At 64.1% G+C, this 115,343-nt stretch carries 99 protein-coding genes, 2 tRNA genes and 1 pseudogene (2 of these 102 running past the window's edge); 44 read left to right on the top strand and 58 right to left on the bottom strand.

Annotated features, from left to right (window positions below; translation table 11 throughout):
• Window positions 1-1,008: the end of a methylmalonyl-CoA mutase gene (gene scpA / locus BA190_RS15235; RefSeq protein WP_068288783.1), read on the top strand. It extends 1,152 nt beyond the left edge of the window; only the last 1,008 of its 2,160 coding nucleotides appear in the window; its start codon lies beyond the left edge, outside the window; its stop codon occupies window positions 1,006-1,008.
• 126 nt (window positions 1,009-1,134) lie between these two features.
• Here scpA and BA190_RS15230 read toward each other — a convergent pair whose 3' ends face one another.
• The 6 genes from BA190_RS15230 to BA190_RS15205 all read right to left on the bottom strand — a co-directional run bounded on the left by BA190_RS15230 (window position 1,135) and on the right by BA190_RS15205 (window position 9,010).
• Window positions 1,135-2,718 carry a Na+/H+ antiporter gene (locus tag BA190_RS15230; protein WP_068288781.1) on the bottom strand — a complete coding sequence of 528 codons (1,584 nt, stop codon included), beginning with the start codon at window positions 2,716-2,718 and terminating at the stop codon, window positions 1,135-1,137.
• Between the two features lie 352 nt (window positions 2,719-3,070).
• Window positions 3,071-4,582 (bottom strand): alpha-N-arabinofuranosidase, encoded by a 1,512-nt coding sequence (locus tag BA190_RS15225; protein WP_068288779.1) that lies wholly within the window; start codon window positions 4,580-4,582, stop codon window positions 3,071-3,073.
• Between the two features lie 158 nt (window positions 4,583-4,740).
• Window positions 4,741-6,063 carry an extracellular solute-binding protein gene (locus tag BA190_RS15220; protein WP_068288774.1) on the bottom strand — a complete coding sequence of 441 codons (1,323 nt, stop codon included), beginning with the start codon at window positions 6,061-6,063 and terminating at the stop codon, window positions 4,741-4,743.
• A gap of 78 nt (window positions 6,064-6,141) precedes the next feature.
• Window positions 6,142-6,987: a carbohydrate ABC transporter permease gene (locus BA190_RS15215; RefSeq protein ID WP_068288771.1), complete on the bottom strand. Its 846-nt coding sequence runs from the start codon at window positions 6,985-6,987 to the stop codon at window positions 6,142-6,144.
• Window positions 6,988-6,990: 3 nt separating this feature from the next.
• On the bottom strand, window positions 6,991-7,920 hold the full coding sequence (locus BA190_RS15210) for a carbohydrate ABC transporter permease (RefSeq protein WP_068288890.1): 930 nt from the start codon (window positions 7,918-7,920) through the stop codon (window positions 6,991-6,993).
• 10 nt (window positions 7,921-7,930) lie between these two features.
• The gene (locus BA190_RS15205) at window positions 7,931-9,010 is read right to left on the bottom strand and encodes an ABC transporter ATP-binding protein (protein WP_068288887.1); all 1,080 of its coding nucleotides are present in this window, start codon (window positions 9,008-9,010) and stop codon (window positions 7,931-7,933) included.
• A gap of 261 nt (window positions 9,011-9,271) precedes the next feature.
• On the opposite strand from BA190_RS15205, the gene BA190_RS15200 reads away from it, so the two are divergent.
• Window positions 9,272-10,015, top strand: coding sequence for a FadR/GntR family transcriptional regulator (locus tag BA190_RS15200; RefSeq protein WP_068288767.1), 744 nt, complete (start codon window positions 9,272-9,274; stop codon window positions 10,013-10,015).
• Window positions 10,016-10,106: 91 nt separating this feature from the next.
• Entirely contained in the window at window positions 10,107-10,448 is a 342-nt protein-coding gene (locus BA190_RS15195; RefSeq protein WP_068288766.1) for a cupin domain-containing protein, read from the top strand.
• Window positions 10,449-10,484: 36 nt separating this feature from the next.
• Here BA190_RS15195 and BA190_RS15190 read toward each other — a convergent pair whose 3' ends face one another.
• Window positions 10,485-11,525: an alpha/beta hydrolase gene (locus BA190_RS15190; RefSeq protein ID WP_068288761.1), complete on the bottom strand. Its 1,041-nt coding sequence runs from the start codon at window positions 11,523-11,525 to the stop codon at window positions 10,485-10,487.
• A gap of 72 nt (window positions 11,526-11,597) precedes the next feature.
• Between BA190_RS15190 and BA190_RS15185 the strand changes: the two genes are divergently transcribed.
• Window positions 11,598-12,650: a hypothetical protein gene (locus BA190_RS15185; protein ID WP_156771526.1), complete on the top strand. Its 1,053-nt coding sequence runs from the start codon at window positions 11,598-11,600 to the stop codon at window positions 12,648-12,650.
• Between the two features lie 68 nt (window positions 12,651-12,718).
• Here BA190_RS15185 and BA190_RS15180 read toward each other — a convergent pair whose 3' ends face one another.
• Window positions 12,719-14,182 carry an NAD-dependent succinate-semialdehyde dehydrogenase gene (locus tag BA190_RS15180; protein WP_068288757.1) on the bottom strand — a complete coding sequence of 488 codons (1,464 nt, stop codon included), beginning with the start codon at window positions 14,180-14,182 and terminating at the stop codon, window positions 12,719-12,721.
• A 151-nt stretch (window positions 14,183-14,333) separates the two neighbouring features.
• Here BA190_RS15180 and BA190_RS15175 point away from each other — a divergent pair, with 151 nt between their 5' ends.
• Together BA190_RS15175 and BA190_RS15170 are read left to right on the top strand one after the other, a co-directional pair.
• The gene (locus tag BA190_RS15175) at window positions 14,334-15,338 is read left to right on the top strand and encodes an asparaginase (protein WP_068288753.1); all 1,005 of its coding nucleotides are present in this window, start codon (window positions 14,334-14,336) and stop codon (window positions 15,336-15,338) included.
• A gap of 214 nt (window positions 15,339-15,552) precedes the next feature.
• Window positions 15,553-16,185: a hypothetical protein gene (locus BA190_RS15170; protein ID WP_068288750.1), complete on the top strand. Its 633-nt coding sequence runs from the start codon at window positions 15,553-15,555 to the stop codon at window positions 16,183-16,185.
• 117 nt (window positions 16,186-16,302) lie between these two features.
• On the opposite strand, the gene BA190_RS15165 is transcribed toward BA190_RS15170, so the two are convergent.
• Window positions 16,303-16,740 (bottom strand): hypothetical protein, encoded by a 438-nt coding sequence (locus tag BA190_RS15165; protein ID WP_068288747.1) that lies wholly within the window; start codon window positions 16,738-16,740, stop codon window positions 16,303-16,305.
• A gap of 234 nt (window positions 16,741-16,974) precedes the next feature.
• Here BA190_RS15165 and BA190_RS15160 point away from each other — a divergent pair, with 234 nt between their 5' ends.
• Window positions 16,975-17,340 carry a MerR family transcriptional regulator gene (locus tag BA190_RS15160; RefSeq protein WP_068288743.1) on the top strand — a complete coding sequence of 122 codons (366 nt, stop codon included), beginning with the start codon at window positions 16,975-16,977 and terminating at the stop codon, window positions 17,338-17,340.
• A pseudogene (locus tag BA190_RS15155) lies at window positions 17,337-17,627 on the top strand (DUF1330 domain-containing protein). The gene BA190_RS15160 and the pseudogene BA190_RS15155 overlap by 4 nt, the downstream one beginning before the upstream one ends.
• Window positions 17,628-17,737: 110 nt before the next feature.
• Here BA190_RS15155 and BA190_RS35265 read toward each other — a convergent pair.
• The 8 genes from BA190_RS35265 to BA190_RS15120 form a co-directional block, all read right to left on the bottom strand.
• The gene (locus BA190_RS35265; protein WP_082979757.1) at window positions 17,738-18,241 is read right to left on the bottom strand and encodes a DUF4262 domain-containing protein; all 504 of its coding nucleotides are present in this window, start codon (window positions 18,239-18,241) and stop codon (window positions 17,738-17,740) included.
• A 104-nt stretch (window positions 18,242-18,345) separates the two neighbouring features.
• Complete coding sequence (locus BA190_RS15150) at window positions 18,346-19,362, bottom strand: aldose epimerase family protein (protein WP_068288740.1); 1,017 nt, start codon at window positions 19,360-19,362, stop codon at window positions 18,346-18,348.
• 152 nt (window positions 19,363-19,514) lie between these two features.
• A complete protein-coding gene (locus BA190_RS15145) occupies window positions 19,515-20,453 on the bottom strand; it encodes a phosphatidate cytidylyltransferase (RefSeq protein ID WP_068288738.1) in 939 nt (312 codons plus the stop codon).
• Window positions 20,453-21,085 carry a 1-acyl-sn-glycerol-3-phosphate acyltransferase gene (locus tag BA190_RS15140; RefSeq protein ID WP_068288730.1) on the bottom strand — a complete coding sequence of 211 codons (633 nt, stop codon included), beginning with the start codon at window positions 21,083-21,085 and terminating at the stop codon, window positions 20,453-20,455. Before BA190_RS15140 ends, BA190_RS15145 begins: the two co-directional genes overlap by 1 nt.
• A 29-nt stretch (window positions 21,086-21,114) precedes the next feature.
• A complete protein-coding gene (locus tag BA190_RS15135) occupies window positions 21,115-21,567 on the bottom strand; it encodes a hypothetical protein (RefSeq protein ID WP_210185276.1) in 453 nt (150 codons plus the stop codon).
• Entirely contained in the window at window positions 21,551-22,948 is a 1,398-nt protein-coding gene (locus BA190_RS15130; RefSeq protein ID WP_202908471.1) for a phosphatase PAP2/dual specificity phosphatase family protein, read from the bottom strand. Before BA190_RS15130 ends, BA190_RS15135 begins: the two co-directional genes overlap by 17 nt.
• A 142-nt stretch (window positions 22,949-23,090) precedes the next feature.
• Window positions 23,091-24,851: a bifunctional alpha/beta hydrolase/class I SAM-dependent methyltransferase gene (locus tag BA190_RS15125; RefSeq protein WP_371260325.1), complete on the bottom strand. Its 1,761-nt coding sequence runs from the start codon at window positions 24,849-24,851 to the stop codon at window positions 23,091-23,093.
• Window positions 24,835-25,479, bottom strand: coding sequence for a CDP-alcohol phosphatidyltransferase family protein (locus tag BA190_RS15120; RefSeq protein ID WP_068288721.1), 645 nt, complete (start codon window positions 25,477-25,479; stop codon window positions 24,835-24,837). Before BA190_RS15120 ends, BA190_RS15125 begins: the two co-directional genes overlap by 17 nt.
• A 342-nt stretch (window positions 25,480-25,821) precedes the next feature.
• Between BA190_RS15120 and BA190_RS15115 the strand changes: the two genes are divergently transcribed.
• Complete coding sequence (locus BA190_RS15115) at window positions 25,822-26,550, top strand: SDR family oxidoreductase (protein WP_068288881.1); 729 nt, start codon at window positions 25,822-25,824, stop codon at window positions 26,548-26,550.
• On the opposite strand, the gene BA190_RS15110 is transcribed toward BA190_RS15115, so the two are convergent.
• Genes BA190_RS15110 through glgX form a run of 3 tightly spaced genes read right to left on the bottom strand, consistent with a single transcriptional unit; the run spans window position 26,501 to window position 31,776 of the window.
• Window positions 26,501-27,451 (bottom strand): LysR family transcriptional regulator, encoded by a 951-nt coding sequence (locus tag BA190_RS15110; RefSeq protein WP_068288719.1) that lies wholly within the window; start codon window positions 27,449-27,451, stop codon window positions 26,501-26,503. The two genes, BA190_RS15115 and BA190_RS15110, sit on opposite strands and share 50 nt — an antisense overlap.
• A 50-nt stretch (window positions 27,452-27,501) precedes the next feature.
• Window positions 27,502-27,939 (bottom strand): hypothetical protein, encoded by a 438-nt coding sequence (locus tag BA190_RS15105; protein WP_068288712.1) that lies wholly within the window; start codon window positions 27,937-27,939, stop codon window positions 27,502-27,504.
• Window positions 27,940-31,776 (bottom strand): glycogen debranching protein GlgX, encoded by a 3,837-nt coding sequence (gene glgX / locus BA190_RS15100; protein WP_082979756.1) that lies wholly within the window; start codon window positions 31,774-31,776, stop codon window positions 27,940-27,942.
• A 198-nt stretch (window positions 31,777-31,974) separates the two neighbouring features.
• Between glgX and BA190_RS15095 the strand changes: the two genes are divergently transcribed.
• Window positions 31,975-32,916, top strand: a complete 942-nt coding sequence (locus BA190_RS15095; RefSeq protein ID WP_068288701.1) for a lysophospholipid acyltransferase family protein — start codon at window positions 31,975-31,977, stop codon at window positions 32,914-32,916.
• Between the two features lie 136 nt (window positions 32,917-33,052).
• Here BA190_RS15095 and BA190_RS15090 read toward each other — a convergent pair whose 3' ends face one another.
• The 5 genes from BA190_RS15090 to BA190_RS15070 form a co-directional block, all read right to left on the bottom strand.
• Window positions 33,053-34,681, bottom strand: a complete 1,629-nt coding sequence (locus tag BA190_RS15090) for an alpha-D-glucose phosphate-specific phosphoglucomutase (protein ID WP_068288698.1) — start codon at window positions 34,679-34,681, stop codon at window positions 33,053-33,055.
• A gap of 243 nt (window positions 34,682-34,924) precedes the next feature.
• A complete protein-coding gene (glgA, locus tag BA190_RS15085; protein ID WP_068288878.1) occupies window positions 34,925-36,358 on the bottom strand; it encodes a glycogen synthase GlgA in 1,434 nt (477 codons plus the stop codon).
• A gap of 86 nt (window positions 36,359-36,444) precedes the next feature.
• Window positions 36,445-37,716, bottom strand: a complete 1,272-nt coding sequence (gene glgC / locus BA190_RS15080; protein WP_068288695.1) for a glucose-1-phosphate adenylyltransferase — start codon at window positions 37,714-37,716, stop codon at window positions 36,445-36,447.
• Window positions 37,717-37,826: 110 nt separating this feature from the next.
• Window positions 37,827-40,043 carry a 1,4-alpha-glucan branching protein GlgB gene (gene glgB, locus BA190_RS15075; protein WP_068288688.1) on the bottom strand — a complete coding sequence of 739 codons (2,217 nt, stop codon included), beginning with the start codon at window positions 40,041-40,043 and terminating at the stop codon, window positions 37,827-37,829.
• Between the two features lie 427 nt (window positions 40,044-40,470).
• Complete coding sequence (locus BA190_RS15070; RefSeq protein ID WP_082979755.1) at window positions 40,471-42,984, bottom strand: glycogen/starch/alpha-glucan phosphorylase; 2,514 nt, start codon at window positions 42,982-42,984, stop codon at window positions 40,471-40,473.
• Between the two features lie 388 nt (window positions 42,985-43,372).
• Here BA190_RS15070 and BA190_RS15065 point away from each other — a divergent pair, with 388 nt between their 5' ends.
• Both BA190_RS15065 and nagA read left to right on the top strand, forming a co-directional pair.
• Window positions 43,373-44,236, top strand: a complete 864-nt coding sequence (locus BA190_RS15065; protein ID WP_068288683.1) for a BadF/BadG/BcrA/BcrD ATPase family protein — start codon at window positions 43,373-43,375, stop codon at window positions 44,234-44,236.
• A 2-nt stretch (window positions 44,237-44,238) separates the two neighbouring features.
• On the top strand, window positions 44,239-45,387 hold the full coding sequence (gene nagA / locus BA190_RS15060; RefSeq protein ID WP_068288682.1) for an N-acetylglucosamine-6-phosphate deacetylase: 1,149 nt from the start codon (window positions 44,239-44,241) through the stop codon (window positions 45,385-45,387).
• Window positions 45,388-45,395: 8 nt separating this feature from the next.
• Here the strand turns inward: nagA and BA190_RS15055 are convergent, their stop codons facing one another.
• The 9 genes from BA190_RS15055 to hutC form a co-directional block, all read right to left on the bottom strand.
• Window positions 45,396-45,725 carry a YnfA family protein gene (locus BA190_RS15055; protein WP_068288681.1) on the bottom strand — a complete coding sequence of 110 codons (330 nt, stop codon included), beginning with the start codon at window positions 45,723-45,725 and terminating at the stop codon, window positions 45,396-45,398.
• Between the two features lie 95 nt (window positions 45,726-45,820).
• Window positions 45,821-46,510: an outer membrane protein gene (locus BA190_RS15050; RefSeq protein WP_162275114.1), complete on the bottom strand. Its 690-nt coding sequence runs from the start codon at window positions 46,508-46,510 to the stop codon at window positions 45,821-45,823.
• 279 nt (window positions 46,511-46,789) lie between these two features.
• Window positions 46,790-47,824: an L-glyceraldehyde 3-phosphate reductase gene (mgrA, locus tag BA190_RS15045; protein WP_068288673.1), complete on the bottom strand. Its 1,035-nt coding sequence runs from the start codon at window positions 47,822-47,824 to the stop codon at window positions 46,790-46,792.
• Window positions 47,825-47,989: 165 nt separating this feature from the next.
• Window positions 47,990-49,534 (bottom strand): monocarboxylate uptake permease MctP, encoded by a 1,545-nt coding sequence (gene mctP, locus BA190_RS15040; RefSeq protein ID WP_068288671.1) that lies wholly within the window; start codon window positions 49,532-49,534, stop codon window positions 47,990-47,992.
• A complete protein-coding gene (locus tag BA190_RS35260; protein ID WP_082979752.1) occupies window positions 49,534-49,701 on the bottom strand; it encodes a DUF3311 domain-containing protein in 168 nt (55 codons plus the stop codon). Before BA190_RS35260 ends, mctP begins: the two co-directional genes overlap by 1 nt.
• Before the next feature lie 251 nt (window positions 49,702-49,952).
• Window positions 49,953-50,984, bottom strand: a complete 1,032-nt coding sequence (locus BA190_RS15035) for an ABC transporter substrate-binding protein (RefSeq protein WP_068288668.1) — start codon at window positions 50,982-50,984, stop codon at window positions 49,953-49,955.
• A 33-nt stretch (window positions 50,985-51,017) separates the two neighbouring features.
• On the bottom strand, window positions 51,018-51,788 hold the full coding sequence (locus BA190_RS15030; protein WP_068288666.1) for an ABC transporter permease: 771 nt from the start codon (window positions 51,786-51,788) through the stop codon (window positions 51,018-51,020).
• Between the two features lie 163 nt (window positions 51,789-51,951).
• Window positions 51,952-52,740: an ABC transporter ATP-binding protein gene (locus BA190_RS15025; RefSeq protein ID WP_068288664.1), complete on the bottom strand. Its 789-nt coding sequence runs from the start codon at window positions 52,738-52,740 to the stop codon at window positions 51,952-51,954.
• Window positions 52,741-52,868: 128 nt separating this feature from the next.
• Window positions 52,869-53,606, bottom strand: coding sequence for a histidine utilization repressor (hutC, locus tag BA190_RS15020; protein WP_068288662.1), 738 nt, complete (start codon window positions 53,604-53,606; stop codon window positions 52,869-52,871).
• Between the two features lie 201 nt (window positions 53,607-53,807).
• Between hutC and hutI the strand changes: the two genes are divergently transcribed.
• The 4 genes from hutI (at window position 53,808) to BA190_RS15000 (ending at window position 58,126) form a co-directional block, all read left to right on the top strand.
• Window positions 53,808-55,025, top strand: a complete 1,218-nt coding sequence (gene hutI, locus BA190_RS15015) for an imidazolonepropionase (RefSeq protein WP_068288660.1) — start codon at window positions 53,808-53,810, stop codon at window positions 55,023-55,025.
• Window positions 55,022-56,569, top strand: coding sequence for a histidine ammonia-lyase (gene hutH / locus BA190_RS15010; RefSeq protein WP_068288657.1), 1,548 nt, complete (start codon window positions 55,022-55,024; stop codon window positions 56,567-56,569). Before hutI ends, hutH begins: the two co-directional genes overlap by 4 nt.
• The gene (gene hutG / locus BA190_RS15005; RefSeq protein WP_068288654.1) at window positions 56,566-57,393 is read left to right on the top strand and encodes an N-formylglutamate deformylase; all 828 of its coding nucleotides are present in this window, start codon (window positions 56,566-56,568) and stop codon (window positions 57,391-57,393) included. Before hutH ends, hutG begins: the two co-directional genes overlap by 4 nt.
• A gap of 157 nt (window positions 57,394-57,550) precedes the next feature.
• Complete coding sequence (locus tag BA190_RS15000) at window positions 57,551-58,126, top strand: HutD family protein (protein ID WP_068288651.1); 576 nt, start codon at window positions 57,551-57,553, stop codon at window positions 58,124-58,126.
• Between the two features lie 13 nt (window positions 58,127-58,139).
• On the opposite strand, the gene BA190_RS14995 is transcribed toward BA190_RS15000, so the two are convergent.
• Window positions 58,140-58,274 carry an entericidin A/B family lipoprotein gene (locus BA190_RS14995; RefSeq protein ID WP_068288645.1) on the bottom strand — a complete coding sequence of 45 codons (135 nt, stop codon included), beginning with the start codon at window positions 58,272-58,274 and terminating at the stop codon, window positions 58,140-58,142.
• Window positions 58,275-58,559: 285 nt separating this feature from the next.
• Here BA190_RS14995 and BA190_RS14990 point away from each other — a divergent pair, with 285 nt between their 5' ends.
• Entirely contained in the window at window positions 58,560-59,834 is a 1,275-nt protein-coding gene (locus tag BA190_RS14990; protein WP_068288870.1) for a hemolysin family protein, read from the top strand.
• Between the two features lie 60 nt (window positions 59,835-59,894).
• On the opposite strand, the gene BA190_RS14985 is transcribed toward BA190_RS14990, so the two are convergent.
• Window positions 59,895-60,383: a DMT family transporter gene (locus tag BA190_RS14985; RefSeq protein ID WP_068288643.1), complete on the bottom strand. Its 489-nt coding sequence runs from the start codon at window positions 60,381-60,383 to the stop codon at window positions 59,895-59,897.
• An 83-nt stretch (window positions 60,384-60,466) separates the two neighbouring features.
• Here BA190_RS14985 and BA190_RS14980 point away from each other — a divergent pair, with 83 nt between their 5' ends.
• Window positions 60,467-61,372 carry a LysR family transcriptional regulator gene (locus BA190_RS14980; RefSeq protein WP_068288868.1) on the top strand — a complete coding sequence of 302 codons (906 nt, stop codon included), beginning with the start codon at window positions 60,467-60,469 and terminating at the stop codon, window positions 61,370-61,372.
• 172 nt (window positions 61,373-61,544) lie between these two features.
• Here the strand turns inward: BA190_RS14980 and BA190_RS14975 are convergent, their stop codons facing one another.
• Window positions 61,545-63,209 carry an NAD(P)/FAD-dependent oxidoreductase gene (locus BA190_RS14975; RefSeq protein WP_068288641.1) on the bottom strand — a complete coding sequence of 555 codons (1,665 nt, stop codon included), beginning with the start codon at window positions 63,207-63,209 and terminating at the stop codon, window positions 61,545-61,547.
• A gap of 389 nt (window positions 63,210-63,598) precedes the next feature.
• Between BA190_RS14975 and BA190_RS35255 the strand changes: the two genes are divergently transcribed.
• A complete protein-coding gene (locus BA190_RS35255; RefSeq protein ID WP_082979751.1) occupies window positions 63,599-64,045 on the top strand; it encodes an NADAR family protein in 447 nt (148 codons plus the stop codon).
• A 38-nt stretch (window positions 64,046-64,083) separates the two neighbouring features.
• Here BA190_RS35255 and BA190_RS14970 read toward each other — a convergent pair whose 3' ends face one another.
• The 8 genes from BA190_RS14970 to tssH form a co-directional block, all read right to left on the bottom strand.
• Window positions 64,084-64,368, bottom strand: a complete 285-nt coding sequence (locus tag BA190_RS14970; RefSeq protein WP_068288638.1) for a hypothetical protein — start codon at window positions 64,366-64,368, stop codon at window positions 64,084-64,086.
• A 38-nt stretch (window positions 64,369-64,406) separates the two neighbouring features.
• On the bottom strand, window positions 64,407-68,882 hold the full coding sequence (locus BA190_RS14965) for an RHS repeat-associated core domain-containing protein (protein ID WP_162275112.1): 4,476 nt from the start codon (window positions 68,880-68,882) through the stop codon (window positions 64,407-64,409).
• 247 nt (window positions 68,883-69,129) lie between these two features.
• Entirely contained in the window at window positions 69,130-69,558 is a 429-nt protein-coding gene (locus BA190_RS35250; protein ID WP_082979749.1) for a PAAR-like domain-containing protein, read from the bottom strand.
• Window positions 69,555-70,715, bottom strand: a complete 1,161-nt coding sequence (locus tag BA190_RS14960; RefSeq protein WP_068288632.1) for a DUF2169 domain-containing protein — start codon at window positions 70,713-70,715, stop codon at window positions 69,555-69,557. Before BA190_RS14960 ends, BA190_RS35250 begins: the two co-directional genes overlap by 4 nt.
• A 152-nt stretch (window positions 70,716-70,867) precedes the next feature.
• Window positions 70,868-73,390: a type VI secretion system tip protein TssI/VgrG gene (gene tssI, locus BA190_RS14955; RefSeq protein WP_068288630.1), complete on the bottom strand. Its 2,523-nt coding sequence runs from the start codon at window positions 73,388-73,390 to the stop codon at window positions 70,868-70,870.
• A 118-nt stretch (window positions 73,391-73,508) separates the two neighbouring features.
• The gene (locus tag BA190_RS14950; RefSeq protein WP_068288627.1) at window positions 73,509-74,015 is read right to left on the bottom strand and encodes a hypothetical protein; all 507 of its coding nucleotides are present in this window, start codon (window positions 74,013-74,015) and stop codon (window positions 73,509-73,511) included.
• 123 nt (window positions 74,016-74,138) lie between these two features.
• Window positions 74,139-74,615, bottom strand: coding sequence for a type VI secretion system tube protein Hcp (locus BA190_RS14945; RefSeq protein WP_068288623.1), 477 nt, complete (start codon window positions 74,613-74,615; stop codon window positions 74,139-74,141).
• Between the two features lie 42 nt (window positions 74,616-74,657).
• Window positions 74,658-77,429: a type VI secretion system ATPase TssH gene (gene tssH, locus BA190_RS14940; protein WP_068288621.1), complete on the bottom strand. Its 2,772-nt coding sequence runs from the start codon at window positions 77,427-77,429 to the stop codon at window positions 74,658-74,660.
• Window positions 77,430-77,800: 371 nt separating this feature from the next.
• On the opposite strand from tssH, the gene tssA reads away from it, so the two are divergent.
• From tssA to BA190_RS14870, 14 genes are all read left to right on the top strand, one after another.
• Window positions 77,801-78,862 carry a type VI secretion system protein TssA gene (gene tssA, locus BA190_RS14935; RefSeq protein ID WP_082979748.1) on the top strand — a complete coding sequence of 354 codons (1,062 nt, stop codon included), beginning with the start codon at window positions 77,801-77,803 and terminating at the stop codon, window positions 78,860-78,862.
• A 146-nt stretch (window positions 78,863-79,008) separates the two neighbouring features.
• Entirely contained in the window at window positions 79,009-79,524 is a 516-nt protein-coding gene (tssB, locus tag BA190_RS14930; RefSeq protein ID WP_068288619.1) for a type VI secretion system contractile sheath small subunit, read from the top strand.
• Window positions 79,525-79,550: 26 nt separating this feature from the next.
• Window positions 79,551-81,032, top strand: coding sequence for a type VI secretion system contractile sheath large subunit (gene tssC / locus BA190_RS14925; RefSeq protein WP_068288616.1), 1,482 nt, complete (start codon window positions 79,551-79,553; stop codon window positions 81,030-81,032).
• An 81-nt stretch (window positions 81,033-81,113) separates the two neighbouring features.
• Window positions 81,114-82,502 carry a type VI secretion system contractile sheath large subunit gene (gene tssC / locus BA190_RS14920; RefSeq protein WP_068288613.1) on the top strand — a complete coding sequence of 463 codons (1,389 nt, stop codon included), beginning with the start codon at window positions 81,114-81,116 and terminating at the stop codon, window positions 82,500-82,502.
• On the top strand, window positions 82,499-83,320 hold the full coding sequence (locus BA190_RS14915; RefSeq protein ID WP_068288610.1) for a type VI secretion system accessory protein TagJ: 822 nt from the start codon (window positions 82,499-82,501) through the stop codon (window positions 83,318-83,320). Before tssC (BA190_RS14920) ends, BA190_RS14915 begins: the two co-directional genes overlap by 4 nt.
• The gene (tssE, locus tag BA190_RS14910) at window positions 83,313-83,822 is read left to right on the top strand and encodes a type VI secretion system baseplate subunit TssE (RefSeq protein WP_068288604.1); all 510 of its coding nucleotides are present in this window, start codon (window positions 83,313-83,315) and stop codon (window positions 83,820-83,822) included. The genes BA190_RS14915 and tssE overlap by 8 nt, the downstream gene beginning before the upstream one ends.
• A complete protein-coding gene (gene tssF / locus BA190_RS14905; RefSeq protein ID WP_068288603.1) occupies window positions 83,815-85,593 on the top strand; it encodes a type VI secretion system baseplate subunit TssF in 1,779 nt (592 codons plus the stop codon). The genes tssE and tssF overlap by 8 nt, the downstream gene beginning before the upstream one ends.
• 263 nt (window positions 85,594-85,856) lie before the next feature.
• Window positions 85,857-86,852, top strand: a complete 996-nt coding sequence (gene tssG / locus BA190_RS14900) for a type VI secretion system baseplate subunit TssG (protein ID WP_068288601.1) — start codon at window positions 85,857-85,859, stop codon at window positions 86,850-86,852.
• Window positions 86,853-86,862: 10 nt separating this feature from the next.
• A complete protein-coding gene (locus BA190_RS14895; RefSeq protein ID WP_068288598.1) occupies window positions 86,863-88,125 on the top strand; it encodes an FHA domain-containing protein in 1,263 nt (420 codons plus the stop codon).
• Window positions 88,122-89,462, top strand: coding sequence for a type VI secretion system baseplate subunit TssK (tssK, locus tag BA190_RS14890; RefSeq protein ID WP_068288597.1), 1,341 nt, complete (start codon window positions 88,122-88,124; stop codon window positions 89,460-89,462). Before BA190_RS14895 ends, tssK begins: the two co-directional genes overlap by 4 nt.
• Window positions 89,463-89,475: 13 nt before the next feature.
• Window positions 89,476-90,972: a type IVB secretion system protein IcmH/DotU gene (gene icmH / locus BA190_RS14885; protein ID WP_068288595.1), complete on the top strand. Its 1,497-nt coding sequence runs from the start codon at window positions 89,476-89,478 to the stop codon at window positions 90,970-90,972.
• Entirely contained in the window at window positions 90,969-94,439 is a 3,471-nt protein-coding gene (gene tssM, locus BA190_RS14880; RefSeq protein ID WP_068288592.1) for a type VI secretion system membrane subunit TssM, read from the top strand. Before icmH ends, tssM begins: the two co-directional genes overlap by 4 nt.
• Before the next feature lie 9 nt (window positions 94,440-94,448).
• Window positions 94,449-95,834: a type VI secretion system-associated protein TagF gene (gene tagF, locus BA190_RS14875; RefSeq protein WP_068288587.1), complete on the top strand. Its 1,386-nt coding sequence runs from the start codon at window positions 94,449-94,451 to the stop codon at window positions 95,832-95,834.
• Window positions 95,831-96,754, top strand: a complete 924-nt coding sequence (locus BA190_RS14870; RefSeq protein ID WP_068288586.1) for a protein kinase — start codon at window positions 95,831-95,833, stop codon at window positions 96,752-96,754. Before tagF ends, BA190_RS14870 begins: the two co-directional genes overlap by 4 nt.
• Window positions 96,755-96,766: 12 nt before the next feature.
• Here BA190_RS14870 and BA190_RS14865 read toward each other — a convergent pair whose 3' ends face one another.
• Complete coding sequence (locus BA190_RS14865; RefSeq protein WP_068288585.1) at window positions 96,767-98,008, bottom strand: polysaccharide biosynthesis/export family protein; 1,242 nt, start codon at window positions 98,006-98,008, stop codon at window positions 96,767-96,769.
• Window positions 98,009-98,398: 390 nt separating this feature from the next.
• Window positions 98,399-98,475: transfer RNA gene (locus BA190_RS14860), tRNA-Pro, on the bottom strand.
• Between the two features lie 144 nt (window positions 98,476-98,619).
• On the opposite strand from BA190_RS14860, the gene BA190_RS14855 reads away from it, so the two are divergent.
• Both BA190_RS14855 and BA190_RS14850 read left to right on the top strand, forming a co-directional pair.
• Window positions 98,620-98,694 (top strand) — tRNA-Gln (locus tag BA190_RS14855).
• Window positions 98,695-98,852: 158 nt separating this feature from the next.
• A complete protein-coding gene (locus BA190_RS14850) occupies window positions 98,853-99,332 on the top strand; it encodes a hypothetical protein (RefSeq protein ID WP_156771524.1) in 480 nt (159 codons plus the stop codon).
• Between the two features lie 6 nt (window positions 99,333-99,338).
• On the opposite strand, the gene BA190_RS14845 is transcribed toward BA190_RS14850, so the two are convergent.
• Together BA190_RS14845 and BA190_RS14840 are read right to left on the bottom strand one after the other, a co-directional pair.
• The gene (locus BA190_RS14845) at window positions 99,339-99,872 is read right to left on the bottom strand and encodes a 2,4'-dihydroxyacetophenone dioxygenase family protein (RefSeq protein ID WP_068288577.1); all 534 of its coding nucleotides are present in this window, start codon (window positions 99,870-99,872) and stop codon (window positions 99,339-99,341) included.
• A 4-nt stretch (window positions 99,873-99,876) separates the two neighbouring features.
• On the bottom strand, window positions 99,877-100,584 hold the full coding sequence (locus tag BA190_RS14840; protein WP_068288572.1) for an SDR family NAD(P)-dependent oxidoreductase: 708 nt from the start codon (window positions 100,582-100,584) through the stop codon (window positions 99,877-99,879).
• A 297-nt stretch (window positions 100,585-100,881) separates the two neighbouring features.
• Here BA190_RS14840 and BA190_RS14835 point away from each other — a divergent pair, with 297 nt between their 5' ends.
• Window positions 100,882-102,135 (top strand): ROK family protein, encoded by a 1,254-nt coding sequence (locus BA190_RS14835; protein WP_068288569.1) that lies wholly within the window; start codon window positions 100,882-100,884, stop codon window positions 102,133-102,135.
• Between the two features lie 65 nt (window positions 102,136-102,200).
• Here BA190_RS14835 and BA190_RS14830 read toward each other — a convergent pair whose 3' ends face one another.
• Together BA190_RS14830 and BA190_RS14825 are read right to left on the bottom strand one after the other, a co-directional pair.
• Window positions 102,201-103,055, bottom strand: coding sequence for a 23S rRNA (adenine(2030)-N(6))-methyltransferase RlmJ (locus BA190_RS14830; RefSeq protein ID WP_068288566.1), 855 nt, complete (start codon window positions 103,053-103,055; stop codon window positions 102,201-102,203).
• The gene (locus BA190_RS14825; RefSeq protein WP_068288563.1) at window positions 103,052-104,251 is read right to left on the bottom strand and encodes a low temperature requirement protein A; all 1,200 of its coding nucleotides are present in this window, start codon (window positions 104,249-104,251) and stop codon (window positions 103,052-103,054) included. The genes BA190_RS14830 and BA190_RS14825 overlap by 4 nt, the downstream gene beginning before the upstream one ends.
• 62 nt (window positions 104,252-104,313) lie before the next feature.
• On the opposite strand from BA190_RS14825, the gene BA190_RS35930 reads away from it, so the two are divergent.
• On the top strand, window positions 104,314-104,463 hold the full coding sequence (locus BA190_RS35930) for a hypothetical protein (protein ID WP_156771523.1): 150 nt from the start codon (window positions 104,314-104,316) through the stop codon (window positions 104,461-104,463).
• Between the two features lie 88 nt (window positions 104,464-104,551).
• Here BA190_RS35930 and BA190_RS14820 read toward each other — a convergent pair whose 3' ends face one another.
• Genes BA190_RS14820 through BA190_RS14810 form a run of 3 tightly spaced genes read right to left on the bottom strand, consistent with a single transcriptional unit; the run spans window position 104,552 to window position 106,026 of the window.
• Window positions 104,552-104,902 (bottom strand): cupin domain-containing protein, encoded by a 351-nt coding sequence (locus BA190_RS14820; protein ID WP_068288560.1) that lies wholly within the window; start codon window positions 104,900-104,902, stop codon window positions 104,552-104,554.
• 21 nt (window positions 104,903-104,923) lie between these two features.
• Window positions 104,924-105,589 (bottom strand): ribonuclease T2, encoded by a 666-nt coding sequence (locus tag BA190_RS14815; protein ID WP_245314733.1) that lies wholly within the window; start codon window positions 105,587-105,589, stop codon window positions 104,924-104,926.
• Window positions 105,586-106,026, bottom strand: a complete 441-nt coding sequence (locus BA190_RS14810) for a hypothetical protein (protein WP_068288558.1) — start codon at window positions 106,024-106,026, stop codon at window positions 105,586-105,588. Before BA190_RS14810 ends, BA190_RS14815 begins: the two co-directional genes overlap by 4 nt.
• 251 nt (window positions 106,027-106,277) lie before the next feature.
• On the opposite strand from BA190_RS14810, the gene BA190_RS14805 reads away from it, so the two are divergent.
• Both BA190_RS14805 and BA190_RS14800 read left to right on the top strand, forming a co-directional pair.
• Window positions 106,278-107,492 (top strand): alanine racemase, encoded by a 1,215-nt coding sequence (locus BA190_RS14805; RefSeq protein WP_068288860.1) that lies wholly within the window; start codon window positions 106,278-106,280, stop codon window positions 107,490-107,492.
• A gap of 339 nt (window positions 107,493-107,831) precedes the next feature.
• A complete protein-coding gene (locus BA190_RS14800) occupies window positions 107,832-108,167 on the top strand; it encodes a hypothetical protein (RefSeq protein ID WP_068288554.1) in 336 nt (111 codons plus the stop codon).
• Here BA190_RS14800 and BA190_RS14795 read toward each other — a convergent pair.
• Together BA190_RS14795 and BA190_RS14790 are read right to left on the bottom strand one after the other, a co-directional pair.
• Complete coding sequence (locus tag BA190_RS14795) at window positions 108,164-108,952, bottom strand: SDR family oxidoreductase (protein WP_068288543.1); 789 nt, start codon at window positions 108,950-108,952, stop codon at window positions 108,164-108,166. The genes BA190_RS14800 and BA190_RS14795 overlap by 4 nt on opposite strands.
• A 33-nt stretch (window positions 108,953-108,985) precedes the next feature.
• Complete coding sequence (locus BA190_RS14790; protein ID WP_068288540.1) at window positions 108,986-109,444, bottom strand: RidA family protein; 459 nt, start codon at window positions 109,442-109,444, stop codon at window positions 108,986-108,988.
• Window positions 109,445-109,542: 98 nt separating this feature from the next.
• On the opposite strand from BA190_RS14790, the gene BA190_RS14785 reads away from it, so the two are divergent.
• Complete coding sequence (locus BA190_RS14785) at window positions 109,543-110,394, top strand: LysR family transcriptional regulator (protein WP_068288536.1); 852 nt, start codon at window positions 109,543-109,545, stop codon at window positions 110,392-110,394.
• A 50-nt stretch (window positions 110,395-110,444) separates the two neighbouring features.
• Here the strand turns inward: BA190_RS14785 and BA190_RS14780 are convergent, their stop codons facing one another.
• Complete coding sequence (locus tag BA190_RS14780) at window positions 110,445-110,873, bottom strand: helix-turn-helix domain-containing protein (RefSeq protein WP_068288535.1); 429 nt, start codon at window positions 110,871-110,873, stop codon at window positions 110,445-110,447.
• 80 nt (window positions 110,874-110,953) lie between these two features.
• Here BA190_RS14780 and BA190_RS14775 point away from each other — a divergent pair, with 80 nt between their 5' ends.
• The 4 genes from BA190_RS14775 to BA190_RS14760 all read left to right on the top strand — a co-directional run bounded on the left by BA190_RS14775 (window position 110,954) and on the right by BA190_RS14760 (window position 115,002).
• Complete coding sequence (locus tag BA190_RS14775) at window positions 110,954-113,284, top strand: heavy metal translocating P-type ATPase (protein ID WP_068288533.1); 2,331 nt, start codon at window positions 110,954-110,956, stop codon at window positions 113,282-113,284.
• A 282-nt stretch (window positions 113,285-113,566) separates the two neighbouring features.
• Window positions 113,567-113,920, top strand: coding sequence for a helix-turn-helix transcriptional regulator (locus tag BA190_RS14770; protein ID WP_068288522.1), 354 nt, complete (start codon window positions 113,567-113,569; stop codon window positions 113,918-113,920).
• Entirely contained in the window at window positions 113,913-114,389 is a 477-nt protein-coding gene (locus BA190_RS14765) for an SRPBCC domain-containing protein (RefSeq protein ID WP_068288519.1), read from the top strand. The genes BA190_RS14770 and BA190_RS14765 overlap by 8 nt, the downstream gene beginning before the upstream one ends.
• Window positions 114,390-114,414: 25 nt before the next feature.
• A complete protein-coding gene (locus tag BA190_RS14760; protein WP_068288514.1) occupies window positions 114,415-115,002 on the top strand; it encodes a dihydrofolate reductase family protein in 588 nt (195 codons plus the stop codon).
• A gap of 9 nt (window positions 115,003-115,011) precedes the next feature.
• Here the strand turns inward: BA190_RS14760 and BA190_RS14755 are convergent, their stop codons facing one another.
• Window positions 115,012-115,343: the 3' portion of a LysR family transcriptional regulator gene (locus tag BA190_RS14755; protein ID WP_068288510.1), read on the bottom strand. It continues 559 nt past the right edge of the window; 332 of the gene's 891 nt are visible here — the last part of the coding sequence; its start codon lies off the right edge, out of view; it ends in the stop codon at window positions 115,012-115,014.

Genomic DNA, 115,343 nt, shown 5'->3' with positions numbered 1-115,343 from the left:
ACGAGGCTGATCGACCCGTGGGGCGGGGCCCACGCCATCGAAAGCCTCACCGCCGACCTTGCCGCCAAGGCCTGGCAGCATATCGAGGAAGTCGAGGCGATGGGCGGCATGGCCAAAGCGATCGAGGCCGGCCTGCCCAAATTGCGCATCGAGGAAGCCGCCAGCCGGACCCAGGCCCGCATCGATGCCGGCGAACAGGCGGTGATCGGCGTCAATATCTACAAGCCTCAGTCCGAGCCACCGCTCGACCTGCTCAAGGTCGACAATTCGGCCGTTCGCGCGGCCCAGATCGCCAAGCTCGCGCAGTTGAAGGCCGAGCGCGATCCGGTTGCCCTGGAGCAGGCCCTGGACGCCCTGAGCAAGGGCGCAGAAGGCGATGCCAATCTCCTTGCCCTCGCCGTCGACGCGGCGCGGGCCAAGGCGACCGTCGGCGAGATTTCGTCAGCCCTCGAAAAGGTGTTCAGCCGCCACAAGGCGCAGATCCGCGCCACCTCCGGCGTCTACAAGGCAGCCATGAGTGGCGACGGCATCGAGAAGGTACAGCGCCAGACCGCCATCTTCCGCGAGGAAGAAGGACGTCCGCCCAAGATCCTCGTCGCCAAGATGGGCCAGGACGGTCATGACCGCGGCCAAAAGGTCATCGCCTCCGCCTTCGGTGATCTCGGCTTCGAGGTCGAGATCGGGCCCCTGTTCGCCACGCCCGACGAAGTCGCCAGGCAGGCCGCCGACAGCGATGTCCACATCGTCGGCGTTTCCTCCCTCACCGCCGGACACCTGACGTTGGTTCCCGCCTTGCGCAAGGCCCTGGTGGCCGAGGGCCGGCCCGACATCATGATCGTGGTGGGCGGCGTGGTACCAGAGCACGATTTCGAAGCTCTTTATGCGGCAGGCGCCCAGGCGATCTTCCCACCCGGCACGGTGATCACAGAGGCGGCCAGCGGCCTGCTCGACGAATTGCTGAACCAGCTGCGCCACCGGCACCACAACCGGCCACGGGACGCTCAGTAACGGCCGGCGTTTTATGGGATCGCAGGCATCCCTGCCTGCTCTTCCTTGAAACGCCGCGGTTCCAAGGGCGGGCAAGGATGCCTGCGATCCCAATGTACTCCGCCAAGATCGTCACGCCCGCCCTCATCACGATTTGGCGGAGATCGCGCTCAACTCTTCCAGGTCCAAGTCGCGTTCCAATTCGTGCAACGTCTCGTTGTCGATCTTCCCAACCCGGTGAAGCCTGATCAGCTCGTCGCGCCCGGTGGCGATCGCCGCCAGGACGACGTCGAAATGGGCATGAAGCCCCGGCTGATATTCTTCGGTGCGCTCGGCATAGTCGACGATCATCGTGGCCCGGCGCTGGTAGCGCTCCAGCAATCGGGGATGGATGAGTGTCCCCTCGCTGTCATAGGCGAGCTTCTGGATGGTGAGCAATTGCTTCTGCGCCATGGCGGATTCGGCCTGAGCCATGGTGAGGCGCGCCCTTTCCGATTCCGGCTCGACCGGCTTCACCCAGCCGATCACCCGCCCCAGGGTGGTGCCTTGGACCAGCACCGTTCCCAGGATCACGGCGAACGACGTCACCAGGATGAAGTCGCGGCCGGGAAAGCCATCCGGCATGCTCAGCGCCAAAGCCAGGGTGACGACACCGCGTACGCCGGCCCAGCTCAGGATGGTGGCGTTGGCAAGGCCGAGCGGCGTGTAGCGGTCGAGCCCCGCAGCCATGCAAAGCCGGATCACCAGATCGGATCCGAACACCCAGGCAAAGCGCGCAAGGGTAAGCGCCAGCAGGACCACCAGAATAGGCACGACCATCGTATTGGCCACCACGCCGAAGCCGCCGCCGCGTTCCACCACGCCCCGCAGGGTAAAACCGATCAGGATGAAGACCGCGGCCTCCATCAGGAAGATCATCACGGTCCAGAACGCCGTGCCGCGCATGCGTACCGAGGCCGAAAACACGGTGTGCTGGTACCAGCCGGCAATCAGGCCCGTGGTGACCGTGGCAATGACGCCGGAGACATGAAGCATCTCGCCCAGCAGATAGGACGACCAGGACAACAGGCATGTGGCGGCGATGATCAGATATTCGTCACCGAGGCGGCGCGCGAGCAGCACCCACGTCGTACCGGCAGCGACTCCGACGAGCACGCCGCCCAATGCCAGCAGGAAGAACTCACCGACTGCATCCACCGCGCTGAAAGTGCCGGTGACGCCGGCCGCGATGGCAAAGCGAAACAGCACGAGGCCACTCGCATCGTTGAACAGGCTCTCGCCCTCGAGCAGGATCTGTAGGCGCCGGGGCAGTTTCACCCGCTGCAGCACCGCACGGGCGGAGACGGCATCGGGCGGCGAGACGATGGCACCGAGCGCCGCACAGGCGGCCCAAGGCAACGACGGGAAGACGAGATGGGTCGCCACGGCGACGATGACGCAGGTAAAAACCACTGCCCCGACGGCCAGCGAGGCGATGCCGATCATGTGGCGCCGCAACCGGCCGAGCGCGATGAACCAGGCCCCATCCATCAGCAGCGGCGGCAGGAAGATGACGAGCACCAGGTTGGGATCGAGCGCGATGGCGGGCAGGCCCGGCAGAAAGGCGAGCGATGCGCCGCCGACCAGCAGCGCCACGGAGGGCGGCAGCCCCAGCTTGTGGGCGGCATAATGCAGGACGATGATCGCCAGGAACATCGCGATCACCAGTTCGAACAGGTGAATTGGGTCCATCCGCCTCTGCCCCGATTTGGCTTTTGCAGACCCTATAACGTCACGTCGGAAATGAAAGCCGGCGTTTTCGGCACAAATGCCGGGTTGATGAGCCCTGTCGTGCCTCTCATTTTGAGGAGCACAGCCAGGACGAGCGAAACGCGCCAATCCTTCCCCGGTTTCGGGGAAGGTAGCGATGAGAAGCATCGACGGAAGGAGGAGAGTGGCTCAAATCGAGCAACAATAAGCCCTGTAGCGCCACTCCCCCCACCCGGCCCTTCGGGCCACCCTCCCCGCAGACGGGGAGGGATTGGCGCGCTCAATTCTGAAATCCAGCCTTGTTCAACTCGTTCGGCGAAATCGTCTCCTCCGCTCAGCGCGGCGCGGTGACGATCACGTTCCAGGAGCCCGGCAAGAGCCGCGCCTGCAGGCGATCTCCCTCCAGGCTCACCTTCTCGATCGGCGCCGGCGCGACAGTATCCTGGGCGTCCTTGGTGTTCACCGCCTTCATATTAGGATGATGGATCTGCAAAGCTTCCACCACCTGGCGGTTGCCGCCGAAGCCGCGCAGCAGGACCTCGAGGTCCATCGGCTCGCCGAGATGGCGATTCAGGGCGAAGATGGTGACCTGGCCGGTCGTCTCGTCCTCGGTGACGCAGGCATGGAGGTAGGGAATTTCCGGCGCCGTCTTGCCGGCATAGGAGGGTGAGGAGATCAGCGAGCGCAGCACGCGGCCATGGGCATGGCGTGCCGTGAGCGCGAAGGGATGGAAGATGGTCTGGCGCCAAGCCGCTCCGCCCGGCTCCGTCATGATCGGGCCGATGATGTTCACGAGCTGGGCGATGCAGGCGCATTTCACCCGGTCGGCATTGTTGAGCAGCGTGATCAGCGCACCGCCCACCAGGAGCGCATCCTCGGTGTTGTAGACCTCCTCGATCAGCGGCGGGTGCTCGGGCCAGCCGGGCTTGCGCAGATGCTCATGGGTGCGCGCCTTGTACCAGACATTCCACTCGTCGAGGGACAGCATGATCCGCTTGGGCGAGCGGCGGGTGGCGGCCACGGCGTCGGCAATGGCGACCACCTCCCGGATGAAGGCTTCCAAGAGCTCGATATTGCCGAGGAACTCCTCGGTGCTGTCATGCGGGTTCTGGAAATAGGTGTGCAGGGAGATGAAGTCGACATAGTCGAAGCAATGGTCGAGAACCTCGTACTCCCAGCGGGCATAGGTGGCCATGTCGCGATTGGACGAACCGCAGGCCGCCAGTTCGATCGAGGGGTCGACCCAGCGCATCACCTTGGCGGTCTCATGGGCGATGCGACCATATTCGCCCGCCGTCTTGGCGCCGATCTGCCAGGGGCCGTCCATCTCGTTGCCCAGGCACCAGAACTTGATGTCGTGCGGCTTTTCATAGCCGTGGCTCTTGCGCAGCTCCGAAAGCTCCGTGCCGCCGGGATGGTTGCAATATTCGATGAAGCGCCGCGCCTCGTCATGGTCGCGGGTGCCGAGATTGACGCCGAACATCGGCTCCACCCCGACCTTGCGGGACCAGTCGATGAATTCGTTGGTGCCGAAGGCATTGGTCTCGGTCGAGAACCACGCAAGGTCGAGCCGGCGCGGCCGCTGCTCAACCGGGCCGACACCGTCTTCCCAATTGTAGCCGGACAGGAAATTGCCGCCGGGATAGCGCACGATGGTGGTGCCGAGCTCGCGGGTCAGCTCGGCGACATCCTGACGGAAACCCTGGTCATCCGCGCTGGGATGGCCGGGTTCGAAGATACCGGTGTAGACGCACCGTCCCATATGCTCGACAAAGGTACCGAAGATACGGCGGTCGAGATCGGAGATGATGAAATCGTGATCGACGATCAGGCGGGCGGACGGCATGGCGAAAACTGACCTTTGGACGGGGGGAACGTTTGGCGGGAAAGGGGCCCACGGCGGGAGGAGAGCCGTGGGCCCTATAGCGTTTTGCGATTAGACGGAGTCACCACAAATCGCAAAGACGCGTTGAATCAAAGAGTTAGGTGTAGCGAGACGCGGCGTTACTTCGCGTTCGCCAGCAATTCGTTGATGCGGGACTGGGCATCGGCGAGCGCAGCGTCGATCTCCTTGTCGCCGGTCACGCCGGCGGTGACCTCGTCATTCTCGATCTCCTGGATCGCGAACTGGCGCTTCACCGCCGCCGGGCGGGCGGCGCCATTTGTGGTCAGCGGCGCAAGGTCCGCCCGGTGCGGCAGGGCCTTGAATTCGGCGCTGTCGGCCACGGATTTGCGGATGGGCAGATGGCCGGTGCGCGCCCACTGAAAATCATTGTCCCACAGGAATTTCAGAAATTCGTAGGCCGATTTGCGCTGGGCATCGGTGAGATCGGCCTTGAGGATCACCCAGCTATGCCCATCGGCCCAGACGCGCGGGCTGCCGGGATAGAGCTGCGGGAACGGCACCACGGCATAGCCGTTGGACAAGGGCGCTCCGCTCTTCTTGGATTCCTGGTCATAGGTATCAACAAGCCAGGTGCCGCAGATGAACACGCCCGCGTCACCGGCGGCGAAGCTGGCGACCGAGGCGGCATAGTCCTGCCCCTTGGTGGTATCGCCGGCCTGGTAGAGCGCCTTCAGCAGCGTCGCGGCGTTCTTGGCCTCGGGCGTGGCGAAATTGACCTTGGCCGGATCGGCGAAGAACTCCGAATTCTGCTGGTAGAGCAGCGTATCGAAGGTGCGCGTGAAGAAGGCGCGTTCGTTGGCGATGGTCCAGACGAAATAGGGCTTGCCCGTCTTCTCCTTGAACTGCTTGGCCTGGGCCAGCAACTCGTCGCCATTCTTGGGCAGGATCGGCTTGCCGGCGGCATCGACGAGGCCCGCCTGCTTGAACAGGTTCAAATTGATGTGCCAGAGCCAAGTATGGGTGTCGAATGGCAAGGCAAAGGTCTTGCCGTCCTTGATGACACCGGCCTTGGCGGCGTCGGTGAAATCGGCGGTATCGACCCCCGCCGCCTTCAGGCCCTCGTCCAGGGGCTCCAATAGCCCACGCGAGGAATAGTCGCTGATGACGGCCTCGTGCATGACCGAGATGGTCGGCGGCTCGCCGGAGCGGATGCGGGCGGTGAGCTGGTCATAGCCGGGCCATTCGACGATATCAACCTTGACGCGGGTATCCTTGCTCTCGGCATTGAACTTGTTGATCAGCGCCGTGATGATGCCGCACTCGCCATTGGCCTTGGCGACATCCGTCACGGAGCCATAGTCGGCTTCGCAGGCGCCGAAGAAGCGCGACACCGAGATCTCGGTCTTGTCCTGGGCAAGCCCAGCCTGCGACGACAGCAGCAAGAGGGCCCCGGCATAGAGCAATCGTTTCAAACCGATCATGCATTTCCTCCGTTTCGGCCGATTTTGTTCAAGGTCGAGCGCGCGGCCGGGACGCGGAACCAGGAGATCTCGTTGAATTCAGCGGATCGCGGCGCCGGCCACGGCGCGGACGATATATTTCTGGAAAAACAGATAGACGATGAAGACGGGCAGCCCGGCGAAGACGGCCTGCGCCATCAGGAAGCCGAGCCCCTCGGACTGGGCGAAGTTGGTCTGGGTGGAGGCCATGCCGACGGTGAGGGTGAACATGTCGGGCTTGGTCGCCGAGATCAGCGGCCACAGATAATCGTTCCAGGCCGACAGGAAGGTGAAGATGCCGAGCGTGGCCTGGGCCGGGATGGTCAGCGGCAGCACGACCTTCCAGAAGATCTTGAAGCGCGAGGCATTGTCGAGCATCGCCGCCTCGTCGATGTCGCGCGGGATGGCCTTGAAGTATTGCGTCATCAGGAAGACGCCGAAGGCATGGGAGAGCCCGGGCAGGATCAGCGCCGGATAGCCATTGTGCATCTTCCAATCGGTGAACATCTGGTGGCGCGCAATGATCACCGCCTGCTCGGGGATGGCGAGGCCCAGCAGGACCAGCACGAACAGGATGTCGCGGCCGAAAAATTCGGTGCGGGCGAAGCCGTAACCGGCCAGGGACGACAGCACCAGCGTGCCAATGGTCATGCCGCCCGCCACGATCATGGAGTTGAGCAGCCAGCGAAACACGCCGGATGAAGCGATGATGTCGGTGTAGTTCTTCAGCGTATAGGGCGGATGCAGGACCGTGGCGGTGGAGAGCATCAGCTCGGAATTGGGCTTGAAGGAAAGCACGATCACCCAGGCGACGGGAACCAGCCAGGCGAAGGCCAGAAGCAGGACACCAGCCAGGATCACCCGGTCGCCGGCGGTGCGGCCGACGAATTGCTGCGCGCTCGCCATGGCCTAGCCCTCCGTCCGCCGACGGGCGGCGACATATTGCAGGATCGCGGCAACCGCCATCAGCAGGAACAGCACCTCGGAGGCCGCGGCGGCGTAGCCGACGTTCCAGCGCTGGAAGCCCTCTTCATAGATGAACTGCACGATGGGGCGGGAGGCGTTGTTGGGCCCTCCCCGGGTGAGGAGCTGCGCCTGGCCGAAGAGCTGGAACTGCGCCACGATCTCATAGATCGCCACGACCACGACGCTGCGCCGGATCGAGGGCAGCGTGATCGACCAGAAGGAGCGCCAGCGCCCGGCATTGTCGAGCGCCGCCGCCTCGTAGAGCTCGCCCGGTATCTGCTGCAGGGCGGCGAGAAAGAGCATCATCGGCAGGCCGATCACCCACCACAGCGTGCACAGCGCGATGGCCGGCAGAGCGAGTTCCTGGCTGGTGAGGAACTGGATAGGCGGCAAGCCGAAAACCGAGAGGATGCCGGCGATCAGGCCTCGGTCCGGCAGATACATCATCTTCCAGATGATGGTGACGATGGTCACCGACAGGACCGAGGTGCCGAAGAAGATCGCGCGCAGGGCGGCACTGCCCCTGCTCTCCCGGTTGAGGGCGAGCGCGAGGGCAAGACCGATGGCGACGAAAACCGGCACAGTCATCAGCACGAAGACGAAGGTGTTGCTCACCGTGCCCAAGAAGACCTTGTCGGCGAACAGGCGGCGAAAATTCGCCAGGCCAGCAAAGGACGCCGTCTGGTCGAACATGTCGTATTCCTGCAGGCTGATCCAGATGCCGCGAAACAGCGGATAGACCAGCAACACCACATAGACGGCGAGGAAGGGCAGGATGAACAGGAGATTGCGCCAGCTCGGCCCGATCGAGGCGCCGGCATAGCGGGGAGCGGGTGTCACAGTTGCGGTGGAGGCAAGGCTCTGTGTCGACATCAGCCCCTCCTCACGCGGCATGGAAGGCGCGGCCGCCATCGTCGAACAGGTGTGCTGCCTGCGAATCCACCGAGAAGCGGGCCTCGCCCCCTGCAACGGCGGTCGACGCGCCCTTGTCCTCGGCAACCAGCGAGGTGCCGTCGGGCAGGCGCACATAAAGATGCGTGCGATCGCCGAGGCGCTCGACCACCTCGATCCGGCCGGCAAGGGAGCCTGCCGGATCGGCCCTGACGGCCTCCGCCCTCACCCCCAGGCGCAGATTGGCCCCCTGCGGCAGGGTCGCGACAGGCACACGCGTGGTGATGCCGGTGCCATCGGCCAGCCTGGCGGCGGCAAGGCCGCCCTGCTCGGCAACGGTGACCGGCAGGAAGTTCATCGCGGGCGAGCCGACGAAACGCGCCACGAATTCGGTGGCCGGGCGGGAGTAGACCTCCATCGGCGTGCCCACCTGCTCGATCTTGCGGGCGTTCATCACCACGATGCGCTCGGCCAGGGTCATCGCCTCGACCTGGTCATGGGTGACGAATATGGTGGTGGCCTGGACCTGCTGGTGCAGGCGGGCCAGTTCGACGCGGGTGCGCACGCGTAGCGCCGCATCGAGATTGGAGAGCGGCTCGTCGAACAGATAGGCCTTGGGGCTCTTCACCAAGGCCCGGCCGATGGCGACACGCTGGCGTTGACCGCCGGAGAGCTGGCCCGGCTTGCGGGCGAGCAGCGGCTCGATCTCCAGGATGCGCGCCGCTTCCTTCACCCGGCGATCGATCTCCTGGCTGGGTACGGCAATGTTGCGCAGGCCGAAGGCCATGTTCTCGTAGATCGTCATGTGCGGATAGAGCGCATAATGCTGGAACACCATGGCAACGCCCCGCGCGCCCGGAGGGAGCTGGTCGACCCTCTGGCCGCCGATCGAGATCGAGCCGCCATCGACGCGCTCCAGCCCCGCGATCATGCGCAGCAAGGTGGATTTTCCACAGCCCGACGGCCCGAGGAACGCAATGAACTCGCCCGAGCGGATCTTCAGCGAGAGGTCTGCGATGACGTTCACGGCGCCAAATGTCTTGGACACCCTGTCGATGTCGATGGCACTCAAGGTCTCTTCCTCCAACCATCTTTTCTTATTATCATCTGATGATAAGATATCGACAATCGCGATGCGGTGTCAATCCGCCGCCGACGTGAAGAATGGTAATTTGTAGGAGGATTTCTCGTTGGCAGGAGGGTTGCTGGGCGCTTTGTTCCCCCCCGATAGCAGTGTTAAGAGGTGGGAAGCCTCTCAGAACATGGCGGAATCAGCCGGTGCGAGGAGCATGATGCCGCCCGCGTCGAGCGACGGGTTGGTTTGGAGATGAGTATGTTCGAGCGGGATACCGCCATCAGCACGATGAGTGCGCAGGTCGCGCGCATCATCGGCACCCGCATCACCTCGGGAGAGTTCCGCCCCGGCGACACCCTGCCGATCGAGAACGAACTCTGCCAGGCCTATGGCGTCAGCCGCTCGACGGTGCGCGAGGCCGTGAAGAATTTGGCGGCCAAGGGACTGGTCGAAGTTTCCCCCAAGACCGGCACGCGCGTGCTGCCTTTCGCCGACTGGAACCTGCTCGACCAGGACGTGCTGTCCTGGCGCCTCAACGCCCAGTTCGACGAGCGCATCATCGAGGATCTCTACGAGATGCGGAATTGCTTCGAGCCGCGCGCTTGCTTCCTGGCGGCGCGGGACGGCTCGGCGGATGATCTCGAACGCATCCGCATGCGCTTCTCCGACCTTGTTTCCATGCTCGGGCAGCCGGCCCTGGCGGCGGGCGCCGAGACGGAGTTCCATCTCGCCATCATGACGGCCACCCATAACGGCCTGTTCGTCACGATCGGGCGGGCGGTCAAGACGGCGCTGAAGGTTTCCTTCGGCCTGACGCAGCGCAGCGCCAACGGCCAGGCGATGGACCTGCAGCCCTATCAGGCCGTGGTCTCGGCCATCCTCGCCCGCAAGGCTGACGAGGCGTCGCGCGCCATGAGCCAGTTGCTGGAAATTTCGCGGGCCCGCATGCTGGAGGCCCTGCGCAATGCACCGCGCGCCGTCGAGAAGACGGCCGGGCAATAGGGGCCGTCCCGTCGGGGTGACGGTCCGCGGGACAGCGCGCCGAACCAGAGCTCATCTTCCCGATCGTAGCTGGACAGAGAGGTGAAGTCCGATGATCCGCAGCAAGGAGCTATTCATCCGCTCCGGCGACGCCGAATGGCAGCCGACGCCGGATGGCAACCGTCGACGTATCCTGGCCTATACCGACGAGTTGATGATGGTCGAATTCGCCTTCGAGAAGGATGGCGTGGGCTGGCTGCATTCCCATCCCCACATCCAGTCCAGCTATGTCGCCGAGGGACGGTTCGAGATCACCATCGCGGGCAGGACCGAGACGCTCCTTGCCGGCGACAGCTTCATCGTGCCATCCGGCCTCGAACATGGCGTCAAGGCGCTCGAGAAAGGCCGGCTGGTCGACTGCTTCACCCCGCATCGCGCCGATTTCCTGGCGTAGTGCCGCATTTGCGAGATTGCGAGGCCGGCGCGAAAACTATTGATCCGCGTTCTCGATCGCGCGGGCGACCACGGCGCGCACTTCCTCGCGGCTCATGAAGATGTCGTGGTTGATGAAGCCGGAGCCGAAGTCGGAGGCGTCGACCACCTTCACGCCGGTCTTCTGCAACTCCTCGCTGTCGCCGGAACCGACGCGGGGCACGCCGCCGGCGAGCTTGGTCGAGATCTCCAGAGCGCGGTCGTTCTTGGAGACGATCACCGTCATCTTCGTCGACAGCGACGACAGCCGCTTCATCTGGCGACGGAAGAGGTCGAGGTCGACATCGGGATTGGCCAGCACGATGGCGCCGAAATGGTTGGGCAGGGAACCGCCCATGCGGTCGGACATCGAGCGCAGGGCTTCCATCGCCACCATCGAGCCCATGGAATGGGCGATCAGGTTGATGCGGCCGACCTTGGGATCGTTGGCGAGCGCCGTGAGCGTGTCCTCCAGGGCATCGCGCGACCACATCGCGCTGTCCTTGTCGGTCACGTAATCCAGGAGCGCCGCACGCGAGGGCCAGGAGAACAGTACGGGCACGCCAGAGAACTTGATGCCATCGACCAGCTTGGCATAGCTCGTCGCCGCGCTGTCGAAGGTCTCGTTATAGCCGTGGACATAGACGATGACGTCGCGTCCCTCGGCCTGCGTCGCAAGGGAGGTGGCTGGCTGATCGCCCGGCAGGGCACTGACGCCGGCGATCGACCAGCCGGGAGTGGAAACCGGGTTGACCGCGGCCAGCAGCGACTTGGACGGCGGATACATGACAAGGCGCGCCGCAGTCGGATCGGAAGCGCGCTTGGGGCCGAACCAGGGTTCCTTGTTGCCGGTCGAATTGCGCGTGGTCATCACCAGCATGGTCATGCCGCCGCGCCAGATGCCGAGCGGGGCAGTATTGGCCGCTTGGTCGTTCGAGGCCGTATTGGTCAGCACCGGCTTGAGAGACGAGGTCGAGTCACCGGAATCGTCATCGATCCCGACGCAGCCCGTCAGGACAAGCGCCGAAGCGATCAAAGCGAAGAGCGAGGCAGCCCGCATCGAAACACAATCCCATTTGCCGAGCTGCTTTCAATGCAGCGCAAGGGGTGAATAGTCAGTGAACGGGCGAAATTGAGGCGACAGCGCTCTCCAGGCAAAAAATTCCAGATTTCATGGTGCTTTCTGCGCGATGGCGGCAAAAATGTCACGCAATCGGCCTATCTGCCCGAAAGCCGAACCTTGTGCTTCGCCGTCACATCGTGGAGGTTGTCACGGCACATTCGAGGGCGAGGCGCATTTCGGCAGAAGCGCCTCTCCGCTCGAACGCTTTGCCTCGACGCCTCTCTGCAGTCCGGAGAGGCGCACCCAATCGCAAAACGCCAGGGGAAAGTCCGTCCGGCCATGTCGAGAAGCGAAAACATCAGCCATGCCGGGCCCGCCGCGCATCAATTTGGTCTTGGCCTGTTGCTACGGGCAAGCTGGGCCATCTATCGCATACGGTTCCTGCGCTTCAACTTGCTGGCGCTGGCTGCAGTGCTGCCTCCCCCGTTGATCCTGACTTTCTATCCCATACCGCAGGATCTCCTCCTCACCTCGGCCGAGTACTGGTCGACCCTGGTGCTGAGCCTGGCACTGAGTGCGATGGCCGGGGCGATGTCCTGTCTGGGTGTCCAGCAGATCCTCGGCCACCAGCCCTTCTGGCTTGGAGCCGCGCTCGCTCATGCCGGCCGCAATTTTCTTGCCCTCTTCGCGACCACGATCATCTTCTTCGGGGCCTTTTATCTGGGGCTCGTCGTCCTGATCGTCCCCGGCCTGGTGGTGCTCTGCCGTTACTTCGTGGCAGGGCCCGTCTGCGTGATCGAGCGAACCGGCCCTCTCCAGGCGCTGAAAAGAAGCGCAGAACTGACGAAAGGCTTCCGGTGGAAATTGCTGATCCTCGGCCTGCTCCTCTTGCTTCTCCAGATTGCGCCGCGACTGGCCATCAATTTCGAGGAAATCAGCGCAGCTTTCCAAGGCCCGGGCGCAGCGCCGGGCCAGGTCAGTTACCTGAAATATGCCGCAACCATTATCGCCGATGCCCTGTCGACCAGCTTTACCTTCGTGGCGTCGGCCGTGACCTATTTCCAGCTCCTCCGCATGAAGGAAGGCGCCGACGTCAGGCAGCTGGCAACGGTCTTCGACTGAGCCAAACAAAAAGGGCCGGCGCGACGCCGGCCCTTTCCGATTTCAGCTGTCAGCAGGCGAAGCGAGCCTCAGCCCAGGCCACCGAGGCAGACATATTTGGCGTCGATATAATCCTCGATGCCGTATTTGGAGCCTTCCTTGCCCATGCCGGATTCCTTGACGCCACCGAAGGGCGCGACTTCGGTGGTGATCAGCCCTTCATTGACGCCGACCATGCCGTATTTCAGGGCCTCGGCGACCCGGAAGGCCCGGCCGAGATCCTTGGTATAGAAGTAAGAAGCGAGGCCGAATTCGGTGTCGTTGGCCATCTGGACGGCCTGCTCTTCGGTCTCGAACTTGAACACAGGAGCCAGCGGCCCGAAGGTCTCGTCGCGTGCCACCAGCATGTCCGGGGTCACGCCGGTCACCACGGTCGGCTCGAAGAAGGTGTGGCCGAGGGCATGGCGCTTGCCGCCCGCCACCACCTTGCCGCCCTTGGCGACGGCATCGTTGATGTGCTCCTCGACCTTCTGCACCGCCTTCTCGTCGATCAGGGGGCCCTGCTGCACGCCGGCCTCGAGGCCGTTGCCGACCTTGAGCGCGTTGGAGGCGGCAATCAGCTTCTCGACGAACTTGTCGTGGATGCCGGCCTGGACCAGGAAGCGGTTGGTGCACACGCAGGTCTGGCCGGAGTTGCGGTACTTGGCGATCATCGCGCCTTCGATCGCCCGGTCGACGTCAGCATCGTCGAACACGATGAAGGGAGCATTGCCGCCGAGTTCCATCGAGACCTTCTTGAGCGTCTTGGCGGACTGCTCGACCAAGAGCTTGCCGATCGGCGTGGAACCGGTGAAGGTGATCTTGCGCACCAGCGGGTTCGAGGTGAGCTCGCCGCCGATGGCGCTGGCCGAACCGGTGAGGACGTTGACGACGCCAGCCGGAACGCCAGCCATTTCGGCGAGGACACCCCAGGCAAGGCCCGAATAGGGCGTCTGCAGGGCCGGCTTGATCACGATGGTGCAGCCTGCAGCCAGGGCCGGACCGAGCTTGCGGGCGATCATCGAGGAGGGGAAGTTCCAGGGCGTGATGGCGCCGACGACACCCACAGGCTCCTTGGTGACCAGGATGCGGCGGCCCGGCCAGGGCGACGGGATCACGTCGCCATAGACGCGCTGGGCTTCCTCGGCGAACCAGCGCACATAGGCGGCCGAGAAGACCACCTCGCCGCGGGCCTCGGTGAGCGACTTGCCCTGCTCGACCGTGAGCAGCACGCCGAGCGCATCGGCATTGGCTTCGATCAGGTCGGCGAGCTTGTGCAGGATCTTGGCCCGCTCCTTGGCCGTCTTGGCGCGCCAGGCCGGGAAAGCGGCATCGGCGGCGGCAATGGCGCGCGCCGTCTCGTCCTTGCCGCAATCGGGCACGCTGCCGATGAGTTCGCCGGTGGCCGGATTTGAGACCGGCAAGGTCTTGCCGTTGTCGGCGGCGATCCATTGACCGTTGACGTAGGCGGCCTCACGCTTGAATTCGAGCTGCTGAGCCAATTTTTCCAACATGCGCCTTCCTCCGTTGTGTCTCTCGCTGGCGCTTAGATAGGCGCTCAGCGCGCGCGGATCAATGTCGAAATGTGATCACATATTCGGGTGTTGCCTCGGCTCGCGAAGCCTGCGATGGAGGCCCGCCTGCACATAGGGAAAGTCCGCAAGCATGTCCAATCCCATTCTGGCCGAACTCATCCGCGGCGGTATCGTCGAAAGCCGCCATAGCGGTGCCATTGCCGTGAGCGACCCCGAAGGTCGGCTTGTGCTTTCGCTGGGCGATGTCACCAGGCCCGTCTTTCCCCGCTCGGCCGTGAAGGCATTCCAGGCCCTGCCCTTGCTGGAATCCGGGGCAGCCGACAAGCTCGATCTCACCGACGCGGAAATCGCCCTCGCCGTCTCCTCCCATGGCGGCGAGCCGCGCCATGTCGAGACGGCAGCCGCCATGCTGGCCAAGGCCGGCCGCGATGCCGGCACGCTCGAATGCGGCGTCCATGCCCCGAGCTTCCGTCCGGCGGCCTGGGCCCTGCTCCGCGCCGGCGAGGAGCCCTGCGCCCTGCACAACAACTGCTCCGGCAAGCATGCCGGCTTCGTCTGCCTGGCCTGCGCCAGCGACCGCGACCCGCACCACTACATCGAGGCCACACATCCGGTGATGCGCGAGGTGATGGGGGCTGTGAACGAGATGAGCGGGGCCGCCCTCACCGGCGATGGCGTCGGCATCGACGGCTGCTCCATCCCCACCCAGGCCGCACCGCTTGCGGGCGTGGCACGGGGCTTTGCCCGCTTCGGCACCGGTGCCCATCTCGGCCCCGAACGGGCGAAGGCGGCCGCCCGCATTCGTCGCGCCGCGGCAGCCGAGCCTTTCCTGGTCGCCGGTACCAAGCGCTTCTGCACCGACATCATGACGATCTTCGGCGAGCGCGTCTTCGTGAAGACCGGCGCCGAGGGTGTGTTCTGTGCGGCCTTCCCCGAACTCGGCTACGGCATCGCCCTCAAATGCGACGATGGCGGCACAAGGGCTGCGGAACTGATGATGGCCGGCGTGATCGCCAAGCTGCTGCCGCTGTCCGAAAGCGAGGCAGACGCCCTGCAGCGCTTTCTCCAGCCCGTTCAGAAGAACTGGAACGACATCGAAGTGGGCAGGCTACGGCTGGCGGGGGCGTTGGCCTGACATTATCCGGGACGAGCTTTGACCATCCCGGACAAAGGTCCGCTCCCGCCCGACTGTCCAAAGGCCTGGGAAGGCTCCAAGTGCGCAACCGCCCAGTTCCACCAAGGCCGTCACTGGCTGCGCACACCCGATACCCCAGTTTAGGGGAAATACAGCTTCGTATTGACGTGATACTTGCCAGGTCAGCTTGACACGCTGCCTTGGGGACACCGGGATGAGCCTGCCAGAATTCGGCCTGCATTTCAGGCGCTACGCGCCGTTTGAGAAGTTCGGCATTCCATCATTCAAGGGCGACAACAGGACGGCGGCTTCGACATCGCTGTCGGCAACCTGCCGCACTTTCGGCTGCGTGATGTTTAGCCCAGCCGGGATTCGAGAGAGCACGGCCGGGTCTTCGGGAACGGAAGACGCCAATCTGGTGCTGCACTTCCTCGATCGGAAAAGAATGGCCAAGGTTTCGATGGTGACGACCCGCCTTCATGAAGAAGGCCCCGCTTTGTTGAGCTTCACCGCAAGCACCGCCGGCGCCAATCCGCTCGTCCCCGCATCGCCGGACATCGATACAAAGGTTCAAATCCGCGTGGATTGGGGTTTCAAGAATGCGATGCACGTGAGTGGCAAGGTATCCGGAGACGACTTTCCCAATCTCGAGGTTTTCATCCGCTGTCTCCAGTCAGGATACTCGGCCTTGCTCGTCGATGGGCGCACGACCAGGAACAGATACACCGGTCCTATGAGCTTGTTCGGATCCGGCGACGATCTCTGCTCCTTCGCGGCAACAATCCCTTTGACCGATGATGGGACATTTGTCGGTGAAGCAAGATATGGCGCCCCCATAGAAATCTAGATGAGGCTGGAAAGCGCCGCCGGTGCATGGGCCACCCATGCTCCAGGCAACCGCCAGCCCGTGACCAGCTGCCGGCCGAGCCGGTATTCGGATGCTGCCAGCATCCCCTGCTTTCTTTCAGGTCGAAGCCGCCTTCTTCCAATCGCCGGTGCTGTTCCACCAGCGATTGGGGTTCTTGCTGTCATCAAGCCCCTTCGAGCGGCTGGACAGGGTGGCCTGCAGTCGGATCACCGGCTCCTGGTAGGAATGGGCCTGGAAGATGGCCTCGATCACCCTCTCCGTGACATCCTGTGCATCGGGAAGTTCGAAAACGACCTCCACGACACCGAGGCGTCGGCGAAGGTCGCTCTCGGCACCGGCGGCTGCGCCTTCCAGCGGCCGATAGCGCTCGATGCCAGGCGCGGATTGATAGGCATTGCTGTCATAGACCCCCATCGTCAGGGGAACGATGGCAACCACCGCCGCCATGATGCGGTCGACGTCCTCTGCCGGGGCCTGAAAGGTGAGAAGGCGCATGGGAACCATCGATACCGACAATGTTTCGAAACCTGTCATGGCCCTCGCCCCTCCCCGCAAATCGAAGTGGAAAGGTTAGTTCATCGCTGCTGACAACAATCTGTCAGCACTGTCGCTGTCGGATCTCCGTGCGAACCGCGATGCATCTACCCCCCGCCGCGGTCTCTCGGTCGGAAGGTCGTCTATCGGCTGACATACCGCAAATCAGCGCTTGATCTAGAGTGCACTCCAGCAAGTAGCCTCAGCAACGGTTCGGGAGTGCGATGAAGACAGATGAAGATCGGAGAACTGGCGCGCCGCTCGGGATTGTCGGTCCACACACTGCGCTATTACGAGAAAGTCGGCCTGCTTCCGCCGGCTTTTCGGAATCGTTCGGGCCAGCGGGACTATGATGCCGCCATCCTCGGCTGGATCGATTTCCTCGGCCGCATGAAGGCTTCGGGCATGCCGATCCGGGACATCGCCGCCTATGCGCTGTTGTGGCAGCAAGGCGCCGGCACGGAGGCCGCTCGCCGCGAACTGCTGGAGCAGCAGGGACGGCGGGTGGCGACCCAGATCGAGGACCGACAGTCCTGCCTCCTCGTCATCAAGCAAAAGATCCTGGACCTGGTTGAACTGGAAAAAGGACGACAATCATGAGTGCCTATGTCATCTCCGACGCGGTTCCGCAGGACGAGGAAGCCTGGAACGCCTATGTGCGGCTCGCCCCCGGAACGATCGAAAAATATGGCGGCCGCTATCTGGCACGCGGCGGCCCCGTCCGGACCATGGAGGGGAGTTAGTCGCCTCGTACGATCGTCCTCGTGGAATTTCCCGACCGGAATGCCGTCGAGGTCTGGTATGCCTCCCCTGAATATGCCGAAGCCCTCAAGCTTCGCGGCAAAGCCCTGAGCAGAAACCTGATCTGCGTGGATGGCGTGGAGTGAGCAGCCCGATGTCGCAGGATCACAAGTTCCGCGGCATCCCTCCGCACTTCAGGGTAGGCAAGGATGGCAGCGATCCCAAGACGAACCCGATAGGCAATCCAACCGTTCGATCAGCTAGAGGGACGAGCCCCCCACCCGTCTTCAGTCAGATCGGTTTGCGCGGTCAAAAAGGAGGCATCGAAGCTTGCCTCCCACGGAAATGCATTGGCAGCGTCCGGCCAAACGATCAGCAGGCAAGGAAAATCGTTTCCAGCATAGAACCATCGGCTCCAGCCGAGATAATCCTCATAGTGTTTGGAGGCAACCGGTAAGGCATAGGCAGCTGCATTGCCGAATATCCCGTCAGTGCGGGTTCCAACTTCAACTGAGTGCCCGTCCTGTATATTGCGAAAAACATCCCAGAACACCGCATGAGCCGTACTATCCGACAAGCCGAAGACGATGAGTTCAGGATGTCGTACGCTGACCCACAAGCCTGTCGTGTAGGAGAAGCCGGGTCCTTGGGCATCGGCAAACACGCTGGTTCGAAACCACCCGTGTGTCCGAATTTCGCCGACGAAACGCCGCTCCCCTTCATCGAGGATGTCGCCTGGTGCGTCCAATGCCGTGCGCATACTTCCCCAACTCTTAGAGCGAAGCGCGAGGATCCCCCTTGCTTCAAGAGATCACTCCTACGCGTTGCTCGCCAACGCCGAATTGTAAGTAGAAGTTATCCCGCTCACACCTGTCCGAAACGATACTGCGTCTCGTGATCGTAGACCTGGCCCGGCCGGATGATCGAGGACGGGAAATGCGCCTTGTTCACGGCATCCGGCAGGTTCTGGGTCTCCAGGCAGAAGCCGCCGAAGGCCCCATATTTGGCGCCGCCGAGGCCGGGAACCGGGATGTCCAGCTTGGCGGCATCGTAAAGCTGCACGCCGGGCTGGGTCGTCCAGGTCTCAAGGCTGACGCCGCTCTTGGGGGACCAGGCCCGCGCCGCCCGCGCCAATACGCCCGAGCTCCTCAGCACCAGATTCCCGTCATATTTGAACGGCCCTTCCGGCGTCTCCAGGCGTAATGTGCGCTCCTGGCGGAAGTCCCATGGCGTACCCGCCACCGACAGGATCTCGCCGGTGGGGATCAGGTCGGCATCGGTGGGCGTATAGAAATCGGCATCGATCTCAATGCGATGGTCGAGCACATCGGCCGAACCATCGAGATTGAAATAGGAATGCTGGGCAAGATTGACCGGCGTCGCCTTGTCGGTGGTCGCGGTGAAGATCACCTGCAGCGTTGCGGGCTCCAGCAGGCGGTAGGTGCAGGTGGTCACCACACGGCCAGGGAAGCCCATATCGCCATCCTCGGAAACCAGTACCAGCGTGGCCGAGCGCTGGTCCGATTGCACCAGCGACCAGACGCGCTTGCCGAAGCCGGTGGCGCCGCCATGCAGCGTGTGCGGTCCGCCATGGCTCTTGGAGAGATCGTAGGTCACGCCATCCAGGGTGAAGCGGCCGAAGCCGATGCGATTGGCGACCCGGCCGGGATTGGCACCGAAATGCGGGGAATATTTGGGGTAGTCCTCGAACTTCTCGAAACCGAGCACCACGCGCTGCGGCCCGTTCTTCGAGGGCACCAGGAGATCGCGCACCACGCCGCCATAGGTGATGATCCGGGCCTCGGCACCGGCATCGGAGCGCAGGGTGACCTCGAGCACATCGGCGCCGTTGAAGGTTCCGAACAGGACAGGCTTGGACATGGGATTTCCTTGGTGGGAAGAATGCGTGCGGAGCAGCAAAGTGTCATTGCGAGCGGAGCGAAGCAATCCAGTCTTTCACACACACGGCGCCAGCTGGATTGCTTCGCTCCGCTCGCAATGACGATGCAAAACAATATTCATGCGACATAGCATCATACAGTCCACCAATAGCGAACCACATGGAAGAAGATCGGCGCGGCGAACACGACGGAATCGAGCCGGTCGAGCATGCCGCCATGGCCTTCGATCAGATGCCCCCAGTCCTTGACGCCGCGGTCGCGCTTGATCGCCGACATCACCAGCCCGCCGAAGAACCCCATGAGAGTGATCACCAGGGCCACCAGCGCGGCCTGCCGGAAGGAGAAGGGCGTGATCCACCACAGGCCGGCGCCGAGCAGCGTGGCGCTCGCCACGCCGCCGATCAGGCCTTCCCAGGTCTTGGAGGGCGACAATTTGGGCGCGACCTTGTGCCGCCCGAAGAGCTTGCCCCAGACATATTGCAGCACGTCGCTCATCTGCACGACGATGACCAGGAAAGCGATCAGCAGGAGCTTGCGGCCCTCGAAGCCGGGAATGTCCAGCGTCAGCAGCGCCGGGACGTGGGAGAGACAGAAGATCGCGATCATCACGCCCCATTGCATCTCGGCGACGCGGGTCATGAACTTGGCGGTATCGCCCCTGAGTGCGATCAGGATCGGCAGGAGCAGGAAGACATAGACGGGGATGAAGATCGAGTAGAGGCCGTACCACTCGATCCAGATCAGATAATACTGGATCGGCAGCACCACGAAGAACATGGCGAACAAGGTGCGGTGGTCGGCCCGGCGCGTCGGCGTCAGCGTCAGGAATTCGCGCAAGGCGGCAAAGGAGGCGAAGGCAAAGAGGGCGATCACGCCAGCCTTGCCGAGGAGGAAGGCACCGCCCATCAGCGCCACCATCACCCACCAGGCGCGAATGCGGGCATTGAGATTGTCGATGGCGGCATTGCCCTGCGGCCCGGCCCGGCGGTCGAGCTGCCAGCCGACCAGGGAGGCGAGCACCAGGAAGGCGATGATGCCGCCGAACAGGGCCAGGGTATGGTTCTCGAACATCAGCCCTCGTCCCCCTCATGCGGCCTGAGGGCCAGCAAGGCATTGCGGCTGCGGTCGAGGAAGGCCTGCTTCTCCTCCCCGGGACCCAGGCGCAGCGGCGCGCCGAAGGTCACGGTGCACAGAAAGGGCACCGGCAGGAATTCGCCCTTGGGCATCACGCGGTTGAGGTTCTCGATCCAGACCGGCACCATCTCGACCTCGGGCTGGCGCTTGGCGAGCCAGAACAGGCCGGACTTGAAGGGGAGCAGCGGTTCCTCGCCCATGTTGCGCGTGCCCTCCGGAAACAGGATCAGCGAGGATCCTGCCTCGAGCGCCGAGGCCATCTGGCCGATGGGATCGACGCTGCGGGTGGCGCTTTCACGATCGATCAGCACGGCATCGAAGACATTGTGGGCGAGGAAGCGCCGCGTCGCGCCGGCATTCCAGTAGTCACGCGCCGCCACTGGCCGTGCAGCCGAGCGCAAGGCCGACGGAAAGACCGTCCAGACCAGGATGAAGTCGCCATGGCTGGCATGGTTGGCAAAATAGATCCGCGGCTTGCGCGCCGGCAGGCATCCCTGCCAGTTGCCGCGCACACCGGTGACGAGCCGGGCAAAGCCGATGGTGGCGATCCCCACCAGCCGGCCGAGCACAGAGCGGCCATCCCGCACCACGGTGCCACTCACAACACGACCCCGAGCAATGGCAAGGACAGCAAGCACAGAACCTGCAAGGCCAGGAAGATGGCCTGGCGGCGGACCAGGGTCATGGCGCCGCGTGCCCGCTCGGACATCGGGCGCGAGGGACGGTCCTGCGCAAACAGGCCGAGACGCTTCATCGCTCCATCGAAATTGGTGGTGCTGAAGGCGTTGCCGGCAAGATGGCCGAAAATATCGGCATCGAAGCTCGCGCGAAGGGCAAAATAGCTCTGCCCCAGGCCAAAAAGCAGGACAAGCAGAACGGGGGCGCTGACCCACAGAGGCGCCGAGGCATAGGTAGCGGCCAGGATACCTCCGGCGCCGAGCAGGCTAAACCCTCGTGAAACCCTGTCGAGCGCCCTGCCTTGCCGCAAATAGGCTGCGGCGATGGCGGCAATCACCGCCGGATTTTCCTGTGCCTCAACCATGGGTGCCAACCATCTTTCCAGCCGCCGAGATGGCGGCTTGCGCATCCGACCCCAACACGATTCGTGGGCGGATAGCACGTATGATCGCAATGGCTTCGTCCACCGTCCCGGCTTCGCCGCTGGCCAGCAGCCAGGTCGCAACGGCGGCGGCGCTGCGCGAATAGCCGAGCGCGCAGCACACCAGGACCGTGCCTTGTCCGCGCGCCACTTCAATTGCCCTCGCCGCAGCCGCGAGGCTGATCGCCTCCGGTGCAATCAGGTCGAGCATCGGCACCGCACGCGTCGACACGCCTCGCCAGGCGGGCAGCTCGGCAGCAAGTTCGACAACGCTGCCATAGCTAGCCGGCGCACGATCGAAGCGCGAGGGGATACGGCCCAAATAGATCCCCGGACGGACCTCGCCAGCGGATGGCTCGCGACGCGTCCACCAGCGCGAATTGAGGAAGGCACCGAGCTGATAGGGCGCGAACAGGAGCCGGGCGGCCAGGCTCATCGAACCGTCGGTGAGCTTCTGGAATCCGGCCGGCCCGCGCCAAAGGTAATTGGCGGCAACGAGGACGAACGAAACCGCCGGGTAGCACAGCCAGAGCCCCCAGCCGCCCAGGGCGATACCGGCAAGGGCAAGAACCAGGGCACCCACACCGTAATAGGCGGCGAGCTTTCGGCGTTTGGCCTTACTTCCCGGGTGCGCGGACGTCTCGTCCGCTCTTGGAAACGCCGCGTTTGCAGGCTCGGAAGAGCGGACGAGACGTCCGCGCACCCGGAACTCCTCATCCGGCCAGAGCCACAGGCAGAACAGGCCCAGCAAGGCGCCGGTCGGTATGTCGAAGAAATGATGCTGGTAGGTGGTGAGGACGGAGAGGCCGATCAGGGCAAACCAGGGATGAACAAGCCAGCGGGCCCATGACGGCAGATGGCTGATGTAATGCACCCAGAGGATCACCAAGAGCGCGATATGCAGCGAGGGCGCCTGGTTATAGGGCTTGTCGAAGCTCAGCAGGGCATCGAACATGAAGCCCGGCAGGCCGCCGCCGATCTCGGGCTTGGCGAAGCTGAAGCGCAGCGGAAAGGCGAGGAAGCAGGCGACGGCGATGACCTGTGCGGTCAGCAGCCGGCGGCCCAGCGTATCCAGCTCCGCGCGGCTGGTGCAGACGAACAGCGAGGCGGCATAGAATAGGTTGACCGACCAATAGGGAATGATCGTCCAGGGCAGGAACGGGATGCCGCGTTCCCAGCCGAACGCGATGGACGGTACGAAGGCGCGCTGGTCGGCGAGGTAATTGGCGAGGCCATAGCTCGAATAGAAGAAGATGCCGAGCCCCACGAGCCAGAGGAGCGCCCTCCCCCAGGGACGCCTATCGGCGGGCCTTGCCGGTATCGTCATGCTCATGACGAGGCCTTTTGCCAAGTGCGGCGTCTCGGAGCGCGGACATCCTGTCCGCTCTTGGAAACGCCACGCTGGCAGGAAGGAAAGAAGAGGACATCGCGACATGCAAGCATGTCGCTGAGATGTCCGCGCTCCAAAACAAGGGTCATGACGCGGCCTTGCGGCGAGCGAGCAAGACCGAGAAGATGCCCCATTCGTCGATACGCTGTTCGAGCTTTTCGAAACCGGCAGCCTCGACGAGCTGGTCCATCTCGGCCTGCGTACGCCGGCGCATCACCCAGGCCTGGCCCTGGCGGTGGCTGGTGAGGGCCCGCGCGATGAATTCGAGCTGCGGATGCCAGGGCTGGCCGGTATAGATCAGATAGCCGCCGGCCGGGATGGCGGCGGCGAGCCCTCCAAGCGACCATTTGATCAGGTTGTTGTCGGCGAAGAGCTCGTAGAGGCCCGAAACCAGCCCCAGAGTGGGCCTGGGCTCGATGCCGGCAAGGCTGGCGGCATCGAAGGCATCGCCCTTGACGAAGCGTGCGATGTCGGCGAGGCCCTTCTCGGCGATCAGCCGCCCGCCCGCCTCGACATTGATGTCGCTGTAGTCGCGCAGCAGGATCGAGTCAGGCCGCGACACGCCTTCCGCCTCCAGCGCTTCGAGCACGTAGCGGCCGTGGCCGGCGGCGATGTCGACGATGGAGACAGGCCGCCCCTCTTCCCGCAGCCGGGCAATGGCGGCACGCAGCAATTCCTCGACATGGAGCTTGCGCTGGCGGATGCCGCGCCAGCCGATTGCCTCCAGATAGTTCTTGTCGGCCAGCCGCCCGACAGCCGAACGCCCCGACGGCGTGTTGCGGTAGACGTAATCGAGGGTGGAGCCGGAATCGAAGCCGGTCTCATGGCCGAGCCTGATGCCGTCGGAGATCAGCCCCGTCGCCTTCAATCCGAGCCTGGTACCGGCCCAGTAGAGCCCCTTTGGCGAGGCTAGCGACAGGGGAGAGGCAAGCCTGTCGGCTTCGTCGCGGGTGTAGCCCTGCCGGTCGGCCTCGGTGAGGACGGTGCGCTCCAGGGGCGTAGCGAAGCGCTCGCCGAGGAAGCGCCTGACATGGCCGATCGCCACCGCCCTGTCCTTCTCGCCGAGCGTGTCGTGGTAGAATCCCGGCAGCACGTGCCGCTCCTTGGTGGCCGATCCCAGATTTTCGTAGAAGCGGTGCTGGGGTCCGTGATGCACCACCCAGTCGGCGCCCGAGACGAGCAATTGCGTCGGCACCGTGATGGCCCGGGCATCCTCGACCACCCGTCGTGCTGCCTCATAGAGCCCGAGGAGGATGCGCACCGAGATCGCCCGGGTGATCTTGGGATCGGCGTCGAAAGTCGCCTGGCGCTCGAGATCATGGGTGAGGAACTTGGCCTTCACATAGGATTGCACGAAGAAATTGCCCTTATAGGCCTGCCACAGCTTCAGGCCCGGCCGGGCAAAGGGCACGTAGAGCTTCACCTTGAAGGCGGGCGAGGCCACCACCAAAGCACGGATCCTGGGCGCGTAGTCATGCACCCAGGCCGAGGCGACGACGGCCCCGACGCTCTGGGCGAGCACGGCGATGTCGGCCGGCGCGAAACCATGCGCAGCACCGATATGGTCGATGAAGCTCTGCACATCGCGCACCAGGGCGCCGAAACTCGGGGCATCGCCACGTTCGCCGGGCGAGTCGCCGTGGCCCCGGGCATCCCAGGCGAAGAACTCGTAATCGGGCATGGCGAGTTCGTCGGGCAGATGCGCCATGCGCCCCGAATGCTCGTGGCCGCGATGGAATAGTACGACCGCGCCCTTGGCGGGCGCATTGACGGCCGGCCAATGGCGATAGAACAGCTCGACACCGTCATGGCTGCGAAAAAAACCGGTCTCAGAGGGACGCATCATGACTCCTGCCGTCATCGGCCTGCTTGGCGCAGGCCTCACGCAGGCCCTTATGCACACGATTGACGATGGTCAGTGTGAGAAAAAGCACGGCAAGCGGCATGATCCAGCCGAACCAGCCGGGCAGCGGCAGGCCGAGGCCGACCCACAGGCCGAGCGCGCCGAACACGAAAGCACGGTCGCTCTTGCCCAGCGGACCGTCATAGCGCCTGTTAGCGCCGACCATCGGCCCCATTACGCCAGCGAACTCGCTGATCACAGCCAGCACGATCGCCGCGCCGGTCCAGAACGGCCCAAAGACCGGCAGGGTGGCAAAGGGCAGGATCAGCGCGGCGTCGGAGACGACGTCGGCGATCTCGTTGAGATAGGCGCCGAGCAGGCTCTTCTGGCCGAATTCCCGCGCCAGCATGCCGTCGATGGCATTGAGAGCCATGCGGATGGCGAGCCAGACCGGCAACAGCAGGAAGAGAATGCGCAGATCCGAGAGCCAGGCGACGCCGAGACCGACGACGAGAGAGCCCGCCGCCGCCGCCAGCGTCACCTGGTTGGCGGTCGTGCCCCGCTCGGCCAGCCGCGTGACGCGCGGGCGCAAAAGGGCCTGAAAACGGGGCTTGAGAGCATAAAGACTCACGGGACTGTCCAGATTCGCGGTTTAGCCGGCTATCATGGCTCACCCGGCGAGGCTCATGCAAGCCGACGGATGAGCCGGCGCGTACCGGTGCATGGCGGTTTCAAGAGCGGACGAGACGTCCGCGATCCCAGCCGCACAGCTTCCGGCGCGATACCGGCCAGGTTCGTACCAGAGACGCCAAGGCTGGCACCGCGGACGTCTCGTCCGCCTTTCCTGTCCGGCAGGCGCGGCTCTGCCATCGGAAACGCCGATGGCGCTATCGGTTTCTTCCGTTTTCCGGGCCGCCGTCGATCTGCGATGCCGGTTTCAATTTCCATCGGGATCGAAAGGAAGCGCTTCATCATGAGTCTCGCAAAGTCGAAAATTCTCATCGCCGGCGGCAGTTCCGGCATGGGCCTGGCACTGGCGCGGCGTTGCCTCGATGCCGGCGCGCGGGTCGTCATCGCCGGACGGAGTGAGGAGAGACTGGCTCAGGCCCGTTCGAGCCTCGGCGCCCCCGACGCTCTCGATACCGTCTCTGCCGACATCACTTGGGAACACGAGGTCGCGGCGTTGTTCGAGCACATCGGCCGGCTCGATCACATCGTCAGTACCGCGGCCGATATCGACGGAGCCTATGCGCTTCTGCCCTCGCTCGACCTGAAGGCCGTCCAGAGAATCATGGAAAGCAAGGTCTACGGGCCCCTCCTCCTGGCCAAGCATGGCGCCGGGAAGCTGATACCATCCGGCTCCCTGACCTTCGTCTCCGGTATCGCCGCCTATCGTCCCTTGCCGCGGGGTGCGGCGGTCGCCGCCGTCAATGCCGCGCTGGAAGGGCTGGTCAAGGCGCTGGCCATGGAGCTCGCGCCGCTGAGGGTCAATGCCGTCTCACCGGGTTGGGTCGACACCCCGATCTGGACCTTCGTCGCCGGCGACAAGAAGGACGAGACTCTGGACGCCATGGCCCGTAAATTGCCGGTCGGCAGGGTCGGCCGCCCCGACGATATCGCCGATGCCCTGGCCTTCGTCATGGGCAACGGCTTCATGACGGGAACGGTTCTGCATGTCGAGGGCGGGCATCGCTTGGTCTGAGGGCGTCGAGCCCGGTGCTCGCCGAGGCGAGCAGCAGCTTCAGGGCCGGCGGCTGCACCCGCCGCCGGCGCCAGATCATCACCAGCTCCGCGGCCAGGTCGGCCGCTTGGGCAGGATCCGGCCAGGAAAGCGCGGTCACCTCGCCCCGCGCCAGCGCCTCGGCAACCGCCAGGCGCGGTACCAGGCCAATGCCCGTTCCCGCAGCCACCAACCGGGCTATCGCGCCGATGCTGCCAGCTTCGGCGGCCAGGCTCGGTGCAGCCAGCCCCGCGCGGACAAAGGCCGCATCGAACAAATGGCGGTAGACGCAGCCTGGCTCCGTCGCCACGAACCGCCTCGCGCCAAGCATGGCTAGCCCCTTGCCGGGCGGCAGCGGCGGCTCGCCCGCCGGCGCGATCAAAGTCAGCGGTTCCCTGGAAATGCTGCGCGTGGCGAAACGCTCGTCGAATTCCCCCCGGTCGAAACAGAAGACGACATCCACATCCCCGTCCTCCAGCTTGCGCAGGAGGTCACCCGTGCCCGCGACCGACAAGCGCAGCGCGATTTCCGGATGGGCCTGCCCGAAACGCGAGAGCCAGGCCGGCAGGCGGGCGGCCGCAATCGTTTCCAAGGCGCCGATCGACACTGCTCCCCGCTCCTGCCCCGAAGTCATGGCCACCGCTCCGCGGGCCTCGTCCGTCAGCATCAGGATTTCTTCGGCATAGGGCTGCAGCGCCGCTCCGGCGGCCGTCAGCTGCAAGCCTGACCGCGAACGCGTGAACAAGGGCGTGCCGAGTTCGGCTTCGAGCGCCTGGATCTGGTCGCTCACGCTCGATTGAGCCAGGTGCACCGCCTCGGCCGCCCGGGTGACATTGCGATGGCGGGCAACGGCAAGAAAGGTCTTGAGCAATCTGGGATGCATGGTTTTTCAGACCTCGGTCTCGAATGACGCTGCAGAGTCCAGAACGTGCTTCAACGGGCCAGGAGACGGATGCCCGATACGAGGCAGAAGACGATGCCGGAAGCCAGGCCGCAGGCCGATGCCAGCAACACTCGATCAAGCTCGAACATCGATTGGGTCCGGCCACCAATGAGCCAGAGATAGCCTGGCAATGTCACCGGCCCCAATGGGGTACACCAGAAACATAATCTTGCTGCCGACAAGGCCCATCGGCGTCGCAGCCACAAGGCCATCGGCAACACCAAAGCCAAGGTGACGGCGTAGGTGAGAGGCAGGCCGAGTACGAGGTAAAGAGCCACAAATTCGATGATCTCTTGGAGGGAGGCACCGACAAAGCCGCGAGTGGCAGCTATGTACAGGTACCATAGAAAGGGCAAGCCGAGCGGGACCGCCCAGGGACTGATCAGGGCGCCTAGCACCAAGCTTCTCTTGTGCTGGAAATCGTCCACCTACTCCCCCCGTCCCGCCTGCCGCATCGCCTCGAACACCGCCTTGGCCTCGTCGGTTTCCAGCATGGCGTGGACGTCGAGGTCGAGGCGTCGGCGCCAATTGGGATATTCGCGATCGGTTCCGGGCAGGTTGACGGGCTCTGCCTCGCCGGCGAGATCCTCGACCTGCGCGGCGACAAGGCCGGAGGAAGCGGAGGCCAGGAAGCCATGGATGGCGCCGACGAGGGCCGGCGTCAGCGCGCTCTCCTCGCTGCCGACGGCCTGCAGCAGCGCCTGCCTGTCCTCGGCGCGTGCCGCTTCCGCATCCTCGGCGACGGGCCGGCCGAGCGAACGCTCCAACGCGAGATCGGCGCCGTTCCACCAGCCGCGCAGGGTCGGCAGATCGTGCGTGGCGACACAGGCGAGCGAAGCGGCCGGATAGACGTCGGGGCGGCGGAAGACCGTGCCGTCGCGTTCGAAGAACAGCACGCGATAGGAATAGAGCTCGGCTTCGGACAGCCGCTCGCGCAGGCCCTCCGGCACGGTACCGAGGTCCTCGCCCACCACCATGCAGCGATGGCGTTGGCTCTCCTCGGCCAGCACCTCCAGCATGCCTTCGAGCGGATAGGTCAGATAGGCACCCTCGCTGGCCGGTACGCCGTCGGGCACCACGAAGAGCCGGGTCAGCGCCATGACGTGGTCGATGCGAAGCGCCCCGGCGTGGCGCATATTGGCAGCAAGCAGCTCCCGGTAATGGGCAAAGCCGCTCTGGCGCAAGGCGACCGGGTCGAGCGGCGGGATATGCCAGACCTGGCCGCTGGCCGAGAAGGGATCGGGCGGCGCGCCGGCGGAAACCCCTTTCAGGAAGGCATCGGGAGCCGTCCAGACCTCGGCGCCATCCGGCGCCGCTCCCACGGCAAGGTCGCGGCAAAAGCCGATGGCCAGGCCACTGCGGCTGGCCGCGGCGAGCTGCTCTTCCGCCAGGAATTGCAGATAGCCGGCGAAATCGGCGGCATGCTGCAGGTCGGGGGACAAGCCCGCCGTCGACATCGCCGGGATCGCGCTCGATCCGGCCTGCTCTTCCAGTGCCTGGAACAGGCAGAAGCGAGCCAGCGCATCGCCAGCCACCACCTGGAAGGCCCGGAAGGCAGCGAGGCGCGCAGGACGTTCAGGCAGGATCGAGAAAGCCTGCGCCAGCGCCGCCCGCTTGTGGCGCCAGACTTCGGGCCAATCGATGAAACGCCCGGGCGGCGGTGAAGCCGTGAGATGGCCTTCGAGTTCGGGCACGGCGTCGAGGGCGATCAGGGCCGGATCGAGGAAACGGCGATCGGAAGGCTGATAGGGGCTGGCCCGCTGGCGGTCGGACGGGAACATGGCATGAAAGGGATTGAGGGCGATCAGGCTCGCGCCCTTGCCGGCCGCGTCCCGGGCAAAAGCCTCCAGCGTGCGGAAATCCCCGACACCCTGATCCCCCTGCCGTCGTAGCGTATAGAGCTGGGCCGAAAGCCCGAAGCGCCTGCCGCCATCGGCGAGCATCGGCGGCAGATAGGCCTTGGCTTGCCGGTTCTCGACGGGCGCACCGAGCGAGCGTAGATGCTCCAGGCTCTCGCGCGCCTGGGCGAGCGAATGATGGGGCAGGCCCATGGCGGTGAGCAGAGCGCGCTTGGTGTCAGGGGAGACCAAGGTGTGGCGGCCCGAAACCTCCCACCATTCCGGCGCGATACCGGCGGCCTTGGCCAGGAGTTCGAGCACTTCGGGTGGCGCATCCCCATCCCGGCGCGGCGCACGCCCCGGCGCGGCGATGAACACGCCGACCGAGCGCGGCGCCAGCTCCATGATGTCGAAGGCGCCGTAGAGGGCCGGTGGCGCGAAGGCCTGGTATTCGTCGCTGACATGCGCCAGCCGCCAGACCAGCCCGGGTGCGAGATCCGGCAGCCGGGCATAGAGCGGCTCGGCGCCGGCATGGAACCAGATCAGCGCTTTCGAGCCATCCGGTCCCGTAAGCGCCATGCCGAGGCTGCGCAGGGCCGGATTGCCCCATTCATTGTCCTGCAGAGGCTGGCCGCTTGGACCGAGCCAGATCACGTCGGGCGCTCCATCAGCCGCGGCGTCGGCAGAAGGCCTGCCGGTCAGGAACCGATCCGCCGTCACCAAAGGCAATGACTTGCGCAGGCGCGTCAGGCTCGCCACGAACTGGATCAAGGAGCGATCGGCGTTGGCCCAGTCGATCCAGGTGATCGCATTGTCCTGGGCATAGGCGTTGTTGTTGCCGCGCTGGCTGCGGCCGAGTTCGTCGCCCATGGCGATCATCGGCGTGCCCCGCGACAACAGGAGGCTGGCCAGCAAGGCCCTGATATGGCTGCGCCTGAGCGAGACGATCTCCGGCGCCGTGCTGGGTCCCTCGGCGCCATCGTTCCAGCTCACCTCGCCCGAATGCCCGTCGCGGTTGCCCTCGCCATTGGCGTCATTGTGCTTGCCGGCGAAACTCACCGTATCGGCGAGCGTGAAGCCGTCATGGGCCGCGACGAAATTGATGCTGTCGCTCGGGCGGCGGCGGCCGGGATCGAACAGATCGGAGGAGCCGGCAAGGCGCGTCGCCAGCGCGCCGATGCCGCCATCGCCCCGCCAGAACCGCCTGACGTCGTCGCGATAGCGATCATTCCATTCCGCCCAGTCCGCCGGAAATTGGCCGAGCTGATAGCCGCCGGGGCCGATGTCCCAGGGCTCGGCGATCATCAGCCGCGCATTCAGGACTGGATCGGCGGCAATGGCGGCGAACAAGGGCGCTTGCCGATCGAAACCATCGGGACGGCGCCCCAGCACCGGAGCGAGATCAAAGCGAAAGCCGTCGAAGCCGCCGATCTCGGCCCAATGCCAGAGGGCAGCGAGGGTGAGGCCGAGCCCCGGCTCGCGATCGAGAGCCAGCGTGTTGCCGCAGCCGGTATCGTTGGCATAGAAGCGCGGATTGTCGGCGAGCCGGTAGTAGGAACTGTTGTCGAGCCCACGTAGCGAGTGGGTGCCGCCACGCTCGTCGCTCTCCGAGGTGTGGTTATAGACGACGTCGAGCAGCACCTCGAAGCCGGCCTCGTGCAGCCGATCCACCGTCCAGGCAATCTCGGCCATGCCGCCGGGGGCAAGGCGCGGATCGGGCGCCAGGAAGCATACGGGATTGTAGCCCCAGTAATTCCTCAATCCGAGCGGCTCGAGATGCCGTTCGTCGATGGCGGCGGCCAGGGGCATCAATTCGAGCGTGGTGATGCCGAGCTCGGTGAAATGGGCGATCGCCGCCGGATGAGCCAGGGCGGCGACGGTCCCGCGAAGCTCGGGCGGGATGTCGGGATGGGTCTGGCTGAAGCCCTTCACATGGACTTCATAGATGATGCGGGTTTCGGGCTTCACGCCGGAAGGACGGGTCTTGTCCGGCGCTGGCCGCTCCAGCACGGCTTTCGGCATGATCGCAGCGGTATCCGTGCCATCCAGGACGAGGTCATCCACGCCTTGGGCGCCTTTCACCGGCAGGGCGGAGGTCATGCCCTCCGGCAGGACGAGCCGGGTCGCATGAGGATCGATCAGCAGGCGCGCCGGGTTGAAGCGCAGCCCCTCCTCCGGGCGCCAGGGACCATGGGCGCGCAACCCGTAGAGCTGCCCCTCCGCAAGCCCACCGATACGACCATGATGCACCGATCCGTCGCGTCCCGAGAGCAGTATCCGCTGGCTCTCCGTGCCATCGGCATCGAACAGGCACAGCTCGATGCGTTCGGCATCGGCAGCGTGGACGGCGAAATTGACCTCTTCCCCGATCCAGCTCGCTCCGAGCGGAGCTGCCGCGCCGGGATTCGCCATGCTTGAACGTGCCATACGGTCCTTGCCTCGACTGTCGAATGCCTGTCGTACTTTCCTGACATCTTGGACGATCAAAACGCAAAGACTAGATGACAGGATGCGGCGAAATTTCTGTCCGCTACCCATTGCGGGTGAATCGTCTCCGACCAATGTCCTTGTCGCGCGTTTTGCTGTAGGAACGTCCTGGCGCGATAGTGTGCCCGAAGGAAAACCATGGTTCGCCATATTGCCGACCCAGCCGGGGCCGAAACGGACGCCGTCCAGTTCACCTATGCGGACCCCACCTTTTCCAAACCGAAACAGGCCCTGATCCGGGCCATCGAGAAGGTGACAGGGCAGCCTCGGCTGAAGCGCCTCTACCTCGAAAACCAGCGCAATCCGGTGGCCGGCGAGAGCTTTTTTGCCGCAGCGGTCCGCCAGCTCCGGCTCGACGTCCAGTTCGACAGGGCCCAGCTCGACAAGATTCCGAAGACCGGGCCCTGCGTCATCGTCGCCAACCATCCCTATGGCGTGCTCGACGGCATCACCATCGCCTGGCTGATCGGCCTGGTCCGCCAGGATTTCGTCATCCTCACCAATGCCGTGCTGCTGCATGCGCCGGAAACACAAGCCTTCCTGCTGCCCGTCGATTTCGCGGAGACCGAGGAGGCGATGCAGACCAACCTGCGCACCCGCGCCGAAGCGCGCCGGTTGCTCGATCGCGGCGGCTGCGTGATCGTCTTTCCGGCCGGCGGCGTCTCCACTTCGCCCGACAAGCTCGGGCGACGCCCTGCGATGGACGCCCCCTGGCAACCCTTCACCGTGCAGTTGATCCAGCGCTCCAAGGCCACGGTGGTGCCGATCTTCTTCGGCGGCCAGAACAGCCGCCTGTTCCAGATCGCCAGCCACCTCAACCAGACCCTGCGCCTGTCCCTGATCTTCAAGGAGGTGCGTGATCGCATCGGTACGATCCTGCCGATCGCCATCGGCAATCCCATCGATGGCGCAGCTTTCGCCGCTGCAACCGACCGCAAGGCGGTCGCGCTGGAGCTGATGCGCCGTACCTACGCCCTGGCGGGCCAGCTGACGGATGACCGCACCGCCAAGCGCATCGCCGCCGGCCATCTCGAACCGGTGGCGCCGAACCAGCCGAAGCTCTGCGCGCCGCGAGGGTAAGGTTTCCTTCTCCCCTTGCGGGAGAAGGTGGCACGAAGTGCCGGATGAGGGGTCGTGCCGAGCTATCAAAGGGTAGCGCGACCCCTCATCCGCCTGCCGGCACCTTCTCCCGCAAGGGGAGAAGGGCGGCCGCCCCTCAGGTCACCACGCTCGGTTCGGCCATGCCTGTCTTCTCGGCGATGCCGCTGAGCTGGCGGGCAACGGCGATGACATCGGCGAGGGCGGCCTGCGTCTCGATGCCGTGATGGGCAGGATCGGCTTCGTAGCGCTCGAGATAGACGCGCAAGGTCGCCCCTTCCGTCCCCGTCCCGGACAGGCGGTAGACGATGCGCGAGCCGTTTTCGAACAGGACGCGCAGGCCCTGGTTCTTCGAATCCGAACCATCGACGGGATCGTGATAGGCGAAGTCGTCGGCCGACTTGACCTTGAGGGCACCGAAGCTCTTGCCGGGCAGGCTGGTGATTTGCGAGCGGACGGCTTCCATCACCGCATTGGCGGCCTCCGTGGGCACGGCCTCGTAATCGTGGCGCGAATAATAGTTCCGGCCATATTTGGCCCAATGCTCGCGCACGATGTCGAGCGTAGGCTGGCGACGCTTGGCCAGCAAAGTGAGCCAGAGCAATACCGCCCACAGCCCGTCCTTCTCGCGGACGTGGTTCGAGCCGGTGCCGGCGCTTTCCTCGCCGCAGATGGTGACGCGATCGGCATCGAGCAGGTTGCCGAAGAATTTCCAGCCGGTCGGCGTCTCGTAGATGTTCACGCCCATTGCCTTGGCGACCTGGTCTGCCGCAAGGCTGGTGGGCATCGAACGGGCGATGCCGGAAATGCCCTTGGCATAGCCGGGCGCCAGATGGGCATGGGCAGCCAGGATGGCAAGGCTGTCCGAGGGGGTGACGAAGATGCCGCGGCCGACGATGAGGTTGCGGTCGCCGTCGCCATCCGAAGCCGCTCCGAAATCGGGGGCGCTCGGCCCCATCATGAGATCGTAGAGATCCTTGGCGTTGACCGGATTGGGATCGGGATGATGGCCGCCGAAATCGGGCAGCGGCGTCGCGTTCACCACCGTGCCGGCGGCGGCCCCCAATTGCTCCTCGATGATGCGGCGGGCATAGGGTCCGGTGATGGCCGACATCGCGTCGAAGCGCATGGTGAAGCCGGACTTGAACAGCTCCCGGATAGCATCGAAGTCGAAAAGCTTGCCCATCAGTTCGGCATAGTCGGCGACGGGATCGACCACTTCGACGATGGTATCGCCGACCGCCGTTTCGCCGAGCTTGTCGATGTCGATGTCGGGCACGTCGGCGATCTTGAACTCGCTGATCGACTTTGTGCGGGCAAAGACGGCATCGGTGATCTTCTCGGGCGCCGGACCGCCATTGCCGATATTGTACTTGATGCCGAAGTCTCCGTCTGGCCCGCCGGGATTGTGCGAGGCGGAGAGCACGATGCCGCCGAAGGCCCCATATTTACGGATGACGGCCGAGACGGCCGGGGTGGACATCAGGCCGCCCTGCCCGACCTTGATACGGCCGAAACCGGCCGCAGCCGCCATTTTGAGGATCTTCTGCACGACCTCGCGGTTGTAAAAGCGCCCATCGCCGCCCACGACCAATGTCTTGCCGGCAAATCCCTCCAGCGTGTCGAAGATCGACTGCACGAAATTCTCGACGTAATGCGGCTGCTGGAACACCGGCACCTTCTTGCGCAAGCCGGACGTGCCGGGCTTCTGGCCATCGAAGGGTTGGGTCGGGACGGTACGGATCATAGTGAGGTTCCGGTTCTGGTTTATCCGAAGGTCTATCGATAGCATATGGGAGCAGCGCTGCCCCTCACCCTTACCCTCTCCCCGTAAGAACGGGGCGAGGGGCGCCAAGCGTGATGCCTCGATGCGAGAGGTCGCGCCCGCTGGACAAGTCGCGACATCGAGGTCCCCCTCGCCCCGTTCTTACGGGGAGAGGGTAAGGGTGAGGGGCGGCTTCTCCCCTCAAAAACCGCGGCCGAGCTCTCCTCACGCCACCAACTCCCGATAGAGCTTGGCATAGCCGGCAGCCCTGAGATCCCAGGACTGGTCCAGCCCCATGCCGCGGCGCTGCATCGCCTGCCAGACGGGCTTGTCGTCGTAGAGCGCGATGGTTCTGGAAATCGCATCGCGCAGCATGTCCGGCGTGATCGGCTGGAACTGCACGCCGGTGGCAGCCTTGAGCGTCAAGGCCGCATCATTGGCATCGACAATGGTGTCGGAGAGCCCCCCGACGCGCGCCACCACGGGAATGCAGCCATAGCGCAAGCCATAAAGCTGGGTAAGGCCGCAAGGCTCGAAGCGCGACGGCACCAGCGTCATGTCCGAGCCGCCGAACATCAGATGCGAGAGTGCCTCGTCGAAACCGAACACGGTGCCGACACGCCCCCGGTGCTGAAGGCTTGCCTGGCGGAAGATGCCCTCAAGCTCCCTGTCGCCGGAACCGAGCAGGGCCAGCCGCGCGCCGGAGGCGACCAGATGCGGCAACGCCTCGGCGAGAATGTCGATACCCTTTTGCCAGGTCAGGCGGCTGACCAGGCAGAACAGCGGCGAGTCGTCGTGATCGAGGCCGAAGCGCTCTTCCAGCGCCTTGCGATTGCCCACACGCCTGGCGAGGGACCTGGCATCGTAATTCACGGCCAGGCTCGGGTCGGTCTGGGGATTCCATACCCGCTCGTCGATGCCGTTGACGATGCCGGAGAGCACATCGGCGCGGCCAGCGAGCAGGCCTTCCAGCCCCATGCCGGCTTCCGCCGTCTTGATCTCGGCGGCATAGCGCGGCGAGACGGTGGTGATGCGATCGGCAAAATGCAGCCCGGCCTTCAGGAAGCCGATCATGCCGTAATACTCGACCCCGTCCAGGGCAAAGGCCCGCTGCGGCAGGCCGAGACTGCCGAGAATCGAGCGAGGATACTGGCCCTGGAAGGCGAGGTTGTGCACCGTGATCACCGATTTCGGCCTGACGGCATCGGTATAGTTGAGATAGGCCAGCGTCATCGCCGCCTGCCAGTCATGCACATGCACGATGTCGGGCCTGTAGGTCTTGACCAGGCCGTGGCAGATTTCCGCCGCCGCGCTCGACAGGGCACAATAGCGCTGGGGATTGTCGAGCCAGTCGCGCCCATCGGCATCGACATAGGGATTTCCCGGTCGGTCGAACAGATGCGGCGCATCCACGGCCAGGAGGTCGAGTTCGCCGATGGTGGCGCGCTTGATGGCGGTGCGGCCGCCGAAGAAGCCCGGCAGCTTGGCCACGGTTTCCCAGGAAGCACTTGCCGCCATCACGGCGGGATAACCGGGGATGACCGTCGTCACCGCGACGTCATGGCCTTTCAGGGCAGCAGGCAGCGCGCCGACGACGTCGGCGAGCCCCCCCGTCTTGATCAGCGGATGGATTTCGGACGCAACCGCGAGAACTTTGATCATCGAAAGCGCTAACTTCTTGTTTTGACGCATTTTCCGAGCTGAGAAGCTTGGCGCCTCACCGGAAAATGCCCTGAATCGTGTCGTCAGAGCTTCAGCTTGTCGATCATGGGCTGGGTGATCAGGCAGATGCCCTTTTCCGTCCGCCGGAAGCGCTTGGCGTCCAGTTCCGGATCCTCGCCGACGACCAGGCCCTCGGGGATGATCACGCCGCGGTCGATCACCACATTCTTGAGCTGTGCCGATCGCCCGATCTCGACATAGGGCAGGATCACGGCGTTCTCCACACTGGAATAGGAGTTGATACGCACCCCGGTATAGAGCAGCGAATGCTTGGCCGTTGCCCCGGAGACGACGCAACCGCCGGATACCAGCGAGGAGATCGCGGTGCCACGGCGTCCCTCGGTGTCATGCACGAATTTAGCCGGCGGGGTAATTTCGGCAAAGGTCCAGATTGGCCATTCCTGGTCGTAGAGGTCGAGCGCGGGCACGACGTCGGTGAGGTCGATATTGGCCTCCCAATAGGCGTCCACCGTGCCGACGTCACGCCAATAGGATTCCTTTTCATGCTCGGAGCGCACGCAGCTCGCCGGGAAGCGGTGTGCCACCGCCTTGCCGTTCTTGACGATGTGGGGAATGATGTCCTTGCCGAAATCGCGGCTGGAATTGGGATCGTTGGCGTCTCGCTTCAACTCCTCGGTGAGGAACTTCATCGAGAAGACATAGATGCCCATCGATGCCAGCGCCATCTCGGGATTGCCGGGGATCCCAGGCGGATCCTTGGGCTTCTCCACGAAGGCGACGATGCGATCCTGCTCGTCGACATGCATGACGCCGAAGCCGGTGGCCTCCATGCGCGGCACTTCGAGGCAGCCGATGGTGACATCGGCGTTCTGCTCGACATGCTGCTTGAGCATCAGCTCATAGTCCATCTTGTAGATATGGTCGCCTGCCAGGATGACCATGTATTCGACGCCGGTGCCATCGATGATGTCGAGGTTCTGGTAGACCGCGTCCGCCGTGCCGCGATACCACATGTCCTCGGAAATGCGCTGGCTGGCCGGCAGGATGTCGAAGCTTTCGTTGCGCTCCGGCCGCAGGAAGTTCCAGCCGCGGTTGAGGTGGCGGATCAGCGAATGCGCCTTGTATTGCGTGGCCACGCCGATACGACGGATGCCCGAGTTGATCGCGTTCGAAAGGGCGAAGTCGATGATGCGGCTCTTACCTCCGAAATAGACCGCGGGCTTGGCGCGCCGGTCGGTCAGTTCCATCAGGCGGCTGCCGCGGCCTCCGGCCAGCACATAAGCCATGGCCGAACGTGCCAGCGGCCCACCCTTCGAATGCCTCGGTTCCGTCATACAGTTCCTCCCACTGATAATCCGGGATGACGCTGCTGCCTTCCTTTTCAGCCTCGGTTCCTATCGCGGAGCCGCGACTCTCCAAAGACATGCAACGCCCACTCCCCAGCCTAGTTCCCCGCCCACTCCAGCATGATGGCCGTCAGGGGCGGCAGATTGATACGCGCGGACGCCGGTTTGCCCTTCCAATCGCCCGCATAAGCATAGACTCCGCCGGAATTGCCTCGATTGAGCCCGAAATAACGCTCGGAGTCGGTGTTGAGAATTTCCCACCACTGTCCCGCCAGAGGCAGGGGCAGCAGATAGTCGTCGCGCGAGACGGGAGTGAGATTGGCCACCACCACGATCGGCATCGCATCGGTGGCATAGCGCGCCCAGGCGAACACCGAATTGGCGTTGTCGTCGACCACCATCCACTCGAAGCCGTCGCCCTCGCAATCGCGCTGATGCAACGCCGCACGGCCGCGATAGAGATGATTGAGATCGCGGACGAGATCGCTCACCCCCTTGTGCGGGCCATATTGCAACAGGTCCCAGTCCAGCCCGACATTCTCGTTCCATTCCCGGCGCTGGCCGAAATCCTGGCCCATGAACAGGAGCTTCTTGCCGGGATAGGCCCACATCAGCGCATAATAGGCCCGCAGGGTCGCGAATTTGTCGCCTTCCAGGCCCGACATCTTGTTGACGATGGAATTTTTGCCGTGAACGACCTCGTCATGGGAAAGCGGCAGCACGAAATTCTCGGCAAAGGCGTAGATCAGGCCGAAGGTCAGATCGTCATGGTGATATTGGCGGTAGACCGGCTCGCGCTGCATGTAGCTCAGCGTGTCGTGCATGAAGCCCATGTTCCACTTGAAACCGAAGCCGAGCCCGCCGTCATGCACGGGCTTGGACACGCCGGGCCAGGCAGTGGATTCCTCGGCGATGGTCATCACGCCGGGATGGGCCGCATAGACTTCCTTGTTCATGCGCTGCAGGAAGGCGATGGCATCGAGGTTCTCACGTCCGCCATGGACATTGGGCAGCCACTCCCCGTCCCGGCGCGAATAGTCGAGATAGAGCATGGAGGCGACGGCATCCACGCGCAGCCCGTCGATATGGTAGCGCTCCAGCCAGAACAGGGCGTTGGCGATCAGGAAATTGGCGACCTCGCGCCGGCCGAAATCATAGATCGCCGTATTCCAGTCGGGATGGAAACCGCGTCGCGGGTCGGGATGCTCGTAGAGCGCGCTGCCGTCGAACCAGGCAAGGCCATGCGAGTCGGTGGGAAAATGCGCGGGCACCCAGTCGAGGATGACGCCGATCCCGGCGGCATGGGCGCGATCGACGAAACGCGCGAACCCTTCGGGCGAGCCGAAACGGCTGGTCGGCGCGAACATGCCCGTCGGCTGGTAGCCCCAGGACGCATCGAGGGGATGCTCCGTCACCGGCAGCAATTCGATATGGGTGTAGCCCATGTGCTGGGCATAGGCGATCAGATCGTCGGCAAGCTGGTCATAGCTGAGGAAGCGCTGATGCTCGCCGCGCTTCCAGGAGCCGAGATGCACCTCATAGATCGACATCGGGGCCCGCCGCGCATCGCGATGCGCCCGCTCCTCGAGCCATTGCTGGTCGGTCCAGGCGAAGGGCTCCGACGAGGCGACCCGGGAGGCCGTACCGGGGCGCAATTCGCTGGCAAAGGCGAAGGGATCGCTCTTCAGCGGCAGCAGCGCGCCGTTCGGGCCGATGATCTCGTATTTGTAATGGGCGCCGACACCGACGCCCGGAAGGAAGATCTCCCACACGCCGGTATCGACGCGCTTGCGCATCGGATGGCGACGGCCGTCCCAGTCGTTGAAATCGCCGACAATCGATACCCGCCTGGCGTGCGGCGCCCACACGGCGAAATGCACCCCCTCCATGTCGCCATGCTGCAGGGGACGAGCACCGAGCTTGTCCCAGAGCCTGAGATGGGTGCCCTCCGTCAGCAGATAGTCGTCGACCTGGCCCAGCAGCGGCCCGAAACGATAGGGGTCCTCGACCTCCCACTGCCCTCCCGCATTGACGGCACGCAGGCGGTAGATCCCGACGCTGTCGGGCACCAGGCCTTCGAAGACGCCATCGTCATGCCGCCGCTCCAAGGCAACGGGCCCGACCAGATTGGGCGCGAGCACCGACAGCGTCTCGGCATTGGGGATGAAGGCGCGGATGACGAGGCCGGCGGGTGTCTCATGCGGGCCGAGTGCGGCGAAAGGATCGGCATGACGTCCCGCCGCAAGCGCGGCGACCTCAACCTCTGACAAACGCCAATCCGCCGTCTTGCTGCGGCTGACCGGCCGCTTGGCCAAGGGTGCCGGCTTTGCGGCTCTGGCGGCGGGAGCGTTCGTCTTCGTTGTCTTTGCCAAGCGCCACGACCCCTTTTCGAACCGGATCGAAACGCCTGGACTTGCCGGGACCAGGCGTCTTCCTGTGATCCTCTCGAACACAAGCTAGGGCTTTTGCTACAACGGTCAACGATTAAACGCAGCCTGCCCAAATGGGTTATGTCGAGGGTACTGCAGGGTGAAAAATTTGGTGTTTTCGCCCTCTGGCGGAAACGGAACGGACGGTCCCACCGAAAAAGTCCGAGAGGGTTCATGGCCCAGCTCGACCTGATGCCGCCGCTCTACGGGGCCAGGGCAAGCGGCACGGGCTTGCAAGAATCGACATCCCGCGAGGCAGGGCTTCATGCCACGCGGGATGCAAATCCTGCCGGGAATACGACGATAGCGTCGCCTATTCCACTGGGGTCGTCTGCACGCCCCAAATCTCGTCGGCATATTCGCGGATGGTGCGGTCCGAGGAAAACCAGCCCATGCGCGCCACGTTGAGGATCGATTTTTCGCGCCAGGCCGGCTTGTTGGCCCACAGCGTGTCGACGTTGCGCTGCATGGCGGCATAGGCGTCGAAATCGTCGGTGACGAAGAACCAGTCGCTGGAGCGCAGCGCCTGCACCGTGCCGCGATGACGTTCGCGATCGGTCGGCGAGAACACGCCGCTTTCCACCGCATCGAGCACCTCGGCCAAGGCCGGCGAGGCCGCGATGGCGTCGGCCGGATTGCGGCCCTGGCGCTTCTTCTCCTCGACCTCATGCGCCTTCAGGCCGAAGATGAAGATGTTGTCGTCGCCGACATGCTCCTTCATCTCGACATTGGCGCCATCGAGCGTGCCGATGGTGAGAGCGCCGTTGAGACCGAACTTCATGTTGCCCGTGCCGGAGGCTTCCAGGCCTGCGGTCGAGATCTGCTCGGACAAGTCCGCCGCCGGGATGATCACCTCTGCAAGGCTGACATTGTAGTTCGGCATGAACACGACCTTGAGCAAATTGCGTACGGCCGGATCCGAGTTCACCACCTTGGCGACGTCGTTGATCAGCTTGATCACATATTTGGCCGCCGTATAGCTCGCCGCCGCTTTGCCGGCAAAAATCTTCACGCGCGGCGCCCAATCCTTCTCGGGATGGGCGCGGATGGCGTTGTAGAGCGCGATGGTCTCGAGGATGTTCAGGAGCTGGCGCTTGTATTCATGGATGCGCTTGATCTGGACATCGAACATCGCGGAGGGATCGACGCGAAGCCCGACCGTCTGCTGCAGCACCTTGGCCAATCGCGCCTTGTTGGCATGCTTGACCGCGGCGAAGGCCTCCTGGAAGGCGGCATCCTTGGCATAGGGCTCCAAGGCCACCAGCTTTTCGGCGTCGTCGAGATAGGCATCGCCGATGGTCTCGCGCAGCAGCGTTGTCAGCCCCGGATTGGCCGTCATCAGCCAGCGCCGCGGCGTGATGCCGTTGGTCTTGTTGGTGATGCGGCCCGGGAACAGCGTGTTGAGGTCGCGGAACACCGTTTCCTTCATCAGTTCCGAATGCAGGGCCGACACACCATTGACCTTGTGCGAGCCGACAAAGGCGAGATTGCCCATGCGCACACGCCGGCCATGGCTCTCGTCGATGATCGAGACGGTGGCGATCATGGCATCGGAGGCGCCGCTCTCGCGCGCCTCGGTCAGCACGCGCGCATTGATGGCGTAGATGATCTGCATATGCCGCGGCAGCAGCCGCTCGATCAGCGGCACCGGCCAGGTTTCCAGCGCCTCGGGCAGCAGGGTGTGGTTGGTGTAGGAGATCGTCTCGCGGGTGATGGCGAAGGCATCGGCCCAGTTGACCCCGTGAATGTCGATCAGGATGCGCATCAGCTCGGCCACGGCGATGGCCGGATGCGTGTCGTTGAGCTGGATCGCCGCCTTGGACGGCAGGGACTTGATGTCGCGATGCTGCTGCAGGTGGCGGCGAACGATGTCCTGCAATGAGGAGGAGGTGAAGAAATACTCCTGACGCAGGCGCAATTCCTGCCCCGCCGGGGTGGAATCGGCCGGATAAAGCACGCGCGAGATCGACTCCACCTTGGTCCGGTCGTTCAGGGCGCCGATATGGTCGCCGGCATTGAAGGCATCGAGCGAGATCGGGTCGAGCGAACGGGCCGACCACAGGCGCAGCGTGTTGACGCGATTGCCGCGCCAGCCGACGGCCGGCGTGTCATGGGCGACGGCAAGTACGGTCTCGGCCGGCTTCCAACTGTGCACGGCCGAGCCGTCCCAGCCATCGCTCGCCTCGACGGCACCGCCGAAACCGACCTCATAGGCGACTTCCCGGCGCGGGAACTCCCAGGGATTGCCGTTCTGCAGCCAGTTCTCGGGTGATTCCGTCTGCCAGCCATCGACGATGTTCTGGCGGAACAGGCCGTTCTCGTAGCGGATGCCATAGCCATAGGCGGCGATGCCGACGGTGGCCATGCTCTCCATGAAGCAGGCGGCGAGGCGGCCGAGACCGCCATTGCCGAGAGCGGCATCGGGCTCCATCTCGGCAATCATGTCGAGGTCGACGCCGACGGAGGCCAGCGCCTCGCGGGCCGTGGCCACGAGGCCGAGATTGTTGAGGCCATCCTTGAGCAGGCGGCCGATCAGGAATTCGAGCGAGAGATAATAGACGCGCTTGCCGCCCATGCGGTAGACGCCGCGCGTCGTCGCCATCCAGCGGTCGACGATGTGATCGCGCAGTGCCAGGCTCACCGCCCGCAGCCAGTCATGGTCGCGCGCCACGATCGGGTCCTTGCCGACGGCATAGGTCAGCTTGGCGAGGATCAGGTCACGGAAGGCGCGCGCCTCGCCGGTTGCTTCGGGCAGCTTGGCCGCATCATCACCGACAGCCATCGCCGCCTCGGCCGAATAGAGCTTGTCGTGCAACGTTGAAGTCATGTGTCGCTTCTCGATCGTTGATCCCAGGACGGTGGTCCTTAACCCAAGTGACGCCCGGTTACGAGTGCCCCTTTTGCATAAGATGTAGGCAAAAACACTGATATCTTGTGATTTTGGCACGCTACGCCGCCATGATCATCTCATATGTTGGTTCTGCATGGCTCTCGCGCCCTGTGCATGGTGAGCACAGAACGACCCGATGCTGTTGCCGATGGCCGTGGAGAGCGCGCGCTCATGACGGAATCCTGGCTGAATTCCGCTGGCGATGATGATATGCCACCGCCATGGGGCCATGCGATTGCGTGGGACCGGCAGGAAACGCAAAGCCGCGCCGAAACAAGGAGTTAGGGCAATCGAACGTTCCGGCGTTCTGCCCTGGGAGACAGATATGACGGGTATCCTCTATCTTGCGGTCGACGGCGGCGGCACCAATACGCGTGCAAGGCTCTACGACGAGGACGACAAGCTGATCGGCGAAGGCCTGTCGGGTTCTTCCAATCTCACCCTCGGCACGGAGATCGCGGGCCCGGCGATCGCAGCGGCCGGCGATGCCGCCCTTGCCGCGGCCGGACTGGCACCGGACGCGAAGCGGCGCATCCGGGCCGGGCTCGGCCTTTCCGGCGGCAATATTCCCGCTCTCGCTGACAGTATCGCCGCCTTTCCCTTCGGTTATGGAGCCCTGACGGTCACCTCGGATGCCGTCACCGCCTGCCTCGGCGCCCATGCCGGCGAGGATGGCGGTATCTTCATCCTCGGTACGGGCTCGCAAGGCCTGGCCCTGGTGGGCGGCAGGGAGACCTCGGTCGGCGGCTGGGGGTTTGCCCTGGGCGATGACGCCTCCGGCGCCGTGCTCGGACGCTCCGCCCTGCGGGCCGCCCTGCTCAGCGTCGACCTGCTCGGTCCGGTGAGCGACCTGACCCGCCGCCTGCTGGCGCATTTCCATGACGATCCGAACGAGGCGGTGATCTGGGCCAGGACCGCCACGCCGAGGGACTACGGCCGCTTCGCTCCCCTGGTGTTCGAAGCTGCCGGCGGGGATGTCGTAGCCGATCACCTGATTGCCGGGGCCACGGGCTCCATCGTCGCCATGCTCGATCGCCTGAAGGACCTGGGCGCGCCCAGGATCGCCCTGATGGGCGGGCTTGCCGAACCCTATCGCCCCTATCTGCCGGTGCGATATGACGAAATCCTGGTTCCGCCCAGGGGCGATGCCCTTGCGGGGGCCCTGACCCTGGCAAAGAGGGGGCGCTGACGATGTCGCTCAACGCACTTACCGCGCCTCGCCTGTTCAATGGCGAGACCTTTGTCGAGGGCCATGCCGTTCTGGTCGAGGCCGATGCCATCCTCGGCCTGGTGCCGCGATCCGACATTCCCTCCCATGCCGCCGTGACCACCCTGCCCTCCGGCGTGCTGGCGCCCGGCTTCGTCGACGCCCAGGTCAATGGCGGCGGCGGCTTCCTGTTCAACCAGTCCCCGGACGTGGCGACACTCGACGGCATGGTCGCGGCCCATCGCCGCCACGGCAGCACCGCCCTGCTGCCCACCTATATCACCGACACGGCCGAAGGCATGAAGAGCGCCATCGCCGCCGCCCGTCAGGCGATCGCCGACGGAGTCCCGGGCATGGCCGGCATCCACCTCGAGGGGCCTTTCCTTTCGGTGCCGCGCAAGGGTGCCCATGACCCCGCCTTGATCCGCCCGCTGACAGAAGCGGATGTCGACCTCATTCTGGGCAGCGGCATCGAGACCGTCCTGCTCACGGTGGCGCCGGAAAATGCGCCGCTTCACCTGATCCGGCGCCTGGCGGATGGGGGCGTGATCGTCAGCCTCGGCCATACCGACACCAGCTATGAGGCGGTGATGGCGGCGGCGGATGCCGGCGCCACCGGCATCACCCATCTCTTCAATGCGATGTCGCCCCTGCAGGGCCGCCATCCTGGCGTCACCGGAGCCGCTCTCGACCATGGCGGGCTCTGGGTCGGCATCATCGCCGACGGGCTTCATGTGCATCCCGGCTCCCTCTCGCTGGCCTTGCGAGCGAAAAAGACACCAGGACGGCTGTTCCTCGTCACCGACGCCATGCCGACGGCCGGCGACGCCAACGACGTCTTCTATCTCAACGGGCGCAAGGTCACGCGGCGCGACGGTGCCCTGACGCTGGAAGACGGCACGCTCGCCGGCTCAGACCTCACCATGGATGCGGCGCTGCGCTACAGCGTCGGCCATCTCGGCATCGGTCTCGGCGAAGCCCTGCGCATGGCCAGCCTCTATCCCGCCCAGTTCCTGCGCCTCGACAATCGTCGCGGGCGGCTGGCACCGCGCTATCGCGCCGACCTGGTGCATCTCGACGAGCAACTGACGGCACGCGGCGTCTGGGTGGGCGGTCGCAAGCTGGCCGGGTGAAGCGGCCCTCAAGCCGTGCGGTGTGGCGCGAACAGGATGACGGCCATGCCGGAGAGGCACAGCACCGCTCCGACCAGATCCCAGCGATCGGGCCTGATCCCCTCGACGCTCCAAAGCCACAGCAGCGAGGCGGCGATATAGATGCCGCCATAAGCGGCATAGGCCCGGCCCGCCGCATCTGTCTCGATCTGGGAAAGCAGGAGGGCGAAGGCGATGAGGGCGGCCGTGCCCGGCACCAGCCACCAGGCCGGCTTGCCCAGGCGCAGCCAGCTCCAGAAGGCATAGCAGCCGCCGATCTCGCCGGCGGCTGCCAAGACGTAAAACAGAATCGATTTCATGCTGGCCGCGCACTCCGCTTCCGCGTCAGCTTAAAGGGCTGTCGCGAAAGCCGAAAGGCGGCAGTGGGAAACGTAGCGCTCCCCGCCTGATCTGCTCAGAATTTGTAGCTGACACCGACCAGCGCGACCGTCTCGTGGAAGCCGGCCTTGAAGCGGGTATCGGGTGCCACCCGGAAGCGCGACTTGCCGAAATCCGTGTAGCGCACCTCGACGCGGCCGATCCAATTGTCGGTGAAGGCATATTCGACGCCGGCGCCTACGGTCCAGCCCGCCTTGGTCTTGGAGCCGGAGCCGACGATATCACCGTCAAACAGGTTCCAGCGCTCGCGGATGTCGGCAAAGGCGACACCACCGGTGGCATAGACCAGGACCCGGTCGAAGGCATACCCCAAACGGGCGCGGATCGAACCCTGCCAGCGATTGCGCATATGCAGACGACTATTGCCGTTATTGGCGTCGATGACGGTGTGAGAACCGTTGATGCCGCTGAGATCGATGTCGCCTTCCAGGCCGACCACGATATTGTTGGAGAACTGCTCGTTGTAGCCCGCATGCAGGCCGCCGAGCACGCCATTGACGTTGAAGCTGTCGGCGGGCACGGGCAGTGTCCGGCTCAGATCGTCCCTCTCCTTGCCCCAGGCATAGCCGATATGGGCACCGACATAGAAACCGGTCCAGCTATAGGGCGTTATTGGCGCGACCGGCTCGACTGGCGTCGCCGCGAGATCTGCTGCGAGAGCCTGTGCCGGTGCTAGCAAAAAGGCCGCCAGGACGAATTTTTTCATGTTGCCCATCCCCATCGTGATATGATTCAGCAATAAACCACTGTCACAATTCTTATTAGTTGTCCACATTTTCGACAAATTTTCGAAGAATTTGGCATGAGACAATTTCTATAGAATATACTTCATGCTTTTTAGAAATAATTTGATTGCTTGTTACTCTATCATTCTTAAGTCTAATTAGCCTCTAGGGAAACACAGGCATATTGCCTCGCCAAGTCCTGACAGCAAAACGGGCCGCAAAGCGGCCCGCTGCTGGATCGACGCTCAGCTGTCTCGCGATCAGCCCTTGCTCGAGGCCGCCCAGAGATTGACATTGCCTTCCTCGGCATAGTGATCGATCTCGGCCAGTTCCTCGGCAGAGAAATCGAGATTCCTCAAGGCACCGACGCAGTCCTCGATCTGGCCAGGCCGGCTAGCACCGATGAGGGCCGAGGTCATGCGACTGTCCCGGAGCACCCAGGCAATCGCCATCTGGGCCAGCGACTGGCCACGACGACGGGCAATCGCATCGAGAGCCCGCAGCCTTGCCAGATTCGCTTCGGAGAGCTGGTCGGGCGAAAGCGACTTGCCGGCTGCGGCGCGGCTGTCAGCCGGAATGCCGCTTGCTCCGAGATATTTGCTGGTGAGCAGGCCCTGTGCCAGTGGGGTGAAGGCGATGCAGCCCGCACCGTCGGCTTCGAGCTGGCCGAGCAGGCTGTCCTTCTCGATCCAGCGGTTGAGCATGGAGTAGCTCGGCTGATGGATGAGCAGCGGTGTGCCGAGGCGACGCAGGATCGCAGCCGCCTCCTTGGTGCGTTCGGCACTGTAGGACGAGATGCCGGCATAGTGAGCCTTGCCCTGGCGCACGGCATCATGCAGCGCCGTCATGGTCTCTTCCAGCGGGGTGTTCGGGTCGAAGCGGTGGGAATAGAAGATGTCGACCGTCTCGATACCCATGCGCTTGAGGCTGGCATCGAGGCTGGAGAGCAGATATTTGCGGCTGCCCCACTCGCCATAGGGTCCGGGCCACATGCGGTAGCCGGCCTTGGTCGAGATCACCAATTCCTGGCGGTGATGGGCGAAATCCGTCTTCAGGATACGCCCGAAGGTCTCCTCGGCCGAGCCGGGCGGCGGACCGTAATTGTTGGCGAGGTCGAAATGGGTGATGCCGAGGTCGAAAGCCTTGCGGCAGAGCGCCCTGGCATTCTCGAAGGGAATGTCGCCGCCGAAATTATGCCACAGGCCGAGCGAGAGCGCCGGCAGCTGAAGGCCCGAACGGCCGGAACGGCGATATTGCATGGCGTCGTAGCGCGCATCATCCGCGACATAGGTCATTGGTGGCTCCAAGGGTGAGGAAAAGCGAATCCGCAAGCATTCATCAGACAAACTGCCCCGCCCCGGTCGATTGTTCAACCACTCATGCGCCCGCCCGTGCAACCCTCGGGGCATGAAAAAGGCCAGCGTCACCGCCGGCCTTTCCTATTTTGGTTACGGGGCGCATCAGGACGTGGTGACGGCGTCCTCGTAATCGGCCGATGACGTCTCGTCCTGCGTCGTGGAGCCCAGCACCATGGTCAGCACCACGGACACCACGAAGTTCAGCACCACGGCGATCACACCGATATAGAAGGACGTGCCGAACAGGGTGTAGGTCGAGACCACAGAGGTCGGGCCCCACGCCATGTAGCTGCCGGCCAGCATGCCCACCGCCCAACCGATCAGCAGGGCCCAGCCATTGAACCAGCGTGTATAGAGGCCGGCCACCAGGGCAGGGAAGATCTGTATCATCCACACGCCGCCGAGGAGTTGCAGATCGATGGCGAACTTGGTCGGCAGGAACACGATCACCACCAGGGCGCCAACCTTGACGATCAGGCTCATCAGCTTGGCAAGGTAGGATTCCTTCTGCGGCGACATAGTCGGCTCGATGAAAGGCTTCCAGACATTGCGCGTGAAGGTGTTGGCCGCCCCGATCGACATCACCGCGGCCGGCACCAGCGCGCCGATGGCGATGGCCGCAAAGCAGAAGCCCGCGAACCAGTCCGGGAACATCTTGTTGACCAGCAGCGGGATCGCCGCCTGCGCATCATCGGTCTTGATGTCGGCGGCGACAGCCATCACACCCAGGAGCGCGATGAGGCCAAGCACCAGCGAATAGGCTGGCAGTGTCACCGCATTGCGCCGGATGGCGTTGGGGCCGGTGGCCGACAGCGTGCCGGTGAGCGCGTGCGGATACATGAACAGCGCCATGGCCGAGCCGATCGACAGCGTGATGAAGGGCCAGATCTGCGAGGGCGCCAGGGTCAGGCCCACGGCTGCCGGCTTGCCGGCAGCAACAGCCGCCGCTGCCTTAGCGTCATAGACAAGCTTGGCCTTCTCGAAAATCGAACCGAAACCACCCAGCTGATAGGGAATGACGATGACCGCGGCGATCACGAAGATATAGATCATGATGTCCTTGACGAAGGCGATCATGGCCGGCGCGCGCAGGCCGCTCTTATAGGTGTAGAGCGCCAGGATGATGAAGGCGATCGTCAGGGGAAGATGCGAGGCCCACCCCGTGGCCGAGAAGCCGAGGGCCTGGATCACCTTCTCCATGCCGACGAGCTGCAGGGCGATATAGGGCATGGTGGCGAGGATGCCGGTGAAGGCCACCGCCAGTTCCAGCCAACGATTGCCGTAACGCCCGGCAATGAAATCGGCGCCGGTGAGATAGCCATGCTTGTGGGTGGCATTCCAAAGCCGCGGCATGATCAGGAAGATCAGGGGATAGATCAGGATGGTATAGGGCACGGCGAAGAAGCCATAGGCCCCCACCGCATACATCAGGCCAGGCACGGCAATGACGGTGTAGGCGGTATAGAGGTCGCCCCCCAGCAGGAACCAGGTGATCCAGGCCCCGAAGCGCCGGCCGCCGAGACCCCATTCATGCAACTGGTCGAGATCCCCCGCCTTCCAGCGCGCCGCGACGAACCCCACCACGGTGACGACAAGGAAGAAGAAGACGAAGACCATCGCCGCCGTCCAATTGAGATTGTCCAGCATCAGCGTTCAACCTTCCAGGCGAGGTAGACGAACAGCGACGAAATCGGCACCAGGACGAGCAGATAGAAATAGAAGAAGGGCAATCCAAACAGCACAGGATCGATGCTGTTATAAAGCGGTGTCAGCAATGCCAGTACGCAAGGTACCAGCAGAAGCAGGTATTTCATGGCATTTCCCCCGGAGATTCTGAGAACGTGGCGGCAGCCGAATCCTCGCCTGCTGCAAACTCTTTGGGCAGATTCTTATTCCCTTGGAGAAAGATTGAGTCCAGCGGCAATGCGGCTCCCTGAACGGGAAAGGCTGCGATTTGTCATAGCCGGGCTCGGCCCGGCTATCCAGAAGCCCCGATCGACACAATCCGAGGTTGGATGGCCGTGTCCGGCCCGCTGACAAAGCTCTCGCCTGCCCGGCCGCGCCGTCAGATCTTGGCCGCCTTGACGAAAGCCGGATCGAAGGTCTTCTCGTAGGGAACGTCGGCATTGGCGAGTTCCGGGTCGAGGGCCTTGAGCGCATTCATCATCGACTCATAGCCATCCTTGGTGACCATGCCGTCCGGTGAATACATCTGCCGCGAATTCTGGAACGCCTGCATGTAGAGGTCCCGATTGCCCAGCAGATATTCCTTCGGCACGAGATCGGCGACATCCTCGGGCTTGGCCTGGCCGAGCCACTTCAGGGCCTTCATCATGGCATTGACCACGCGCTGGGTGGTCACGGGATTCTCCTGCGCGAAAGACTGCTTCAGATAGACCGTAGCCGCAGGATTGGTGCCACCGAACAGGGCCTTGGTGCCCTCCTCGGTACGCGTATCGAGCAGGATGGCGATATCGTCGTCATGCTGCAGCTGGCTGATCACCGGATCGAGATGGGAGAGGCCATCGATGCCGCCGTTCTTGATGGCGGCGACGGCACTGGCGCCGCCGCCGATGCCGATCTGGGCGACGTCGGCCGAGGTGAGGCCGTTCTTCTGCAACGCATATTGCAACAGGAGAGCAGTGGAGGATCCCGGCGCCGTCACGCCCACCTTGCGGCCCTTGAGGTCGGCGATGGTCTTGATCTCGCCGGCTAGGCTCTTGCGCACCGCGATGACGATGCCGGGAAAGCGCCCGAGATCGCAGACGGCGACGATGTCCTGCCCCTTGTTCTGCATGCGGATGGTATGCTCATACGCTCCGGTCACCACATCCACCGAGCCACCGACCAGGGCCTGCAGCGATTTGGAGCCGCCGGCGAAGTCGTTGATGGTGACGTTGAGCCCTTCCTCCTTGAAGAAGCCCTTCTGCTCGGCCACGGTCAGCGGCAGATAATAGAGCAGCGGCTTGCCGCCAACGCCGATGGCGAGGTCGGTTTTTTCGGGCTTGGCGTCCTCGGCGAAGGCCGGCAGCGCCCCGCCGAACGAGGCGCCGAATGCCAGGCCGGTGGCGCCGATCAGAAAAGTTCTGCGTTTCATGATTTTTCCTCCCAATTCGATTTCCAATATGAATTAGCCGCGCCAGACCAGCAGGCGGCGCTCCACCGCTGTCATCAGCCAGTCGACGATGAGAACGAAGGCCATCAGCACGAACATGCCGGCGAAGACACCGGTGACGTCGAACACGCCCTCGGCCTGCTGGATGAGGTAACCCAGGCCCGCCGAGGAACCGAGATATTCGCCGACCACCGCGCCGACCACGGCAAAGCCGACGGAGGTGTGCAGGCTGGAGAACACCCAGGACATCGCCGAAGGCAGATAGACATGGCGCAGGAGCTGGCGCTCGTTCATGCCGAGCATGCGGGCATTGGAGAGCACGGCCGGGCTTACTTCCTTGACGCCCTGATAGACGTTGAAGAAGACGATGAAGAACACCAGGGTGAAGCCGAGGGCCACCTTCGACCAGATGCCGAGGCCGAACCACAGCGCGAAGATCGGCGCCAGCACCACGCGGGGCAGCGCATTGGCGGCCTTGACATAGGGGTCGAAAACAGCGGCGACCACGGGCTGGCGGGCGAACCAGAAGCCGAGAATGATGCCGCCCAGAGCACCGGACAGGAAGGCCAGTGCCGATTCAGCCAGGGTGATCCATAGATGATACCAGATGGAGCCATCGCTGAACCACTCCACGATCCGCTTCCACACGCTGAGCGGCTCGCCGAAGAAGAAGGCCACCGTCTTGGGCGAGCCGAACAGCGACGTCGTCGAGGCCAGGTGCCAAAGGGTGATGCCGACGACAGCGACGAGCACCTGCAGGGTGAGCAAGACGATCTTGTTGTTCATTCGGGTCCCCACGACGGCCGTTTCATACAGGATGCGTAAAGGCTGATCCGTCATTGCGAGCGCAGCGAAGCAATCCAGCTGCCATTAAGCAGGAGCTCTGGATTGCTTCGCCGCGCTCGCAATGACGAATGATCGATCGAATTCATGAGAAAAAACCGCCAAGCTAGCTGTAGGCTTTCATCACCTCGTCGCGCAGCGCATCCCAGATGTCGCGATGCAGGCGGATGAAAGCGGGGTCATGGCGGATTTCCGCAATGGCGCGGGGCCGGGGCAGAGGTACGCTGAACTCCCCGATGATGCCGGCCTTCGGGCCGGCCGACATGATGACGATGCGATCGGCCAAGGCTATCGCCTCGTCGAGGTCGTGGGTGACGAACATCACCGCCTTGCGATCTTCCGACCACAGCTTCAGCAGGAGGTCACCCATCACCAGCCGGGTCTGGGCGTCGAGCGGCCCGAAGGGCTCGTCCATCAACAGCAGCTTGGGATTGCGGATGAGCACCTGCGCCAGGCCCACGCGCTTGCGCTGCCCGCCGGACAGCATGCGCGGATAGCGATCGCCGAAGCGGGCGAGGCCGACCCGTTCCAGCCAGGTTTGCGCCGCCTGCCTGGCCTTTTCCGCGGGCGTGCCGGCGACCTCCAGGCCGATGGCGACATTCTGCAGGACGGTCTTCCAGGGCATCAGCGATTCCTGCTGGAAGAGGTAGCCGGCCTGCCCGTTCAAGCCCTTGAGCGGCTTGCCGAAGACCTCGACGCTTCCGGCGACCGGGATCAGCAGCCCGGCCGTAGCATTGAGCAGCGTGGACTTGCCGCAACCCGTCGGCCCGACAATGGCAACGAATTCATGCTCCCCCACCGAGAGGTCGACGCCAGCGACGGCATCGAAGCGGGAATCCCTGCTCGCGAATGAAATCGAAACGCCCTTCAGCGCAACGGCTTGCGCTGCGCTCATGCGGCCTCGGCCCTTCTCATCTGCGGTCCTCCCGGATTGGTCCTACGAGTCGGCTTTGTGCGAACTCTATACCGCGACAGCAAGCAACGGCCAGCCCCGCGAGCAGGCTGGTCAGGAGCAAGGCATGGTCAGGACGGCGAGAAACGCGCAACGAGCTGATGGCGGTCGCCCGGATAGGTGAAGCGCACCGCCGTGACGAACTGGTCGCCGCGCCAGGTCCGCCGCTCCACCACCAGGCAGGCGTCGCCGGGCTCGAGCTTCAGCACGGCCGCCTCTTCCCCGCGGGCCGCCGCGGCCTTGATGTGGTGTTCGGCCACCGTCCAGGGCACATGCCCCAGGAGCCATACACCCGGCGGCTCCCGGGTAAAATCGGCCTCCTCCGCCAACGGTACAGCCTCAAGATCGATCAGGCGCTCCTCCAGGCAGAACGGGCTGTCGCCGGCGAAATGGCGGCAGGTCAGCGCCAGCAACGGCTTGGGGCCCTCCAACGCGAATGTCAGGCGTTCCGCCGGCGTGGGCCGGCGCTGGCGACGTTGCAGCAATTCGAAGCGATAGGGCAGGCCTAGCGCGGTCACCTCCGCCTCGATGCCGTGAATGGCGAGCACGGCGGCCTCGCTGCGCGGCTGGGCCACGAAGCTGCCCGCCTTGCGCCGGCGCTCGATCAACCCGGCGGCAGCAAGCTGCGTCAGCACCTTGTTCACCGTCATGCGCGAGCAGCCATAGATCTCGGTCAGCTCGGTCTCGAAAGGGATGCGATAGCCCGGCGGCCATTCGCCCGAAACGATGCGGTGCTCGATATCGCCGAGGATGCGCTGATGCAGCGTCTGCGCCTTGGCATCCAGCTCGAGGGGGGCTGTCTCGTTCATCAAAGGCTCCCGCCGCGATATGGCCCCATCCGGGCGAGCGCCGCAATTTCGAAGACCTCCGCTTCCTTAGCCATTGCCGCCTCCCCCGCCAAGTTCTGCTTTCCCGCCCAAGCCAATCGGCACTAAACTTTCATCATTCCACTTGCGCGTCAATTAATATGTCTATACATGTTCCCGCATAATAGCAGGGTGGAGAGATCGATGGCGACAGACAGCCAAGGGGGTCGTTTGTGGCGCAATGCGCGCCTGGCAACCCTGGTCGGGGATGACCTCGGCATCGTGGAACGGGGAGCCGTGCTTGCCGAGGGCGAGCGCATCACCTTCGCCGGCCCCGAGAGTGACCTGCCGGCCGGTATGCGCGACAAGGTCGAGACCATCGACCTCGAAGGGCGCTGGATCACCCCGGGCCTGATCGACTGCCACACCCATCTCGTCTTCGGCGGCGACCGGGCGCATGAATTCGAGCTGCGCCTCAAGGGCGCCAGCTATGAGGAGATCGCCCGGGCGGGCGGCGGCATCGTTTCCTCGGTCAACGCGACGCGGGCCGCCAGCGACGATGAGCTTCTCGCCAGCGCCCTCCCCCGCCTCGACCACCTGATCGCCGAGGGTGTCACCACGGTCGAGGTGAAATCGGGCTATGGCCTGGAAACCCGCACCGAGCTTGCCATGCTGAGGGCCGCCCGCCGGCTCGCCGAGGCGCGCAAGGTGAATGTCTCGACCACCTTCCTCGGTGCCCATGCCTTGCCCGTCGAGGCCAGGGGCGACAAGGACGCCTATATCGACCTCGTCTGCCGGGAGATGCTGCCCGCGGTGGCCGCCGAAGGCCTCGCCGATGCCGTGGACGGCTTCTGCGAGGGCATCGCCTTCCTGCCCGAGCATATCAGCAAGGTCTTCGACGCGGCGAAGAAGGCGGGCCTGCCGGTCAAGCTCCATGCCGACCAGCTCTCCAACCTGCACGGCGCCAAGCTCGCGGCCGATTACGGCGCGCTGTCGGCCGATCATCTCGAATATACCGACGACGAAGGCGCCGCCGCCATGCATGCGGCGGGCACGGTCGCGGTAATCCTGCCCGGCGCCTACTACTTCATTCGCGAGACCAAGCAGCCGCCCATCGCCGCCTTCCGGGCCCACAAGGTGCCGATGGCCGTGGCGACGGACTGCAATCCCGGCACCTCGCCGCTGACCTCGCTGCTCACCACCATGAACATGGCGGCGACCCTCTTCCGCATGACCGTCGACGAATGCATCGCCGGCGTCACCCGCAACGCCGCCAAGGCGCTCGGCAAGGCCGACGACATTGGCACGCTCGAAGCCGGCAAGCAGTGCGATCTCGCCATCTGGGATATCGAGCGCCCGGCTGAACTCGTCTACCGCCTAGGTTTCAATCCGCTACATCAACGCATCTGGAGAGGCCAGTGACCAACCCCGTTTTGCTGCGTCCCGGCAGCGTTTCGCTCGCACAATGGCGCGCCATCTATGACGGCGCGCCCATCAGCCTGGACGAAGGCTGCCGCCCGCTGGTCGAGGCCGCTGCCAAGGCCGTCGCCGACATCATCGCCAAGGGCGAGCCGGTCTATGGCATCAATACCGGCTTCGGCAAGCTGGCGAGCGTGCGCATCGAGAATGCCGACCTCGCCATCCTCCAGCGCAACATCGTGCTCTCGCATGCCGCCGGCGTCGGCGAGCCCCTGCCGGTCGAGGTCGTCCGGCTGATCATGGCACTGAAGCTCGGCAGCCTCGCCCAAGGCGCTTCGGGCGTGCAATGGTCCACCATCACCATGCTGCGCGACTGCCTCGCCCGCGATCTCATCCCGGTCGTTCCCGGCCAGGGCTCTGTCGGCGCTTCGGGCGACCTGGCGCCGCTCTCCCACATGACCGCCGCCCTGACCGGCGTCGGCGCCTTCTTCGTCAAGGGCGAGAAGGTCGAAGCCACCGAGGCGCTCAAGCGCGCCGGGCTGTCGCCGCTCGTGCTCGGTCCGAAGGAAGGCCTGGCGCTGCTCAACGGCACGCAGGTCTCCACCGGCCTGGCGCTGGCGGGTCTGTTCCAGGCCGAACGCGTGTTCCAGGGCGCTCTGGTGACCGGCGCGCTCTCGACCGACGCGGCCCGTGGTTCTGACGGCCCCTTCGATCCGCGCATCCACAAGGTCCGCGGCCACCGTGGCCAGTCCGAAGTCGCCGACACGCTGCGCGCTTTGATGGCCGGCAGCGCCATCCGCGCCTCCCATCTCACCGGCGACGAGCGCGTGCAGGATCCCTATTGCCTGCGCTGCCAGCCGCAGGTGATGGGCGCCTGCCTCGACCTCCTGCGCCAGGCCGCTGCGACGCTGACGATCGAAGCCAATGGCGTCACCGACAATCCGCTGGTCTTCACCGATACGGGCGACGTGATTTCCGGCGGCAATTTCCATGCCGAGCCCGTCGCCTTCGCCGCCGACATGATCGCCATGGCGCTGTGCGAGATCGGCTCGATCAGCGAGCGCCGCATCGCCATGCTGGTCGACCCGGCTCTTTCGGGCATCCCGGCCTTCCTCACGCCCAAGCCCGGCCTCAACTCCGGCTTCATGATCCCGCAGGTCACCGCCGCCGCACTGGTGTCGGAGAACAAGCAGCGTGCCTTCCCGGCCAGCGTCGACTCGATCCCGACCTCGGCCAACCAGGAGGACCATGTCTCCATGGCCTGTCACGGCGCCCGCCGCCTCCTGGAGATGAGCCGCAACACCGCCAACGTCATCGGCATCGAATATCTCGCAGCCGTGCAGGGTTGCGATTTCCATGCACCGCTGAAGTCGAGCGAAGCGCTGGAAAGCGCCCGCGCCACGCTGCGCGCCGAGGTGCCCCACCTTTCCGACGACCGGCATTTCGCGCCCGACATGGCCGCCGCCACCGCGCTGATCTGGAGCGGCGCGGCGCAGAAGGCCGCCGGCCTCAAGACTTTGGCCAGCGTGGTGGAGGGCACGGCATGAGCCGGCCCGATTGGCTCGAGATCCGGCAGGGACAGGCACCACTGCTTGTCTCGCTGCCGCATACGGGCACGGAGATCCCGGCCGCGATCGAAGCGCGGCTGGTCTCGCCCTGGCTCGCCCGCAAGGACACCGACTGGTGGATCGAGACGCTCTACGACTTCGCAGCCGGGCTCGACGCCACCATCGTGCGCACGCCGATGTCGCGCACCGTCATCGACGTCAACCGCGACCCGTCCGGGGTTTCGCTCTACCCCGGCCAGGCCACCACGGAGCTGTGCCCGACCACCAGCTTCGACGGCGAGCCGCTCTACAAGGACGGCGAGGCCCCCGGCGCGGCCGAGGTCGCCGAACGGCGCGCCCTCTGGTTCGATCCCTATCACCAGGCCCTGGCCGACGAAGTCGCCAGGCTTAGGGGACGCCATCGCCACATCGCCGTCTACGACTGCCATTCGATCCGCTCGGTTATTCCGCGCCTGTTCGAGGGCACGCTGCCGCAGTTCAACATCGGCACCAATGGCGGTGTGACCTGCCATCCGGCGCTGGCGGAAACGATCGAGGCGCTCTGCCGCTCCAGCGGGCGCGAGACCGTGATGAACGGGCGCTTCAAGGGCGGCTTCATCACCCGCAGCCTGGGCCAGCCCGACAAGGGCGTGCATGCTGTGCAGATGGAACTCGCCTGCCGCTCCTATATCGACGAGCCGCTCGGCCCGGTCGGCGAGGCCAACTGGCCCGTCGCCTTCGATGCCGCCTATGCCCAGCCCTTGCGCGAAACGCTCGGCAGCATCCTCAATGCCTGCCTGGTGTTCGCCAGGGCGTTGAAATAGGGCGTTTTCGAAGCTTGGGGAAGCCGCTGGCACGCGCTCTGCCGCCTCCCACCCTTACCCCTAGTCAACTCTCTTGAGTTGACTAGGGGTAAGGGTGGGAGGCGGCGCGACCTCGATCAATAAATGACCCTGTAGACCGCCCCGAATGGACCCTGCCATGAAGCTGATCCGTTTCGCCGACCTCACGCCGAAGCCCTGGAAGAATGGCGGCGGCACCACCACCGAGATCGCGGTTGCGCCGGAGGGCGCCGGCTTCGACGATTTCGACTGGCGCTTGTCGGTGGCGGAGGTGGCGAGCGACGGCCCCTTCTCGCTGTTCCCTCAGATCGACCGCACCTTGACCCTCATCGAGGGCCACGGCCTCGACATGTCGATCGAGGGGCGCGAGGCAATGAGGCTGACCCCGGCCTCCGCTCCCCTGGCCTTCCCCGGCGATGTGCCCGTCACGGCCAGCCTGGTCGACGGCCCCATTCGCGACTTCAACGTGATGACCCGGCGCGGGCGGTTCAGCCATCGGGTGGTGAGGCACGATCTGGCATCCGGACGGCTGGCATTGCCGCAGGACGGCTTGCGGCTGGTGGTGGCGCTCAGCACCGGCCCGGTGCGGATCGGCGCAGCGAGCCTCGACCTCGGCTTCGGCGATGTCCTCGCCTTCGAAGCGGGCGATACGGGCAGCATCGAAGGAGCGCTGCCCGTCTTGTCGATCGGATTACTGCCCGCGACGACCGGCTGAGGCCGGCGCGAACTCACTGCACCGCGTGCTTGACGGCGCGGCCGGTGGCCTTCACGTCCCGGCCGACGCCGGTGACCGTATTGGCGCAGGCGGTCAGCGTGAGGGCGGACACCACGAGAGCAACGATCGCGAAGGAAATTTTTGACATTCGTTCATTCCCCGAATTGGCTGTGCCGACAATGGCAACAACACGGGAATCGTTATGCCATATTCGCCGGCTTTGCACAGCCGGACTTTTCCTTCCCAAAGGGAATATCAATCCTGTACTTGCCTATCCTGACGCTCCCGTGAGACAGGCGGCGGTCCCCGGAATGGCTGCCATTCCCAGCGGGCCAGGCCGCCCCTCTATCCCAAGCCCGCCGATGCCGTTATGCTCCGCCCCCTCGAAGCGGCCCGACATTCGTCGCGGGCATGCAACCCCCTCAAAGGCACCTTGTTCCTCGACATTGCCATCATCGTCTTCCTGACGCTTCTCAACGGCGTCCTCGCCATGTCGGAACTCGCGATTGTCTCCTCCCGCCCAGCCAGGCTGCGCGCACTCGCCGACCGCAAGAAGCGAGGCGCGGCCACCGCGCTGGAGCTCCTGGAAAATCCCGGCCGCTTCCTCTCCACGGTCCAGATCGGCATCACGCTGGTGGGCGTGCTCTCCGGCGCCTTCTCGGGCGCGACGCTCGGTACGCGCCTTGCCGGCTGGCTGCAGGCCCAGGGCCTCTCCACCCATCTCGCCGACACGCTCGGCGTCGGCATCGTGGTGGTCGCGATCACCTATCTGTCGCTGATCATCGGCGAACTCGTGCCCAAGCAGATCGCCTTGCGCGATCCCGAGCGCATGGCGGCCCGCGTGGCGCCAGCCATGCGGCTCCTGTCGAAATGCGCGGCGCCGCTGGTCTTCCTGCTCGACATCTCCGGGCGCACCGTATTGCGGCTGCTCGGCCAGGCCGGCAAGAGCGAGGAGAAGGTGACGGAAGAGGAAGTGCGCACCATCCTCAAGGAAGCCGAGAACGCCGGCGTGCTTGAGACCGCCGAGCGCGACATGATCTCCGGCGTCATGCGCCTGGGGGACCGCAGCGCCCGCTCGCTGATGACGCCGCGCCGTGACGTCGAGGTGATCGACCTCTCCGATTCCGCCAAGACGATCATGGCGCAACTGCGCGCCACCAGCCGCTCGCGCCTGCCCGTGCAGGACGGCGAGGACGACAACATCATCGGTGTCGTCACCGTCAAGGACCTGTTCCAATCCCAGCTCGATGGCCGGGCCCTCAATGTGCGCGACCATATTCAGGCCGCGCCCATCGTGATGGACACCAATGAGGCCCTCGGGATGCTGCCCTCGCTGCGCTCCTCGAGAGCCCATATGGCGCTGGTTTTCGACGAATACGGCCATTTCGAAGGCGTGATCACCGCCAATGACGTGCTGGAGGCCATCGCCGGGGTCTTCCAGGACGACGACGAGGACGAGCCGGCCATCACCATGCGCTCGGACGGCTCCTACCTGGTCTCGGGCTGGATGCAGGCCGACGAACTGGCAGAGACCCTGGCCATGCCGATCGAGCGGGGCGACTACGAAACCGCCGCCGGCTTCATCCTGGCCGAACTCAACCGCCTGCCGCAGACGGGCGAGAGCTTCGTGCGCGATGGCTGGCGCTTCGAGGTGGTCGACCTCGACGGCCGGCGCATCGACAAGATCCTGGTCTCGAAGGAAGCCTGAGGCAGGAAATCCTTCTCCCCTTGCGGGAGAAGGGTGTTCGCGCCGCTTCCTGCTCGCCTCTCAACGTGCCTCGGCGGCCGCAAGCGCGGCGGCGTTGGCCCATTGCGTCACCACCATGCCGCCGATGATGAGCAGCACGCCGGCAAGGCGCGCCGGATTGACCGGCCTTGCTGCAAAGCCCATCAGGCCGAAATGATCGATCGCCAGCGAGGCGATCATCTGGCCGGCGATCACCGCCACCATGAAATTGGCGGCACCAAGCCGGGGCGCCAGCAGGAGCGCGGCGGTGATGTAGATCACACCGGCCAGGCCGCCCGTCCAGATCCACCACGGCCCTTTCGACGCCGCGTCGATGGTGGGGGCCGAGACGCGGAAGGCCGCCATCACCGGCAGGACCACCGCGATGCTCACCGCCAGCGAAACCAGGGTGGCCCAGAGCGGATGGCCGAGCAGGCGGCCGAGCGTGGCATTGGCCCCCGCCTGGAACGGCACGACCGCGCCTGCGATCAGGGCCGGCAGCAGCAGAAACAGGGAAGCGGGGTTGGTCATGGCGGTCTCCTTCAGTCGCCGAAGACCTAAGCCATGCTCAATTCAGATGGAAATTCCGATTTCCTATCCCTATTATGCAGCATATGAATAATCTTGCCGGCATCGACCTCAACCTGCTCACCGTGCTCGAGGCCCTGCTGGCGGAGCGCCATGTCTCGCGCGCGGCCTTGCGTCTGAACAAGAGCCAGCCGGCCGTCAGCCATGCCCTGGCGCGGCTGCGCCTACTGCTCGACGATCCCCTGCTGACGCGCCAGGGCGGCAGCCTCAGGCCGACGGCGCGGGCGCTCGAGATCCAGCCTCATCTGAGCGAGGCGCTCGACCGCATGCGCCATCTGCTGGCCCCGGCCGGCTTCGATCCTTCGAGCGAGCAGCGCACCTTCCGGCTGGCGATGTCGGACTATGGCACCGTCGTGCTGCTGTCGAAGCTCGTGCCGCTGCTGCAGGCTGAGGCACCGCGCTGCAACCTCCTCGTCACCCAGGCGAGCCGGGAGGCGATGGCGGCCCAGATCCTCGATGGAGAAATCGACATTGCCTTCGGCGTGTTTCCCGATCTCGGCGAGCAGTTGGCCCGCGTCCTCCTGTTCGAGGACCGCTATGTCTGCCTCGCCGATGGGGCGGGCCTGCCGCCCTCCGGCGGGCTCGACCTTGCTTCCTATCTCGCCCGCCCACATGCGCTGGTAGCGCTGCGCGCCGATGTCGAGAACGAGATCGACCGCACGCTCGCCGCGCTTGGCCACAAGCGGCGGATCTGCCTCACCCTGTCGCATTGGGGGGTGGCGCCGCGCCTGATCGCCGGCACGGACATCATCCTCACCGTGGCGCTCGGCATCCTGCCGCCCTCGATCGAGGCCGACGGCCTTTGCCTGTTCGAGCCCCCGTTCGCCCTGCCTGCCGTGCCCTTCACCCAGATCTGGCATCCGCGTCGCCAGGGCGATCCCGCCCATCAATGGCTGCGCGAGCGCATCGCCGGGTTTTTCCGGGAGGAATAGCCTGGTGTGCCGATCTCCCGATCGGCGTTCCAGAACGTTTCTTCGTCTTCCTCCGGGAAATGGCATGGCCGGCCCAAAAAGATGCCGATCCGGAGGTCGGCACACCGTGGTTCGATCGCCCGTTCCAGCCAGGCTGGCGCAGGGGAACGCACCCTGCCGGCAGCCTCTCTCCTCAATCCCCGAGATCGACCGGCTTCAGTGTGGGATAGAGATCGCCGGGGCCGGGATTTTCAGCCGGAGAGCGCCCGCCGAGATGGGTCATCACGCCCCACACAGCATTGAGCGCCGTCTGCACGGCGCCCTCGACCCAGGCCGGCGTCCAGCTCACGCCGTCGCCGGCCATGAAGATGCCGCGCTGGGTCTCCGGCAGGTCTGCCTGCATGAAATGACCGTACATGCGATGATTGTAGCGGTAATGCCCCGGCAGCGCCCCCTTGAAGGCGCCGAGAAAGTTCTCGTCCGCCTCCCAGCTCACGCAGATTGGAGAACCGATGATATGGCTGGCGATGTCGAGCCCGGGATAGATCTTGCCGAGAGCCGAAAGGGCGAGCTCCACCCGCCGCTCGGCCGGCAGCGGCAGCACCTTCAGCGCATCCGTCATCCAGGAATAGGACAGGCAGATCACGCCCGGCTTGCCCTCGCCATTGTCGAACAGATAGGTGCCGCGGGTGATGCGGTCGGTCAACGTCATCGACAGCACGTCGCGGCCGGTGGCCGGATCCTTGTCCTTCCAGAACGGGCGGTCGACCATGATGAAGGTCTTGGCCGCCTGCATGTAGCGGGTGCGGTCGAGCGCCATCCACAGCTTCTGGTCGAACAGGTTCTCCTCGGCGGCGATCGAGGTGGTGAGCAGATGGCTCTGGCAGGTGACGACCACGGCATCATAATCGTCGCGGTTGCCCCATTGGTCGATCACGGCAAAACCGCCCTTGCGATTATGGGCGATGGCCTGGGCCCGCCCTTTGGTGGCGCCGGCATTGAGCCCGGCCAGCGTGGTGCCGGCGGGCCAATGCGCGAGCTTGTCCGGCGCCTTCTGCCACAGGCCCTGCGCCACCTGCTCGACCCCGCCGACGACATAGCGCTGCTCGTCGTCGAAGGCACCGAGATTGACGCGCAAAATCTCCAGCATCGAATTGGGGAAATCCGAATCCCAGCCGCCGGTGCCGAAGCCGACCTGCCCGAACACCTCGCGATGGCGGAAGGAGAGCTTGCGGAAGGCCTGGGACGACACCACGAAATCGTAGAAGGTGCGCTCGTCCCAATCGCGCACGATCGGATCCCAGATCTCCTTGATGCGCTTGGCATCGCGTGCCCGCATCGCCGCCTGTAGCGCGGAGAACTGCGCCCCCTCTTCCAGGGCCTGGTGATAGGCGTCGGCGACCTCCCTGTAGAGCGGCGGCAGATCGTCCAGCGTGCGGGCATAGAGGGTCTCGCCCTCCAGGTCGATCACGGTGGAGCCGGCCGCCGGCGTGAGCGGATTGGGAAAGGGCCGCGTCTCCAGGCCGAGCTTGTCGACATAGTGATAAAAGCCGCGCGAGGAGATCGGGAAACGCATGCCGCCGAGCTCGGCGATGATGCCGTCCGTGCCCTCGAAACGCTGCGAGCGCAGCCGCCCGCCGAGCCGCGCCGATTCATAGAGCACGGGCCTGAGACCGAGGCGCATCAGCTCATAGCCGGCTACCAGCCCGGCCGCGCCCGCCCCGATGATGGCGACCCGCTTGCCATGCTTGTCGGCCGGCACGGCGCCGAGCCCGGCCGGATGGGCCAGCCACGCGTCATAGGCAAACGGGAAATCCGGCCCGAAGGCACTGATGGCATCGGAAGGGTGGTTCGGCATGGTTGTTTCCCTGCTGGCATGATGGGCACCGGAAAGGCGCACGCCATCATGCGCGAGGCAGGGGAATAGGGGAAGTGGGGTGATTTGGGGAGGGGGTGGAGCGAACTGTCGGAGCCGAGATAACGCAAGAGCAAATTTCTGCATTATGAAATTATTTAATGTACAGAAAAATTGGTTGTATACTGCAGCGAATCCGATAATGAGCGTTGGCTGACATAAATTCGGGTGCCGTACACTTCTGGCCAGGATTTATATCGCGTTTCGTCGATCTCCTAACTATTTAGGCCTACATTCCAAAAATAAATAATAGGATTTTATCCTAACTTACTATCCAAGAACGACATATTTTGCTAAGTTGGAATATAATAACTTCATATGAGAGTGTCACGATGCTTGAGAATGAGATAAAATTTAACTCAAAAAGCAAAGAATATAATTGGCTGTCTAATTTCTATGAATGTAATATTTGCTTGGAAGATAAAATTTGGTTAACTGTAGAACATTATTTTCAATCTATGAAATTTTTAGATAAAGATTATCAAAACACCATTCGATTAGCCCCGTCGGCAAAAGAAGCCAAAATCTTAGGAAAATCTAGAAAGTATGCTATACATGATGATTGGGATATTCGTCGAATTTCTATAATGGAGACCGCGCTAAAAGCAAAATTCTCGGATCCAATACTAAGAAAAAAACTTATCGACACATACCCAAAATTTTTAATTGAAAGCTCGATGTTCGATTATTTCTGGGGGAGTGGTAAGAACGGGAAAGGTAAAAACGTCCTCGGCAATATGCTGATAAATTTAAGAGAGGAATTATTAGCAAAAACGTGATCAAATTCAATAGTATTTAAATTATCTACAGCCTATGCCTAAGGCAATAAAATCTCACGAATTTCGTCCGATAATAAAATCCACCTTTCATATGCCACTCTATAAAAATCAATATTATTCTGAAAGCTTCCCTCCGACGAACTAAATACCAGAGCGATGTCGACCAAAAGACTCGCGACCTCCCTATCAATCAACCTGCCGTTAAGTGAAGATTTTAATAAACTTATCAAATCTTCTGAAAAATCGACAAATTCTTGATCGCTAAATATCTCCCCATAGCGAATTTTATTCATAAAGTCCAATATTTTTACTTCCGATTCCATGTTTTCCTAACCTCCTATTTTGATCTAAGGAATACTACTTATTTTATGGCACTTATAGCCTCTCTTGGAATTACGCCTTGTATTAAAACCTCTTGCGACGAATTCGCGAAGTTCTTTGCTGTAACCCCTTTCATGACACCAGGTTGGGTAGTATCAATTATTATGCCTTGAATCTTGGAAGGCTGAATCGCTATAATTCTATTTCCTGTTTTTTCAGCCCACTTCCGAGCTACATCAAGATCTTTGGTTGTAGAAATAAATTGTGAAGCCCATCCTGGTTTACTGCCGTTTAATACATGCCCAGTTGGCGTGTATGCTGCATTTGGATTTCTTGCTACCAGACCCACATCCGGATTTTCGTCCGGACGTATCACTCGATACAGAGGAGCCTCGGCTGACAACCCCAAGGCATCCACCCACGATAGTGGCCTAGTTACATATCCGTGTGGTCGATCTCCTCCCTCTAATCCGATAGCATCAGGACCGGTATATTGCCCAACAAAAGGGTCATAATACCTATGTCGATTATAATATAGCCCAGTTTCCTCGTCTTGCCATTGTCCTTGAAAACGGATTGGGCAGATGCAGGCTTGGAATGTATCTTCAGATACTGCTTTTAACGCCAGATTGCCGAAAGCGCGGCGAACTGTGCCGCCTTGGGGTAAATAGTTATTCGCATAGTCGTCGTTTTCCGCTTGAGATGCTGCAACCCTGACTCCGCGTATAAGACCCCAGGTTGTGTAGCTCGCCGCCCACTGCACCTTGCCGCGCTCATCGATCATTTCTCTCGGCATACCGAGATGATCGGTGACCAGGTAAAGCAGTCTGCCGGCGTCTTCCTGCCAGTTTCCATCCGGGCGTTGTACGCGTTGCGGTGGCTCCTGCTTGGCCAGAGGCCGGAAACTGCCCGGCTCGTAATGCCAACGCGTGGCTCGATGCCAGTCGATGGCGCCATCGAGCCGCAGTGGCGCTTCTTCCGCGACGACATCGCCATCCCAACTGTAGGCAACACCGATGATCGGCGGCTTCTCCCTATCATCGTCTGACTGCCCGGGCAGGCCACCCCGGCACTCGGAAGGCGGCGGCAGCAGGCTGCTGGCATAGTCCGGCGTTACGCGATTGGCGGCGATCAGGTCCGGGTAGCGGCCTGCATGGCTTCTTGCCTCAGCCTGGGTGAGTTCCCGCACTTTCCACACCCGCCGCCCGAACGGGTCGTAGCCATAGCGCCAGATGTCTCCCTCCGGCGTAATGCACTTCACCAACCGGTCATGCCCATCCCACTCGTAGCGCCAGACCTTGGGCCGGAAGCCGTTGCGCTCGACCTTACGTTCGGTCACCCGCCCACAGGCATCATGGCTCAGGGCGAGCCGTTCCCCGCGCGGGCCACGAGCGATCCGCACCACGCCGCCCGGCGTGTTGCTCCAGGCCGTTAGCTTGCCGAGCGCCTCGCCGAAGCCGTGCAACTTATCGGCGCCGGCCGCCGCCGTGCCGACGAGATTGCGTGCCGCGTCATATTCGAAACGCTCGCGCAGTTCGTCGCCGGTGCCCTCGCCTGCCTTGGTCGCCACCACCTGGCCATTGGCGTCGTATTCGTAGCTGGTCTCGCCCCACAGCCCATCGAGGATGGCGAGCGGCGAGTTGGCGCGGTCCCAGCGATAGCGGCGCTCGATCCCCGGGTCACGCCCAGGGATTGGGCTTGCGCTTCGGGAGAAAGCCTCGCCGAACGCCGCCTGGCGTAGGTGCTCAGCCGGATCACCACCACCGGTCTGCTCGATCAGCTGGCCTACCGCGTCGTGCCGGCTCGTCAGTTGGAAGCCGGCAGGGCTGGAACGCCGTGCCTCCCGCCCCAGCGCGTCATGCTGGAAGGACAGCGGCGCATGACCGTCGATGGTCAGGTTCTCGATCAGGCCCAGCGGATCATGACTGTACCTGACCAGGCTTTCGCCCGGCTCATCGGCCCTCAGCGTCACGAGCCGGCGCTCAGTCCGCCGGCCCATCGCATCGAGCTTCACCTCGACCCGCCGTCCGTTCACCGTCTCGGCGACGATGGCGCCATTCTTGTCTCGTTCATACTCGACCAAGGAGGCGCCGTTCTCGGCCTTGATCACCAGGCCGCACCCGTCATACCAGAACCGCGTCACGTCCTGGGGAACGTCTTCGGGCTTGGCCTTCGGGGCGAAGGTTTCGATACGGATGACCCTGTCTGTCCTGTCGTAGCCATAGACCAGCCGCCCGCCATCGGGCTTGATCGCCTCGATCACCCGCCCGCCGGCATCGCGCCGGTAGCGTGTCACCCGCCCGTCGAAATCCTCCTCCTCGATCACCCGGCCCACGACGTCGCGGTTGAGGGCATAGACCCGCCCCATCGCGTTGGTCACGGCGATGAGGCGTCCCTCACTGTCATAGCCGAAAGAGAGTTCGCCGCCCTTGGGATCGGTGATCGCCTCCAGCACCTCGAAGGCTCCGAAGCGATAATGCCATTGTCGCCCCTCGCCATCGCTCACCGAAGCGAGCGAGCCCTCGGCATCGAAGCGCCGGCCGATGCTCACCCCATCCGGCCGCGTCAGCCGTGTCGGCGTGGCAAAGCCGCCGGCACCGGCTTCGTAGTCGAGCCTGGTGACGCCGCCGAGCGCGTCCACCCGTTCCACCATCCGCCCGAAGGCGTCATAACCAAAGCGCGTCAGCCCGCCCTTGGCGTCGCGGATCTGCGCGAGGCGGCCGTATTCGTCATAGGCGCGAGTTTCCTCAGTTCCATCGGCAAAGATCGTTTTGGTGAGGCGCCCGCGTTCGTCGCGCTCAAACCTCGTCGTATGACCTTCCGAATCCGTTTCACAAATCACATTGGCATGATCGTCGTGCTCGTACCGCTTCTTGTTGCCCTCGCCGTCCGCGACCATGAATAACTCGTCATAATCGCCCCAGAAGTAGGTACTCACTCGCCCCTCGGCGTCCACTGCCTCCTTCACCCGCCCACGAGCATCGTACCGTGTTACCGTCTCATGCCCCAGTGGATTAATGGTCGAAATCCGAAAGCCGTTGCCGTCGTAACGATGCGTCACCTTCCCGCCCAACGCGTCGATCTCAGCGGTAATATTTGCATTTGTGTCATAGTCGAAGCGCTGTGCTTGAGCCTCATCGCCTGCCGGCAGATAGGTTGTCTGCCGGTGCTCTCCGTCATAATAAAAGCGGTCATCGTTCCAGATGCCGTTGGTGGCCGTGTGGATAACGCGCCCCTCAGCATCATAGGTGAAAGTCGTCTCGGAACGTCGAGTTTGGTTATGCCAACGCGCGACCAGATCTGCATGTGCTTGCCACTCGTAACGCACCGACATGCCGAACATACAGTCAGCCGAGACCATGCGGCCCTTATGATCATAGGCATACCGAACCAGCGTCTGCGACACACCATCGGTGCCAATCAGTGTTATGGCGAGCCGCCGCCCTTTGACATCGTTCTCGAAAACAAGCGCGAGGCCATCCGGCCCCTCAATCCGGTTCAATACACCGGTCTCGGCATCCCGGGCGAGCACCAGCTCGAACCCGTTCATTTCCACGATCTTGTCGAGCCGATAGAAGCCGTCGCCATATTGCCGGAAATGTTTCGTAAGCCGCCCGTCGCGAAGTTCAAGCAACTTCAGCCAGGGCGCTTTCAGTTCCAGATGCGGGCAGGCTGAATTAACCGAGGGCAAGAAGCCGAATGGCCTCTCGAAGCGGATCCGTTTACCGTCCGCGCAATGAAACATCAGTTCACCGCGCGCCGGATTGGAAAAGATTTCATCAAATGCCGAGATTTGGCAGGGTCCCAACGGACTCGTATACCGGGTCGGCAGGCCGAGCTTCATCCCCATATAGCGCGAGCCATCAAGAGAGAGGCTTGCGGGAATAAGAAAATCCCTCCAAGTCTCCAGATATTCGCCAGTGGCAACCGAAACCGGCTCGCCCACAAGAGGAGCGAATTTACCCACTATCGTTTTCGTGGCGAGCCCAAGCCCTTCTCCTGCCGCTACCCCTCCATACATCCGCCCCAAATCAACGGCGCCTGTCCCCTGCGCAGCGCTTTCGTCCGCATTGAGAGCAGCGGTTTCCAGTGCATCCCCCGGATGCGTCACGGTATCTTTTATTGCTTTTACTACATTACCAGGTTCAGTAAAAACATAATATATCCCCTTGGGAGTATCTATGAAAGCACCTTGAAGCGTTCCCTTTCCAATGTCCTTCACCGTAGACCCAAACTTCGACAGAAAGGCCATCGGTGTATCGGCTATTGTTATAGCCTCGCCACCATTTTGAATTCTATTATAATTCGCGATAGAAGGTCGTATGCTTCTTGCTATTTCTTGTGGAGGATAGTTATGATCATATCCAAATTTTCTGTAGAATTCTATTGTATCTACCGCTTCGTTTAAAGCTTTTTGCTTGTGCTCCAACTCTGATGGGTTATTTTCAATTCCCTCTTTCGCCTTGTCTGATAATTTTCGTGAAAAAACCGTTGTTTTAGCGGTAGCGTCTACCAAACACAGAGCGTTTCCGTTCGCGTCTCGAGTAGCAATGCATTGCCCAAGAATTTGCCTCTCCTTGGTCCTGACATTATATCGCCCTCTCAATACTTTGAGATCATCTTCAAACGGTGACTTTTCGGCAGGCGTAGGAGTATTGGTAGACGGAGAAGGAACAGAACCATCGTCAGCCATAAGACATCCTTACATGCATTAGCTTATATTTATCGAAACCCAGGTCAAAAATTATGAAATCACGAATATATTACTCAACACCTCTACCAAACGAAGGGATTAATTTCTCCGCTTCGCTCTTTTGAGGCTCCCGCGGTCCAGCATCAGGCCGATTGATCCAGGCTTCCTGCATGTGCGCCCAGGTCGCAAACCCCTCCGAATAGACGAAGGTCGAAGCAATATTTACGAGCGCGTAACCCTTATAACCCGGGCTAACGACACCGCGTTCGGTACCTGGTTCGTGCCCAGTTACTCCCGGAACGGCAGTATTCAGTTGGCAATCAAACTTTCCGTTGTCACGTACCGATTTCGAATAGCGGACCGCCTTGTCGAGCGTCACCATCGAGGAATAGGCAACGGGCCTCACTCCGCTTCCTACTGGTGTCAGGCACACGTCCGGCCCTTTTGAAGCGATGACGTTTGAAGCGCATTTGCGCGCTGAAACCCTAGCTTGGCTCATGCCGCGCTCCTTTCTCGGAGGCTTCTACGCAGATCAGAGGCTGAAACTGCTTTGATCACACGTTGGATAATGGCTGCTTCATAGACCTGCGGCTCGAAATTTACCCGCCATGACAGGAATACACGCCAGTCGCGCCAAGATTCGGCGTCGATATCGAGAAACACCGTATCGAGCACCATATCCTGGCGATTGTCACTACCATCTTCACTGACGAAATCGACGAATATGCTTTCGCTCGGCAGATTGAAGGCCAAGGTCTCCCGTCCCATCGCTAGTCCGGTGAGTGTTACCCGCTCGCCGCCCTTCAGATATGGCCTGACGATCAAATCGGGATGCGCAGAATTGTGATAGGCGAAATCATAATCCACTGGCCATTTAGGCCAAATATTGTCGATCCAGTTCTGATCGTAAGTTCCGCCTAGGGGATAGCGTGGCTCCCAGGCCGGTGGAATTGGCCCTAGATTCTGGGGCACATAGGCCGTGTAAGGCTCGGTAATCGGTGCCTTCGAATCTTCAATCTGTGGTGCGGGCACTTCCTCTGTGTGATCGGTCCATTCCCGGTCGAGCTTGCCACGACCGATTGGGTTGCGCGCGTCTGTATCAAAGAGTGCATTACCGGCCTCATCTGTGCCAGCGGCGATTTCACCACCGTAGGCATATTCATACCGGAGCGGCAATTGCGTAATCGGCGCGGGTTCAGTGAGCCGCCATTCAAGAAAATATTCCCGATATGCGCGCCAATTGGATTTAGCACTATCCCGCATCGGTCCCCGCCAGATCGGCTCCCACCAACGTGGGCCGGTGACACGCAATTGCTTGTCGAGGAGGAGCCGCTCTCCATTCGTGATTTTCATTCCGCAGAACCAAGACGGCGTGGGCCTGTTGCCCGGCGCATGTGCGGTCGCGTTGACGATGATATCCGTCGCGGGCTTGTTCGGCACCATATCCGAGGGATGCCACAGGGATGAGATATTCAAAGCGCCGTGCGTCAGATCGGTGAACACCAGTGGTGCCTGCTCTTCAGCAATGAGTAAACGACCGGAAGGGGCAAGTTCATAGGTCGCTTTGACGATGATGACCCCAAAGTCGCGATTTTGATTGTCCGCGCTGTAATAGCGAAAATTGGGATAAGGTGTGTGATTGACGAGCTTGGGCATGGTCAGTTCTCGTGATTGATTGTGGGTATCACACACGTGGACGGTTTGGTTTTCGTGGCGACAGCAGAAGATAACTGGCAACCGAATACGTAGGTAACGGCATATCCCTCCAAGTCGCGAAAACCATTCCTCATCGTCTCATCTCCATCCTTTCAATTGTTGTCTTGCATAGGTGTAATAAGTTGAATGTGCGTATCACCCTCAACGTAGATGCGTATGCCTTTGATTAGAATTGTGCCGTCAGACTTCATTAGAAATACAGATTTGGGTTCCTTCCCGTCATTTCCGCCAACTTCGACAAGAAGCTCTTCACCGACCCTTACCCGCTTGGTATGGCCGACTTTCTCTATCGACACCTGCCCCACAGTCGACACCTTCGCCGTCCCGATCTGCTCCGAACTCGCCACCCCCACATTCTTGACCTGCATCCGCCCGATGGTCTGGCTGAGCACCCCTCCGCCCAGCAGCCCCCCCAGCGTGCCGAGAGCGGCTGTACCGGCCGCCGCCATCGGGGCGCCGCCGGCCTGGAACAAGGCCTGGGGGGCGACATTCGCCGCGGCCTTCAGGCCCTGGTCGAAGAGGCCTGAGGCGACGCCGAGCACGTTGTTCATCAGGGAGCCGGCAATTCCCCCGGCAATACCGCCCTGCCCGCCGGCATCGGCTGGCGGCGCGAAAGGCGGGGTGGAGAGGATGCCGCCGGGTGATGCTTCGCCGCCGCTTCCCCCCGCCGCGGGAGCGCCGCCTCCGGAACCGAATCCGCCCCCCAGCCCACCCAGCGCCGCCTGCGTCACCGCCGAAGCCGCCGCGCCAGCGGTCTTCGAGGCGGCACTGCCCGGCTGGCTCGCAGCCGCCTGCGCCGCGATCGCCATGGCCTGCTGCAGCATGCCCGCGCTCTGGCCCATCAGCCCAGCGAGCGGCGCCAGCAGGGCGGCCGCGCCCATGCCGGTGGTGGCGCCCACCACCTGGTTGAGCCCACCGCCGACCTGGTGGTTCATGTTGGCGCCCACGGTGAGCTGGTGCTGCTGGCCATAGGAATGCAGGGCGCTGGCATCCACCGTGTGGATCTGGTTGTTGAGCACCTTGCTCGTCATATCCTTCTGGGCATGCAGGTGGAAATTCTCCTGGCCCGGCGCGTCCTCGAAGGAGAATTCGTTGAACTTGGTCGGGTCCTTGGATTTGTAGGTGTTGGAGCGGAAGATGCTCTTGGTCTTGTGCTCGGGCAGTTGGTAGGGCACCTGCTGGCTGGCATTGGGCACCAGCGCGGTGATGATCGGCCGGTCGGGGTCGCCGCCGAGATAGGAAACGATCGCTTCCATACCCACGCGCGGGATGATCTGGCCGCCCCAATTGCCGCCGCCCCAGTTCTGCGCCACCCGGATCCAACAGGTGTCGGTGCCGTCCTTCTTGGCGCGGCGGTCCCAGGGGAACCACACCTTCACCCGGCCATATTTGTCGGGATGGATCTCCTCGCCCGGCGGGCCGGCGATGATGGCAATGTCGGTGCCGTCGATGCGCGGGCGCTGCGTCGAGCGGTGGGGCGTCGCCGGCACCCGGCTCGGCAAGGCGATGAAGCGGTTGGAATATTCCGGCTCGCCCTCATTGGTCTCGTAGGAGCGGTCGCGCGCCACATGCACGATCTGGAAGGTGACGTGCTCCTCATAGGCATTGCCGGGATTGGCGACGTCATAGGGCTTGAAGCGCCGGCCGGGCGAAAGCGTGCGGATGGAGGAAGCGCCCTCGATGCGCTCGTAATCAGCCTCGGCCGCCTGCATCCTCAGCTTGGACTGGCGCTCCACCCGGTCATTGGCGATGCCTTCCGAGGCACTGTCCGAGCCGTAGCCGCCAACCATCGGGTATTCATAGAGCTCATAGGCCTCGTTGCCCGGCAGCGACACCAGGCTCGGCGTCTCGCCCGAGGGCACGGAGCCGGGGGTGAGGAAGTTCCAGTCCCCCGCCGAGCGTTTGCCGGGCACATAGGTGAAGCTGCGCTCGAACTTGGTGAGGTGGTTGCGGTCGCTCGAGCCCATGGCGAGGCGCACATCGGTCTCGGGCCCGCTGGTATAGCCCGAGACATGCGAGGCGATGTGCATGACATGCTTGGCGGCGACCGAGCCTGCCGAGCCGCCCTCATGCTCGAACCAGAAGAACAGGCCGTCTTCCTCCAGGCGGCGCAGGAGATAGGCGATATCCGTCTCGTTATACTGCACCGAATAGTGTTGGGGCTTGGGTTCGGGGATGACGCCCGAGGTCACCGGCGCCTGCAATTTGTGCTCGGAAAGCAGCGTGCGGGCGACGTCGAGCGAGGTCTTGTCCTGCCAGATGCGGCAGTCCGAACGCTGGCTCATCAGCCAATGCTGGGGCCGGATCTCGAGCTGATAGGAACGCATGCCCCGCGTCACCGGCGGCCCTTCCACCAGGCGCACCACCAGCCCGTTCCAGGTGCGCCGCTCGCCTTGGCCGAGTTCGAGCGAGACGTCGACCAGCTTGCCGACGATCTCGTTCGGCTTGATGTCGGTCTTCTTGGAGCGTACCGCGACATGAAGCGTGAACAAGTCGTTCACCGCCTCGCGCATCTCCACGCGCTCGGGCAGCAGCACGTCGGCGCCCAGCGGCGTCTCGATGCGCAGGATGCGTTCGGCCTGGATATAGGATGCTGAGCTGGCGTCGCCGTCCATCGAATGCCTGTCCCCGTATCATCTGGCCGGCGGCGGTGGCGAGTTCGCCTCACCGCGGGCCTGCCCGTTTCGATCGCAGCCCCCGGCCTGGCGCCGGCGCCGCATGCGAAGTCGATGCTCAGTGGCTGATCCGCTCTCCCAGGAGATAGACCGTCACATAGCTGATCGAGCGGTTCGGCGGCGTCGGGCCGATCCATGGCCCCTGCACCAGCCTGGCCAAGGTCGGCTCCAGCTCGGCGCGGCTGCGGGCCGATTCGAGAAAATAGGCGCTGCGCCACATGAAGGCGCGGGTATCGGCGCCCTGCGCCAGCGAATAGGTCACCTGCATCACGAAGACGGTGTGGCCCTTGGCGTCCATCGCCCGGGAGATCGGCTGATCGTTGTTCTTCAGCCAGGTCCGCAGCGCATAGGTCAGCGAATATTCGTTGAGCAATTCGGAACCCTGGCGGAACAAGGCCGCGGCCGCCCCGACCGTGGCGGCCCTGCCGCCGGCTTCGCGCGGCCCAGGGGCATAGGCGAAGTAATCGAGGTTGGGGGCCCGGCCCATGCGGGCAATGGGCGGTACGTCGGCCGGAACCAGCGGCCTTACGCTGAGCCTTGCAGAGGAAACGCTGAAATCGACCATGCCACTCCCTTGCGATTGTCGTTCGATATGGCTGGAAGGCCCATCCGGAACCGGACCGGAAAGCCGTCGAAAGGTCCGAGGCGCCGCCGGATCGGCGGCGCCCCGTCATCATGCCCGAGGTACTTAGGCAGCCTTCGTCGTGGCCAGATCGTAGGTGGCGATCGTCGGCGAACCGGAGGTGTTGTCCTCGTTGTAGGGGGTGTACTTCACCTGCATCTTGGTGAAGTTGAGCCGGATCGTCTCGACCGGGCGGTCACCGTTCGAATCGACCGAATAATTGGCGAGCAGCGTGTTGGTCAGCGTGTATTCGATATAGGTGTTGCCGGGGCTGCCGGTGGACACCAGATGGATCACCGCCGTCTTGCCCGTGCGGCCCGAGCAGGCTTCCTGGAACAGCCGGGTGGAGGAGGAATCGCTGACCTTGGTCAGGATCACTTCCGAAATCGTCGGCTCGGAGGCTTCGCGGTTGGCGGCCGAACCCGCCGAGGTGTTCATGTTGCGCGAAACGTTCCAGTGAATGGCTTCGATATCCATCCACTTCTTGTGCTGTTCCTGGGTGGCGTCGCCCTGGATACCATCGAGCTGCAGATAAATCGGCATACTACTTCTCTCCTGTTCGAAGTTGAATCGGCTTAAGACAGGTCAAGGCGCTCGCGCCTTTCTGGGTCGTACCGCATCCGAATGAGCCTTCTTGCCATTCGAGGCTGCTTTATCCGCCGGCCGTTTCCTCGGCCTGGCGAATTCCTTGGCGGCCGCCGGCTCAGCGGCAATGCTGAAACGGTCGCCGTCAAATCCGATCTCGATCCGCCCCGCCTTGGTTCCGGCGGTGACCTGATCGAGGAAAAAGGTGGACAGATCCGGCAGGAGTTCGCGCGCGATCATCGCCTCGATGGCACGCGCCCCCATCTCGCTGGTGCCGGCGCGGGCGACCAGGGCCTCGCGCGCGGGGGCCAGCAACGCCACCTCGCTGCCATAGCTCGCCGCGACGCGGTCCCGGATGCGCCCGAGCTGGATGTCGACGATGCCCGACAGCGCCTCCCGGCCGAGCGGCATGAAGGGCAGGATGGTGGTGCGGCCGAGGAAGGCGGGCTTGAACTGCTTCTGCAACTCGCCGAGCAGCAGTCCCTCCAGCGCCTCGCCTTCCGGCATGGTATCGGGATCGGCCGCCAGCGTGGCCAGCAATTCCGAGCCGGTATTGGCCGTCATCACGATGGTGGTGTTCTTGAAATCGATGTCGCGGCCTTCGCCGTCGCGCAGCGTGCCCTTGTCGAAGACCTGGTAGAAGATCTCCTGGACGCCGGGATGGGCCTTGTCGATCTCGTCGAGCAGCAGCACGCCATAGGGCCGGCGCCTGATGGCCTCGGTCAGCACCCCGCCCTCGCCATAGCCGACATAGCCGGGGGGCGAGCCGAGGAGCATGGAGATCTTATGCTCCTCCTTGAATTCCGACATGTTGATGGTGGTCAGATACTGGCTGCCGCCATAGAGCAGGTCGGCAAGCGCCAGCGCCGTCTCGGTCTTGCCGGTGCCGGACATGCCGACGAACAGGAACACGGCGGGCGGGCGGCGCGGATCATTGAGCCCGGCTCTGGCCGTACGCATCGCCGAAGCGACCCGGCCGACGGCACCGTCCTGGCCGATGACCCGCTCCTTCAGGCGCGCTTCCAGCGTCTTGACCGTCTCGACCTGGTCGGTCAGCAGCTTGCCGACGGGAATGCCGGTCCAGCGCGCCACCAGGGCCGCGATCACCTCGCGATCGACGGCGCGCGGCAACAGAGGCGTCTCGCCGGTGAGTGCGGCCAGGCTCCCTTCGGCCTCGGCCAGCGCGGCACGGGCACTTTCGCGGGTGCCGGGCTGCTCGGGGAAAGGCGCGACATTGCCCTCCTCGCCCCCTGACGATGACGGCTCGCCCGCCTCGTCCTCGCCCGACAGGATCGCCTCCAGCCGATCGGCCTCCTCCACCAGGCGGGCTTCGGCCTCGAAACGAGCTTCGAGCGCCTCGATCTCGTCGGCGATGGCCGCCAGCCTCGTGGCTATCCAGCCTTGCCGTTCCAGGCCCTCGGCGCTCTCGGGCTCCTTGGCGAGCCAAGCCGTTTCGACCTCGAGCAATTCACGCTCGCCCCGCAGGGTGCGAATCGCCTCGGGCACCGCCTGGCGGCCCAACGATACCGCCGCCGCCGCCGTGTCGATCAGGCTGATCGCCTTGTCGGGCAACTGCCGGGCCGGAATGTAGCGCGCCGACAGCCGTACCGCGGCAGCCAGAGCCTCGTCGCGAATGCGCACTTTGTGGTGGGACCGGAAAGCGCCGGCGACGCCGCGGAGCATGCGGATCGCGGTTTCTTCGTCGGGTTCATCGACCTTTACCGTCTGGAACCGCCGTGTCAGGGCCGCATCGCGCTCGATGAAACGCTTATATTCGCCCCAGGTCGTGGCTGCGATGGTACGCAGTTCGCCACGCGCCAGCGAAGGCTTGAGAATGTTGGCGGCATCGCCCTGCCCGGCCTGGCCGCCGGCTCCGATCAGGCTGTGCGCCTCATCGATGAACAGGATGATCGGCACGGACGAGGCCTTGACCGCATCGACCACGCCATGCAGCCGGCGCTCGAACTCGCCCTTCACACCGGCCCCCGCCTGCAGGAGACTGAGATCGAGCGACAGCAGGCGGACGTCCTTCAGCATGGCCGGCACATTGCCGGCCGCGATCTCCAGGGCCAGCGCCTCGGCGATGGCCGTCTTGCCGACTCCGGCCTCGCCCACCAGGATCGGGTTGTTTTGCCGGCGGCGCATCAGGACGTCGACGACCTGGCGCAGCTCACGGTCACGCCCGATCACCGGGTCAATACGGCCGGAACGCGCGTCCGCCGTCATGTCCTGGGTGTAAAGCCGCAGGAAATCGCTCTCGCCGGTCACCCCGGCGGTCGGCGGCGTGCCTGCCGGTGCCTGGTCCACATCTGCCGCCTTGAGGTCGGCGAGCGCTGCTTCGACGGCCTTGAGGTCGATGTCCCGCAGGCTCGGGGCCGTGGCCCTCGCCACGATGCGAAGGCTCTGCTCGGTGGCGAGCGCCACCAGGAGATCGCCGAACTCGACGCGGTTGCGCCCGAACTGCAGCGAAGCCACCAGCCACGCCTCACGGGCGAGTGCCAGCACATTCTGCGACAAGGTCAGCTGCGCCTGACTGTCCCGCGACAGGTCGGCGATAGCAAGATCGAGCTCACGCCTGAGTGCCTCGACGCCGATCCCCGCCTGTTCAAATCGCGCCACCAGACCGGACGCCTGGACGAGCCCGCTCAGCCAATGCGCCACTTCCACAGTAGGGTTTGCGTTGCGCACGGCAATGGAGGCGGCTGTCTCAAGAGCGACACGAAGCTCCGGTCCCAACATCCTGACAAGTTGGTTGAGATCGATATTCGGCATCCACGAATTCCACGTAGGTTTTTCTGCTCATGCGCAAGTGCGCCGTAACGTCAATTGAGTTAAGCAGGATTCCTATTTTCCGTCTATAGAGCTATTATTACAAAAGCCAAGATACCGGTACACCACTGTGAGTCTACCACCATAACTGCGGTACGATAGTACATGACATTTTGATGACATTTGCGCGACGTGATTCATATGATTCTTCATCAATTGGAAAACTGTAAGGTAATACCATATACCGTCATTCATTCATCATACGGGGTGTGGCATTGACATTACTGTACCTTTGGAAACAGAATGCTTGAGCCTTTGGAAGCAGACTGCCATCGGGATGTGTCAGGAGTTTAAAGCTTGGGGCCGCTGTGCTGATGGATTTAAGGGAGATTATCTCTCCACTTGGGCAGGATAGCCCTTGCGGAGAGAATATTAGGGTAGCTCCCAAATATCAGGAAAAGTATTATCGGATTAAGGACGCTCGCAATGCTGCTCGAAGCGTCGAGAGAAGTGCGTCTCCGAACGACAATATTCGGCTTACGCCGGCCTGGCATGAGGTCAATGAGCTAGGTCTTCAGATCTTGTCGTCCAACAGCAAGGATATCGAGATCCTTGCCTGGCTTGCCGAGGCGCAGCTCAGATTGCGCGGTTTCGAGGGCCTGCGCGACAGCTTCACCGCCATGATGTCGCTTTTGGACAATTACTGGGAGGAGCTGCACTCCATCGGCGACGACGATATCGAGGAACGACTGGCTCCTCTTGCCGGCCTCAATGGCGTCAATAGCGAAGGGTCCCTGATCCAAGCGATTCGCCTGACCTCGCTGGTTCCCAATGGCAGTTTCGCCCAGCATTCGCTGTGGGACTACCAGCTCGCCCAGCGGGCTGGAGAAACCGAGCGCCGCGACCTCCTGCACGAGGCGGCCACGGAAGCGGGAATGGCCGCCATGGCTTCCCATCTGGCCGTAGTGAACGACTGCATCGATTCCTTTGCCAAGCTGGCGACGGTACTGACCGAACGCTGCGGAGACCGGGCGCCGCCAAGCTCGAACACCCGCAACGTCCTGCAGGAAGTCGCCGCCGCCATCCGGGACCTCACTGGCCTCGGCACGGAGGAAGGCGATGCCACGCCAGCCACCACGGAAATACCGATGGGCAACGCCACCGATCCCGCTCCGGCAGCGTCGGCGCCGCGTCCCCTCGTTCCCGGCAGCATCGGCTCGCGTGAGGAGGCTTTCGAGATCCTGCTCGCCGTTGCCCGCCATTTCCGGCGGACGGAACCGCACTCGCCGATTTCCTTAGCCATCGAAACATTGGTGCGCAGAGGACGCATGGATTTTTCCGAACTGCTGGCCGAGCTCCTTCCCGAGGCGCAGGCGCGCAACGCCGTCCTGACCGCGGCCGGGATCCAGGCCAAGACCGAAAAACGGGACAATTGAGAGACCCTTCGGCGCCGGGCGCATTGAAGCCCTCGTCGCCCTGGCCGTTTCCCGTTCCGAACGACGCAAGAAATTTATCTGCGGCCTAATTTTATCAACGTGCCCAATTTTACCAACGTGCCCTTGGCACAGACAGGAAGACCAAGATGGAAAGCGTTCACGCCAAGCTCGAAAGGGTGCGCAAGCCCCGGGTCCACATCAAGTACGAGGTCGAAACCGAAGGGGCGATGGTGGTCAAGGAACTGCCTTTCGTCGTCGGCGTGCTCGGCGACTTCTCCGGCAACCCCACCCAGCCGCTGAAGCCGTTCGGCGAACGCAAGTTCGTGCAGATCGACCGCGACAATTTCGACGACGTCATGCGCCGCATGACGCCCGGCCTCAACATCGCGGTCGAGAACACCCTGGCCGATGACGGTACCGACCTCGCCGTCAATCTCAAATTCGAGAGCATGGAAGATTTCGAGCCTGGCGCGATCGTCAATCAGGTGCCGGCGCTCAAGGCCCTGCTCGACGCCCGCAACCAGCTGCGCGACCTGATGAGCAAGGCCGACCGCTCCGAGGACCTGGAACGGCTGCTCGAGAACATCCTGCAGAACCAGTCCGACATCAAGCAGCTGGTCGGTGAACTCGGCGGCAACAAGAAGGACGGCTCGGCGAACTGACGCCGCAGCGACACGAGGATCGAGCCATGAATGCCAAGACCCAAGCCAAGCGCGATGTCGTCATCGAAACGACTGCGGAAGAGAACCTGCTCTCCAAGGTGGTGTCGGCCACCCGCCAGACCGAGCCGGACCGCGCCCAGGACCTGCTGCGCACCCTGACCGACCAGGCCCTCAAGGGCACGGTGGTCTATGACCGCAACCTCACGGTGACGCTCAACAACGCCATCGCCGCCATCGACAAGACGATCTCTCGCCAGCTCGCGACGATCATGCAGTCGCCCGAATTCACCAAGCTCGAGGGCGCCTGGCGTGGCCTGAACTATCTGGTGAAGAACTCCGAGACCAGCGTCAATCTGAAGATCCGGGTGCTGAACGCCTCCAAGCGCGATCTCGCCAGGGACCTGTCCAAGGCGGTCGAGTTCGACCAGTCGCGCCTGTTCAAGTCGATCTATGAGGACGAGTTCGGTACGCCCGGCGGCGAGCCGATGGGTGCGATCATCGGCGATTACGAGTTCGACAATTCCTTCGACGACGTCCAGCTGCTGCAGGGCCTGTCCTCGATCGCAGCGGCCGCCTTCGCGCCCTTCATCTCGGCCGCGAGCCCGCGCATGTTCGGCTTCGAGGATTATCGCGACCTGGCTCGCCCGCGCGATCTGGAGAAGATCTTCGAGACGGTGGAATATGCCAAGTGGCGTTCGCTGCGCGAAAGCGACGATTCGCGCTTCGTCACCCTGGCCCTGCCACGCGTGCTCGCCCGCATGCCCTATGGACCGAAGACGCATCCCATCGACGAATTCGGCTATGACGAGACCGGCGATTCCAAGACCGGCGAACTCCCGCACGACAATTATTGCTGGATGAACGCCGCCTATGTGATGGGCACGCGCCTGACCGAGGCCTTTGCCAAATTCGGCTGGTGCACCGCCATCCGCGGCGCCGAAAATGGTGGCAAGGTCGAGAACCTGCCGATGCACATCTTCTCCAGCGACGACGGTGACCTCGATCTCAAATGCCCCACCGAGGTCGGCATCACCGACCGGCGCGACGCCGAACTCGGCAAGCTCGGCTTCCTGCCGCTGTGCCACTACAAGAACACCGACTACGCCGTGTTCTTCGGTGCCCAGACCGCGCACAAGCCCAAGCTCTACGACCGGCCCGAGGCGAATGCCAACGCCGCCGTCTCGGCCCGCCTGCCCTATATGATGGCGACCTCGCGCTTTGCCCACTACCTCAAGGTGATGGGCCGCGACAAGATCGGCTCCTTCATGGAAGCCAAGGATTGCGAAGCCTGGCTCAACCGCTGGATCTCCAACTACGTCAACGCCAATGACGAGGCCGGCGAGGAGACGAGGGCCCGCTACCCGCTGCGCGATGCCAAGGTGACGGTCCAGGAGGTTCCGGGCAAGCCCGGCTCCTACAATGCCGTGGCCTGGATGCGCCCCTGGCTGCAGATGGAGGAATTGACCACCTCGCTGCGCATGGTCGCTCGCATTCCCGCCAAGAACTGAGCCGGCGCAACAGACAGTGAGCCGTGCCGCCGGCGCGTCCGGCGGCACCTTCGGCTTTCCTTCCGAAAGCCATATCCGACGATAGGTTTCGAGAACTTGCTGCGAGGCAGAGCAGATCGGCTCATCGCCCTGATCGACGAGGCGCTGAATCGCCAGGTCAACGCGATCCTGCACCATCCCGAATTCCAGGCGATGGAAGCACGCTGGCGCGGGCTGGCGATGCTGGTGCGCGTCGCCTCGCGCTCGAGCGAGGTCAAGATCAAGTTGCTCGGGCTGAGCTGGAAGGAGCTGGCGCGCGGCATGGAACGCGCTTCGGACTTCGACCAGAGTCACCTGTTCGAGCTGGTCTATAACCGCGAATTCGGCATGCCAGGCGGGGAGCCCTATGGCCTGATCATCGGCGACTATCACCTCTCGCCCACCGATCCCCAGGAAGGCGGCGATGTGGTCGGCACGCTGACCCAGTTGGCCCCGGTGGCGGCGGCCGCGTTCTGCCCCTTCGTGGCCGGTGCCTCGCCGCGCGCGATCGGGCTGGAGAGCTTTTCCGAACTCAACCGGGTGCAGGATCTCAACTGGCTCGACAGCAGCCCCGATCGCATACGCTGGAACCGCCTGCGGACCCATGAGGATACGCGCTTCCTCGGCCTGGTCGCGCCGCGCGTCCTGATGCGCCAGCCCTATGAGCCCTATTCGCGCCGGCGTGATGACGGCTTCCCCTTCCGCGAAGCCGTATCGGCGGATGGCACCAGCCTGCTGTGGGGCAATGGCGCCTTCGCCTTCGCCACCATCGTCATCCGCAATTTCATCCAGTCCGGCTGGTTCGCCGACATACGCGGCGTCACCCAGGACGCCATCGATGGCGGCATGCTGAGCACGGCCGAACTCGCCGCTTATGATTTCGCGACCGAAAGCCAGGGCTTGTCTGCCCAGCCGCCGGTCGAAGTGCGCCTGACCAGCGGCCAGGAACAGCAATTCTGCGATCACGGGCTGGTGCCGATCGGCACCACCTACATGTCCGCATCGGCCATCTTCAACGCCAACCAGTCGCTCCATGCGCCGCAGCATTATGCCAATGAAAATGCGCGCCAGAACGCACGCCTTGCCGCCATGCTGCAATATGTGCTCTGCGCCTCGCGCTTTTCCCACTATCTCAAGGTGATCATGCGCGACCAGGTCGGCCGGCTGGCCGACGCCACCGCGCTGCAGCGCAAGCTCGAGGACTGGCTGTCGGGCTATACGCTCGGCAATGACGATGCCGACCTGCCGCTGCGCACGCGCTACCCGCTGCGCTCGGCGGGCATCGCGGTCGAGGAACTTGCCGGCAAGCCCGGCACCTTCATCTGCACCGTGCGGCTGCAGCCGCATTTCCAGCTCGACGACGTGTCGACCAGCTTCCACCTCATTGCCGAAATGGCGCCGCCGACGAGCGGTGTCGATACGGCCTCCCCGCCCAGAAGGATGACCGCATGACGCTCGCCGCCAGCATCGCCAGCTCCCTGTCCGAAGGCGCCCTGAGCCAGGCGCTCGACCATGCCAAGGACCATGTGCGGGCCCATCCCTCCGACAAGGATGCCCGCCACCTCTATATCGACCTGCTCGTCCTCGCCGGGGACTATGAGCGGGCCGACACGCAATGCAGCCTGGCCGTGACCCTGGCGCCGCAGGACACCATGGGCTTTGCCCTGCTGCGCAACCAGCTGCGCGCCATGGCGGCCCGCAAGGCCTGGTTCGAGGCCGGCGCCGTGCCGGAATTTCCCCAGGGGCCGAGTGCGCTCGACAAGGCCGCCATCGAGCTCGCCATCATCAATCGCGAGGATGGTGTGGCAAGACCCGCGCTGGAAGCGCTGGACCAGCTGCGCGGCGAACAGCCGATGCTGTGGAACGGCAAGCCGGTCGGCGATTTCCGGGACCTCGACGATCGGGTGCCGCATGCGCTCGAAGTCATCATGACGGGCGGCGCCTATCTGTGGATCGACTTCGCCAAGATCGCCTCGGTGGTGGTGGAACCGATCGCCCGGCCGCGCGACCTCGCCTTCCGGCGGGCGGAGCTGTCGCTGATCGACGGCGCTTCCGCACCCGTGCTGCTGCCCGCGATCTATCAGGGCACCGAAGGCAAGGAGAAGCTGTTGCTGGGACGCGAAACCGAATGGGTTGCCGAACCCTCGGGCATCACCACCGGCCGCGGCCAGCGTTGCTTCCTGGCCGGCGACGACCTGGTCTCCTTCCATGACATGCAGACCCTGGGCATGCCGGAAGTCGCACGGCGCAAGCAGGCTGCCCATGGTTGATCCGCTCGAACGGTACCGGGCCCGCGAACAGGTCCTGTCGCGCTCGATCCTCGATCGGTTGCTCGACGCGACACCCGATCTCGCCCAGGATCCTGCCCTCAGCCTTGCGGACCAGGCGCGGGAAATGCGCGAAGCCATCCGCCGCGACCTCGAGGCACTGCTCAATACCAGGCGCTGCCCGACCAGCCCGCCGGACAGGCTGGCGGAGCTCGCGGACGCGCTTGTCAGCTACGGCGTGGAAGGCATCGTCTCGGCCAACCTGGTCACGGACGAAGCCAAGCTGCAGCTGGCGCGCGCCCTCGAGCGGCGCATCGCCCTGTTCGAAACGAGACTGTCGAACATCCGCGTGACCATCCTCAAGAACCGCACCCAGGGCGAAAGAGCGTTGCGCATGCGCATCGAGGCGACCTTCCGCCTCTATGACGGCATGCCGCCGATCAATTTCGAATCGACGATCGATCCCTCCAGCCAGCGCTTCCAGGTGGAGGCAGCCCATGGTTGAGGGGTTCCTGCGACGTTATAATGAGGAATTGTCGGCCTTGCGCCGGCGCGCATCACGGTTTGCCGATGCCTTCCCCAAGATCGCGGGACGCCTGCGCCTGACCGGAGAGGTTGCCGACGACCCCCATGTCGAGCGCCTCATCCAGAGCTTCGCCTATTCGGCTGCCAGGGTGCGCCAGAAGCTCGACGACGAGTTTCCCGAGCTCACCGACGGCCTGCTCGAAACGCTCTATCCGCACTATCTCGCCCCCCTGCCGTCCATGAGCATCGTACGCTTCGCGCCCGGCGAGTCGCTGGCCGCCATGCAGACGCTGCCACGCCACACCGAGGTGCAGGCCGAACCGGTCGGCGGCGAGACCTGCCGCTTCCTCACCACGCAGGATGTTGAAATCGCACCGGTGGAAATAGCCGCGGTGACGCTGTCGGGACAGCCGATCCAGGCTCCCCTTTCCCGCCATGCCGGCGCAGCCGGCTGCCTGCGGCTGTCGATCCGCTCATTGGCGGGGCGCCGCCCGCTCTCCGAGCTCGGCGTCAAGCGCCTGCGCTTCTACATCGCCTCGCCCTGGCGGCAGGCGAGCGCCCTCTACGAATTGCTGGTCAACCACACGCAGGGCATCGCGCTGGCGCGCCACGCCGATGACGACAAGGCGATCTTCCTGCCGGCCGATCATCTCAAGCCCGTCGGCTTTTCGGCCGACGAGACCATGCTGCCCTATCCGAGCACGAGTTTTACCGGCTACCGCCTGCTGACGGAATTCTTCGCGCTGCCGCAGAAGTTCCTGTTCTTCGAGATCGACGGGCTGCAGCGCTGGCATGGCGACGGGCTGGAGATCTTCGTCTATCTCGGCGAGACGGACGGCAAGCTGGAGCGCTCTGTTACCAGCCGGGACCTGGTGCTGCATGCCACGCCGGTCGTCAATTTGTTCCGCCAGACCTGCGAGCCGCTGGCGCTCGACGGCACGCGCACCGAATATCGGCTGCTCTCCGACTCGCGGCGGCAGCGGACACGCGAGATCTATTCCATCGAGAAGGTGACGCTGACGGGATCGAAGGGCGAGCAGCAATCCTGCCAGCCCTTCTTCGGCCGCACCCAGCGTTCAGGCGCTGCCGCCGCCTATTGGCAGAGCTATCGGCGCTTCGACCCCGACGACGGCACCTGCGATCTCGACATCGCCTTCGTCGACCACAACCGCCGTGTCAGCGGCAATATCGATGCCGTGGCGAGCGTCGATGCCTGGTGCCTCAATCGCGCTCTTCCCGAGCGCCTGCCCTTCGGAGGCGGCCACCCGCATCTCAAGCTCGCGCTCGGCAATGAGGCAGTCGGGCGCATCGAGGCGTTGATAGCCCCGACACCCGCTGTGCGCATGAATGACGAGGATGGCCGCAACTGGCGGCTGATGTCGCATCTCCTGCTCAATCATGTCTCGCTGTTCGACAATGGCGGGGCAGCGCTGAAGGACATCCTCTCGCTCTATGCCTTCCGTGATCTGCCGGAGACACGCCAGCTGGTCGACGCCATCATCCGGGTCGAGGCACGGGCCGCCACCGCCCGCATCCGAGGCGGCATGGTCCCCGGCACGGAGATCACGGTGGAGTTCGACCCGGCCGCGATCGACCGCCCTTCCGCCTTTCTGTTCGGCAGCGTGCTCGATCGCTTCTGCGGCCTCTACACCTCGGTGAACAGCTTCACCCGGCTGACTGTCTCCATCAAGGGCCAATCCAAGCCGATCGCCACCTGGCCCGCCCGCGCGGCCGAGCGGCCGCTGCTGTAGGAGGTCATCGTGAACAGCTTTCCTTCGTACCCTGGCGTTGCCCCTCACCCCTACCCTCTCCCCGCAAACGCGGGGCGAGGGGGACATCGGCGTAGCGCTTACAACGCAAGGGAATCATCTCGCCCGACCGTTGGGCGAGACCCAATGCACTGGGAAATCACAGCGGCGCTTACGCCCCCCTCGCCCCGCGTTTGCGGGGAGAGGGTAAGGGTGAGGGGCTGTACCGCCCGCACCCATAATCCCTTCACTATTCGGCGAACGCCATGACCGCCGACAACAGCTCCGACACCCTTGCCGATCTGCTCGAACGCGACCCCGGCCGTTTCGAGCCGACCACGGCCTTCCGGGTCGCCCAGGCCTCCGAAGAACAGCTTGCCGTTACTGCGCATGGAGGCGTCTCGCCGGCTGCCCTGCCTGTGTCGGGCTTTCGCCGGAAGGAGGGGCAGGCCACCTTGCGCAGCGCCCTGGCTGGGCTTGCCGGGCCGTTGGGTTCGCTGCCACCGGCCTATAACGAACTGGTCATGCGCGAGGAGCGCAATAAATCCTCCTCGCTCGCGGCCTTCCTGCAATTATTCGGTGCCCGCATGGACGAGCTGTTCGTCGATGCCTGCGAGAAATACCGGCTCGCCCGCCTGCTGCGCTGGGGCACCCGCGAAGGGCGCAATGGCTTCATCAAGACATTGCTGTCCCTCACCGGCTTCGGCACTGCGAGGCTGCGGGAGCGCAGCGGCACCGACGACGACGTGTTGCTGCGCTTCAGCGGCTTCTTCGCGGCACGAACCCGCAACGTCAGCAATCTCAGGGCCATGCTGCGCGAAGTGAGCGGCCTGCCGGTCGAAATCGAGCTCTTCCAGGGCCGTTGGCTTGGTGTGCCGGAACACGAGCAGAGCCGGATGACCCGGGCGGCCACGGTGCGCCTTGGCGTCGATGCCATGGCGGGCTCGGCCATCCGGGACCTTTCCAGCACCTTCCGCGTGGTGATCGGCCCGCTCGACTACAGGGACTATCTGTCGCTGGCGCCGGGGAGCCGCAACATTCAGGAGCTCTTCGCGCTCACCCGCCTGTTCGTCGGTTGCGGGCTCGATTTTGACATCCAGGTCGTTCTCAGGAAGGAGCACGTGCCTTTCTGCCAGCTCGGCCAGGCGAGTGATCCGCCACGCCTGGGCTGGAATAGCTGGGCACGCATCGCACCGGCGGCACGGGACAGCGACGATGCCGTCATCACCGAGCGCCAGGCGGTGCTTCAACCGGTCTCGTGAGGAGATGGCCATGCGGTTGGAACTCAGGCAGGTCGAAGCAAGCGGAGCCGGGACAGGGGGACAACCCTGGGTGCTGGAACGCGGGCGCCGGACGCTGGGACGATCGGTCGATTGCGACTGGCAAGTGCCGGACGCGGGCCGCACCGTCTCCAAGCTCCATTGCACCATCCTGCGTGATCGCGACGGCTATTTGCTGCGCGACGAAAGCGCCAACGGTACCCGCGTGGACGGCGTCCTGGTCCTGGAGGGCGAGACCGCCCGCCTCAAGCATCAATCGCGCCTGGAACTGGGGGGCCATGCCTTCGCGGTGTCGGTCACCGGCGAGGCCGACCGCGACATCGTCGACCCCGAGGCCGGCCTCGCCGTCAGTTCGGAGAACCTGACGATCACCGCCATCCTGGCCGATATCGCGCCGGGCGGGCAGACCGCGACCGGCGTGATGGGCGGGCGTCTTTCCGACGACTGGCCTTTGCAGCAGCCGAAAGTTTCCCGGGCCACGGGGCGCAAGCGCGAGGCCGCTCCCTCCTCGCGGCATGTCGAGATCGGCTGGAACGGCCCGCCGGATCCCAGGGCGATCAAGGCGGTCCTGCCGGACGACTGGAACGAGGATTCCGACTACGGCAATCGCCTCGAACATGGCCGTGCCACCTTCGTGTCCGTACCCATGGCCCGCGACCGCAGCAAGGATGGCACCGAGACGGCACCGGCAAGTGACGATGGAAGGCAGGTGGTCGTCCCCACGGAACAGGACGAGGAGCCCGCCGATTTCCTGGTTGCCATGGCCGCCCCCTCCTCCTGGCAGCCGCGTTGCGACGGCCTGCTGGCCCAATGCGAGGAGGCGCTCGAGAAGGCCTTCGTCACCTTCGAGATCAGCGCCGACACATTGATGCCAGCACCGGACGTCTTCGGCCTCGATCGGGAGGAAGCCCTGCTGGCGCGGCTCGAAACCCTGCTGGCACGCCAGCAGGCGCTCGCGGAAGCGCTCGGCACCCTGGTTCGCGAAGTCGGCCCCCAATTGGAGCCACGCATCATCGAGGCGAGTATCGACGCCCGCGCGATCAGCCTGCCCTGGCGCCGCAACGGTGCCTATTGGCAGGCCTATCGGCGGCAATTCGAGGCCGACGGCCGGGATCTTTCCGTCCGCGACCTGTTCCGCAGGGCAATGCTGCGCTCGCTCGAGCCGGCTAGGAACGAACCAGGCGGCAGCGAGCCGGCCAGGACCGGGCACAGCACCGCACACAGCACGACAAGCAAGGACGACGAAGTCGCATGAGAAACGAGAACAGGGTCGCGTGGAGCGAGGGCATGTTCCTTCGCGTGCAGCATTTCCAGCAGGCCGACCGCTGGACGGAGCGGCTCGTTCGAGCGACCACGCGTGAGCTTGCCGCCTATCCCTGGGGCATCGCCGAGATCGGCATCGACCGCGGCGCCCTGGCGATCGGCCAGTTCGCCCTGGCAAATCTGCGCGGCACCCTGCCCGACGGCACGCCTTTCGAAGCTCCCTTCGACACCGACCTGCCGCCGCCGCTGGAGCTCGACGAGACCACCAAGAACGCCATCATCTATCTGGGGCTGCCGGCCCGCCGGCCCGGGCGCGCCGACATCGCCGTCAATGGCGGGGCTTCCTCACCCGGCGTGCGTTTCGTCGCCTCGCATTACGAGGCACCGGACGCCAATGTCGAGACCGATTTCATGGCTCCCATCGATGTCGGCCGGCTGAGCCTGCGCTATCTCAAGAGCGGCGACGATCTCGCCGGCTACGAGCTGATCGGCCTTGCGCGCATCATCGAGGTGCGCTCGGACAAGGCCGTGCTGCTCGATCCCGACTACATCGCCCCGTGCCTGAATTGCGCCGCCGAGGCGCGGCTCAGCGAACTCATGACCGAGCTCCTCGGCATCGTGCGCCACCGCGCGGCGGCCATCGCCGAGCGTATCGGCGACCCGACCATCCGCGGCACGGCCGAAGTCGGCGACTATTTCCTGCTTCATATCCTCAACCGGGCCGATCCGCTGCTCAGCCACATCGCCGCCAATGCGACGCGGATCCATCCCATGACTTTCTACGAGCATTGCATCCAGCTCGCCGGGGAACTCGCCACCTTCACCATGGATTCCAAGCGCGCCAGCGAGTTCCCGCCCTATCGGCACGACAACCTCAAGGCGACCTTCGCCGCCGTGTTCGACGATCTCAGGACCTCGCTCTCGGCCGTGCTCGAACAGGCGGCCGTCGCCATCGAGCTTGCCGAACGCCGCCATGGTGTGCGCGTGGGTACCATCAACGACCGGACCCTGCTCAAGGATGCCGGCTTCGTGCTGGCTGTGCGAGCCGAGATGCCGGCCGAGGAAGTGCGCCGCCGCCTGCCGGCCCAGATCAAGGTCGGCCCGGTGGAGCGCATCGCCGAACTGGTCAATGTCGCCCTGCCCGGCATTCCCGTCCGCCCCCTGCCGGTGCTGCCGCGCCAGCTGCCCTATCGCTCGGGCACGATCTATTTCGAGCTCGATACCAAGAACCCGCTGTGGAAACAGCTCGATACGTCGGGCGCCATCGCCCTCCATCTCGCCGGCGACTTTCCAAGCCTGGAGATGGAGCTCTGGGCCCTGAGGGAATGAAGGAGGCCAGTCGATGAACAAGGCAACGACAGCCCCCTGGCAGTCCCTGCCGACGGTGGTCGAGCTCACCGAGGACGGCGCCAGGAAGCAGCAGGTCGCCCGCAAGATGGCGGAGATGCTGGCCGATGCGCCGCAGGATGCCGCGGGTTCGGCCGAGCCATTGCGCTCGGGCGGCTGGTCGGCCGACACGCTGGTGCGCAATTTCCGCTTCGGCGGCGAGGAGGTGCCGACCATCGTGGCCTCCGCCGCGCCCCTGCTCAATCTCGCCCATGCCTTGCGCCACACAGCGGACCAGCCCGACATCGAGCAGTTACGCCGCACCACCACCGAGGCGATCAACCGCTATGAGCGCGATCTCGCCGGCGCCCGCATCAATCCGGAGCGGGCGCGCGCCGCCCATTATGTCGTCTGCGCCACCGTCGACGACGTGGTGCTCAGCAAGCCCTGGGGCGTGCGCGCCGGCTGGGCGCGTTCGGGCCTGGTCTCGACCTATCACATGGACGTCACCGGCGGTGACAAGGTCTTCGACCTGCTCGATCATTTTCACCAGAGTCCCGGCGCCAACAAGGATCTGCTGCTGCTGATCTATCTCAGCCTCTCGCTCGCCTTCGAAGGCCGCACCCGCGTCTCGCCGCGCGGAGCGCTCGAACTCAGCCGCATCCGCGACAGCCTCTACAAGACGCTGCTCGGCCAGTATGGCACCTTCGAGCGGGAATTGTCGCCACACTGGCGCGGCGTCATCGCCAGGCACAAGCCGTTGCGCACCGCGGCGGCGCTATGGACGCTGCTCAGTATCCTCGCGCTGCTGTTCGGGCTCGGCTACCTCTTCTTCTCGCTGTCGCTCGACCGGGCTTCGGACGGCACTTTCACGCGCCTGGCCAACCTGCCTCCCAACGAGGCGCCCAGCATCTTCATCCCGCCGCCTCCCAAGGCGAAGGATCCACCCCCGGTCCAGGCCAAGGCGGAGGTTCCCCCGGAACCTGTGGGTGTAACGCGCATCCGTCAATTCATGAACTTCCTGCAGCCGGAGGTCGACAAGAAGCTCGTGACCTTGTGGAATGACAATGGCCAGGTGCTGGTCCGCATCAACAATGCCGGCCTGTTCGATACAGGCAAGGCTGACGTCAAACCTGGTTTTCAGGACTTGATCGACAAGATCGGCGTCGCCCTGGCCGCTTCCCAATTCAGCGCAAGGGTGATTGGCTATACCGACAACCGGCCCTTCAACGGCAACCGGCGCATCCGCGACAATCAACAATTGTCGGAGGAGCGGGCCGACGCCGTCGGCAACATATTGAAGACCTACGCTCGTGACCGCATCACCACCGAAGGCCGGGGTGAAGCCGAACCGATCGCCTCCAACGATACCGACCCGGGACGCGCGCAGAACCGCCGCACGGAAATCCTGGTGATCGGCAAGCCTGAGGACGGCTATACCGGCTCGCCTCTCGTGATGAGCCTGCCGGTTGTCGATCGCAGCGTCATACGGCCGGGAGGCGCCACGCCATGAACCCGCTCAGCTATTACTATACGATCCGCTCCTATGTCGAAGCCTATGGCACGCTGCTCGGCCAGCGCTTCCTGCCCATCGTCTGGATCGCGGCGCTCTGCCTGATCATTTGGTTCTACGGCCACCTCATCGGCTATGGCGAATTCTATCCGCTTGCCAGCGCGACCAATCGGCTGATCGCCATCGGTATCGTGCTGGTTGCCGGCCTCGCCTATATCGGCATCAGCATCTACCGGGCCCGCAAGCGCGACAAGGCGCTGGTCGCCGACCTCGAAAAGAGTGCGGAGGCGGAAGCCGCCGCCAGCCAGCAGGCCGAGGTCAACGAAATCCGCGACCGCCTGAAACAGGCCCTGGCACTGCTGCGCCGCGTCACCAAGAAACGCTTCGGCTATGTCTATGAACTGCCCTGGTATGTGATCTTCGGGGCGCCCGGCTCGGGCAAGACCACCGCCCTCACCCATTCGGGCCTGAAATTCCCTCTCGGCGATGCGCTCGGCGCCAATTCCGTGCAGGGCATCGGCGGCACGCGCAGCTGCAACTGGTGGTTCACCGACGAAGCCATCCTGATCGATACGGCCGGCCGCTACACCACCCAGGACGATCTCAACGGCAGTTCCAAGGCCGGCTGGGAAGGTTTCCTGACCCTTTTGAAAAAGCACCGCCGCTCGCAGCCGGTGAATGGCGCCCTGGTCACCTTGTCGATCGCCGACATCCTGACCCGCGAGCCCACCGCCCGGCTGGAAGAGGTGCGCGCCATCCGCCAGCGCCTGTCGGAGCTCGACGAATACTTGCAGGCCCGCGTCCCCGTCTATCTCGTGCTGACGAAATCGGACCTGCTCACCGGCTTCGTGGAATTCTTCGACGGGTTCAATGCCAGCGACCGCGAACAGGTCTGGGGCACCACCTTCGGTCTGGACGAGAGCTACAAGGCCGACGATCTGCCCGAGCGTTTCCTGGAGGAATTCAGCCTGCTCCAGCAACGTGTCGACGCCATGCTGATCGAGCGCCTGCAGCAGGAACCCGACAGCGAGATACGTGGACGCATCTTCCGTTTCCCCGCCGAGCTCGCTGCCCTCAAGGAGCGCCTGCACGAGGTGCTGGTGGAACTTTGCGCAGGATCGAAGCTGGTCGAATCCCCGCTGCTGCGCGGCATCTATTTCGCCTCTGGAACGCAGGCGGAGGTGCCCGGCGCGGCCGGTGCTCCACGCATGCGCCGCAGCTATTTCCTGCCGCGCCTGTTCAAGGAAGTCATCTTCGGAGAGGCGGCGCTCGTCGCACGCGACAAGCGCCTGAGCCGCCGCCAGCTGATGCTGCGCCGGATCGCCTATGGCGCGTCGGCCGTGATACTCGGCGTGGTTTTCTCGAGCTGGATCGCGACCTATTTCCAGAATTCCCGCGCCCTGGCGCAGGCCGACGAACGTATCAGCTCCTATGAGAAGCTGGTGCAGGGCATCCCGGTACGCGACGTCAACGACACCGATTTCCTGCGCATTCTCCCGGCGCTGAACGATATTAGAGGCGTGACCGATGGCTTCTCGGGGTCAGATACGTGGCAGGTCGGCTTCGGGCTGGACCAGAGCGACAAGATCGCCGGCCGGCAGCGCGAGGCCTATCAGCGCGCCCTCAATTCGCTGCTGCTGCCGCGCCTGATGGTGCAGTTGCAGAAGCAATTGGGTGACACCTCCAATGTCCGCCAGACCTTCGATGCCCTCAAGCTCTACGGCATGCTCGGCGGGTTGGGCCAGGTCGACGCCAAATTCGCCTCGCAGGAAGCCGAGCAGATCTTCGATGCCCTCTATCCCGGCGAGGGAAGGGTGGCCGCCCGCCGCGAACTTCTCCAGCATGTCGAGCAGCTGGTGGCGAGGAGACTGCCACCGATCGACATCGACCAGACCCTGGTCGCCAAGGCCCGGCAGGCAATCAGCGGGCAGAGCCTGGCGGCACGGGCCTATGACATCCTGGAGGAGAACCGGCAGGTCCGCGCCCTGGCGCCCTGGGTGCCCGCCGACGCACTCGGCCCGCTCGGCGAACGAGTGTTCCAGCGTAAATCCAAGGCTGCTCTGCGCGAAGGCATTCCCGGCCTGTTCACCGGCGAAGGCTATCGCTCCGTCGTCCTGCCGGAGGTCGCCGAAGCAGCCCGTCAGGCGCTGGACGAACACTGGGTTCGCGGCGAGCAGCCCAGCGCCGGCATGACGGTGGACAGCCTGTCCCTGGCTGCGCTGCAGCTCTATTTCGACCAGTATGAGAAACGCTGGGCGAGCCTCCTGGCGGATCTGAACATCAAGCCGTTCCAGTCACTGGCCGATGCCGCCGACACACTTCGCGTCCTCTCCAGCGAGCCGGGCCCGATCGAGTCCCTGGCGCGTTCCATCGCCAATGCCGCCGATCTCAGGCCCCAGGCGAACGCCTCCGTGGCGTTGGCGCAGCAGGGTAGCCGGAGCACTGCCTTGAACAGCAGCACGATCAGCGTCCCCGATCCCTATGGCCGCCTGCGCGAAGCACTGGAAACCCCCAAGCAGAGCGAGACCAGCAGCTCGGAAAAGCCACGCTCGCAGATCCAGGCCCTCAAACCCCTGCTCGGAGCCATGTACACCCAGCTCTCGCGAGCGGCAGGATCGACACAGCCGGTGAACAAGATCTTCAACACCGACAGCCAGCTCGCCGCCGCCGTCCAGTCCCTGGCGGAAGAGAGCCGACGCTTGCCGCCCCCGATCGACGATCTGGTGGCGGGCCTGGTCGGGGATGTCGGTGCATTGGCGTCCAAGACGGCCCGCAACGAGGCGGCCGACAAATGGGCTGGTGATGGCGCCAGGCTCTGCTCCACCATCATGGCGGGGCGCTATCCCTTCGACCGGTCCGCCAGGGAAGACATGGCACTGACGGATTTTGCCCGGCTGTTCGGTCCCAAGGGGCTTTTCCCGAGCTTCTTCCAGAACGAGCTGCAGGCCTTCGTCGACACCTCGGCCAGTCCGTGGCGCTGGAAGGGTGCCCCCGGGACAGAGGGCATGGCAAGCGAGGCCCTGACCCAGTTCGAAAATGCCGACGAGATCCGCAAGGCCTTCTTCCCGAATGATGGCGAGATGCCCTCGATCCGTATTACCATGACCGGCCTGTCTCTCAATGATGCGACCGACATGGCCGTCCTCACGACAGCCGGCGAAGGCGTTCGTCTGTTCAAGAGCAATGCCCAGGCCAAGACATTCGAATGGCCATCGAAGGACACCAAGGCCGAATCCTGGGTGTACATGCCTCCCGGTGACTTCAACCGGAAGATCCAGGTAACCGGCGAATGGGCCACCTTCCGGCTGCTCGACAAGGCGGTGATCACTGCTGAAGGTACCGATCTGTTCAAGGCCCGCTTCAGCCAGGACGGCAGGAGCGCCGAGTTCAGGGTGCAGTTCGGCGGCACGCTCAATCCCTACCGCCTGAAGGCGCTGGCGGATTTCCGCTGCCCTTCGCAGTTCTGAGGGCGGGTGATGAGTCAGCGCAGCGTTTCCCGCCCTCCCTTGTCCGAGAATGACGGCATCGGCTTTTTCGGCAAGGTGCCGAGTCACGGCGATTTTGTCTCGACCGGTCTCGGTCGCCAGGCCGAGACCGAACTCGTCAACTGGCTGCAATCGGGCCTGCAGGAAAGCGAGCAGACGCTCGGCACGCAATGGGAAAGCCTGTTTCATGCCTCCCCGCCCTGGCGTTTCGTGATCGAGCGATCCTTGTGGGGGCACGCCACCATGGTGGGCATCCTATTGCCGAGCAAGGACAGGGTCGGCCGCAGTTTCCCGCTGGTGATCGCGGCCCGGCTCAGCAATTATGACGGTCCGGCGCGCCTTTTCTGCTTCGACGAGAGCTGGTTCACCGCCGCTGAAGCGATTGCCGAGACCTCGACACTGCGCGATTTCAATATCACTGCCTTTCTGGGCGGGCTGAAGCGCCTGCGCCTTCCCCAGGCCCGGCCGGTGCAGCCACCACCGCCCGGCGCTGCAGATAGCCGCGTCTCGCTGTGGTGGACCGTCGAAAGCGGCACGGGACGGGCCAGCGGCTTCAAGACGCAAGGGGCACCGCGCGCCGGCGACTTCGTGCGCCTGCTGAAAGGCGGCAACCCCACCGTCAAGCCGCCCTCCCGGCCGCCCTCACCGCCCCCGCCGGCCGAGAGAACCGAAACGACACCCCTGCCCGAGGCTGCAGCGCCACCACCGGCATTGGTGATGGAACGGGGCTATGCCACGCATGCCGGCACGCGCCTGTCGATCAATGCCGACGCCTTGCTGGTCTCCGATAATCCCCGCCTTTTCGCGGTTGCCGATGGCGTCAGCGATGGCAATGGCGCAGCGGAGGCTGCCAAGATCGTCACCAACACGCTGGCCAATGTCTCGCCGGCCGATACGCTTGAAACCCTAGTCCAGGATGTCAAAGGCAAGCTCGGGCGGGCACATAGCCTGGTGCAGTCTATTCGGTTCCCTGGCGCATTGGAGCCTGCGAGCGCCAGCGTCGTCACCCTCGCCCTCGGGAACCGGGATTTCGCCGTGATCTGGGCCGGCAATGCCCGCTGCTATCTGATGCGCGAGGGCATGATGCGCTGCCTGACGCGCGACCATGTCGAGATCGGCCTGCGTTTCGCGCTCGCGCGCAGCATCGGCGCGCCTCGCCAGTTCGTACCCGAGATCGTGCACGACAGGGCCCAGCCCGGCGATCGCTTTCTGCTCTGCAGTGCCGCGCTCGCGCGGGTCCTCGACGAGCGCAGCATCGCCACCATCATCGCCGAGCAGCCGGTGAAGGAGGCAGCAGCAGCCCTGGTTCAGGAGGCCCTGATCGCCAATGTACGGGAGAATGTCAGCGCCATCGTCGTGGCTGTCCAGGCGACATGAGCGGCGAACCGCCACCGGGCGACCTTGAGGCAATCGCCACCCGCTTTGCCGCGCTGTGGCAGGCCCTCAGCCGGAATGGCGCCGGACCGCGCACGCCCAGTGAAATCCATCTGCTGGCAGATCGCGTGCGCGATGCGCTCGACCGGCGCCTCGACAGGCTGGATACGGCGGAGCCGGGTTTCATCGCCAACAGCTTCGCCCTGGAAGCAATCGTCCATGAGGGCGCGCTCACGCAGATCCATCGCCTGCGCCATCGCGATCTCGGCACCCTCCACGCCCTCAAGACGTTGCGGCCTGACCAAGCCGACAATGTCGTCGCCCGCGACCTCCTGCTGCGAGAGGCCCGCTTCGGTGCCAGGCTGCACCACCGCCACGTCGCAGCCGCCACTGTCGCTTTGCGGCTCGCCGACGGTCGTCCTGCCCTGCTGATGGACTGGCTGCCCTCCAGCCTCTCGGAGCGAATGAGGAAAGCCCCGTTCCTCCGTGACGAGGTGGCCAGGGTCGCCGCCGCCCTGTTGTCGGGGTTGGAGGCGGTGCATGCAGCCGGGCTGGTGCATGCCGATCTCGCGCCGGACAATCTGCTCTATGACGGCGAGGATCTCGCCACGCTGCATATCGCCGATTTCGGCATCGCCCTGGAAGCCGGGCAGTGCCACGGCGATATCGACCTGACGAAGGCCGGCCGCGAAGGCTTCAGTGCCCCCGAACAGCAGGCCGCCAAGCCCCTCGACGGCCGGGCGGATCTCTATGCCTGCGGGCGGATCCTGCAGATGCTGCTGGAAGACCGTGCCGATCCACCCAAGGCCGACGACCCCTTGCGAAAACTTGCCGGGCAACTCGCTTGTCCCGATCGGGACCAAAGGCCGTCATCGGCAGGCATCGCCCTTGCGATGCTACACGGCACCCAGAAGGCCTCCTGAAGCCTGCCTACGTCAGGGGGACGGCAGATTCAGGGACACCCCCGGTGCGGGAGGAGGGCTGGACGGGATTCCGCCGGTCGGCTGCGGGGCCGCCGCCGTCGGTACGCTCTTCTGGAACACGGTGAAGAGCTTGGCGAAATCGACCATGCCGGCATTGCTGGCGAACAGCATGTCGCCGCTTTCCATCTGGACCTGCTGCATCATCAGGAGGCTGGAAGCGTCCCTCATATTGATGCGGAAGATCACGGCGCGCGGCGGCGGCGGCGAAGCCATGGCTTCCGGACAATTGGTCCGTGGCGGCATGGTGCCGCTACCATAGGGCGATGGCCGCACCAGCACGCAATCCTTGGTGGTCCAGTAATAGGCACGCTTGCGGAACAGATAGACGTAGCGGGAATCAGCCCGGTCATCGAGCAGGCCGCCGCTGCGTGCGATGGCCTGTGCCAGCGTCAGCTGGCCAGGTTCGAAATTGAACTCCCCGGCGCTCTTGAACGCCCCCATCGCAGTAAAACTCGGCGTATTGCCACCCAGGATGACCTGGTCGCCCGGTTGCAGATAGATGTTCTGCTTGGGATCGGCCATCACCTGGTCGAGGCTCTGGTCGGCACGCTGGTTGCCGCGAATGACGGTCACCGTCGTCGCATTGGCGGGCCCGGTGGCGCCACCGGCCCGCGCCACCACATCCAGGATGCGCTCCTTGCCCGACGCCATCGGCATGCGGCCGGCAGCCCGCACCGCACCGGAAATGGCCACGGCGCTGTTGGGCCGGTCAACGATAGTCACCACCGCCTGAGGATTGACGGAAGAGCCCTTGAGGCTGCCGACGATGCGCTTCTGCACCGATTCCGGCGAGGAACCCGCTACCCGCTGCTTGCCGACGAAGGGAATATCGATCGAGCCATTGTCGTCGACCGTAAAGCGGCCGAGATCCAGCGTCTTGCTGTTCGTCGGCGAGAACAGGCCATCCTCACCGGTATCCAGCACGGTGATCTGCAGGACGTCGCCGCGGCTGATCTGAGTGCCCGTATATCCGGCCGAACGCAGCTTCGAGAGACCGGGCGTGCCGGCAAAGGACGAGGCGCTGGCGCCCGGCGTCAGAGCCGTCTGCGCGGCATAGGTGATGTCGATGACCGGAACACGCTCATTCGTATAGGGCTGGCGCGCATTGAGGAAACTTCCGGCGCTCGGGCCATCGGATGGGCTGGAGCAGCCACCCAGCAGGACAAGCAGGCCTACGCCCAGCAGCTTCCGCATTCCCAATCCTCATAACGAATCGTTAATCGCACAGATATCCAAATGCCACATTAAAGACAATATCTCTACGTCGGAGACGGAATAACGACAAAGCTTAAACAAGCGGCAATCTATTCGGCGCCGGACCATTGTCATAAAGTTGTTACACTGTATTCAGTTACCCATGTAACAGCCGTGGAGCGTTGAGGCACCCACCCCACCATACTTCACGAGGCAATGGCTATGCGCTTGCCGAAGACGGTATCATCATGACTTTCTACAGGAAAGACACCGAGATGCTGCTTCGCGTACCAGTACGACTGCCTGACAGGCCGGTACGCATACGGCCAGCGCCGCTATGAGCGACGTCCACGGCTTGGCATCTATGGATTGGATCTCGGGAAAATCGACTGGTCGGAGTGGCAGGATTTGAACCTGCGACCCCTACGTCCCGAACGTAGTGCTCTACCAGGCTGAGCCACACTCCGTATTCCAGTCGTGGGCGGGTCTATAGCGGGATCGTCGGCGAGCCGCAAGCGGGATATGCGCTTTTTTGGTGATGAATTTCACAGCGCTTTTTTGTAGCCATATCTTGCGGCCTTGGAGCGAACCGTTTATTGAGCCGCACCGATTGGGGCGTAGCCAAGTGGTAAGGCAGCGGATTTTGATTCCGCCATTCGGAGGTTCGAACCCTCCCGCCCCAGCCAGGTTTTTCCTGCCCGGCCCGATTTCCATGTCTCCCGCGGCGCCCAATGCCCGCCAAGTCGAAGATTTGCGTTCATGCACCGGGCACGATGCCTTGCGGCCGCCCTTTTGTTTGCGCAGCATGGCGCAGCAAATCAATGCGATGGAGGCAAATGTGCGCGTGACGATGGCAGCATTCCTGGCAGGCGCCCTTTGTCTAGGCAGCCTCCCGATTCCAACGGCGCTGGCGACCGAAAAGCCCCCCGCCGACAAGACGGCGCCGGCCAAGCCGGAGGACGCAGCGCCTGCGGCAGTCAAGCCCACGACGCCTGCCAAGCCGCATGTGCCCGTCAGCCAGGCTGTCGACTATGGCGACATGCGCTGCGGCTTCGCCGTGCGCCGCCGCGACATCCTCGACGGCCAGATCATCGCCTGGGCGGGCGGCTATATCGAAGGCTATGCCAAAGCCAATCCCGGACATTTCGGCAGCGAACGCTCCCTTGCCGATCTCACGGATCCGGTCGCCCTGCGCACCCATCTGCGCGGCTATTGCCTGAAGCACCGCGACAAGTCGCTCGAAACGGCCGTGCTCGCCATGGTGCCACGCCCGCATGGCGACAGCAAACCTGCAATGCCGGCGCAGCGCCCTGCCCCCAAATAGGTGCGCTCAGCGCCGGATGAAACGCTCGACATAATCGGCGCCCAGGCCGTTGGCGGCATAATGGGCACGGCACATCTCGATCTTGGAGAAGACGTCCTCGAAGCCGGTCACCTTGCCCCAGGGGTCGACATAGATCATGGCGCCGGTAATGTGGAACAGGGTGATCATCTCCTCGCAATCCTCCGGCACCACGAGGGTATGGGTCTCGCCGGGCGGCTCGAACACATAGGAGCCGGTCTCGGCCACCCAGTCATGCTCCAGATAGTGCCAGCGCCCCTTCAGGACATGGCCGTGCACCGGTGCCGGATGGCGGTGGCGCGAGAGCACGCCGGATTTGCGCACGCGCAGCAGGTTGACCCAGTAGCCCTGGCCGGCATGCAGGCAGAGCGGGCGGAACCAGACATTCTCCATCTGCGGCACCCAGACGCGCTCGTCGTCGGGCAGAACATGCGGCACCACGATCTCGGGCGCCGCCTCTGCGGGCATCGGCAGTTGATAGGGCATCCGGCTCTGGTCGAGCTTGCGGTCAGGCACAGTCATGGCTTCATCCGATCAGATAGCCGCCGTCGACGGGCAGGATCGTGCCCGTGACGAAAGCGGCGGCGGGGGAACACAGGAACAGCACGGGCCCGACCAGATCCGCCGGCACGCCCCAGCGCCCGAGCGGGGTGCGGGCCAGGATCGGGCCGCTGCGGGCTGGATCCTGCACCAGCGCGCTGGTGAGCGGCGTCTCGATCCAGCCGGGAGCGATCGCGTTGACGCGGATGCGCTCGCCGGCCCAGGCGATGGCCAGCGATTTGGTGAGCTGGGCGATGCCACCCTTGCTGGCGCTGTAGGCCGGCACCAGGCCGCCGCCGAAAAAGGACAGCATGGAGGCGAGGTTGACCACCGCACCGGCACCCGAAGCCGCCAGGGCGCCGCGGCAGGCGGCACACAGGCGCATGGTGCCGTTGAGATTGATGTCGACGACCTCCTCGAAGACCTCGGGCTCGTGCTCGGCACCACGCCGGATGACGCCGGCGGCATTCACCAGCACGTCGAGCCGCTGGTAGCGTCCGGCCAACGCAGCGACGGCCCCGCTATCCCTGACGTCGAGTTCCACCGTCTCGACGCCGGAAGGAGCGGCCGCACCGGGCAAGCCTGCAGCCACGACGGACGCGCCGGCTTCGGCAAATCCTGCCGCAATCGCGGCTCCGATGCCGCTGGTGCCGCCGCTGACCAGCACCAGCCTGTCCTTGAAATCGAATTGCATGATCCATTCACCATGGTGCGCCGGCCCAGGCGGGCACCCGCCAATGATCTGACAATACCCCCTGCCCGGCGTCAATCCGGGTGCGACCATGGGAAACGGGACAAGGACTGCGTCGGTTCCTTGACGCGCCGGACAGCAAGGCCCCGCATGATGCTTGACACCTTCGCTCTTCTTGAATTTACTCAACGGCAATGAATAAAGAGCGGCGTGGCGACTATACGCTCGCCCGGAAAGTGAGAGCAAATAGGCGTTCACACCCGAACGTGTTTTGCTCCAGGCGGTAAGGGGGAGGAAGCCATGGCGCCCGCGTCGATGGCGGAACGCGGACTGACCTCCGCGCGCATCCGTCACTACCACCACCGCGTGGTGCTGCAGCGCCTGCGACGCCTGCGCGAAGCCTCCAAGGCCGACCTTGCCCGCGCCGCCAACCTGACCAACACCGCCATCGGCGAGATCGTCTCGGACCTGCAGGCCTTCGGGCTGATCTCCGTGGTCGGCAAGCGCTATCACGGCCAGCGCGGCCAGCCGGCGACGCTGCTGCGCCTGGAGCCGACCGGGGCCTATGGCATCGGCGTGCGCATCGACCGCAACCGCATCGAGACCGCCCTTGTCGATCTCGGCGGCCATCTCATCGACAAGCGCTCGCACGACTATCCCCTGCCCGCCCCACAGGAGGCCTTGGCCGTGGTGGCGGCCGACGTCGCCGATCTCAAGGCCATCGCCGACGGCTTGTCTCCCGGGCGCGTGCTCGGCATCGGCCTGGCCCAGCCCTATAATCTCGGTGCCTGGCTCGACCGGCTCAATTTGGAGATCGACACGCTGTCGCTGTGGGAGGGTTACGATTTTGCCGCGGCCCTGCAGAGCCTGACCGGCCTCGACGTTCATGCCGAGAATGACGGCACCGCCGCCGCCATAGCCGAGCTCTTCTACGGCTTTGGCCGGGAATCGGATGATTTCGTCTACTTCTTCATCGGACCGGCCATTGGCGGCGGCGTAGTGCTGGGCGGCGACTATCGCCGCGGCTCCCAGGGCAATGCCGGCGATGTCGCCATGCTGCCCGTGCCGCCCTCGCGCCTGCCTTCGGTGCCTCCGCCCAAAGGCCCCTACGACATCCTGCTGGCCCGGGCCTCCATCGCGGCCCTGATGCGCCATCTCGGCTGGCATGGCCGCAAGATCGTCGGCCCCCACGATCTGCCGGCAGCCATCGCTGCCAATCCGGCGGCGTTGGAAGAATGGGTCGCCGATTGCGTCGACGCCCTGGTCGGGCCGGTCCTGTCGGCACAGGCCCTGCTCGACGTTCCCAATGTGGTCATCGACGGCGACCTCGGGACGCCGATCATGCAGGAGATCGTTGCACGCCTCGAAACGGCGCTCGCCACCGCCATTCCCGAGGCACGCAGCGCACCTGTGCTGCGCCTGGGGACATTCGGCTCGATCGCCCATGCCCTGGGTGCGGCAAGCCTGCCGCTGTTCATCGATTTCGCTCCGCGGGCCACCCTGTCAGCCAGCGCACGGCCGATCGCCTCCTTGGGAGAGACCCGCCTGGCCTGATTTCCCCAATCGCGGGTAAATAAAACCAGGGATCATAAAGGCAGACTTTATGCAGGTTGGTATAATCAGCGCTTCTCTTCTTCCTTCAGCCAGTCGAGCCGTATGAGGCCGCTGCCTTCTTTCGCGAACAGCGGCGCGAGATACTCTCCGACGGCGCGCAATTCTTCGTCCAGCTTCCAGGGCGGGTTGAGGATGATCATGCCGCAGCCATTGAGGCGGTCGATGCGCTGCACGGCGTAGCGGCTGAGCTCGAAACGCAGGATGCGGCCGGCGGGTAGCGCGGCCACCTTGCGGGCGAAGCTCTCGACCTCGCGCATGCCCTTGATCGGATACCAGATGGCATAGACGCCGGTCGCCCAGCGCCGCAAAGCCTGCACCAGACCATCAGCGATGGCGCGAAATTCGTTGTCTTCCTCGAAAGGCGGATCGATGAAGACGAGCCCCCGCCGCTCAGGCGGCGGCAGCAGCCCTGGCAGCAAGGCCCAGGCATCGCCTTCCATCACCTTGGTGCGCTTGCCGCGGGCGAAATTGCCGCGCAGCCTGCCGGCATCCTCCGGGTGCTTCTCGCAGAAGACCAGGCGGTCCTGGTCGCGTGTCAGGTCGGCGGCGAGCCAAGGTGAGCCGGGATAGAGCGGCGGGGACTGGGCCATCAGCCCCTGGCACAGACCTTGCCAGGGCGCAATCAACTCGGCGACCCGTGCCGGTGGCGGATTTGCCGCCACCAGGCCGATGCCGTCCTGCCATTCGCCGGTGCGGCGGGCCTCGTCGGCTTCGAGACTGTAGAGCCCGGTGCCCGCATGGGTATCGATCACGCGGAAAGGCGCATCCTTGGCCTTGAGATGGGTCAGGATGCGCGCCAGCACGATATGTTTGAGAACGTCGGCGAAGTTGCCGGCGTGGAAGGCATGGCGATAGTTCATGATGCGTGATGCAAGACCTTCGATTTCGCTTTCCTGCCGATATAGCCTTCCCAGATCGCCACGACGAGCACGATGACGGTGGTGATGCCGCTGATCATCAAGAGATCGGTCATGAAGGCGAAAGGCGCCGTAATGGCCAGTGCCAGCAGGCCAGCGACATGGGTGATCGGCACACCGCCATAGATCAGGCGCTTATAGAGGGCATTGCCGATCAGATAGATCGCCGGCCCACCGAAGATCACCGCCATGCCGCCGAAATCGACGTGATGGGCGGGATGGGCGATCGACAGATCATTGCCGACGGCCGTAACGATGACGCCCGCGATCAGGGCTACATGCAGGTAGTGGGTATAGGCGGCGATCTGTCCGGGATTGTCGGACTCGACGATCGCCTCGGTGGCATCCTTGGTGCTGATGTCGAAATAGATCCACCACATGGCGATCGAACCTAGGAAGGCGACGAAGAAGGCAATCAGGCCGGGCGCATCCCAGGCCGTCGATTTGGCCAGGGTAGCACCGGTGACCAGGACGGATTCGCCCAACGCAACGATGACGAAGAGCGCGCAGCGCTCGACGATATGGCCGCCTTCCACCGTCCATTCCTTGCCAGGATCCGAACGGCCGAGCCCGGGCAGCCAAAAGCCGAACCAAGGGGCGAAATATTCGCAGGCCACCGCGATGATCCACAGCGCGATGCGGGCCTCGCCCTCGGCCAGGCCACCGGCGATCCAGATGCAGGCCGCAATCAGGTTCCAGCCGATCATGCGCTGGAAATTGCGGGAGATCGGCGTGCCGGCCCCCAGGCTGAACACGGCGAAGGCCGTGCGCCCGACCTGAATGGCCGCAAAACAGATCGCGAAGACGAGCCCACGCTCGCCGAAGGCTTCCGGCAGGGCGGCGGCCATGGCGAGGCCAAGTGCCATCAGCGCGAACAGACAAATACGGACCGGCGTCTTCTCGGGATCGAACCAGTTGGTGAACCAGCAGGTATATTGCCACGCCAGCCAGACCGCGAACCACAGGACCAGAGTTTGCAGCGCCCCGCCCCAGGAAAGATGCTCCAGAAGCGAGTGGGAAAGCTGCGTCACCGTAAAGACATAGACGAGATCGAAGAAGAGTTCCGCATAGGAAACGCGGGCCTCATGACCATCGCGCTCGCGTAGAAAACGGGTGGAACCACCCTGCTCTGCTGCCATTGTACCTGTTACCTCCGCCCAGCCCATATCGCCGGGAAGCGGCCGGGGTGGCAAGAGGGGAAATGGCAGTCTCGCGGCACGGCACGGAGAAGTCCACGGCTCAGATCGGCCTGCCCAGCCAGGCCCAGGTCGCCCTGCCACCGGCATCCGCGGTGGAGACGGTCGAGGTGGGCCACGACGATGACTGGATCGGCACGGCCATGCCGAGATGACGCGCCCGGCCATCAGGCGCGACAAGGCCATGCCCAACGCCCCGCAAGCGGAAGAAGGCGGACTCGCGTCTCATCCGGGCAATTGTGATCAGAGGCGGATCACGTAGCTCTTGCGCGTGGTTTCCACCACTTCCCAGCTGCCGGCAAAGCCCGGCTCGAGGATCATGGTGTCGCCGGCCTTCAATTCCACCGGCGCCCCGCCATCCGGCGTGACGATGGAGCGGCCCTCGAGCAGGGTGCAGCTTTCCCATTCCTCGTAGACGATGCGCCAGCGCCCCGGGCTCGCCTCCCAGATGCCGCAGAAGGTCTTGCCGTCGGCGCTCTCATAGCTGTTCCAGGTGCGGAAGGCCGGATTGCCGGCTTCCAGCCGTTCGGGCTTGGGTGCGCCTGCCTCGGCCTCCCCTTCCCCCGTGCCTGCGAATTTGAGCCATAGAGCCATGTCGGTTCACCAAGACCAATGTCAGTTGAGCGCTGGTATCAGAATGTTTCGTGTCCGGCAGCCCTGAACTTGCAATTGCGCCGGGCAGGCCCGGAAATTGCGCAGATCCTTGCTCAGGCAGATGCGCAATTCGGTCAGCACGCTGCCGCGCTCGCCACGGCCGCAGACCACGGTCATCATGTCGGGCCGCAGGCCGGAATTGGCCTGCGAGAAGGCCCGCTCGATCTCGATGGGCGCGGCCCGACTGTCCTGCCCCGGGTTCCGATAGGTTTCGGGGATGGCGATCCGGCGATAGAGCGTGGCCATCGCCTCGAAATAGCGTGCCGGCGAGAGGCCTGAGCAGGTGCCGTGCTTGCGCCACTCATAGCGGGCCAGGCCTTCGGAGGGCATCACGCCCCGGGTTGCGGCGAGGTCTCGCCGCTGCACGAAGGCACCGGGATTGCATTCGGTGGGAAAATCGCGCTCCCCCTGCGGCCACAGGCCATGGACAAGGAAGCCGAGGCGCGAACCGTTATCGCACTGGTCGGGCTGCTTGGCCGCGCCACCCGTGGCGCAGAAGCCCGGCGACCAGGTCAGTGCGAGCAGATAGAGGTCAAAGTCGCCCGGTGCCCCGCCACGGATCTCACGCGCGGCGAGACCGCTGCTCGCGGCCACCATGACAATGGCCGCGAGCAGGAGACGGATCACGGACGCGCCATCTTGCAGGCGGGCGCATAGGCCAGGTTGTGGTCGGTGCCATCCACGCACCATTCCACGCCCCAGCTTGCGCCGATCCAGCCGGTATCCTCGGCGATCGCATAGGAGACCCGGCGATAGTGCCCGTCATTGGTCAGCACGCGCGCCACGCAGAAGCGGCGCGGAATGTAGCTCGCGCCCCAGGGCCGGAAGGCGACCTGGCGATGACGGTCGATCTGCTGGATCGCCAGGTTGGAATGCCAGTAATTCGCCTCCTTGCGGGCAAAGCGCGCGGCGATCTGGTCGGAGACGGCCTTGTCGGCGCAATGGGGCAGGATGGCGTCGTAATTAGGCCCGGACAGCCAGAAATTCTTTTCCAGCGCCGAGGCGGCAAGCGCCGGCGCACAGGATGCAGCCAGCAGGACGGCGGCAAGACCGGCAATACGCATGATGAGAATCCTTAAATCAGCAACTCATGCGAATCTGTCCGCGCTGAGGCCAGCCGTCAAGCACCAAGCCATGGGGCCGGGGCCCAATTGCTGCCGTTCGCAAGGCGGCCTTGCGATCGCTCGGCTTGCTGCTGCTCCCAAGACGACATGATCGCCTTCGTCTGTCACATTTCTGTCAGGAAACGCGGTTGTTTTGCAGCAGCCATGAACAGGCTTAAACATGGATCATGAAACGGGGCGTCGATTCGGCCATGCAGAAATTCACCACCGCCCGCGAAGCTGCGCTGGCACTCCGCCCGGACGAACCGGTCTATGGCTTCCGACCGCAGGTCCTGGCCGCCGATGCGCGCGAGTTCATGGCTCAATTTCCCGGCAAGACCGCCTATGCCGTGAAGACCAATGGCGAGCCGATGATCCTCAAGGTGCTGGCCGAGGCCGGCATCACCTCCTTCGACGTGGCCAGCCCGGCCGAGTTCGAAGCGGCCCGGGCGGCATCGCCGAACTGCGAACTGCTCTACATGCATCCGGTCAAGGCGCAGTCCCATATCCGCCTGGCGCTGGAGACCTACGGCATTCGCGAGCTCTCGCTCGACCATGAGGATGAGGTCGCCAAGATTTTGCGCATCGTGCGCGCCCTCGACATTCCGCCCGAGGAGATCACGCTGTTCCTGCGCCTCGCCACCAAGGGCGCGGCGGCCTACGAACTCTCCAAGAAGTTCGGCGCCACGCCGACCCATGCGGTCGAGCTGCTCGATCGCATGGCCGGCATCGGTTTCAAGACCGGCATCGCCTTCCATGTCGGCTCCCAGGTCGAGGATCCGGAGACCTATGAACGGGCGATGGCCTCCGTCGCCTGGGTGCGTTCGCGCATCAAGGAGGATATCGTCAGCCTCGACATCGGCGGCGGCTTTCCCGCCCAATATGGCCTCGACCCCAAAAAGAAGGGCTCGAACCAGGGCACACCGACGACCGAGGCGCTGATGCGCCAGATCCGGGCCGACATCGCCGACTGGAAGCTGGACGACCTGCCGCTGGTGGCCGAGCCCGGCCGCGTGATCGTGGCGCGCTGCCTGTCGGTGATGGTGCGCGTGCTGCTCAAGAAGGGCCAGCGCCTCTACATCAACGACGGTGTCTGGGCGTCACTCTCCGATTCATGGACGGGCAAGCTGCTGCTGCCGACCCGCTTCATTCCCGATCCCGCCCGCAAGCGCCGCAACGGCTCGCCCGACAAGCTGTTGCCCTTCCGCGTCTGCGGCGCGACCTGCGATTCCGTCGACATCCTGACCCGGCCCTTCTATCTGCCCGAAACCATCGACACCGGCGACTGGATCGAGATCGGCCATATCGGCGCCTATTCGCTCGGCCTGCGCACCCATTTCAACGGCTTTTTCCCCGACAGGTTCGTCGAGCTCGAAACCCCGTTCGAGGAAGAGCCCGGCGTCAGCATTCCGATTGCGGCAGAGTAGCGATCTTCTTGTCCTGTTCTTTTATCGCCGGGCGTTGATCTGCACTTCGAAATCATTTGCTCGTGACGAGGACTCCCCCTAGCTTGGTGACGTAGTGGAATACACTACTTGTTCTATGCCTCGGGGGTTCTCTTGATCCGTCTTCTCGGTATTTTTGCTGTTTGCCTTGCTTTGGCTTCCTGTGCCGGACGCGTATCGCTTTCACCGGCCACCGATGCCGGCCTGGCATCGCGAGGTTGGGAGGAAGCTCGTAATCTGGCATATTACGCGCCGTCGGGCGTGCGTCTCACCAAGGGGCTTATCTGCCGGAGCCCACGCTGCGGTGGGCCAGGCTTCGTGATGACCGGAACCGCTTCCCTGCCGAATGGCAGCGCACTGGGTTTCCGGGGCGTGATGGCCAACCGTTCCCTCACCGATGCCAAGCTCCTCCAGGCACTCCGGCTGCTTAGCGAGGGCTCTCCGAACCTGGCGGGAATCGACGGCCACCTCATCGGTGCACAGAAACAGGCCAATTCGGTCGTGCTGACGTTCTCCTTTGCCAAGAGCACGCCCCAAACGGGCCGCATCGTCGGACTGGCCCGCGCCGATGTCAGGGGAACCGACATGTCGGTCGTGGTGGCCGGTGGTCCCACCATGGCCAGTGCGCGGCAGCGGTTGGTGCTGCTCCCCAATTAGAGGATCGCCCGTGCCAGGCCGCCGTCGATCGGAATGGCCGAGCCGGTGACATAGGAGGCGAGGTCGCTGGCCAGGAAGGCGGCGACCGCACCGAACTCGTCGGCGGTGCCATAGCGCCCGATCGGAACCTCGGCCTGGCTCTCCGCCGCAATCGCCTCTGCATCCACGCCGCGCGCTTGCGCATCGAGACGGTCGAGCACCTTCGTGCGCTCAGTGTCGATGCGGCCGGCGAGCAGAAGATTGACGGTGACGCCATCCGCCGCCACCTCGTTGGCAAGGCTCTTGGCCCATCCGGCCACCGCCGCCCGCAAGGCGTTCGAGGCCGTCAGGCCCCTGATCGGCTCACGCACGCTGGTCGACGACACCACGAGGATGCGCCCCCAGCGCCTTGCCCTCATACCCGGCAGGACATGGGCGGCGATGCCGAGGCCCGTCAGGAAGAGAGCATCGAACTGCCGATGCCATCGCGCGCCATCCGCATCGCCGGCACCGAAAGGCGGCGGCCCACCGCCATTGAGCAGCAGAATGTCGACGCCGCCCCATTCCAAATCGATCCGCTCGAACATGGCTGCGACATCGGCGGGATTTTCGAGATCGGCATGAATGCCGAAGGAGGACGGCGAGACGCCGCGGAGATCCGCGACCGTCGCCTCGAGTGCTGCCGCGTCGCGTCCAACCGCGGCGACGACCGCACCTTCCGCCGCCAGGCGGGCGGCCACGCCGCGCCCGAGGCCCTTGTTCCCGCCGAGCACCAGGGCCCGCCTGCCTTCGATTCCGAGATTCATGTTTCTAATCCAATATCTTGTCGCATCATCCATTCAGCGTACATGCACGATGGCATCGACCTCGACGGCCACGCCCAACGGGAGCGCCGCCATTCCCAAGGCAGAGCGGGTGTGCTCGCCTCGTGATCCGAGGATCCTGAGAAGCAGCTCCGAAGCACCATTGCCCACCTGTGAGATCTGGTTGAACCCAGGCGCGGCATTGACATAGACGGTGAGCTTGGCGACCCGGACGATCCGATCGAGATCGCCCTGCAGTTCCCTGTCGAGCCAGAACAGCACGTTGGCGGCGCATAGCTCGGCGGCCTTGCGAGCCTCGTCGAGGCTCACGCCGTCACCGACCTTGCCGATGGCCGTGATCTCCTCACCCCGTTCCGGAATCTGGCCGGAGATGTAGACGATGTCGCCGATACGCACGCAGGGCTCGAATGGCAGGTCGGCGCGGACGACCTGCGGCGGCGTGAGGCCGAGTTCGTGAAAAATCTGGCTGAGCATGGACAGGGCTTCCTTCCCGCGATGTGAAGGAATGGGCTTGCCAGATCGACGGCCCAGAAAGTATCCTTATAATGATTATGTCAATATCAGGATAATTTATGGATCGAGATCTGGACCCTCATCTCCTGCGTGCTCTGCTTGCAGCCGCCGAAACCGGGACGATCAGTGCGGCGGCCGAACGGCTGTCCCGGACGCAAGCGGCGGTCAGCATGCAGTTGCAGCGCCTGGAGGGCGATCTAGGCGCCAGACTGCTCGACAGGACGCCGCGCGGCGTCTCGCTGACGCAAGCCGGCGAAACACTGGCGGCCTATGCCAGGCGCCTGCTCGCGTTGACCAGCGATGCGCGGCGACAGATCGAGGGCCGGCAGTTGGCGGGCAGAGTCAGGCTGGGCCTGGTCGAGGACCTGACAATGACGCAACTGCCGCTCTCACTCGCCGAGTTTCGGCAACAGCATCCCAGGATACAGCTCGACCTGATGACGGCCCACAGCCCCGAACTCGAAGGCGCCGTTCGGGAAGGTCGCTGCGATATCGTCATCGGCGATCCAGCCCGTTTTGGGTCGGCACCCCATTTCCACTGGTCCCGGCGCCTGGTCTGGGGCGGCAGCCGCCTCATCGACCTGTCCGAAGCTGCACCTGTGCCTTTTGTCGCCTTCGAAGAATCCTGCACCTGGCAGGACCGGACAGCCGTCGCCTTTGCCGAAGCCGGCATCGCCTGGACGATCGCCTGTCGCGTCACCACCCTTGCGGCGCTCGTCGGCGCCCTGCGCGCCGGCCTCGGCATCAGCCTGATGTTGCCGGAGACACTCCCTGCCGATTGCGAAGCCCTGGCACCCCGCTTTCGCCTGCCGCCACCACCCGCCGCCCATTTCGGCCTGTTCCTGGGCAAGGAGGCGAGCACACCAACGCAACAGCTCGCGGCATTCCTGCGAGAGAGGCTGGTTGCCTGAGTTTCAAAGGGACCGGCCGCGTGCATCCGGTCCCGTAGCAGTTCCTCTCCTCAATGATGGACGTGCAGGCACTTGTCGTGATCGGCCAGAATCTCGATCACCCGGCATTCGTCGACACGCCCATGGCGGCAGCCTTCCGCCATACGCTGCAGTTCCACCTTCAGCGCCTGCAGGCTGGCGATGCGCTGCTCCACTTCGGCCAAGCGGGCCTGGGCGATGGCGTCGGCCGCCGCACAGGACTGGCCGGGATTGTCCTGCAGGTCGAGCAGGGTACGGATCGCCTCGACCTCGAAGCCGAGCTCCCGCGCATGGCGGATGAAAGCCAGCCTCCTGACATCGGCTGCCTCGTAGAGACGCCGGTTGCCGTCGGTGCGTGGCGGCGCCGGCAGCAGGCCGACCTGCTCGTAATAACGGATGGTCGGCACCTTGACGCCACTACGCTTGGCCGCCTCGCCGATCGCCACGCCTGAAAGCTTCATTTTTCGCTTGCTCCTCTAGCCACTAGAGGATGTAGTTGCCTTCGCAGAAGATGCAACCCATTCGAAATGCGAGACTCGAAATGGCTATCGCTGCGACCCAGACCCGTTACCGCGTGGAGGGCATGGACTGTGCCTCCTGCGCCAGCAAGATCGACAAGGCCGTGCGCGGCGTCACCGGCGTGGAGGACGTCTCGGTGTCGGTGACGGCAGGCACGATGACGGTCAAGCATGGCGGCGGCCAGGATCTCGGCGCCGTCGAGGATCGGGTCCGCCGCCTCGGCTACAAGGTTTCGCCCCTTCTCGTTGCGACGCCTGCGGCCGGCACCGCCAAGCCCGCACACGACCATGAGCATGGCCACGATCACGGCGCCTGCTGCGGCCATGACCATGATCATACCGGACATGACCACGATCATGGCGACCACGACCATGACGATCATGCCGGCCACGATCACGGCAAGCACGGGCATGGCAAGCATGATCATGCCACCGCCGGCGAGGCTCCGGCCCTTGCCGGCCTGCACGGCCATGATCACGGCCCCTCCTCCGGCCCGTGGTGGCGCTCGGGCAAGGGCCGGCTCACCATCGCCGCCGGCATCGCGCTGGTGGCCGCCTATGGCATCGGGCATCTCTTCCCCGCGATCGCGGTCTGGGCCTTCGACATCGCCATGCTGGTCGGCCTGATCCCGATCGCGCGGCGTGCCTTCGTCGCGGCCCGCTACGGCATGCCCTTCACTATCGAGATGCTGATGACCATCGCCGCCGTGGGTGCGGTGATCATCGGGGCCGCTGAGGAAGGGGCCGCCGTGGTCTTTCTCTTCCTGGTCGGCGAATTGCTGGAGGGCGTCGCCGCCGGCAAGGCGCGCGCCAGCATCCAGTCCCTTGCCAGCCTGGTACCCAAGACCGCTCTTCTCGAAACGGACGGGCGCACGCAGGAAGTGCCTGCCGACGCGCTTGCCGTCGGCGCCGTCATCCTGGTGCGGCCGGGCGACCGCATTCCCGCCGACGGCGTCATCGTCTCGGGCGATAGCGCCATCGACGAAGCACCTGTCACCGGCGAGAGCACGCCCAAGCGCAAGGAGACCGGCGACAATGTCTTCGCCGGCACCGTCAATGGCGACGGCGCCCTGCGTATCCGCGTAAGCGCTGCCGCTGCCGACAACACCATCGCCCGGGTGATCAAGCTGGTCGAGGAAGCCCAGGAGAGCAAGGCGCCGACCGAACGCTTCATCGATCGCTTCTCGCGCTACTACACGCCGGGCGTGGTGGTGGTCGCCGCCCTGGTGGCGATCCTGCCTCCCCTGCTCGTCGGCGCTTCCTGGAACGAGTGGATCTATAAGGGCCTGGCGATCCTTCTGATCGGCTGCCCCTGTGCCCTGGTCATCTCGACGCCGGCGGCCATCGCTGCCTCGCTCTCGGCCGGCGCGCGCCGTGGCCTGCTGATGAAGGGCGGCGCCGTGCTTGAAACCGTGGGCAAGATCACCGCGGCCGCCTTCGACAAGACCGGCACGCTGACCGAAGGCAAGCCCAAGGTGACCGACATCGTGCCGCTCGGCCGCGAGGAAGCCGAAGTGCTGCGGCTGGCCGCGGCTCTCGAGGCCGGGTCCAGTCACCCGCTCGCCACCGCCATTCTCGGCAAGGCGGCCGAACGCAATATCCTCACCCCCGTCGCCAAGGATTCCAAGGCACTCGGCGGCAAGGGCGTCACCGGCAGCGTCGATGGCCTTGCCCTGTTCCTCGGCTCGCCCAAGGCTGCGGCAAGCCAGGCAGCGCTTCCCGCCGACATCGTGGCGCGCATCGAAGCCCTCAACCAGGAAGGCAAGACCGTCTCGGTACTGCTGGCCGGCGGCATGCCCGCGGGGCTGATCGCCATGCGCGACGAGCCCCGCGAAGACGCCATCGCCGGGCTGTCGGCCCTGCGGGCGGCCGGCGTGCGCACTCTGATGCTTACCGGCGACAATGCCCGCACCGCCCAGGCGATCGGGCAGAAGCTCGGGCTGGAAGTGCATGCCGAACTGTTGCCGCAGGACAAGCAGCGCATCGTCAATGAGCTCAAGGCCCAGGGGCTGATGGTCGCCAAGGTCGGCGACGGCATCAATGATGCCCCAGCCCTGGCGGCTGCCGATGTCGGTATCGCCATGGGCGGCGGCACCGACGTCGCCCTGGAGACGGCCGACGCCGCCGTCCTGCACGGGCGCGTCAGCGACGTGGCCGGCATGGTTTCGCTCTCACGCTGCACGATGACGAACATCCACCAGAACATCACGATGGCGCTGGGCTTGAAGGCCGTGTTCCTGGTCACCACCATTGCTGGCATCACCGGGCTATGGCCGGCCATCCTCGCCGACACGGGCGCGACCGTGCTGGTCACCATGAACGCCCTACGCCTACTCCGCGCGAAGATCGGCTGAGGCAGGACGCAGTCTTTTCAAGTTCTGCATCACCCCTCATCCCCCTGCCGGGACCTTCTCCCGCAAGGGGAGAAGGGGTTTTGTTTGGCGGTCGTGGAGCTAATTGGACCACTACGACCAGGTGCAAGTCATTCCAATCCATTGCCTTCTCCCCTTGCGGGAGAAGGTCCCGGCAGGGGGATGAGGGGTCTTGCACCTCGCCAGACACGGTCTCCACAAGACTTGACCTCTCTCGCCAACGACCGTATATAGCCATTAGGTTAATTAACTACATGGCTATATATGATGCCCGACCATCTCAGCGACACCTTCTCGGCCCTGGCCGATCCGACCCGCCGGGCCATTCTCGCCCGGCTGGCGCAGGGCGAAGCCACCGTCATGGAGCTGTCGGAACCCTTCACGCTGACCCAGCCGGCAATCTCCAAGCATCTCAAGGTTCTCGAAAAGGCCGGCCTCATCAGCCGCACCCGTACGGCGCAATGGCGCCCCTGCCGGTTGGAGCCGGGCCCGCTCAGGGACGCCTTCGACTGGGTCCAGCACTATCGCCGCTTCTGGGACGACAGCTTCGACCGCCTCGATGACTATCTCGCCGAACTCCAGGCCCCCGGAAACGACAGGGACAACAAGCATGACTAGTGCCCCGAACGCAGCCCCGACACCCAGCGAGCACGAACTCGTCATCACCCGCCTGTTCAAGGCACCGCGCGAACTGGTGTTCAAGGCCTGGACCGAGCCGCGGCACCTGATGCGCTGGCCCGGTCCCAAGGGCTTCACCGCGACCTCCGACAAGTTCGACTGCAGCCCGGGCGGTATCTATCGCACCTGCCTGCATGCCCCCGACGGCACCGACCATTGGGTGCGCGGCACCTATCTGGCGGTCGAGCCGCCGGCCCGCCTCGTCTTCACCCATGCCTGGGAGGGCGATGATGGCAATCCTGGGCCCGAGACCATCGTCACCGTCACCTTCAAGGACGAGGACGGCCAGACCTTGATGCGCTTCCATCAGGCTGTCTTCACCACCCTCGCCTCGCGGGACGGCCATGGCGAAGGCTGGAGCCAGAGTTTTGACAGGCTCGACGCCTATCTCACCGAGATCGCACCCTGAACCCGCGCCACAACGAGACCTCGCCATGCGCAAGCTCAAACTGGAAATGCAGATCTCCGCCGATGGCTTCAGTTCAAGCCAGGATGGCAACAATGACTGGATGGTGTGGAACTGGGCGCCCGACTGGGGCTGGGATACAGAACTCAGGCGCTATCACGAGGCGCTGACCTTTTCCTCCGATTGCATCCTGCTCAGCCGCATGATGGCCGAAGAAGGTTTTCACCAGCATTGGCAGACGGTTGCGGAGAATTCCGCCAGCCCCCAGTCAAGTTTCGCCAGGGCGATCGGTGACATGCGCAAGATCGTCTTCAGCCGCACCCTGAAGGAGTCGCGCTGGGCCAATACCGAGATTGCGAGATCGGGCCTCGCCGAGGAGGTCAGCCGCCGCAAACAGGAACCCGGCAAGGACATCATCGTCTATGGCGGTCCGATCCTGGTGTCGTCCCTGGTCGAGGCAGGGCTGATCGACGAATTCCACTTTATCGTCAATCCAGCCCTGCTTGGTCGTGGCAAGCCCGTGCTCGGCGAGTTGCATCGGACAACGCGGCTCAGGCTGGTCGACGCACGTCCCTTCCCCTGCGGCGTGGCGGTGCTGCACTACGCCAGGACGTAACGGCCTCGATCATGCCTCGGCCTTCAGGAAATCGACAAAGGTGCGCAGGGCCGGGCGCATCAGGCGCCGGCTGGGATAATAGAGGAAGAGACCGGGAAAGGCCGGGCACCAATCCTCCATGAGGCGCACGAGCCTGCCCTGGGCGAGCGCCTCCGCCGCAAGCCCCTCGATCAGCAGAGCCAACCCCTGCCCGGCCAAAGCGGCATCGAGCATCAGGGCGTCGTCATTGACGATGAGGTTGCCCGTCACCGCCAGCTCGACGGCCTTGCCGTCCCGTTCGAGCTCCCAGCGATAGAGGGAGCCATCGGTGAAACGGCGCTGGATGCAATCGTGGTCGTGGA

The organism is Labrys sp. WJW (assembly GCF_001676615.1).
GTDB classification, from domain to species: Bacteria; Pseudomonadota; Alphaproteobacteria; order Rhizobiales; family Labraceae; genus Labrys; species Labrys sedimenti.
Note: the sequence above shows the minus strand (reverse complement) of the source record. Positions and strands in the feature narration are given on the sequence as shown.

Excerpts from the sequence above, each read along its gene's own strand:
- BA190_RS15230 (WP_068288781.1), bottom strand. The coding sequence starts at position 2,718 with ATGGACCCAATTCACCTGTTCGAACTGGTGATCGCGATGTTCCTGGCG.
- BA190_RS15225 (WP_068288779.1), bottom strand. The coding sequence starts at position 4,582 with ATGCCGTCCGCCCGCCTGATCGTCGATCACGATTTCATCATCTCCGAT.
- BA190_RS15220 (WP_068288774.1), bottom strand. The coding sequence starts at position 6,063 with ATGATCGGTTTGAAACGATTGCTCTATGCCGGGGCCCTCTTGCTGCTG.
- BA190_RS15215 (WP_068288771.1), bottom strand. The coding sequence starts at position 6,987 with ATGGCGAGCGCGCAGCAATTCGTCGGCCGCACCGCCGGCGACCGGGTG.
- BA190_RS15210 (WP_068288890.1), bottom strand. The coding sequence starts at position 7,920 with ATGTCGACACAGAGCCTTGCCTCCACCGCAACTGTGACACCCGCTCCC.
- BA190_RS15200 (WP_068288767.1), top strand. The coding sequence starts at position 9,272 with ATGTTCGAGCGGGATACCGCCATCAGCACGATGAGTGCGCAGGTCGCG.
- BA190_RS15195 (WP_068288766.1), top strand. The coding sequence starts at position 10,107 with ATGATCCGCAGCAAGGAGCTATTCATCCGCTCCGGCGACGCCGAATGG.
- BA190_RS15190 (WP_068288761.1), bottom strand. The coding sequence starts at position 11,525 with ATGCGGGCTGCCTCGCTCTTCGCTTTGATCGCTTCGGCGCTTGTCCTG.
- BA190_RS15180 (WP_068288757.1), bottom strand. The coding sequence starts at position 14,182 with ATGTTGGAAAAATTGGCTCAGCAGCTCGAATTCAAGCGTGAGGCCGCC.
- BA190_RS15175 (WP_068288753.1), top strand. The coding sequence starts at position 14,334 with ATGTCCAATCCCATTCTGGCCGAACTCATCCGCGGCGGTATCGTCGAA.
- BA190_RS15170 (WP_068288750.1), top strand. The coding sequence starts at position 15,553 with ATGAGCCTGCCAGAATTCGGCCTGCATTTCAGGCGCTACGCGCCGTTT.
- BA190_RS15165 (WP_068288747.1), bottom strand. The coding sequence starts at position 16,740 with ATGACAGGTTTCGAAACATTGTCGGTATCGATGGTTCCCATGCGCCTT.
- BA190_RS15160 (WP_068288743.1), top strand. The coding sequence starts at position 16,975 with ATGAAGATCGGAGAACTGGCGCGCCGCTCGGGATTGTCGGTCCACACA.
- BA190_RS35265 (WP_082979757.1), bottom strand. The coding sequence starts at position 18,241 with ATGCGCACGGCATTGGACGCACCAGGCGACATCCTCGATGAAGGGGAG.
- BA190_RS15150 (WP_068288740.1), bottom strand. The coding sequence starts at position 19,362 with ATGTCCAAGCCTGTCCTGTTCGGAACCTTCAACGGCGCCGATGTGCTC.
- BA190_RS15145 (WP_068288738.1), bottom strand. The coding sequence starts at position 20,453 with ATGTTCGAGAACCATACCCTGGCCCTGTTCGGCGGCATCATCGCCTTC.
- BA190_RS15130 (WP_202908471.1), bottom strand. The coding sequence starts at position 22,948 with ATGAGCATGACGATACCGGCAAGGCCCGCCGATAGGCGTCCCTGGGGG.
- BA190_RS15125 (WP_371260325.1), bottom strand. The coding sequence starts at position 24,851 with ATGATGCGTCCCTCTGAGACCGGTTTTTTTCGCAGCCATGACGGTGTC.
- BA190_RS15115 (WP_068288881.1), top strand. The coding sequence starts at position 25,822 with ATGAGTCTCGCAAAGTCGAAAATTCTCATCGCCGGCGGCAGTTCCGGC.
- BA190_RS15110 (WP_068288719.1), bottom strand. The coding sequence starts at position 27,451 with ATGCATCCCAGATTGCTCAAGACCTTTCTTGCCGTTGCCCGCCATCGC.
- glgX (WP_082979756.1), bottom strand. The coding sequence starts at position 31,776 with ATGGCACGTTCAAGCATGGCGAATCCCGGCGCGGCAGCTCCGCTCGGA.
- BA190_RS15095 (WP_068288701.1), top strand. The coding sequence starts at position 31,975 with ATGGTTCGCCATATTGCCGACCCAGCCGGGGCCGAAACGGACGCCGTC.
- BA190_RS15090 (WP_068288698.1), bottom strand. The coding sequence starts at position 34,681 with ATGATCCGTACCGTCCCGACCCAACCCTTCGATGGCCAGAAGCCCGGC.
- glgC (WP_068288695.1), bottom strand. The coding sequence starts at position 37,716 with ATGACGGAACCGAGGCATTCGAAGGGTGGGCCGCTGGCACGTTCGGCC.
- BA190_RS15070 (WP_082979755.1), bottom strand. The coding sequence starts at position 42,984 with ATGACTTCAACGTTGCACGACAAGCTCTATTCGGCCGAGGCGGCGATG.
- BA190_RS15065 (WP_068288683.1), top strand. The coding sequence starts at position 43,373 with ATGACGGGTATCCTCTATCTTGCGGTCGACGGCGGCGGCACCAATACG.
- nagA (WP_068288682.1), top strand. The coding sequence starts at position 44,239 with ATGTCGCTCAACGCACTTACCGCGCCTCGCCTGTTCAATGGCGAGACC.
- BA190_RS15055 (WP_068288681.1), bottom strand. The coding sequence starts at position 45,725 with ATGAAATCGATTCTGTTTTACGTCTTGGCAGCCGCCGGCGAGATCGGC.
- BA190_RS15050 (WP_162275114.1), bottom strand. The coding sequence starts at position 46,510 with ATGAAAAAATTCGTCCTGGCGGCCTTTTTGCTAGCACCGGCACAGGCT.
- mgrA (WP_068288673.1), bottom strand. The coding sequence starts at position 47,824 with ATGACCTATGTCGCGGATGATGCGCGCTACGACGCCATGCAATATCGC.
- mctP (WP_068288671.1), bottom strand. The coding sequence starts at position 49,534 with ATGCTGGACAATCTCAATTGGACGGCGGCGATGGTCTTCGTCTTCTTC.
- BA190_RS35260 (WP_082979752.1), bottom strand. The coding sequence starts at position 49,701 with ATGAAATACCTGCTTCTGCTGGTACCTTGCGTACTGGCATTGCTGACA.
- BA190_RS15035 (WP_068288668.1), bottom strand. The coding sequence starts at position 50,984 with ATGAAACGCAGAACTTTTCTGATCGGCGCCACCGGCCTGGCATTCGGC.
- BA190_RS15030 (WP_068288666.1), bottom strand. The coding sequence starts at position 51,788 with ATGAACAACAAGATCGTCTTGCTCACCCTGCAGGTGCTCGTCGCTGTC.
- BA190_RS15025 (WP_068288664.1), bottom strand. The coding sequence starts at position 52,740 with ATGAGCGCAGCGCAAGCCGTTGCGCTGAAGGGCGTTTCGATTTCATTC.
- hutC (WP_068288662.1), bottom strand. The coding sequence starts at position 53,606 with ATGAACGAGACAGCCCCCCTCGAGCTGGATGCCAAGGCGCAGACGCTG.
- hutI (WP_068288660.1), top strand. The coding sequence starts at position 53,808 with ATGGCGACAGACAGCCAAGGGGGTCGTTTGTGGCGCAATGCGCGCCTG.
- hutG (WP_068288654.1), top strand. The coding sequence starts at position 56,566 with ATGAGCCGGCCCGATTGGCTCGAGATCCGGCAGGGACAGGCACCACTG.
- BA190_RS15000 (WP_068288651.1), top strand. The coding sequence starts at position 57,551 with ATGAAGCTGATCCGTTTCGCCGACCTCACGCCGAAGCCCTGGAAGAAT.
- BA190_RS14995 (WP_068288645.1), bottom strand. The coding sequence starts at position 58,274 with ATGTCAAAAATTTCCTTCGCGATCGTTGCTCTCGTGGTGTCCGCCCTC.
- BA190_RS14985 (WP_068288643.1), bottom strand. The coding sequence starts at position 60,383 with ATGACCAACCCCGCTTCCCTGTTTCTGCTGCTGCCGGCCCTGATCGCA.
- BA190_RS14980 (WP_068288868.1), top strand. The coding sequence starts at position 60,467 with ATGAATAATCTTGCCGGCATCGACCTCAACCTGCTCACCGTGCTCGAG.
- BA190_RS14975 (WP_068288641.1), bottom strand. The coding sequence starts at position 63,209 with ATGCCGAACCACCCTTCCGATGCCATCAGTGCCTTCGGGCCGGATTTC.
- BA190_RS35255 (WP_082979751.1), top strand. The coding sequence starts at position 63,599 with ATGCTTGAGAATGAGATAAAATTTAACTCAAAAAGCAAAGAATATAAT.
- BA190_RS14970 (WP_068288638.1), bottom strand. The coding sequence starts at position 64,368 with ATGGAATCGGAAGTAAAAATATTGGACTTTATGAATAAAATTCGCTAT.
- BA190_RS35250 (WP_082979749.1), bottom strand. The coding sequence starts at position 69,558 with ATGAGCCAAGCTAGGGTTTCAGCGCGCAAATGCGCTTCAAACGTCATC.
- BA190_RS14960 (WP_068288632.1), bottom strand. The coding sequence starts at position 70,715 with ATGCCCAAGCTCGTCAATCACACACCTTATCCCAATTTTCGCTATTAC.
- tssI (WP_068288630.1), bottom strand. The coding sequence starts at position 73,390 with ATGGACGGCGACGCCAGCTCAGCATCCTATATCCAGGCCGAACGCATC.
- BA190_RS14950 (WP_068288627.1), bottom strand. The coding sequence starts at position 74,015 with ATGGTCGATTTCAGCGTTTCCTCTGCAAGGCTCAGCGTAAGGCCGCTG.
- BA190_RS14945 (WP_068288623.1), bottom strand. The coding sequence starts at position 74,615 with ATGCCGATTTATCTGCAGCTCGATGGTATCCAGGGCGACGCCACCCAG.
- tssH (WP_068288621.1), bottom strand. The coding sequence starts at position 77,429 with ATGCCGAATATCGATCTCAACCAACTTGTCAGGATGTTGGGACCGGAG.
- tssA (WP_082979748.1), top strand. The coding sequence starts at position 77,801 with ATGGATTTAAGGGAGATTATCTCTCCACTTGGGCAGGATAGCCCTTGC.
- tssB (WP_068288619.1), top strand. The coding sequence starts at position 79,009 with ATGGAAAGCGTTCACGCCAAGCTCGAAAGGGTGCGCAAGCCCCGGGTC.
- tssC (WP_068288616.1), top strand. The coding sequence starts at position 79,551 with ATGAATGCCAAGACCCAAGCCAAGCGCGATGTCGTCATCGAAACGACT.
- BA190_RS14915 (WP_068288610.1), top strand. The coding sequence starts at position 82,499 with ATGACGCTCGCCGCCAGCATCGCCAGCTCCCTGTCCGAAGGCGCCCTG.
- tssE (WP_068288604.1), top strand. The coding sequence starts at position 83,313 with ATGGTTGATCCGCTCGAACGGTACCGGGCCCGCGAACAGGTCCTGTCG.
- tssF (WP_068288603.1), top strand. The coding sequence starts at position 83,815 with ATGGTTGAGGGGTTCCTGCGACGTTATAATGAGGAATTGTCGGCCTTG.
- tssG (WP_068288601.1), top strand. The coding sequence starts at position 85,857 with ATGACCGCCGACAACAGCTCCGACACCCTTGCCGATCTGCTCGAACGC.
- BA190_RS14895 (WP_068288598.1), top strand. The coding sequence starts at position 86,863 with ATGCGGTTGGAACTCAGGCAGGTCGAAGCAAGCGGAGCCGGGACAGGG.
- tssK (WP_068288597.1), top strand. The coding sequence starts at position 88,122 with ATGAGAAACGAGAACAGGGTCGCGTGGAGCGAGGGCATGTTCCTTCGC.
- icmH (WP_068288595.1), top strand. The coding sequence starts at position 89,476 with ATGAACAAGGCAACGACAGCCCCCTGGCAGTCCCTGCCGACGGTGGTC.
- tssM (WP_068288592.1), top strand. The coding sequence starts at position 90,969 with ATGAACCCGCTCAGCTATTACTATACGATCCGCTCCTATGTCGAAGCC.
- tagF (WP_068288587.1), top strand. The coding sequence starts at position 94,449 with ATGAGTCAGCGCAGCGTTTCCCGCCCTCCCTTGTCCGAGAATGACGGC.
- BA190_RS14870 (WP_068288586.1), top strand. The coding sequence starts at position 95,831 with ATGAGCGGCGAACCGCCACCGGGCGACCTTGAGGCAATCGCCACCCGC.
- BA190_RS14865 (WP_068288585.1), bottom strand. The coding sequence starts at position 98,008 with ATGCGGAAGCTGCTGGGCGTAGGCCTGCTTGTCCTGCTGGGTGGCTGC.
- BA190_RS14845 (WP_068288577.1), bottom strand. The coding sequence starts at position 99,872 with ATGACTGTGCCTGACCGCAAGCTCGACCAGAGCCGGATGCCCTATCAA.
- BA190_RS14840 (WP_068288572.1), bottom strand. The coding sequence starts at position 100,584 with ATGCAATTCGATTTCAAGGACAGGCTGGTGCTGGTCAGCGGCGGCACC.
- BA190_RS14835 (WP_068288569.1), top strand. The coding sequence starts at position 100,882 with ATGGCGCCCGCGTCGATGGCGGAACGCGGACTGACCTCCGCGCGCATC.
- BA190_RS14830 (WP_068288566.1), bottom strand. The coding sequence starts at position 103,055 with ATGAACTATCGCCATGCCTTCCACGCCGGCAACTTCGCCGACGTTCTC.
- BA190_RS14825 (WP_068288563.1), bottom strand. The coding sequence starts at position 104,251 with ATGGCAGCAGAGCAGGGTGGTTCCACCCGTTTTCTACGCGAGCGCGAT.
- BA190_RS35930 (WP_156771523.1), top strand. The coding sequence starts at position 104,314 with ATGGCAGTCTCGCGGCACGGCACGGAGAAGTCCACGGCTCAGATCGGC.
- BA190_RS14820 (WP_068288560.1), bottom strand. The coding sequence starts at position 104,902 with ATGGCTCTATGGCTCAAATTCGCAGGCACGGGGGAAGGGGAGGCCGAG.
- BA190_RS14810 (WP_068288558.1), bottom strand. The coding sequence starts at position 106,026 with ATGCGTATTGCCGGTCTTGCCGCCGTCCTGCTGGCTGCATCCTGTGCG.
- BA190_RS14805 (WP_068288860.1), top strand. The coding sequence starts at position 106,278 with ATGCAGAAATTCACCACCGCCCGCGAAGCTGCGCTGGCACTCCGCCCG.
- BA190_RS14800 (WP_068288554.1), top strand. The coding sequence starts at position 107,832 with ATGACCGGAACCGCTTCCCTGCCGAATGGCAGCGCACTGGGTTTCCGG.
- BA190_RS14795 (WP_068288543.1), bottom strand. The coding sequence starts at position 108,952 with ATGAATCTCGGAATCGAAGGCAGGCGGGCCCTGGTGCTCGGCGGGAAC.
- BA190_RS14790 (WP_068288540.1), bottom strand. The coding sequence starts at position 109,444 with ATGCTCAGCCAGATTTTTCACGAACTCGGCCTCACGCCGCCGCAGGTC.
- BA190_RS14785 (WP_068288536.1), top strand. The coding sequence starts at position 109,543 with ATGGATCGAGATCTGGACCCTCATCTCCTGCGTGCTCTGCTTGCAGCC.
- BA190_RS14780 (WP_068288535.1), bottom strand. The coding sequence starts at position 110,873 with ATGAAGCTTTCAGGCGTGGCGATCGGCGAGGCGGCCAAGCGTAGTGGC.
- BA190_RS14775 (WP_068288533.1), top strand. The coding sequence starts at position 110,954 with ATGGCTATCGCTGCGACCCAGACCCGTTACCGCGTGGAGGGCATGGAC.
- BA190_RS14770 (WP_068288522.1), top strand. The coding sequence starts at position 113,567 with ATGATGCCCGACCATCTCAGCGACACCTTCTCGGCCCTGGCCGATCCG.
- BA190_RS14765 (WP_068288519.1), top strand. The coding sequence starts at position 113,913 with ATGACTAGTGCCCCGAACGCAGCCCCGACACCCAGCGAGCACGAACTC.
- BA190_RS14760 (WP_068288514.1), top strand. The coding sequence starts at position 114,415 with ATGCGCAAGCTCAAACTGGAAATGCAGATCTCCGCCGATGGCTTCAGT.